The sequence below is a fragment of the Aeromonas sp. R7-5 genome, assembly GCF_040908015.1.
In the GTDB taxonomy this organism is placed as follows: domain Bacteria; phylum Pseudomonadota; class Gammaproteobacteria; order Enterobacterales; family Aeromonadaceae; genus Aeromonas; species Aeromonas caviae.
Genome location: NZ_JBFOCZ010000026.1, coordinates 1 through 115,343, shown reverse-complemented (window position 1 = coordinate 115,343; position 115,343 = coordinate 1). Strand labels below are relative to the sequence as shown.

At 61.8% G+C, this 115,343-nt stretch carries 101 protein-coding genes, 1 tRNA gene and 1 pseudogene (1 of these 103 running past the window's edge); 41 read left to right on the top strand and 62 right to left on the bottom strand.

Translation table 11 applies throughout. From position 1 onward, the window contains the following. The 12 genes from AB5Y53_RS09150 to AB5Y53_RS09095 all read right to left on the bottom strand — a co-directional run. A protein-coding gene (locus tag AB5Y53_RS09150; protein WP_368181740.1) for an ABC transporter ATP-binding protein crosses the window boundary here: on the bottom strand, nt 1–926 show its 5' portion. It extends 985 nt beyond the left edge of the window; the window shows 926 of its 1,911 coding nt (coding positions 1–926); the start codon lies at nt 924–926; its stop codon lies off the left edge, out of view. A 72-nt stretch (nt 927–998) separates the two neighbouring features. Further along, a complete protein-coding gene (locus AB5Y53_RS09145) occupies nt 999–1,226 on the bottom strand; it encodes a glutaredoxin family protein (protein WP_039040794.1) in 228 nt (75 codons plus the stop codon). Then, on the bottom strand, nt 1,226–3,397 hold the full coding sequence (rlmKL, locus tag AB5Y53_RS09140) for a bifunctional 23S rRNA (guanine(2069)-N(7))-methyltransferase RlmK/23S rRNA (guanine(2445)-N(2))-methyltransferase RlmL (RefSeq protein WP_368181737.1): 2,172 nt from the start codon (nt 3,395–3,397) through the stop codon (nt 1,226–1,228). The genes AB5Y53_RS09145 and rlmKL overlap by 1 nt, the downstream gene beginning before the upstream one ends. 308 nt (nt 3,398–3,705) lie before the next feature. Continuing rightward, nucleotides 3,706–4,242: a cell division protein ZapC gene (locus AB5Y53_RS09135; RefSeq protein ID WP_368181735.1), complete on the bottom strand. Its 537-nt coding sequence runs from the start codon at nt 4,240–4,242 to the stop codon at nt 3,706–3,708. Nucleotides 4,243–4,327: 85 nt separating this feature from the next. Next, complete coding sequence (pyrD, locus tag AB5Y53_RS09130; RefSeq protein WP_039040791.1) at nt 4,328–5,338, bottom strand: quinone-dependent dihydroorotate dehydrogenase; 1,011 nt, start codon at nt 5,336–5,338, stop codon at nt 4,328–4,330. Nucleotides 5,339–5,385: 47 nt separating this feature from the next. Continuing rightward, nucleotides 5,386–10,227, bottom strand: coding sequence for an NAD-glutamate dehydrogenase (locus tag AB5Y53_RS09125; protein WP_368181734.1), 4,842 nt, complete (start codon nt 10,225–10,227; stop codon nt 5,386–5,388). A gap of 274 nt (nt 10,228–10,501) precedes the next feature. Beyond that, the gene (locus AB5Y53_RS09120) at nt 10,502–10,723 is read right to left on the bottom strand and encodes a DUF2835 family protein (RefSeq protein WP_368181732.1); all 222 of its coding nucleotides are present in this window, start codon (nt 10,721–10,723) and stop codon (nt 10,502–10,504) included. A gap of 67 nt (nt 10,724–10,790) precedes the next feature. Further along, nucleotides 10,791–13,415, bottom strand: coding sequence for an aminopeptidase N (gene pepN / locus AB5Y53_RS09115; protein WP_368181731.1), 2,625 nt, complete (start codon nt 13,413–13,415; stop codon nt 10,791–10,793). Nucleotides 13,416–13,544: 129 nt separating this feature from the next. Then, a complete protein-coding gene (gene prc, locus AB5Y53_RS09110; protein WP_041211433.1) occupies nt 13,545–15,560 on the bottom strand; it encodes a carboxy terminal-processing peptidase in 2,016 nt (671 codons plus the stop codon). A gap of 8 nt (nt 15,561–15,568) precedes the next feature. Then, nucleotides 15,569–16,213 (bottom strand): RNA chaperone ProQ, encoded by a 645-nt coding sequence (proQ, locus tag AB5Y53_RS09105; protein WP_010674770.1) that lies wholly within the window; start codon nt 16,211–16,213, stop codon nt 15,569–15,571. 101 nt (nt 16,214–16,314) lie between these two features. Beyond that, on the bottom strand, nt 16,315–16,773 hold the full coding sequence (locus tag AB5Y53_RS09100; protein ID WP_139736345.1) for a GAF domain-containing protein: 459 nt from the start codon (nt 16,771–16,773) through the stop codon (nt 16,315–16,317). A 108-nt stretch (nt 16,774–16,881) separates the two neighbouring features. Next, on the bottom strand, nt 16,882–17,340 hold the full coding sequence (locus tag AB5Y53_RS09095; RefSeq protein WP_124243803.1) for a hypothetical protein: 459 nt from the start codon (nt 17,338–17,340) through the stop codon (nt 16,882–16,884). Between the two features lie 279 nt (nt 17,341–17,619). Between AB5Y53_RS09095 and ccoN the strand changes: the two genes are divergently transcribed. From ccoN to ttcA, 11 genes are all read left to right on the top strand, one after another. Next, nucleotides 17,620–19,044: a cytochrome-c oxidase, cbb3-type subunit I gene (gene ccoN, locus AB5Y53_RS09090; RefSeq protein WP_010674773.1), complete on the top strand. Its 1,425-nt coding sequence runs from the start codon at nt 17,620–17,622 to the stop codon at nt 19,042–19,044. An 18-nt stretch (nt 19,045–19,062) separates the two neighbouring features. Continuing rightward, complete coding sequence (gene ccoO / locus AB5Y53_RS09085; RefSeq protein ID WP_010674774.1) at nt 19,063–19,677, top strand: cytochrome-c oxidase, cbb3-type subunit II; 615 nt, start codon at nt 19,063–19,065, stop codon at nt 19,675–19,677. Between the two features lie 11 nt (nt 19,678–19,688). Then, nucleotides 19,689–19,868, top strand: coding sequence for a CcoQ/FixQ family Cbb3-type cytochrome c oxidase assembly chaperone (locus AB5Y53_RS09080; protein WP_010674775.1), 180 nt, complete (start codon nt 19,689–19,691; stop codon nt 19,866–19,868). Then, on the top strand, nt 19,868–20,857 hold the full coding sequence (gene ccoP / locus AB5Y53_RS09075; RefSeq protein WP_039040785.1) for a cytochrome-c oxidase, cbb3-type subunit III: 990 nt from the start codon (nt 19,868–19,870) through the stop codon (nt 20,855–20,857). The genes AB5Y53_RS09080 and ccoP overlap by 1 nt, the downstream gene beginning before the upstream one ends. 113 nt (nt 20,858–20,970) lie before the next feature. Continuing rightward, entirely contained in the window at nt 20,971–21,459 is a 489-nt protein-coding gene (locus tag AB5Y53_RS09070) for a FixH family protein (RefSeq protein ID WP_039040784.1), read from the top strand. Nucleotides 21,460–21,547: 88 nt separating this feature from the next. Further along, nucleotides 21,548–23,944, top strand: coding sequence for a heavy metal translocating P-type ATPase (locus AB5Y53_RS09065; RefSeq protein WP_368181729.1), 2,397 nt, complete (start codon nt 21,548–21,550; stop codon nt 23,942–23,944). An 82-nt stretch (nt 23,945–24,026) separates the two neighbouring features. Next, nucleotides 24,027–24,233: a cbb3-type cytochrome oxidase assembly protein CcoS gene (ccoS, locus tag AB5Y53_RS09060; protein WP_368181726.1), complete on the top strand. Its 207-nt coding sequence runs from the start codon at nt 24,027–24,029 to the stop codon at nt 24,231–24,233. After that, nucleotides 24,217–24,903 (top strand): sulfite exporter TauE/SafE family protein, encoded by a 687-nt coding sequence (locus AB5Y53_RS09055; protein ID WP_368181723.1) that lies wholly within the window; start codon nt 24,217–24,219, stop codon nt 24,901–24,903. The genes ccoS and AB5Y53_RS09055 overlap by 17 nt, the downstream gene beginning before the upstream one ends. 68 nt (nt 24,904–24,971) lie before the next feature. Continuing rightward, a complete protein-coding gene (locus AB5Y53_RS09050) occupies nt 24,972–25,727 on the top strand; it encodes an FNR family transcription factor (protein WP_041215139.1) in 756 nt (251 codons plus the stop codon). Between the two features lie 136 nt (nt 25,728–25,863). Continuing rightward, entirely contained in the window at nt 25,864–26,811 is a 948-nt protein-coding gene (gene uspE / locus AB5Y53_RS09045) for a universal stress protein UspE (RefSeq protein WP_039040780.1), read from the top strand. Nucleotides 26,812–26,878: 67 nt separating this feature from the next. Further along, nucleotides 26,879–27,787: a tRNA 2-thiocytidine(32) synthetase TtcA gene (gene ttcA, locus AB5Y53_RS09040; protein ID WP_010674783.1), complete on the top strand. Its 909-nt coding sequence runs from the start codon at nt 26,879–26,881 to the stop codon at nt 27,785–27,787. 71 nt (nt 27,788–27,858) lie between these two features. Here ttcA and AB5Y53_RS09035 read toward each other — a convergent pair whose 3' ends face one another. Both AB5Y53_RS09035 and AB5Y53_RS09030 read right to left on the bottom strand, forming a co-directional pair. Beyond that, a complete protein-coding gene (locus AB5Y53_RS09035; protein ID WP_368181721.1) occupies nt 27,859–28,521 on the bottom strand; it encodes a DUF2987 domain-containing protein in 663 nt (220 codons plus the stop codon). A gap of 61 nt (nt 28,522–28,582) precedes the next feature. Then, nucleotides 28,583–29,338 (bottom strand): hypothetical protein, encoded by a 756-nt coding sequence (locus AB5Y53_RS09030; protein WP_042017089.1) that lies wholly within the window; start codon nt 29,336–29,338, stop codon nt 28,583–28,585. A gap of 257 nt (nt 29,339–29,595) precedes the next feature. Here AB5Y53_RS09030 and AB5Y53_RS09025 point away from each other — a divergent pair, with 257 nt between their 5' ends. The 7 genes from AB5Y53_RS09025 (at nt 29,596) to AB5Y53_RS08995 (ending at nt 36,370) form a co-directional block, all read left to right on the top strand. Then, the gene (locus AB5Y53_RS09025; protein ID WP_039040777.1) at nt 29,596–30,213 is read left to right on the top strand and encodes a glutathione S-transferase family protein; all 618 of its coding nucleotides are present in this window, start codon (nt 29,596–29,598) and stop codon (nt 30,211–30,213) included. Between the two features lie 245 nt (nt 30,214–30,458). After that, nucleotides 30,459–30,878 (top strand): D-ribose pyranase, encoded by a 420-nt coding sequence (gene rbsD / locus AB5Y53_RS09020; RefSeq protein ID WP_201969092.1) that lies wholly within the window; start codon nt 30,459–30,461, stop codon nt 30,876–30,878. Nucleotides 30,879–30,913: 35 nt separating this feature from the next. Further along, nucleotides 30,914–32,443 carry a ribose ABC transporter ATP-binding protein RbsA gene (gene rbsA / locus AB5Y53_RS09015; protein ID WP_368181718.1) on the top strand — a complete coding sequence of 510 codons (1,530 nt, stop codon included), beginning with the start codon at nt 30,914–30,916 and terminating at the stop codon, nt 32,441–32,443. Beyond that, the gene (gene rbsC / locus AB5Y53_RS09010; protein ID WP_368181716.1) at nt 32,440–33,408 is read left to right on the top strand and encodes a ribose ABC transporter permease; all 969 of its coding nucleotides are present in this window, start codon (nt 32,440–32,442) and stop codon (nt 33,406–33,408) included. The genes rbsA and rbsC overlap by 4 nt, the downstream gene beginning before the upstream one ends. A 30-nt stretch (nt 33,409–33,438) precedes the next feature. Next, a complete protein-coding gene (rbsB, locus tag AB5Y53_RS09005) occupies nt 33,439–34,314 on the top strand; it encodes a ribose ABC transporter substrate-binding protein RbsB (RefSeq protein WP_010674790.1) in 876 nt (291 codons plus the stop codon). 98 nt (nt 34,315–34,412) lie between these two features. Further along, nucleotides 34,413–35,345 (top strand): ribokinase, encoded by a 933-nt coding sequence (gene rbsK / locus AB5Y53_RS09000; protein WP_368181713.1) that lies wholly within the window; start codon nt 34,413–34,415, stop codon nt 35,343–35,345. Next, nucleotides 35,345–36,370, top strand: coding sequence for a substrate-binding domain-containing protein (locus AB5Y53_RS08995; protein ID WP_041211440.1), 1,026 nt, complete (start codon nt 35,345–35,347; stop codon nt 36,368–36,370). Before rbsK ends, AB5Y53_RS08995 begins: the two co-directional genes overlap by 1 nt. Before the next feature lie 89 nt (nt 36,371–36,459). Here AB5Y53_RS08995 and AB5Y53_RS08990 read toward each other — a convergent pair whose 3' ends face one another. The 13 genes from AB5Y53_RS08990 to thrS form a co-directional block, all read right to left on the bottom strand. Further along, on the bottom strand, nt 36,460–38,109 hold the full coding sequence (locus tag AB5Y53_RS08990) for a diguanylate cyclase (protein ID WP_368181712.1): 1,650 nt from the start codon (nt 38,107–38,109) through the stop codon (nt 36,460–36,462). Beyond that, nucleotides 38,106–38,564, bottom strand: coding sequence for a hypothetical protein (locus AB5Y53_RS08985; protein WP_010674793.1), 459 nt, complete (start codon nt 38,562–38,564; stop codon nt 38,106–38,108). Before AB5Y53_RS08985 ends, AB5Y53_RS08990 begins: the two co-directional genes overlap by 4 nt. A gap of 106 nt (nt 38,565–38,670) precedes the next feature. Then, on the bottom strand, nt 38,671–39,444 hold the full coding sequence (gene cobB / locus AB5Y53_RS08980) for a Sir2 family NAD+-dependent deacetylase (RefSeq protein ID WP_041215132.1): 774 nt from the start codon (nt 39,442–39,444) through the stop codon (nt 38,671–38,673). A 72-nt stretch (nt 39,445–39,516) separates the two neighbouring features. Then, complete coding sequence (locus tag AB5Y53_RS08975) at nt 39,517–40,131, bottom strand: N-acetyltransferase family protein (RefSeq protein WP_368181709.1); 615 nt, start codon at nt 40,129–40,131, stop codon at nt 39,517–39,519. Further along, complete coding sequence (locus tag AB5Y53_RS08970) at nt 40,132–41,382, bottom strand: response regulator (protein WP_039040767.1); 1,251 nt, start codon at nt 41,380–41,382, stop codon at nt 40,132–40,134. It abuts the gene before it with no gap. A 1-nt stretch (nt 41,383) separates the two neighbouring features. Continuing rightward, entirely contained in the window at nt 41,384–45,307 is a 3,924-nt protein-coding gene (locus AB5Y53_RS08965; protein ID WP_368182008.1) for a transporter substrate-binding domain-containing protein, read from the bottom strand. A gap of 54 nt (nt 45,308–45,361) precedes the next feature. Continuing rightward, a complete protein-coding gene (gene ihfA, locus AB5Y53_RS08960; RefSeq protein WP_005300715.1) occupies nt 45,362–45,658 on the bottom strand; it encodes an integration host factor subunit alpha in 297 nt (98 codons plus the stop codon). Between the two features lie 3 nt (nt 45,659–45,661). After that, complete coding sequence (gene pheT, locus AB5Y53_RS08955) at nt 45,662–48,049, bottom strand: phenylalanine--tRNA ligase subunit beta (protein ID WP_368181708.1); 2,388 nt, start codon at nt 48,047–48,049, stop codon at nt 45,662–45,664. Between the two features lie 12 nt (nt 48,050–48,061). After that, nucleotides 48,062–49,045, bottom strand: a complete 984-nt coding sequence (pheS, locus tag AB5Y53_RS08950) for a phenylalanine--tRNA ligase subunit alpha (protein ID WP_041215128.1) — start codon at nt 49,043–49,045, stop codon at nt 48,062–48,064. A gap of 305 nt (nt 49,046–49,350) precedes the next feature. Continuing rightward, the gene (rplT, locus tag AB5Y53_RS08945) at nt 49,351–49,707 is read right to left on the bottom strand and encodes a 50S ribosomal protein L20 (RefSeq protein ID WP_010674800.1); all 357 of its coding nucleotides are present in this window, start codon (nt 49,705–49,707) and stop codon (nt 49,351–49,353) included. Between the two features lie 15 nt (nt 49,708–49,722). Continuing rightward, a complete protein-coding gene (gene rpmI / locus AB5Y53_RS08940) occupies nt 49,723–49,920 on the bottom strand; it encodes a 50S ribosomal protein L35 (RefSeq protein WP_005300673.1) in 198 nt (65 codons plus the stop codon). Nucleotides 49,921–50,006: 86 nt separating this feature from the next. Then, on the bottom strand, nt 50,007–50,537 hold the full coding sequence (infC, locus tag AB5Y53_RS08935; RefSeq protein ID WP_185219337.1) for a translation initiation factor IF-3: 531 nt from the start codon (nt 50,535–50,537) through the stop codon (nt 50,007–50,009). A gap of 21 nt (nt 50,538–50,558) precedes the next feature. Then, nucleotides 50,559–52,487, bottom strand: coding sequence for a threonine--tRNA ligase (thrS, locus tag AB5Y53_RS08930; protein ID WP_010674801.1), 1,929 nt, complete (start codon nt 52,485–52,487; stop codon nt 50,559–50,561). Between the two features lie 325 nt (nt 52,488–52,812). Here thrS and AB5Y53_RS08925 point away from each other — a divergent pair, with 325 nt between their 5' ends. Then, nucleotides 52,813–53,025, top strand: a complete 213-nt coding sequence (locus AB5Y53_RS08925; RefSeq protein ID WP_010674802.1) for a hypothetical protein — start codon at nt 52,813–52,815, stop codon at nt 53,023–53,025. A gap of 3 nt (nt 53,026–53,028) precedes the next feature. On the opposite strand, the gene AB5Y53_RS08920 is transcribed toward AB5Y53_RS08925, so the two are convergent. Next, nucleotides 53,029–53,619 carry a tetratricopeptide repeat protein gene (locus AB5Y53_RS08920; protein WP_164882852.1) on the bottom strand — a complete coding sequence of 197 codons (591 nt, stop codon included), beginning with the start codon at nt 53,617–53,619 and terminating at the stop codon, nt 53,029–53,031. A gap of 174 nt (nt 53,620–53,793) precedes the next feature. Here AB5Y53_RS08920 and AB5Y53_RS08915 point away from each other — a divergent pair, with 174 nt between their 5' ends. Next, complete coding sequence (locus AB5Y53_RS08915; protein ID WP_368181705.1) at nt 53,794–54,849, top strand: PA0069 family radical SAM protein; 1,056 nt, start codon at nt 53,794–53,796, stop codon at nt 54,847–54,849. 6 nt (nt 54,850–54,855) lie between these two features. Here AB5Y53_RS08915 and AB5Y53_RS08910 read toward each other — a convergent pair whose 3' ends face one another. Together AB5Y53_RS08910 and gyrA are read right to left on the bottom strand one after the other, a co-directional pair. Then, nucleotides 54,856–55,029: a hypothetical protein gene (locus AB5Y53_RS08910; protein ID WP_164882096.1), complete on the bottom strand. Its 174-nt coding sequence runs from the start codon at nt 55,027–55,029 to the stop codon at nt 54,856–54,858. Nucleotides 55,030–55,333: 304 nt separating this feature from the next. Further along, entirely contained in the window at nt 55,334–58,081 is a 2,748-nt protein-coding gene (gene gyrA / locus AB5Y53_RS08905) for a DNA topoisomerase (ATP-hydrolyzing) subunit A (protein ID WP_368181704.1), read from the bottom strand. Between the two features lie 199 nt (nt 58,082–58,280). On the opposite strand from gyrA, the gene ubiG reads away from it, so the two are divergent. The 5 genes from ubiG (at nt 58,281) to yfaE (ending at nt 64,121) form a co-directional block, all read left to right on the top strand. Next, nucleotides 58,281–58,997 (top strand): bifunctional 2-polyprenyl-6-hydroxyphenol methylase/3-demethylubiquinol 3-O-methyltransferase UbiG, encoded by a 717-nt coding sequence (gene ubiG / locus AB5Y53_RS08900; protein ID WP_041211453.1) that lies wholly within the window; start codon nt 58,281–58,283, stop codon nt 58,995–58,997. After that, nucleotides 58,997–59,683: an HAD family hydrolase gene (locus tag AB5Y53_RS08895; protein WP_368181702.1), complete on the top strand. Its 687-nt coding sequence runs from the start codon at nt 58,997–58,999 to the stop codon at nt 59,681–59,683. The genes ubiG and AB5Y53_RS08895 overlap by 1 nt, the downstream gene beginning before the upstream one ends. Nucleotides 59,684–60,271: 588 nt before the next feature. Continuing rightward, nucleotides 60,272–62,539 (top strand): class 1a ribonucleoside-diphosphate reductase subunit alpha, encoded by a 2,268-nt coding sequence (nrdA, locus tag AB5Y53_RS08890; RefSeq protein WP_010674815.1) that lies wholly within the window; start codon nt 60,272–60,274, stop codon nt 62,537–62,539. A 79-nt stretch (nt 62,540–62,618) separates the two neighbouring features. Further along, nucleotides 62,619–63,752 (top strand): class Ia ribonucleoside-diphosphate reductase subunit beta, encoded by a 1,134-nt coding sequence (gene nrdB, locus AB5Y53_RS08885; protein ID WP_368181701.1) that lies wholly within the window; start codon nt 62,619–62,621, stop codon nt 63,750–63,752. 69 nt (nt 63,753–63,821) lie between these two features. Continuing rightward, nucleotides 63,822–64,121, top strand: coding sequence for a class I ribonucleotide reductase maintenance protein YfaE (gene yfaE / locus AB5Y53_RS08880; RefSeq protein WP_319899931.1), 300 nt, complete (start codon nt 63,822–63,824; stop codon nt 64,119–64,121). A 133-nt stretch (nt 64,122–64,254) separates the two neighbouring features. Here yfaE and mltA read toward each other — a convergent pair whose 3' ends face one another. Then, on the bottom strand, nt 64,255–65,406 hold the full coding sequence (gene mltA, locus AB5Y53_RS08875) for a murein transglycosylase A (RefSeq protein WP_279989315.1): 1,152 nt from the start codon (nt 65,404–65,406) through the stop codon (nt 64,255–64,257). A gap of 150 nt (nt 65,407–65,556) precedes the next feature. Here mltA and AB5Y53_RS08870 point away from each other — a divergent pair, with 150 nt between their 5' ends. Next, entirely contained in the window at nt 65,557–65,808 is a 252-nt protein-coding gene (locus AB5Y53_RS08870; RefSeq protein WP_039040754.1) for a DUF1289 domain-containing protein, read from the top strand. A gap of 82 nt (nt 65,809–65,890) precedes the next feature. Here the strand turns inward: AB5Y53_RS08870 and fruA are convergent, their stop codons facing one another. From fruA to fruB, 3 genes are read right to left on the bottom strand one after another with little or no spacing between them, the layout of a single operon-like run. Then, nucleotides 65,891–67,615, bottom strand: a complete 1,725-nt coding sequence (fruA, locus tag AB5Y53_RS08865; protein ID WP_368181700.1) for a PTS fructose transporter subunit IIBC — start codon at nt 67,613–67,615, stop codon at nt 65,891–65,893. Further along, nucleotides 67,612–68,601: a 1-phosphofructokinase gene (pfkB, locus tag AB5Y53_RS08860; protein WP_042879539.1), complete on the bottom strand. Its 990-nt coding sequence runs from the start codon at nt 68,599–68,601 to the stop codon at nt 67,612–67,614. The genes fruA and pfkB overlap by 4 nt, the downstream gene beginning before the upstream one ends. After that, nucleotides 68,601–69,701: a fused PTS fructose transporter subunit IIA/HPr protein gene (gene fruB, locus AB5Y53_RS08855; RefSeq protein ID WP_042017120.1), complete on the bottom strand. Its 1,101-nt coding sequence runs from the start codon at nt 69,699–69,701 to the stop codon at nt 68,601–68,603. Before fruB ends, pfkB begins: the two co-directional genes overlap by 1 nt. Nucleotides 69,702–70,008: 307 nt before the next feature. Here fruB and cra point away from each other — a divergent pair, with 307 nt between their 5' ends. From cra to AB5Y53_RS08835, 4 genes are all read left to right on the top strand, one after another. Further along, on the top strand, nt 70,009–70,995 hold the full coding sequence (gene cra / locus AB5Y53_RS08850) for a catabolite repressor/activator (protein WP_010674823.1): 987 nt from the start codon (nt 70,009–70,011) through the stop codon (nt 70,993–70,995). A gap of 613 nt (nt 70,996–71,608) precedes the next feature. After that, on the top strand, nt 71,609–72,802 hold the full coding sequence (locus tag AB5Y53_RS08845) for an aromatic amino acid transport family protein (protein ID WP_319872796.1): 1,194 nt from the start codon (nt 71,609–71,611) through the stop codon (nt 72,800–72,802). A gap of 243 nt (nt 72,803–73,045) precedes the next feature. After that, complete coding sequence (locus AB5Y53_RS08840; RefSeq protein WP_039040750.1) at nt 73,046–73,450, top strand: antitoxin Xre-like helix-turn-helix domain-containing protein; 405 nt, start codon at nt 73,046–73,048, stop codon at nt 73,448–73,450. After that, nucleotides 73,450–74,139: an RES family NAD+ phosphorylase gene (locus tag AB5Y53_RS08835; RefSeq protein ID WP_368181698.1), complete on the top strand. Its 690-nt coding sequence runs from the start codon at nt 73,450–73,452 to the stop codon at nt 74,137–74,139. The genes AB5Y53_RS08840 and AB5Y53_RS08835 overlap by 1 nt, the downstream gene beginning before the upstream one ends. Before the next feature lie 86 nt (nt 74,140–74,225). On the opposite strand, the gene AB5Y53_RS08830 is transcribed toward AB5Y53_RS08835, so the two are convergent. Then, nucleotides 74,226–75,632: a DEAD/DEAH box helicase gene (locus AB5Y53_RS08830; RefSeq protein WP_368181696.1), complete on the bottom strand. Its 1,407-nt coding sequence runs from the start codon at nt 75,630–75,632 to the stop codon at nt 74,226–74,228. Nucleotides 75,633–75,970: 338 nt separating this feature from the next. Here AB5Y53_RS08830 and AB5Y53_RS08825 point away from each other — a divergent pair, with 338 nt between their 5' ends. Next, a complete protein-coding gene (locus AB5Y53_RS08825; protein WP_368182007.1) occupies nt 75,971–76,756 on the top strand; it encodes a substrate-binding periplasmic protein in 786 nt (261 codons plus the stop codon). An 89-nt stretch (nt 76,757–76,845) separates the two neighbouring features. Here AB5Y53_RS08825 and aroC read toward each other — a convergent pair whose 3' ends face one another. Continuing rightward, entirely contained in the window at nt 76,846–77,934 is a 1,089-nt protein-coding gene (gene aroC, locus AB5Y53_RS08820; RefSeq protein ID WP_368181694.1) for a chorismate synthase, read from the bottom strand. Between the two features lie 16 nt (nt 77,935–77,950). Next, nucleotides 77,951–78,886, bottom strand: coding sequence for a 50S ribosomal protein L3 N(5)-glutamine methyltransferase (gene prmB / locus AB5Y53_RS08815; RefSeq protein ID WP_039040745.1), 936 nt, complete (start codon nt 78,884–78,886; stop codon nt 77,951–77,953). A gap of 65 nt (nt 78,887–78,951) precedes the next feature. Between prmB and smrB the strand changes: the two genes are divergently transcribed. Beyond that, complete coding sequence (gene smrB, locus AB5Y53_RS08810; protein WP_041211465.1) at nt 78,952–79,476, top strand: endonuclease SmrB; 525 nt, start codon at nt 78,952–78,954, stop codon at nt 79,474–79,476. A 90-nt stretch (nt 79,477–79,566) separates the two neighbouring features. Here the strand turns inward: smrB and AB5Y53_RS08805 are convergent, their stop codons facing one another. The 6 genes from AB5Y53_RS08805 to AB5Y53_RS08780 form a co-directional block, all read right to left on the bottom strand. Then, nucleotides 79,567–79,977, bottom strand: coding sequence for an SRPBCC domain-containing protein (locus AB5Y53_RS08805; RefSeq protein WP_368181693.1), 411 nt, complete (start codon nt 79,975–79,977; stop codon nt 79,567–79,569). Nucleotides 79,978–80,023: 46 nt separating this feature from the next. Then, entirely contained in the window at nt 80,024–80,251 is a 228-nt protein-coding gene (locus AB5Y53_RS08800) for a DUF4287 domain-containing protein (protein WP_069651302.1), read from the bottom strand. Between the two features lie 29 nt (nt 80,252–80,280). After that, on the bottom strand, nt 80,281–80,679 hold the full coding sequence (locus tag AB5Y53_RS08795) for a GFA family protein (protein WP_324031790.1): 399 nt from the start codon (nt 80,677–80,679) through the stop codon (nt 80,281–80,283). A gap of 207 nt (nt 80,680–80,886) precedes the next feature. Beyond that, the gene (locus AB5Y53_RS08790) at nt 80,887–81,252 is read right to left on the bottom strand and encodes a VOC family protein (RefSeq protein WP_319899883.1); all 366 of its coding nucleotides are present in this window, start codon (nt 81,250–81,252) and stop codon (nt 80,887–80,889) included. Between the two features lie 122 nt (nt 81,253–81,374). Next, nucleotides 81,375–82,820 (bottom strand): chitinase, encoded by a 1,446-nt coding sequence (locus tag AB5Y53_RS08785; protein WP_368181689.1) that lies wholly within the window; start codon nt 82,818–82,820, stop codon nt 81,375–81,377. 188 nt (nt 82,821–83,008) lie between these two features. After that, entirely contained in the window at nt 83,009–84,202 is a 1,194-nt protein-coding gene (locus tag AB5Y53_RS08780; RefSeq protein WP_368181688.1) for a methyltransferase, read from the bottom strand. 179 nt (nt 84,203–84,381) lie between these two features. Between AB5Y53_RS08780 and AB5Y53_RS08775 the strand changes: the two genes are divergently transcribed. The 4 genes from AB5Y53_RS08775 to AB5Y53_RS08760 all read left to right on the top strand — a co-directional run bounded on the left by AB5Y53_RS08775 (nt 84,382) and on the right by AB5Y53_RS08760 (nt 87,155). After that, nucleotides 84,382–84,960, top strand: a complete 579-nt coding sequence (locus AB5Y53_RS08775) for an alkylphosphonate utilization protein (protein WP_039040739.1) — start codon at nt 84,382–84,384, stop codon at nt 84,958–84,960. Between the two features lie 520 nt (nt 84,961–85,480). Continuing rightward, nucleotides 85,481–86,116, top strand: coding sequence for a LysE family translocator (locus AB5Y53_RS08770; RefSeq protein WP_128344306.1), 636 nt, complete (start codon nt 85,481–85,483; stop codon nt 86,114–86,116). Between the two features lie 123 nt (nt 86,117–86,239). Then, complete coding sequence (locus AB5Y53_RS08765) at nt 86,240–86,443, top strand: hypothetical protein (protein WP_039040737.1); 204 nt, start codon at nt 86,240–86,242, stop codon at nt 86,441–86,443. Between the two features lie 121 nt (nt 86,444–86,564). After that, nucleotides 86,565–87,155 (top strand): hypothetical protein, encoded by a 591-nt coding sequence (locus tag AB5Y53_RS08760; protein WP_039040805.1) that lies wholly within the window; start codon nt 86,565–86,567, stop codon nt 87,153–87,155. Between the two features lie 73 nt (nt 87,156–87,228). On the opposite strand, the gene AB5Y53_RS08755 is transcribed toward AB5Y53_RS08760, so the two are convergent. The 5 genes from AB5Y53_RS08755 to xapA form a co-directional block, all read right to left on the bottom strand. Beyond that, a complete protein-coding gene (locus AB5Y53_RS08755) occupies nt 87,229–87,720 on the bottom strand; it encodes a histidine phosphatase family protein (protein WP_368181687.1) in 492 nt (163 codons plus the stop codon). A gap of 38 nt (nt 87,721–87,758) precedes the next feature. After that, on the bottom strand, nt 87,759–88,673 hold the full coding sequence (locus AB5Y53_RS08750) for a DMT family transporter (RefSeq protein WP_368181684.1): 915 nt from the start codon (nt 88,671–88,673) through the stop codon (nt 87,759–87,761). A gap of 47 nt (nt 88,674–88,720) precedes the next feature. Next, nucleotides 88,721–89,527, bottom strand: a complete 807-nt coding sequence (deoC, locus tag AB5Y53_RS08745; RefSeq protein ID WP_368181683.1) for a deoxyribose-phosphate aldolase — start codon at nt 89,525–89,527, stop codon at nt 88,721–88,723. Between the two features lie 62 nt (nt 89,528–89,589). Beyond that, on the bottom strand, nt 89,590–90,849 hold the full coding sequence (locus tag AB5Y53_RS08740; RefSeq protein WP_368181680.1) for a NupC/NupG family nucleoside CNT transporter: 1,260 nt from the start codon (nt 90,847–90,849) through the stop codon (nt 89,590–89,592). A gap of 25 nt (nt 90,850–90,874) precedes the next feature. After that, nucleotides 90,875–91,702: a xanthosine phosphorylase gene (gene xapA, locus AB5Y53_RS08735; RefSeq protein WP_368181679.1), complete on the bottom strand. Its 828-nt coding sequence runs from the start codon at nt 91,700–91,702 to the stop codon at nt 90,875–90,877. Nucleotides 91,703–92,010: 308 nt separating this feature from the next. Here xapA and AB5Y53_RS08730 point away from each other — a divergent pair, with 308 nt between their 5' ends. Then, entirely contained in the window at nt 92,011–92,949 is a 939-nt protein-coding gene (locus tag AB5Y53_RS08730; protein ID WP_324045742.1) for a LysR family transcriptional regulator, read from the top strand. A gap of 45 nt (nt 92,950–92,994) precedes the next feature. On the opposite strand, the gene AB5Y53_RS08725 is transcribed toward AB5Y53_RS08730, so the two are convergent. From AB5Y53_RS08725 to cmoM, 11 genes and pseudogenes are all read right to left on the bottom strand, one after another. Further along, nucleotides 92,995–93,303, bottom strand: a complete 309-nt coding sequence (locus AB5Y53_RS08725; RefSeq protein ID WP_042017153.1) for a putative quinol monooxygenase — start codon at nt 93,301–93,303, stop codon at nt 92,995–92,997. 265 nt (nt 93,304–93,568) lie between these two features. Further along, complete coding sequence (locus AB5Y53_RS08720; protein ID WP_368181677.1) at nt 93,569–94,054, bottom strand: GNAT family N-acetyltransferase; 486 nt, start codon at nt 94,052–94,054, stop codon at nt 93,569–93,571. Nucleotides 94,055–94,071: 17 nt separating this feature from the next. Beyond that, nucleotides 94,072–94,545 (bottom strand): cupin domain-containing protein, encoded by a 474-nt coding sequence (locus tag AB5Y53_RS08715; protein ID WP_368181675.1) that lies wholly within the window; start codon nt 94,543–94,545, stop codon nt 94,072–94,074. Between the two features lie 46 nt (nt 94,546–94,591). Next, entirely contained in the window at nt 94,592–95,131 is a 540-nt protein-coding gene (locus AB5Y53_RS08710; RefSeq protein ID WP_368181673.1) for an HD domain-containing protein, read from the bottom strand. 224 nt (nt 95,132–95,355) lie between these two features. Then, nucleotides 95,356–95,448 (bottom strand): annotated as a pseudogene (locus tag AB5Y53_RS08705) (septal ring lytic transglycosylase RlpA family lipoprotein); the annotation flags it as partial. A 60-nt stretch (nt 95,449–95,508) separates the two neighbouring features. Continuing rightward, the gene (locus AB5Y53_RS08700) at nt 95,509–98,250 is read right to left on the bottom strand and encodes a cation-transporting P-type ATPase (RefSeq protein ID WP_368181672.1); all 2,742 of its coding nucleotides are present in this window, start codon (nt 98,248–98,250) and stop codon (nt 95,509–95,511) included. Between the two features lie 1,015 nt (nt 98,251–99,265). After that, on the bottom strand, nt 99,266–99,652 hold the full coding sequence (locus AB5Y53_RS08695) for a septal ring lytic transglycosylase RlpA family protein (RefSeq protein WP_042017161.1): 387 nt from the start codon (nt 99,650–99,652) through the stop codon (nt 99,266–99,268). Between the two features lie 149 nt (nt 99,653–99,801). After that, a complete protein-coding gene (gene mukB / locus AB5Y53_RS08690) occupies nt 99,802–104,229 on the bottom strand; it encodes a chromosome partition protein MukB (RefSeq protein WP_368181669.1) in 4,428 nt (1,475 codons plus the stop codon). A 45-nt stretch (nt 104,230–104,274) separates the two neighbouring features. Continuing rightward, entirely contained in the window at nt 104,275–105,012 is a 738-nt protein-coding gene (gene mukE / locus AB5Y53_RS08685; protein ID WP_029314572.1) for a chromosome partition protein MukE, read from the bottom strand. Continuing rightward, nucleotides 104,993–106,312 carry a chromosome partition protein MukF gene (gene mukF / locus AB5Y53_RS08680; RefSeq protein WP_042863922.1) on the bottom strand — a complete coding sequence of 440 codons (1,320 nt, stop codon included), beginning with the start codon at nt 106,310–106,312 and terminating at the stop codon, nt 104,993–104,995. The genes mukE and mukF overlap by 20 nt, the downstream gene beginning before the upstream one ends. Before the next feature lie 114 nt (nt 106,313–106,426). Continuing rightward, nucleotides 106,427–107,203, bottom strand: coding sequence for a tRNA uridine 5-oxyacetic acid(34) methyltransferase CmoM (cmoM, locus tag AB5Y53_RS08675; protein WP_368181666.1), 777 nt, complete (start codon nt 107,201–107,203; stop codon nt 106,427–106,429). Between the two features lie 128 nt (nt 107,204–107,331). Between cmoM and elyC the strand changes: the two genes are divergently transcribed. The 4 genes from elyC (at nt 107,332) to AB5Y53_RS08655 (ending at nt 112,686) form a co-directional block, all read left to right on the top strand. Continuing rightward, on the top strand, nt 107,332–108,117 hold the full coding sequence (gene elyC, locus AB5Y53_RS08670) for an envelope biogenesis factor ElyC (RefSeq protein WP_042863923.1): 786 nt from the start codon (nt 107,332–107,334) through the stop codon (nt 108,115–108,117). Between the two features lie 135 nt (nt 108,118–108,252). Continuing rightward, on the top strand, nt 108,253–109,008 hold the full coding sequence (gene tpiA / locus AB5Y53_RS08665) for a triose-phosphate isomerase (RefSeq protein WP_029314576.1): 756 nt from the start codon (nt 108,253–108,255) through the stop codon (nt 109,006–109,008). A gap of 143 nt (nt 109,009–109,151) precedes the next feature. Beyond that, nucleotides 109,152–110,123, top strand: coding sequence for a 6-phosphofructokinase (gene pfkA / locus AB5Y53_RS08660; protein ID WP_010674852.1), 972 nt, complete (start codon nt 109,152–109,154; stop codon nt 110,121–110,123). A 1,306-nt stretch (nt 110,124–111,429) separates the two neighbouring features. Then, the gene (locus tag AB5Y53_RS08655; RefSeq protein ID WP_324031777.1) at nt 111,430–112,686 is read left to right on the top strand and encodes an amidohydrolase; all 1,257 of its coding nucleotides are present in this window, start codon (nt 111,430–111,432) and stop codon (nt 112,684–112,686) included. A 70-nt stretch (nt 112,687–112,756) separates the two neighbouring features. Here AB5Y53_RS08655 and yjjG read toward each other — a convergent pair whose 3' ends face one another. From yjjG to AB5Y53_RS08640, 3 genes are all read right to left on the bottom strand, one after another. Then, nucleotides 112,757–113,437 carry a pyrimidine 5'-nucleotidase gene (gene yjjG, locus AB5Y53_RS08650; RefSeq protein ID WP_368181663.1) on the bottom strand — a complete coding sequence of 227 codons (681 nt, stop codon included), beginning with the start codon at nt 113,435–113,437 and terminating at the stop codon, nt 112,757–112,759. 33 nt (nt 113,438–113,470) lie between these two features. Then, nucleotides 113,471–114,955, bottom strand: a complete 1,485-nt coding sequence (locus AB5Y53_RS08645; RefSeq protein WP_069651319.1) for a leucyl aminopeptidase family protein — start codon at nt 114,953–114,955, stop codon at nt 113,471–113,473. Nucleotides 114,956–115,099: 144 nt separating this feature from the next. Beyond that, a tRNA-Met gene (locus tag AB5Y53_RS08640) sits at nt 115,100–115,176 on the bottom strand. Between the last annotated feature and the right edge of the window lie 167 nt (nt 115,177–115,343).

Below are 115,343 nucleotides of genomic sequence, written 5' to 3'. Positions count from 1 at the left end.
AGTTGCAGCTTGGCCTTGCCCTGCAGCTCCCGACGCTGGGTGCGCTCCATGCGCATCGCCTTGAGAGCCCGCACCCGTCCCTCGTTGCGGGTACGACGCGCCTTGATCCCCTGGCGCACCCATACCTCTTCCTGGGCCAGCTTGCGGTCGAACTCGGCGTTTTTCAGTTCCTCGACCCGCAGCCACTCCTCCTTGCCTTGCAGATATTCGTCGTAGTTGCCGGGCCAGGAGGTGATCACGCCGCGATCGAGATCGATGATCCGGGTCGCCAGCTTGTGGATGAACTCCCGGTCGTGGGAGATGAAGACGATGGCGCCGCGAAAGTCCTTGAGGAACTCTTCCAGCCAGTTGATGGCATCGATGTCCAGGTGGTTGGTCGGCTCGTCCAGCAGCAACAGATCCGGGTCACACGCCAGGGCGCGGGCCAGAGCCACCTTGCGCAGCCAGCCGCCAGACAGACTGTCGAGCGTCACATCAGGGTCGAGATCGAGCAGGGTCAGCACCTGATTGATGCGGGTCTCGTACTGCCAGCCGTTCTGATAGTCGAGCTGCTCCTGCAACTGGCTCATGGTGCGAATGTTGGCATCGGAAGGGTCGTGCGCCAGGGCGTGGGAGACATGGTGGTACTGCTTGAGCAGCTCCCCTACCCCAGCCAGCCCTTCTGCGGCGTAATCGAACACGGTGATCTCGCTCGAGGCGGGCGGATCCTGCTCGAGGCGGGTCACTTTCAAATCTTGTTGCAACACCAGACGGCCGTCGTCCAGCGGCAGTTCGCTGGCAATCACCTTCATCAGGGTAGACTTGCCCGCCCCGTTGCGACCCACCAGACAGAGGCGCTCGCCCCGCTCTATGGTGAGCTCGGCATGGTCGAGCAGCGGAAAATCACTGAACGACAGGGACGCGCCGTGCAATGTCAAAAGAGCCATGTTTGTTCCTTGTTGCTTATGAAAAAACGGGCGGCAGCGTGAGTCTGCCCCCGTTTTGTCGTCAAATCCTGCTCACCCCTGTGCCAGCCAGCCTTGCAGCTCTCCCAGGGTGAAAGGCCAGCCCAGCTCCCGGCCGGCACTGTCTTGCAGCACCGGGATGCGCACCCGGTAAGCCTCGAGCCAGGCCTCCTCCTCCAGGATGTCGCAACGGCGGGTCTGCGCGGCCATCCCGGCCTGTTCCACCAGCGCCCACGCCTGTTCGCACAGGTGGCAGCCGTCGGTGTGAAACAGGGTCAGCATCAGCCTTGTGCCTCGGCGTGGGTGATGATCCAGCAGTTGTGGATATGCTGGTTGCGCTCGAAGTCCTTGGGCCGGGTCTTGTTCGTGATGTTCTGCGCCTTGAGACCGATGGCGTCAAGGCCGGCCAAGTCCATCTTGAAGTGGCGCTTGTTGTTGGAGAAGACCAGGGTGCCGTCCGCCGCGAGCAGGCGCTTGAGGTGCTGCATCAACAGCAGGTGATCCCGCTGCACGTCGAAGCTCTCGTCCATCCGCTTGGAGTTGGAGAAGGTGGGCGGATCGATGAAGATGAGGTCGTACTGTTCGTCCGCCTCGGAGAGCCACTTCAGGCAGTCCGCCTGCACGAACTTGTGCTCGCGGCCCACCAGCGAGTTGAGGCGCATGTTGTCCTGGGCCCAGTTGAGGTAGGTGCGCGACATGTCCACCGTGGTGGTTTCGCGGGCGCCGCCGAGCCCCGCGTGCACGGTGGCACTGCCGGTGTAGGCGAACAGGTTCAGGAAGCGCTTGCCCCGAGCCATCTGGCCCAGCATGCGGCGGGTCTGGCGATGGTCGAGGAAGAGGCCGGTGTCCAGATAGTCGTAGAGGTTGACCCAGAGGCGTGCACCGTACTCCTGCACCGCCATCCGGTGCTGCTCTTCGGAGAGCTTCTGGTACTGCTGTTTGCCTTCCTGGCGCTCGCGCACCTTCAGGATCACCTTCTCGCCGTCCATGCCAGTCACCTTGATGGCGGCCTGCACCATGTCCAGCAGACGCTGGCGGGTCTTCTGGGCGGGAATGTCCTTGGGCGCAGCGTACTCCTGTACCACCAGATAATCCTGATAGCGGTCGATGGCGGCGTTGTACTCCGGCAAGTCCGCGTCATAGAGGCGGTAGCAATCGAGGTTCTCCTTGCTCGCCCATTTCTCGAGGGTCTTCAGATTCTTGCGCAGACGGTTGGCAAAGTCCTGGGCCACCTCTTTCTGGGAAGCGACGGCATCGAGGGCGATCTGGTAGTTGCGCAGTTGACACTCGAGGGCGCCGTTGAACAGGCGATACTGCTTGTCGGCACGCAGGCGCAGGCAGCTCAGGAGTTCGGGAGAAGCGGAGAGAATGGTGACCTTCCACCCCTGGAAGCCGCGGCGCAGGGCATCGCCAAGGGCCTGATGCACTTCCAGCAACGCCGGGAACTCCCCAAGACGCTCGCCATAGGGCGGGTTGGAGATGAGCATGCCGACCTGACGGCTCTCCCCTTCCACAGCCGGCATCGGCAGCGGGTTTTCCAGCTTGGTGACATCGGCCTGCTTGAAGGTGATGAGATGGGCCACGCCGGCGGCTTTGGCGTTGTCACGGGCCTTCATCAGGACCCGGGTATCCGCATCGCAACCGAACAGTTTCACCTCGCAGCGTTGCATGCCGCGCTTGGCACGCACCTGGGCTTCCATCATCAGACTCTGCCACAGTTCACCATCGTGTTGCAGCCAGCGATCGAAACCGAAGCGCTCACGGCGCAGCGCAGGCGCCATGTCGGCGGCGATGAAGGCCGCCTCAATCAGCAGGGTACCGGAGCCGCACATGGGGTCCATCATGGGCTCGCCGGCCCAGCCGCTGCGGGCAATCATGGCCGCCGCCAGGTTCTCTTTGAGGGGCGCCTCGCCGGTGCCCTGGCGATAGAAGCGCTGGTGCAGCGCCGGGCCTGACAAGTCCAGCGTGATATTGGCCTTGCCTTTGCCAAGGTGCGCCATGATGCGAATGTCCGGAGACTTCTTGTCCACATCCGGGCGCACGTGACCGCGCTTGGTGAAGCGATCGACGATGGCGTCCTTGATCTTCAGGGCGCCGTACTGGGTATTGCGAATGGAGGCGTTGGTACCGGTAAAGTCCACCGCGATGGTGGCGGTACCGGAGAAGTGCTCTTCCCAGGGAATGGTATGGGCCCCGAGGTAGAGGTCCAGATCATCGTTCATCTGGAACTCGGAGAGCACCAGCACGATTCGGGAGGCAAAGCGGCTCCACAGACAGGCCTTGTAACCGATGGCCAGTTCGCCCTTGAAGTGGACGCCGGCCACGGTCTCACGGACCTGCTCCGCACCCAGATTGGTCAGCTCGACGGCCAGCAGGTTTTCCAGCCCCTTGGGGCAGGTTGCAAAAAATTCTTTCATCACGCTCACGGGGATGCCATAAAAATAGTGCCGCATTATACCTTATCGGCCCGCGCTCGGCACTCGAACCTTGGACAAAGGCGCCATATAAACGGCAAGAGGCGCGGCAAACTCTCCCCTCCCCCTTGCGGGCGACAGGATCCCTCCCCTGGCTGGCAGCTGTCTACCATCACATTCGTAAAGAATTCGAAAATCTTGCCCGGACCGGGCAGAAAACGGTCGTGACGACCCGACGAAGGAGAAAATACAAATAATGGGACAAGAGAGAGACTGAGCGCTTAAATATCAGACCAATATAGCAGGCCTATAACGGACTTATTCGTCGCCATATAACGGCCCCGTCGTCAGCCCACTTCCCGATATTGTGTCGGTGCCCGGACTCTGGCTTGCATCCGGTTATTCATCACCTTGATCACGGCAAAGCGCGGCAGCATCTTGCTGTTGGTCAGCACCAGTTCGTCGGTCAGGTTCAGGCAAACGCTCGCCTGATCGCCAGCTTCGATGACCATGAATTCCCCCCTACCGTGGGGCGTATCCATCCACACCAGGGATCCCATCTCCGGAATAACATGAGCCTGCTGTTCATGAAAGAACCAGCTTTGCGGCATCAGGGGTTTATAAAAACGGCTGACGGCGATGGCATTGAGGACCAGCTGGACCTGGTGGGGCGTACTCCAGTCGAGTTCAGCGGCCTTGTCCATCAACTGGTAATAGAGGGCGGCATCATCCACACAAAAAGGCTGGGTGGTGAAAGAACAGGGAACAAGTTGTCGACCTTTATATTCGGTGGCAAATATCATGCGATCGGACAAATCCAGCATCAGGCGATCATCCTGAGCGTCATAATGCCACTGCCAATTGTCATTGGGTTGAATACACATGGTGGTGCCCTTATCTAAGCCGTCCCTCGACTTTATTCCATGTCGAGAATTTGAGCAACGTTAAATAAGGGCAACCGGTTATTTTTTAAATATGGGTAACGATCTCTTTGACCAGACTCGGCCCTTTATAAATAAAGCCGCTGTAAATCTGGACAAGACTGGCACCCGCCGCCAGTTTTTCCCGAGCCGCCATGGCGCTGTCGATACCACCCACACCGATAATGGGCAGGGCGCCGTCGAGGGCCTTGGCCAGGTGGCGGATCACCTCGGTGCTCTTGTGCTGGAGCGGACGACCGCTAAGCCCGCCGGCCTCTGCGGCATGGGGCATGTCATATATCATCTCCCGCTCCAGAGTGGTATTGGTGGCGATGACACCGTCAATACGATTCTTGATCAAAGAGGCGGCTACCTGATCTATTTCATCGAGTGACAGATCCGGGGCAATTTTCACGGCCAGCGGCACATACTTTTTATATTTCTCGGCCAGCTCCTGTTGGCGCTGTTTCAATGCGGCCAGCAGTTCATCCAGTGCATCGCCATATTGCAATTGACGCAGACCCGGGGTGTTTGGTGAGGAAATATTGACCGCAATATAACCGGCGTGGTCATACACCTTGTCCATGCAGAGAAGGTAATCATCCTTGCCCTGCTCGATGGGGGTGTCCTTGTTCTTGCCGATATTGATGCCGATCACCCCCTGATATTTGGCCTCTTTCACCTTGGCCACCAGGTGATCGACTCCCTTGTTGTTGAATCCCATGCGATTGATGATCCCCTCGGCCGGGATCACCCGGAAGAGACGAGGCTTGTCATTGCCGCTCTGGGGTCTGGGGGTCACGGTACCGACCTCGATGAAACCGAACCCCATGGCGCCGAAGGCATCGATGCACTCCCCGTCTTTATCCAGACCGGCGGCCAACCCCACCGGATTGGCAAAATTAAGCCCCATGACGGTGACGGGGCGTTTGGGCAGAGAGTGGCGGAAGAAACAATCAAGCGGGGTACCGAGAAGGCGGGGCAAATATTTGATGGAGAGATCGTGAGCCTGCTCCGGATTGAGTTTGAACAGGAAATGCCTGGCGAGTGGGTACAGCATGCTTGCTCCTTAAAAAAAGCCCCGGCAACTGGCCGGGGCTTTTGGGGTTATGCCGAGGTTCGGCAATTCAACTGGAGCAGGTTCAACTCTCGCAAGGCCACCGAGAACTTGGCGAACTCGTGCGTGCTCGTGGTCTTGAAGTCGGCCAACATGTGGGTCCAACGGGACAAGAGTTGCTCATGCTCCGAAATCCAGTCGGCCAGTATGGTAGCGCATTCCCCCTGCTCTTTGCACCCTTCCAGTACCACGGAGGTGAGGCTGCGTTGCTGCCAGTCCAGATCTTCGCGGAAGGAAGCCCGCGCCATCGCCTGCCAGTGGTTGCCCACCGGCTGATGGTTGATCTGCTCGAGGAACCAGTGCAGATCCAGCTTGGCGCCCAGGCGATAGTAGACGTTGGCAACCCGCAGGATGTCGGTCTTGTGCTCCGCGGCAATCTGCGCCAGATCCAGGCAGGAGAAGAGGCTGCTCATGTGGGCCACGCGACGGGCGATGGCCTCCGGCACCTGTTTCTCCATCAGGGCGGCGACAGCCTGGCTGTGTTCGGCCACTTCGCTCTCGTCCATTACCTCATAAAGGTGCTGACTCAGGGTCTCGAAGGCCGGGCGGAAGAAGGCGATGTTCTCGCCGATGCTCCAGCTGCGGTTGCGGGCGCGCAGGAACCAACGGGTGGCGCGGCGCACGATGCGGCGGCTGTAGAACATCAGCTCGAGCTGAGTCTGGGCATCCACCCCGTTGTCACACCCTTCGATGTCACGCCACAGGGCGCCGAGGCCGAACACTTCCCGGGCCATGGCGAAGCAGCAGGCCACTTCCGCCACCGAGGCACCGGTCTCGTCCTTCATCCGGCTGGCGAAGTTGAGCCCCATGTCGTTGACCAGCATGTTGGCCACCCGGGTCGCGATGATCTCGCCTCGCAGCGGGTGCTGGGCCAGGGCCGCGCCAAATTGCTGCTGCAACTGGGTCGGGAAGCTGGTGACCAGCATGTTGGCGAGGAAGGGCTCCTCGGTCACTTCCGGGCAATTGAGCTGCTCTTTGAGCACCATCTTGCCGTAGGCCACCAGCACGGCGAGCTCGGGTCGGGTCAGCCCCTGCCCTGCCGCCATCCGCTCGGAGAGCTCCTCGTCGGAGGGGAGGAACTCGAGCGCACGGTCCAGCTTGCCTTCCCGCTCCAGCCCCTGAATGAAACGCTGCTGCTCTTTCAACTGCTCGGCACCACGGAAGGCGGTCACCGAGATGGATTGCGACTGGCGGTAGGCGTTGGTGATGACCACCTGGGCCACCGCATCCGTCATCTCGTAGAGCATCTGGTTGCGCTGCTTGAGGGTCAGATCCCCGGCGGCCACCAATTGGTTGAGCAGGATCTTGATGTTGACCTCGTTGTCGGAGCAATCCACCCCGCCCACGTTGTCGGTGAAGTCGGTGTTGATGCGACCACCCTGGCTCGCGTACTCCACCCGACCAAGCTGGGTGAAGCCAAGGTTGCCACCCTCGCCCACGATGCGGGCACGCAGGTCACGCCCGTTGACCCGCAGCACGTCGTTGCTGCGATCCCCGACGTCGGCGTCGCTCTCGCGGGCGCTCTTCACATAGGTGCCGATGCCGCCGTTCCAGAGCAGGTCGACGTTCAGGCAGAGCAGCGCCTTGATCAGCTCGTTCGGGGCCATGCCGCTCTTGTCGGTGCCGAGCAGGGTCTGCATTTCCGGGCTCAGCTTGATGGACTTGGCAGAGCGCAGGAAGATGCCGCCCCCCTTGGAGATGAGCTCACGGTTGTAGTCATCCCAGCTCGAGCCCGGCAGCTCGAACAGGCGCTTGCGCTCGACGAAGCTCCTGGCCGCATCCGGGGTCGGGTCGACGAAGATGTGCATGTGGTTGAAGGCGCCCACCAGCTGGATGTGCTCGGAGAGCAGCATGCCGTTGCCGAACACGTCGCCGGCCATGTCACCTATCCCCACGCAGGTGAAGTCGGTGGTCTGGCAGTTGATGCCTATCTCACGGAAGTGGCGCTTGACCGATTCCCAGGCGCCGCGGGCGGTGATGCCCATCTTCTTGTGGTCATAGCCCACCGAGCCGCCGGAGGCGAACGCATCGCCGAGCCAGTGGCCGTATTCGAGGCTTATCTCGTTGGCGATGTCGGAGAAGGTGGCGGTGCCCTTGTCGGCCGCCACGACCAGGTAGTAGTCATCCTCGTCGTGACGCACCACGGATTTTGGCGGGATCACCTCGCCGCCGATGATGTTGTCGGTCACGTCGAGCAGGCCGCGGATGAACAGACGGTAGCAGGCTTTGCCCTCCTCCTGAATGACGGCACGGGGGGCGCCTGCCGGCATCTGCTTGCAGTAGAAACCGCCCTTGGCACCCACCGGCACGATGACGGTGTTCTTCACCTGCTGGGCTTTCACCAGACCCAGCACCTCGGTGCGGAAGTCCTCCTTGCGATCGGACCAGCGCAGGCCGCCACGGGCCACCTTGCCCCAGCGCAGGTGTACCCCTTCCACTCGCGGGGAGTAGACGAAGATCTCGAACTTCGGCAGCGGCAGCGGCATATCGGTGATGCTGGAGGGGGCCAGCTTGAAGGAGATGTAGGGCTTGATGTTGCCCGCTTTGTCCAGCTGGTAGTAGTTGGTGCGCAGGGTGGCGTCGATCATCTCTACATAGCGGCGAATGATGCGATCGTCATCCAGGTTGGCGACCTGATCCAGCTTGGCCGCAAGCTCCTCGTGCAACTTGGCCTGCACCTTGGCATCCTGCTTGATGGCCGGATCCAGGCGCTGTTCGAACAGAGTGAACAGCAGCTCTGCGATATCCGGATAACGGGTCAGGGTCTCCTCGATATAGGACTGGCTGAAGGAGACGCCGGTCTGGCGCATGTATTTGGCATAGGCCCGCAGCACGGATACCTGACGACCGGTGAGGCCGGCCCCCAGTACCAGACGGTTGAAGCCGTCATCTTCCAGGGTCTTGTTCCAGATGGCGGCGAAGGCCTGCTGGAAGCGCTGCTGGCTCTGCTCCAGATCGAACGGTTGCTCACCGCGCAGCAGCATGGAGAAATCGAGGATCCAGAACACCTCGCCGGTGGGGGTCCGTACCTGATACGGGGTCTCGCCGATGACGCGCAGTCCCATGTTTTCCAGCATGGGCAGGACGTCGGAGAGGTGGATGGGTTCGCTTCGGTGGAACAGCTTGAGGCGTACCCGGCGATCGTTCTCCTCCTCCTGGGCGCGGTAGAACAGCATGCCAAGCGGCTCGGCCTCGCTCAATCCATCTAGGGCCATGATGTCCGCGACGGCAGAGCCCGGCAGCACATCTTCCTTGTAGGCGCGGGGGAAGGCGGTGCTGAAACGGCGGCGCAGCTCGTTGCCGCGGGCCTCGCCATAGTGGGAAAGCAGCACGGAATCCAGGCGGTCATCCCAGCTGCGGGCCGCTTCAATCAGGTTGTTCTGTACTTCGTTCACATCCACATCCACGTTGTTGTTGTTGACCCGCACTATGTAGTGGGTCCGTGCCAGCACACCCTCGGTGAAGTAGACGTTGAACTCCACATCGATGCTGCTGCCAAAATATTTCTGCAAAATCTGCTGGGTCTTGACCCGCAGCGCCGTGTTGTAGCGCTCCTTGGTGACATAGACCATGCAGGAGAAGAAGCGGCCGTAGACGTCGCGGCGCACGAACAGGCGCAGCATGTCCCGCTCCTGCATCTCCAGCACCCCGAGACCGGTGGCCAGCAGCTCCTCTTCACGGGCCTGGATCAGCTCGTCGCGCGGGTAGGTTTCCAGCACGTTCAGCAGCGCCTTGTAGGCATGGGAGCCCGATTCAAAGCCGGAGGCAGCCATGATGCGCTCGAGGCGGTGGCTGATGAGGGGGATCTGGGTCGCACTGGTGTTGTAGATGGAGGAGGCATACAGGCCGATGAAGCGATCCTCTCCCACCACCTTGCCGTGCTCGTCGAAACGCTTGATGCCGATGTAGTCCACATAGGCCGGACGATGCACCCGGGACTTGCTGTTGGACTTGGTGAGGATCAGCAAGTCGGAACTGAGGGCAGCGTGACGGGCGCTGGCGGGCATGGTGCCGAGGCGCTGGCCTTCGTCCTTGATGGAGTTCTTCATCAGCCCCAGGCTGGACTCGGGCTGCGGCAGGATCTCGTGATCCCCCTCCACCGCCTTGACGTCGTAGCGACGATAACCCATCAGGGTGAAGTTGTGGGCGGCCACCCATTTGAGGAAGGCGACGCAGGAGTCCACCTCGGCCTGGCTGACCGGGTTCTTGCGTTTGGGCAGCTCCTCGATGATCTCGTTCAGGCGCGTCAGCATGGGCTGCCAGTCTCCCACCGCCAAGGCCACTTCCCGCGCCACCGAGTTGAGCTCGGCAGTCAGGGCGTCCATCTCCTCTTCACCGGTCAGGTGATCGATTTCGATGAGGAAGGCGGTTTCCACCGAGGTCTGCTCTGCGGTGTTGTCCAGATCCAGGATGGCGCCAATCTTGCCGCCTTCGCCGCGGATCAGGTGCAGCGGCTGGTGCAGCATCATGTGGGCGGTGATATTGAGACGCTTGAGCGCCATGCGGATGGAGTCCACCAGGAAGGGGGAATCCTGCAGGATGATCTCGACGATGGTATGGGGAGACTGCCATCCGTGGCGGGTCAGCTCGGGGTTGTAGACCCGGATATAGGGATCGATGCCGGTACGGTGGTTGAGGGCATTCCACAGACTGAGGGCGGCGCCATAGAGATCGCTGTCATTGCGGTCATGCAGATCAGTGCTGGCCATGTTGCCGTAGAACTTGGAAACGAAACATTCGACCAAGGAGGCACTGTTTTTCGGCAATTTCTGGTGGATCAGACTGAGAACGTTTTCGAGCAGAACGGAGGTAGGGGCGTCTTTCAATGCCATTGCTAGTTTCCTTATCGGACGACATCACAGACACGGCGACATCCACCCAGGATGCGCGCCGGTACAGAGTTGCAGCGAAGTGTAATGGCTTGGATCAAGGAAGGCGAGCAAAGGTGATAACGGGATGTTAAAAACAAGGGGCAGATCACGGCTTGGGTTGTGATAAATTTTGCCAAGTTGGCAAAATTCAGAAAATCGCACTGTATGCCGCGCCATTTACCGGATAGATAGTGACTTAAAGCAGATATTTACCCGGATTGATGTTCAAGTTTTGTTAATTTATGCGTTCCAGGGAAATGAAGCGATGATCATCCTGGGTTTTCAGTTGAAAGTAGCCGTGAACGCCGCTCTCCGACACAAAACGCCGGATTTTCTCCAACCCCAGCTCCAGGGTCAGACCCTGCTCGGTACGTACCACCAGGCGGTTCACCTGCCCCTGGTACATCAACATGATCTCGTCGCGGCCAAGGGAGAGCCGAAAAGTGTATTGCCTCATGTCACCTCCTGGTCATCCATGAAAAACGGGCAGGAGAGCCAGACTCCCCTGCCCGCCGTCGTGACGCTTACTGTGCCAGCGCCTTGCTCACCTTCTCGAACAGATCCCGCGCCAGCCCGTCCAGGTTGGCCAGGCGGGTCAGCTCGGCGCGAACCAGCGCCTTGCGCCCCTCATCGAGCCGCTTGAACTGGATAAGCGGGGTGATGAGGCGGGACGCCACCTGGGGATTGACCTCGTTGAGCTCGATCAAGAGATCGGTCAGGAAGCGATAGCCGCTGCCATCGGCAGCGTGGAACTGCACCTGGTTGTTCATGGCGAAGCTGCCGATGAGCGCCCGCAGCCGGTTCGGGTTGCGGATGCTGAAGGTCGGGTGCGCCATCGCCTGCTTCACGTCATCGAGCACATCCTTGGCCGGCTTGGCCCCCACCAACCGCAGCCAGTTGTCCAGTACCAGGCCATCATGGGCCCATTTGCCTTCGAAGTCGGCCAAGAGCGCGGCGCGGCACGGCAGCAGATGGCTGTTGGCCACCTGGAGCGCCGCCAGGGTGTCGGTCATGTTGTCGGCAGCCCCGTACTGCTCGCGCACCAGAGTATCTGCCTTCGCGGCATCCAGCACCGCCAGATAACCCAGCACCACACCCTTGAGGGCCCGCTTAGCCATGTCGGCATGGACCACCTGATAAGCCGGCAGACGCAGGCTCTCGTAGCACGCCAGCAGGCGGTCGCCGAAGGCGTGGGCCAATGCGGTCTGGATCCCGTTGCGCACCTGGTGGATGGCGTCGATATCGGCCACCTCGAACAACTCGGCCAGGGTCGCCTCTCCCGGCAGGGCCAGGATCTCTGCCTTGAGGGCGGGATCCAGTGCAGCCTCGTCCAGAATGGCGACAAAGGCCGCCAGCAGGGTGTGGGAGAGTTCAACCCTCTGCCCGTGCTGGACCCGCGCCACCCCGTCGATCACCGCCTTGTTGATCAGCATCTGCGCCGCATCCCAGCGGGCAAACTCGTTGCGGGCATGGCGCATCAGGAAGGCCAGGGCCTCGTCGCTGTAGTCATAGTGCAGCTTGACCGGGGCGGAGAAGTCCCGCAGCAGGGAGGGTACCGGTCTGACCGGCACCTGGTCGAATTCGAAAGTCTGCTGTGCTTCCAGCACGTCCAGCACATTGCCGATGGCCTTGCCCTGGTATTGCAGCGGGATGACGGCACCCTGTGCATCGTAGAGCTCGATGTCGAGGGGGATATGCAGCGGCAGCTTTTGTGGCTGATCCTGGGTCGGCGGCGTGTGCTGGCTCACGTGCAGACGATAGACACCACTTTCGGCATCGTACTCGTCGGTCACGGTGAGCTCGGGGGTGCCGGACTGGCTGTACCAGCGGCGGAAGCGAGCGAGATCCACCCCGGAGGCATCCTCCATCGCCTGCACGAAGTCGTCGCAGGTGGCGGCAGAGCCGTCGTGACGCTCGAAGTAGAGTCGCATGCCCGCCTGGAAGGCGTCCTCCCCCAGCAGGGTGTGCATCATTCGGATCACTTCAGAGCCCTTCTCGTAGACGGTCAGGGTGTAGAAGTTGTTCATCTCGATCACCACATCCGGGCGGATGGGGTGGGCCATGGGGCCGGCATCTTCGGCAAACTGCGGACCGCGCACGGTGCGCACGTTGTTGATCCGGTTGACGCCGCGCGACCCCAGATCGGAGGAGAACTCCTGATCCCGGAACACCGTCAGCCCCTCTTTGAGGCTTAACTGGAACCAGTCGCGGCAGGTGACGCGGTTGCCGGTCCAGTTGTGGAAGTATTCGTGGCCGATCACCCGCTCGATGCCGTGGTAGTCCGCATCGGTGGCAGTGGCCGGGTTGGCCAGCACGAACTTGGAGTTGAAGATGTTGAGCCCCTTGTTCTCCATGGCTCCCATGTTGAAGAAGTCCACCGCCACGATCATGTAGATGTCGAGGTCATACTCGAGGCCGAAACGCTGCTCGTCCCAGCGCATGGAGTTGATGAGGCTCTCCATGGCGAAACCGGCGCGGTCCAGGTTGCCCTTGTCCACGAAGATCTCGAGCGCCACCTGACGGCCGCTTTTGGTAATGAAGTGGTTGCGTTCCACATCGAAGTCACCGGCCACCAGGGCAAACAGGTAACTCGGTTTGGGGAAGGGATCCTGCCACTGCACGAAGTGGCGACCGTCGTCCAGATCGCCGCTCGCGACCTTGTTGCCGTTGGAGAGCAGATAGGGGTACTTGGCCTTGTCGGCGGTGATGCGGGTACTGTAACGGGCCAGGATGTCCGGCCTGTCCATGTAATAGGTGATACGACGAAAGCCCTCGGCCTCGCACTGGGTGCAATAGGCATCGCCGGATTTGTAGAGCCCCTCCAGCGCCGTGTTGGCGGCGGGATCGATGTCGGTGACCACGGTCAGCACGCACTCGGCCGGCAGGTTGAACAGGGTCAGGCTGCTCTCTCCCTGCTCGTATTGCTGATAGGGCATGCCATCCACACTGACGCTGACAAGGTCAAGCCCCTCGCCGTCCAGCACCAGGGGTTCGTTGTGATCGCAGCTGCGACGCAAACGGGAGATGGCGGTGACCCGGGTCAGGGGCTCTTGCAGCTGAAAATCGAGATCCAGGCTGTCACACCAATAGAGGGGAGCCTGGTAATCCTGGCGATATTTGGCCGTCATGGCCTGAGGTTGTTCAGTCATTATTGTGTGCTTCCACGCTTTGTTATTGACGTGTCAGAGGCTGTCACAAGGCTCGGACAGGGTCAAATAGTTTGCATTCAGGCAAAAGAAAGGGCGACCCGAGTCGCCCTTGTCATTTCGTTGCCAGCATCAGCTCTTCTTGCTGAGGGTGGCCAGATCCGCCGTGATGTTGGCCGCTTCCACCTGGTATTCGTCAGGTGCCTCGAAATCGGTCGGCAGTTCATCCAGGCTCTTCACCGTCGGCTTGCCAAGACGGGTCAGCCGCTCGTTGGCTCGCGCCAGCGCCTTCTCGTCCTGTTTGGCCTGTTCAGCCAGCCGCTCGGCTTCGTTCAGGGAGACCGACTTCTTGTCCTTGTCCGCCTGATACTCCTTGATGTCCTGCAGCACATAGGCAAATTCCGGATCCTTGGTGATCCGAGCCTCGTGGGCCGCTTTCAGCTTGGGCAACAGACTGGAGAAGTCCCCCAGTCGCTCGTAGCTGGCCGAGGCGATCTTGTCCCAGGGCAAGGCGTTGAACTCGCGGCTCTCCCCCGTCTCACCCGGCGCTACCGCAGTCGGGAAGGCGATATCGGGTGCAACCCCTTTGTTCTGGGTACTGCCGCCATCGATACGGTAGAACTTGGCGATGGTGTACTGCACGTGACCCAGCGGCTGCTCGTAGAAGTCATAGACCTTGGCGAGGCTGCGATGCTGCTGCACCGTCCCCTTGCCGAACGAGTTTTCGCCGAGGATCAGCGCACGACCATAGTCCTGCATGGCGGCGGCGAAGATCTCGGAGGCCGAGGCGCTGTAGCGGTCGATCATCACCGACATGGGGCCACCGTAGTAGACATTGCCGTCGTCGTCACCATTGACGGTGATGCGACCCATGTGATCACGGATCTGCACCACGGGGCCGCTGGCAAAGAATAGACCGCTCAGGGCGGAGGCTTCCGTCAAGGCACCGCCGCCGTTGCCGCGCAGATCGACGATGAGGCCGTCGATCTTCTGCTTGTTGAGGCTGGAGATCTCCTTGATCACGTCGTCGTGCAGGTTGACGTAGAAGCTCGGGATCTCGAGCACGCCGATCTTCTTGCCCTCGGCGGTGATCACCTTGGACTTGGCGGCTCTGTCTTCCAGACGCACCTTGTCACGCACCAGCTCCACCAGCTCGGTCTTGGCGGTCGCGCCCTTGCCGCGCTGGATCTCCAGCTTCACCTTGCTGCCCTTGGGCCCCTTGATGAGCTCGACCACGTCGTCAAGACGCCAGCCAATGACATCCACGATCTTGCCGTCGTCCTGCCCCACCCCGGTGATCTTGTCATCGGGTTTCAGGTGATTGGACTTGGCCGCCGGGCCGCCTGGCACCAGGGAGCGGATGACGGTGAAGTCATCTTCCGCCTGCAGCACGGCACCAATCCCCTCCAGCGAGAGGTTCATCTCGGTGTTGAACCGATCGGCGCTGCGCGGAGACAGATAGCTGGTGTGCGGTTCGATGGCGCGGGCGAAGGAGTTCATGAAGAGCTGGAACACGTCCTCGCTCTCGGTCTGGGACATCCGCTTGATGGCGTTGTTGTAACGCTTGCCAAGCAGCTCCTTGATCTCGGGCCACTCCTTGCCGCTGAGCTTGAGGCTCAGGGCATCGAACTTGACCCGCTGACGCCACAGCTCGTTGAGCTCGGCTTCATCCTTGGGCCAGGGAGCCCCTTCCCGATCGAAGACGTAATTGTCTTTCTGGGTAAAATCGAAGGGAGTGTCGAGCAGTTTGAGGGCGTATTCGAACCGCTCGTACCGCCGCTGCTGACTCAGGTTGAACATCTCGTAGGCCGGAGCCAGTCGCCCTCGCTCGAGGTCGGTGTCAAAACCGGTACGATATTTCTCAAAACGGCTGATGTCAGAGGCCAGAAACAGGTTGCGGCTGTAGTCCAGATTCTCCAGATACTTGTCAAAGATCACGGAGGAAAAGGCGTCGTCCAGCTTGAACTGTTTGTAGTGGGAGCGGGTAAACAGATTGGCAATTCGCTTGCTGGCCGTAGCATGTTGGCTCTCTTGAGCCAACACAGGCAAATCACTTTCCTTGAGCACCGGCTCGATGGCCTGTGCGAGCCCGGCAAGCGCCAGGCTACAGGCAACGAGTGAAAAACGAATCACGCCATGCTTCAACATTCGTCTCCTTAGAGAACCAGATGCTCGAACTTGACCCGCAACATCATGCCGGTCTGCAATTGAACCTGTACGTCATCCTTGGTCACTTCCTTGATGGTCGCAGGCACGGGGGACTTGCCCAGCACGACGCGCACGCCCTGCTCGACTTTCAGAGTAGCGGCATCCACTTTCACCAGCGGCGCATCGGCGACCGGTGCAGCCTTGGGAGCAGGGGCGGACTTGGGCTTGTCGGAGCGGGGAGCGTCAGCCTTGCGCGGCGCGTTGCGACGCGGCTGCTTGGGCTTGTCTTCCTTCTCCTTGGTGTTGGTGCGGCGGCTGGCAAAGACACGTTCCTTGCTCTCCTTGAGCGCCTGTTTGGCATGCTCGATGTGCTCTTCGGTGAGCAGCTCGCCCGGGTTGCCGTCCAGATCGACACGGGCCTGGCCAGCCTTGAGGCCATGCAGGTAACGCCAGCTGGAGGTGTATTGACGCAGAGCAGAGCGCAGCATGGTCTTGGAGACTCTCTCGTCATCAGCAAGACGCGCGGCCAGATCCTGGAAGATGCCAATCTTGAGTGGCTTGGCCTCTCCTTCAGCGATGAAGCAGGCCGGGAATTTCTCGACCAGGTAGGCGACGATCTCTTTACTGTTCTTCAGCTTTTCAGTGTTTTCCATGTATAACCTTGGCTTTCATATAGACGCACGGGCATGCCCGAACACAACAAAGGCCCCATTATAGAGAGCTTGGGACCTTTTGCGAACCATCTAGCAATGACTTAGAGCATGCTTTCCAAAATTTGCACCGTTTCTTCGAGGCCAATCCGGTCCTGCTCGTCAAAGCGGTTAAAAATTGGACTGTCGATGTCCAGCACCCCGATGATCTCCCCGCCACGGTGCAGCGGGATCACGATTTCCGAGTTGCTGGCCCCATCGCACGCAATGTGCCCCGCGAACTGGTGAACGTCGTCCACCAGCTGGGTCTTGCCCTCGGCCACCGCAGTGCCACAGACGCCGCGCCCGACCGGGATGCGCACACAGGCCGGCTTGCCCTGGAACGGGCCGAGCACCAGGGTCTCTCCTTGCAGCAGGTAGAAACCAACCCAGTTGATGTCAGCCAGTTCCTGATTGAGCAGGGCAGACAGGTTTGCCAGGGTGGCGATCATGTCGGGTTCGCCCTCCAGCAATGCCTGGGCCTGCTGGTTGAGCGTGCGATAAAATGCTTGTTTTTCAATCATGATTAAATGAACTTCACTCCTTGATAATCAATGCAAGGTACCGTCCTGCCTGAAAATTTCAAATCAATTTTCAATTATCCCCCCTCCTGGGGCCCGATGAGAGTCCGTTCAACGTGCCGCGCCCAACGTCAGTTGATGGCGCTGGCCATTGCTCCACTCGATGGTCAGCAGCCAGTCCATCGCCTCGGTCGTACAACTTCCCACCTGGGTCACCCCTCGCCACCCCGTTTGGCTGGGTTCAAACAGCACGGGGATGAGCCCCATGAACATATCCTTGCCCTCGAGCCAGGCCTTGACCGGCGTGATGGCCGGCACACCCCCTTGAAGGCGCAGGACAAAGTCATGTTCAGGGCGGATCGGCAAGCCATCGATGCTGACCGTCAGCGGGCGATCCCCGACGATGAGGCGGCAGGGGCTGTGGGACAGATCACAAATCTGAACATTGGTGCCCTCTGCATGGTCGCTTCCAGTGCCTGAAAACCAGGTTCGATAGGCCATCAGGGAGAGCAAAATGACCAGCACCATGGACAGGTGGACGATTTTGCGTGAAGTGAGTCTCTCTTTCATGAAAAAACAGCTCTGTAAGGTACTTTGAAAATGTAATTTTCGTGATCTGGCGCAAGGTAAAAACTGGCGGACATGAGACCCGCTGGAGCCAAATATATCACTGTTTGTACTGTTATTTTACCGGTCATTTCAGTATCATTCTCAATGGATTTTCATTTAACCACCTTTTGCTTTTCCTTTTATTAACAGATGTTAACGAGAGGATTTTGCAAAACCGGGGTGAAAATGGCCCAGGATACCGGGCAACACAAACAACAGCATCGGAAGCGGAATACAACGATGAGCCATACAACAAACCACCCTGAGTACAACTACACCGTTGTGCGCCAGTTCACCGTCATGACGATTGTCTGGGGTATCGTCGGCATGTCGGTGGGTGTATTGATTGCAGCCCAGCTGATCTGGCCTGCCCTCAACTTCGACACCCCCTGGCTGACATACAGCCGTCTGCGTCCCCTGCATACCAACGCGGTCATCTTCGCATTTGGTTGCAGCGCCCTGATGGCCACCTCCTTCTACGTGGTGCAGCGCACCTGTCAGGTCCGACTGTTTGGTGGTCCCCTCGCCTCCTTCGTGTTCTGGGGCTGGCAGGCGATCATTCTGTCTGCAGCCATCTCGCTGCCGCTGGGGTACACCACCTCCAAAGAGTACGCCGAGCTGGAGTGGCCCATCGACATCGCCATCGCCGTGGTCTGGGTGAGCTATGCCATCGTCTTCTTCGGCACCCTGGTCAAGCGCACCACCTCCCACATCTATGTGGCGAACTGGTTCTTCGGTGCCTTCATCATCACGGTGGCCGTACTGCACATCGTCAACAACATGGAAGTGCCGCTCTCCGGCATGAAGTCCTACTCCATGTACTCCGGTGCCATGGATGCCATGGTGCAGTGGTGGTATGGCCACAACGCGGTGGGCTTCCTGCTGACAGCGGGCTTCCTTGGCATGATGTACTATTTCGTGCCCAAGCAGGCGGGTCGCCCCGTCTACTCCTACCGCCTCTCCATCGTGCACTTCTGGGCGCTGATCTCCCTCTATATCTGGGCCGGTCCGCACCACCTGCACTATACCGCCCTGCCTGACTGGGCCCAGTCGCTGGGCATGGTGATGTCCCTCATCCTGTTCGTGCCCTCCTGGGGCGGCATGATCAACGGCATCATGACCCTCTCGGGTGCCTGGCACAAGCTGCGTTATGACCCCATCCTGCGCTTCCTGATCGTCTCCCTGTCGTTCTACGGCATGTCGACCTTCGAAGGCCCCATGATGGCGATCAAAACCGTCAACGCCCTCTCCCACTACACCGACTGGACTATCGGTCACGTTCACTCCGGTGCCCTGGGCTGGGTTGCCATGGTGTCCATCGGTGCCGTCTACCATCTGATCCCGAACCTGTTCGGGCAGGGGCGCATGTACAGCATCAAGCTCATCAACGTCCACTTCTGGCTGGCCACCGTGGGCACCGTGCTCTATATCGTCGCCATGTGGATTTCCGGTGTGATGCAGGGCCTGATGTGGCGTGCGGTCAACGATGACGGCACTCTGACCTACAGCTTCGTGGAGGCGCTGCAAGCTTCCTATCCCTTCTACTTCGTGCGCTTCCTGGGTGGCTGCTTCTTCGTCACCGGCATGCTGCTGATGGCCTACAACGCCTACCGCACCGTCACTGCGCCCAAGGGTTCCCTGGAACCCGTCGCACAGCCAGCCTGATTTGAAGGGGTTTAAAGAATGAGCAACAACAACCGTCACGAGATTTTTGAAAAAAGCGTCCCCATGCTGGTCATTGGCATCATCTTCGCCATCAGCCTGGGGGGCCTGGTGGAAATCACCCCCCTGTTCTTCCAGAAGCAGACCAACGAGCCGGTGGAGGGCCTCAAGCCCTACACCGCCCTGCAGATGGAAGGACGCGACATCTACATCCGCGAAGGCTGCACCGTCTGCCACAGCCAGATGATCCGCCCGTTCCGCGCCGAGACCGAACGCTACGGCCACTACTCGGTTGCCGGCGAGAGCGTGTGGGAGCACCCCTTCCTGTGGGGCTCCAAGCGTACCGGCCCGGATCTGGCCCGGGTCGGCGGCCGCTACTCCGATGACTGGCATCGCGCCCACCTCATCAACCCGCGTGACGTGGTGCCCGAGTCCAACATGCCGGCCTTCCCCTGGCTCGAGACCAATGTGCTGAGCGGCGAGCTGACCGGCAAAAAGCTGGCTCTGTTCCGGGATCACTTCGGCGTGCCCTATACCGATGCCGACATCGCCGGTGCCGGTGAGGCCGTCAAGGGCAAGACCGAGCTGGATGCGCTGATCGCCTATCTGCAATCACTGGGCCATGCCCTGAAATAAGGAGTCGGGATATGGATTACGGCACATTTCGCGGCCTGTACACCCTGCTGCTGATGGTCATCATGATTGGCATCATTGTCTGGGCCTACAGCAAGCGCCGCAAGGCTTCTTTCGACGAGGCCGCCAACCTGGTTTTTGCCGATGACGAGCAACCCAGTGCTGATAACAAGAACGCAGGAGCGAAGCAATAATGAGCACTCTGTTTAGCATTTTTGTGACCGTCATAAGCCTTGGCACCATTCTCGGCTGCTTCCTGCTGCTGGCCTGGTGCATGAAGGACAAGATGGGAGCCGAAGAGGGCAAACCCATGGGTCACACCTTCGACGGCATCGAGGAGATCAACAATCCCCTGCCGAAGTGGTGGTCCTATATGTTCCTCTTCTTCATCGTCACCGGGCTCATCTACCTGCTCGCCTTCCCGGGCCTTGGCAACTTCAAGGGTCTGCTGGGCTGGCAGAGCTCCAACCAGGATGTGCGTTCCCTGGCCGAGTCCAAGGCGGCGGCCGAGTCTGCCAAGGCCGAAGGACGCGCGGTGGAATACGACCGGGAACTCGCCAAGGCCGACGAGATCTACGGCGCCAAGTTCCGCGAGCTGACCTATCAGGCTGACGGCAAGAGCTACAAGGAGATCACCGAGATCGCCAAGGATCCGGAAGCCCTGAAGGTGGGTCAGCGCCTGTTCCTGCAAAACTGTTCCCAGTGTCATGGCTCCGATGCCCGCGGTGGCCGCGGTTTCCCGAACCTGACCGACAGCGAATGGCAGTGGGGCGGCGCACCCGACCAGATCAAGACCACCATCATGGGCGGTCGTCAGGGGATCATGGCCGCCTGGGGCGAGATCCTGGGTCAGGACGGGGTGAAGGAGGTTGCCTCCTATGTGCTGAGCCTCTCCGGTCGCAAGGTTGATCTGGTGGAAGCCAAGAAAGGGGAAGCACGCTTTGCCATGTGCGCCGCCTGCCACGGTCCGGATGCCAAGGGCGGCATCGCCTTCGGCGCACCGGATCTCACCAACAACATCTGGCTCTATGGCGGCTCCCGTCAGGTGGTCGAACAGACCATCACCCACGGGCGCCACGGCGTGATGCCGGCCTGGAAGGACATTCTGGGGGAAGACAAGGTACATCTGCTCGCTTCCTACGTTTACAGCTTGTCCCACAACGATCGGCAAAATCAGCAGTAACATGTGATAAGCACGTGATTAATCAGCAAAAAGCCTCGACTCTTCGAGGCTTTTTGTTATCTTGTGTTGGCTGAATTACCGCCATTTCGTTAACCATTTGTTTCGGTAGCATCATGACCCAACCCTGGTATCGCCAATTCTGGCCCTGGTTCATCATCGCCCTCCCCTGCGCCGCCGTGGTAGGCAGCATCGCCACCGCCATCATTGCCAGCAAGGATGGGGTCAACCTGGTAGCGGAGGACTACTACAAGCAGGGCAAGGAGATTAACCAGGATCTCAGCAAGTTCGATCGCGCCGAGGCGCTCGGCATCCGTATCGCCCTCAATGTCAGCGACAAGGAGCTGACCTTGACTCCCCTGGCAGGGAAGATCCCACCAGGACAAGCACTGCACCTCTCCCTGTTTCATCCCACGTTGGCGGGCCTGGACAGCGAACATCTGCTGACGGCCGATGGCAAGGGAGTCTATCGCCTGATGCTGGACAAGCCCCTCACCGGCAAGTGGCACGTGCGGGTCGATGCCTTCAACCATGAATGGCGCCTCCAGGAGACGGCACAACTGCCGACTCAGGCAGCGATTGAGCTCGATCCCAAGGGACGTTGAATCACGAAGGCAGGGTGATCGGCACGCCGGTCAGCCGCCCTTCTCCCCGACCCGGCCTGCAGGGCTGCATCAAAGAGGGATGATCACCATGACCGGCTGTTTTCACTGTGGTGAACCGGTTCCCACTGGCAGTAACTTTACTCTCGAGATCAAAGGCATCGTTCAGCCGATGTGCTGCCCTGGCTGCCAAGCCGTGGCACAGACCATTCTCGAATGCGGCCTCGCCAGTTATTACGAACACCGCACCGCTCCCGGCATCAAGGGGGAGCTGGTGCCCGAAGAGCTCGCCGCCCTCACCCACTACGATCTGGCGGAGGTGCAGCAGGAGTTCGTCACCGACACCGGTACGGGTCGCGAAACTACGCGCGAGATCCAGCTGACGGTGGAAGGCTTGACCTGCGCCGCCTGTGCCTGGCTCATCGAGCGGCACCTGATGACCCTGCGCGGTCTGCGTTACATCAACGTCAATACCACCACCCATCGCGCCCGCATCAAGTGGGATCCGGCCCAGCTCTCTTTGAGCGACATTTTCAAGGGCTTTGCCAGGGTCGGCTATCGCGCCTATCCCTTCCAGACTCATCAGCAGGAAGCACTCTACGCCAAAGAGGTGCGCAGCTACATGTTCCGCATGGCGCTGGCCGGGCTTGGATCCATGCAGGTGATGATGTGCGCCGTGGCACTCTACATGGACCTCTTCATTAGCGTGGAAGAGGAGTTCATGATCTACTTCAAGTGGATAAGCCTTCTGCTCTCCACCCCCATCATGATCTACTCGGCCCAGCCTTTTTACGTGGGGGCATGGCGCAGCCTGAAGCAGGGCCACCTCTCCATGGATGTCTCGGTGTCGCTGGCACTGATCGGCGCCTTCGTCGCCTCCATCTGGGCCACGGTCTTCAACACAGGTGAGGTCTATTACGACTCCATCACCATGTTCGTCTTCTTCCTGCTGTTGGGCCGTCTGCTGGAACTGCGAGCGAGGCGCAAGGCGTCGGAGTCGAGCTCCAACCTGGCGCGCCTGGTACCCATCATGGCAACCCGCATCGATGATGACGGCGAACACGAGGTGGCCGCCAAGACGCTGCGAGTTGGAGAGAGGGTGCGGGTACTCGCGGGGGCCACTCTGCCAGCCGACGGCATCGTCACCCTGGGCCAGGCCAGCCTCAACGAATCCATGCTGACTGGCGAACAGTTGCCTCTGCTCAAGCAGGCCGGGGATCCCGTCTATGCAGGCACCATCAATACCGATGCCCCCCTGGAGATCCGGGTCAGCCATTCCATTGAAGAGTCGCGTCTCGCCCAGATCATGCGCCTGCAGGATCATGCTCTGGACGACAAGCCCGCCATCGCCCAACTGGCGGACGTGCTGTCGCGCCACTTTATCCTGGTGCTCCTGATCATTGCGGCCGCGGTCTGGACCTTCTGGCATTTTCATGAACCCGAGCGGGCCTTCTGGGTCACCCTGGCGGTGCTGGTGGCGACCTGTCCCTGCGCTCTCTCGCTGGCCACCCCGACCGCACTGACCTCGGCCACTGCCAACCTGACCCGCAGCGGCATTCTGCTGCGCCGCGGCCACGTGCTGGACATTCTGACCCGGGCCAACCGCATCGTGATGGACAAGACGGGGACCCTGACCACGGGCAACATCAGCCTGGTGAGCACCCAGCCCCTCGGCGAGCTCGACGCAGCCCGCTGCCTCGCACTCGCCCAGGCCCTGGAGACCTACTCCGAGCATCCCATCGCCCGTGCGTTTCGAAGCAAACCACTGGCGGACGGGGTGCCGCTCGCCGCCAGCGACGTCACCCCCGTCATCGGCCACGGCGTGCAGGGAGTGATTGAGGGCAAGCATTACCGCATCGGCAGTGCACGCTGGCTCAAACTGGCGCAAGAAGAGAATGCCGCTCAAGGGCTGGCCATCTATCTGGCCGATGAACACGGACTGCTGGCCCGTTTCATCCTGGCCGACACGCTGCGCCCCGATGCCGGTGCACTGATCCAAGCCTTCAAGGAGGCAGGCCTGCAAACCACCATTCTCACCGGCGACGGTTCGGACCAGGCGGACATGCTGGCCCGCAAGCTGGGAGTCGATGAGCTGGTAAAAGGGGTCACCCCGGACGGTAAGCTGGCCTATCTCAAGGCCCGGGAAGCCGCCGGGGATATCAGCATCATGGTAGGAGATGGCATCAACGACGCCCCTGTGCTGGCTGGCGCTCACGCTTCCTTTGCCATGGCGGGGGGCACGGATCTGGCCAAGAACAGCGCCGACGCCATCCTGCTGGCCGACGATCTCTCCCGTCTGCTGGCCGCCCGGGCCCTGGCCCTGCGCACTCGCAAGATCATCAAGGAGAACTTTGCCTGGTCCATCGGCTACAACCTGCTTGTGCTGCCGCTGGCGGCCAGTGGCTGGCTCCCCCCTTATCTGGCGGCTGCTGGCATGTCCCTGAGCTCTCTCATCGTGGTCACCAACTCCATGCGGCTCAACCGGTGAGCAGCCATCTGGCATCCTCCCGGGTGGCGGCACCTCTTGCCTCGCCGGGTTATCATCCCCCTTTCACCACAGGGTCTGCGCCATGAACATCATCTTCGTCCTCATCCCCATCGCCATCCTGTTCGTTGTCATTGCAGGAGCTGTCTTCTTATGGGCTATCCGCTCCGAGCAGTTCGAGGATCTCGACAGGCAGGGCTCCAACATCCTGTTTGATGAGGAGCAGCGCCCCTTGCCATCCCCTGAACAACAAGCAGAACAGGAAAGCAGGCCCCATGACCAGCAGCCTTGACCTCATGGGCGCCCTGCTGGCCGGGCTTGCCGGTGCCGGCCACTGTATCGGCATGTGCGGCGGCGTGTCCGCCGCGCTCTCCATGGCCATACCTACCGAGAAGCAGCATTTTTGGGGCAGGCTCGGTTATCTGCTCAACTACAACCTGGGGCGCATCCTGAGCTATGTGCTGGCGGGGGCGCTGGTGGGCGGCTTACTCGCCACCACCACGGAGATAGGCGCCGGCAAACACGCCCTGGCATGGCTTCGCCTCATCGCAGCTCTGCTGATGATAGCGCTCGGCCTCTACTTGGCTGGCTGGTGGCATGGCGTCTTGCTGCTCGAGCGCATCGGTGCGAAGTTCTGGCCTCTCATCAAGCCGCTGGCAGGCAGGTTTCTCCCGTTTACATCAGCCTGGCAGGCCCTCCCCTTTGGCATGGTGTGGGGCTGGCTCCCTTGCGGCCTCGTCTACTCCATGCTGACCTGGAGCGCTGCCGCAGGCTCCGCGAGTGGCGGGGCGCTCATTATGCTCTTTTTCGGCCTCGGCACCCTGCCGACCCTGTTTGCGCTGGGGGGGCTGGCAGACCGATTGCGTTACTGGCTCACCCTGCGCAGCCTGCGCCTTGGGGGCGCCTTGCTGCTTATTGCCTACGGGATCCACACCCTCTGGATCGGGATGGCGTCCTTTTGAAACCCTATCCAAAACGGATGAGATGGTGGTAAACTTGTTTGATATAAATCAATTATTCATTTGAGCCTATGATCCCGGACAAGAAACCTGGCAGACGTATTCAGAGCGGTGGCTGTGCAATTCATTGCCAGGATTGCAGCATCAGCCAGCTCTGCATCCCCTTCACCCTGAACGACAACGAGCTCGATCAGCTCGACAGCATCATCGAGCGCAAAAAGCCGATCCAGAAGGGTGAAGAGTTGTTCAAGGCCGGCGATGAGCTCAAGTCGCTCTATGCCATCCGTTCCGGGACCATCAAGTCATACACCATCACCGAACAGGGTGACGAACAGATCACCGCCTTCCACCTCGCCGGTGATCTGGTCGGTTTCGACGCCATCCACAAGCAGGCCCACCCCTCCTTCGCCCAGGCGCTGGAAACCGCCATGGTGTGCGAGATCCCGTTCGATGTGCTCGACGACCTCTCTGGCAAGATGCCCAAACTGCGCCAGCAGATCATGCGGCTGATGAGCAACGAGATCATGGGCGACCAGGAGATGATACTGCTGCTCTCCAAAAAGAACGCCGAAGAGCGCCTCGCTGCCTTCCTGCACAATCTCTCGGTTCGTTTCTCCGAGCGCGGCTTCTCCGCCAAGGAGTTCCGCCTCTCCATGACCCGTGGGGACATCGGCAACTACCTCGGTCTCACCGTCGAGACCATCAGCCGCCTGCTGGGCCGTTTCCAGAAATCCGGTCTCATCAGCGTCAAAGGCAAATATATTACTGTACTGGACAACGTTGCCTTGGGCGTCATGGCCGGAGCCACTCGTCCTCCCTGCGGTTAATCCCCGTTTATTCCCTTTTTTGCCGGATCGGATCGCCCTGAAATTTGATCCGGCACACCTTCCCGTCTCCCCCCTTGGACTAAGCTGTAATAGCTAAAGAGTTGCCATCATTGGCCTTTTTGCCAAGGAGGAGAACATGGTCAAGTACCGAAACATTCTGGTGGTGATCAATCCCGAGGAGGAGCGCCAGATCGCGCTCGAGCGCGCGGTCAAGGTCGCCGAGCTGGATGAGGGCGCCCAGCTGACCCTGCTCCTGACGATTTACGACTTCTCTTACGAGATGACCGCCATGCTCTCGGCAGACGAGCGGGAAGAGATGCGCCATGGTGTCATCGCCCAGCGTCGGGAGTGGCTCGACGAGATCCTCACTCCCTATCGGGCCAGAGGGCTGGAATGCGAAGTGAAAGTGCTCTGGCACAACCGTCCCTTCGAGTGCGTCATTCAGGAAGTGCTGGAACAGCGTCACGATCTGGTTGTCAAGGCGACTCACAAGCACTCCTTCCTGCAAACCTTCATCTTCACCCCCACCGACTGGCACCTGCTGCGCAAATGCCCCTGTCCGGTTCTGCTGGTAAAAGAAGGGCACTGGCAACGGGGGGGCAACCTGATTGCCGCCATCAACTGCTCGAGCGATGACAAGGAGCAGAAGGTGCTCAACGAGCGGATCACCCGCGAGGGGATCGCCATCGCCGAGCTGCTTGGTGCCAGTCTCTATCTGGTCAACACCTACCCGGGCACCCCGGTCAATGTCGCCATCGAACTGCCAGAGTTCGATCCCAACGCCTACAACGATGCCATTCGCAAACACCATGAAGATCTGCTGCGGGAGCATGCCGATCAGTTCGGCATCAACCACATGTGGACCAAGGTGGCGGAAGGCTTGCCGGAGGAGGTGCTGCCGGACATGGCGGACGATCTGAATGCCACCCTGATGATCATGGGATGCGTCGGCCGTACCGGCCTCTCTGCCGCCCTGCTTGGCAACACCGCCGAGCACGTGGTGGACAGGCTCAACTGCGACATTCTCATCCTCAAACCCGACGATTACAGCTGCCCTGTGGATGACAGGCGTCATCCTGCATAAGCGTTTCTTGCCCTCCCCCGGGACATGGCTATAATAAGCCGCTTATTTTTGTCCCGGGTTTGAGGCCATGCTAGAAGAGCTTAACGCCAAAGAGAAATACAGTTTCAACAAGCTGCAGAAACGCCTGCGGCGCAACGTGGGCCAGGCCATCGCCGACTTCAACATGATTGAAGAGGGTGACAAGATCATGGTCTGCCTGTCTGGTGGCAAGGACAGCTTTGCCATGCTCGACATCCTGATGAGCCTGAAGGCCAGCGCCCCCATCCATTTCGATCTGGTGGCCGTCAACCTGGATCAGAAACAACCCGGCTTCCCCGAGCACGTGCTGCCTGAATACCTGAGCACCCTCGGCATCGACTTCAAGATCGTGGAAGAAGATACCTACTCCATCGTCAAGGAGAAGGTACCGGAGGGCAAGACCACCTGCGCGCTCTGCTCCCGCCTGCGCCGTGGCATTCTGTATCGCACCGCCCAGGAGCTGGGTTGCACCAAGATCGCCCTTGGCCATCACCGTGACGACATCCTCGAGACTCTGTTCCTCAACATGTTCTACGGTGGCAAGCTCAAATCCATGCCCCCCAAGCTGGTGAGCGACGATGGCAAGAACGTGGTGATCCGCCCCCTGGCCTACTGCAAGGAGAAAGATCTGGTGCGTTATGCCGAGGTCAAGGCCTTCCCCATCATCCCCTGCAACCTGTGCGGCTCCCAGGAGAACCTGCAGCGCCAGGCCATCAAACAGATGATGCAGGAGTGGGATCGCCGCTTCCCGGGTCGTCTCGAGACCATGTTCACCGCCATTCAGGACGTGATCCCGAGCCACCTGCTCGATCACCAGCTGTTTGACTTCAAGAGCATCAACCGCGACTCCGGCATCATCGACGGTGGCGACAAGGCATTTGATCCGCCCGAGCTGCCCAAGGCGCCGCTGCTGGACATCGACGAGATGGACATGCTGGACGTGATTGAGGTGCGCTAAGCCCCGTCACCCACAGAAAAGGAGCGCCAGGCGCTCCTTTTTTCATTCTGGCAATCTGCGTACTCGGGTCGCTACCCCTTGTGCAGCAAGGGGGTCAGGCGCAGGATCTCCCCTTGCAGTTGCAGCTTGCCCTGGGCAAACCCCTTCAGCTGCGCATTGCTGAGCAGCAGTTGCCCCTGCTGCCAGGAGACGGCCTCCTGACGGGCACCCTCCACAAGGTAGGCTGTGCCTGCGGGCGCCACCATGGAGATCCGCACCCCTTCCATCTTGGGCAGGAAATACTGGCCGACCATGCCGGCCATCTTGTCGAGCAATCGCTGCATCTGCTGCTGGCGCGAGACGAGCTCGGCCAACGGCACCTCGGGTGTGGCGGGGGCGTCAGCCATCACCTGTACCGACAGATCGCAGGCGGCGTGGGCCTCGGTGAGCCCCACCACCACGATCGCCTTGTCGAGGTTGAGATCATCGTCATAGGGCAGACGCAGTTCGCCATCCACCGTGACCTCGGCGGGCACATCCCTGTCCGGGGTCGAGACCCGGGCCGAGGTGAGCCCGCAGCGCCGACCGTTCTGCTGACTGGCCAGATAAAAACCCAGTCTGGCGTGGCCAAATTCCCCCTTGGCGAAGGTCTTCATCTGGCTGTAGAAGGTGCCGTAGTCGAGTTCAAGGGACGGCTCAGCCTGTCCCAGCATGGGTACCAGCAGGAGCGCCGCCATCCCGTATCGCTTGTTCATATGCCATCCTTTTGCATCATGCTCCGGGCGGGTCGACACCGGCTGACCCCCTGGTATCCCGTTATGCGTTGAAATGATCCGGGCCCTGCCCGTCGTTGCCACTGGCAACCTCGGTCACTTCGACTGCCACCCCACACAGATCCCGGTAGAGAATGCCCTTGCAGTTGAAGTAGAGCGGCGCCACCCAGATAAGTCCCAGCCCCATGGGGATGAGCGCCAGGAAGAAAAGTGCCAGCATGACCCCGTGCAGCAGCACTATGCTGGGCCAGCCCCGGGCAAAGAGCTTGAGGGAGACCAGAATGGCCTGAGCCGGGGAAAGACCGCGCTCCAGCACCAGAGGTACGGTAAACACCAGCCCCATGCCCACCAGGGCGGAAGGGATGAAGGCCAGCATCACCGGCACGCCCAGCAGCTCGAACAGGGGGCCAAACAGGCTGGTGATGAGGCTGCCGAGCAGACTCAGGCTGCCCAGGCGCAGGAAGTGGCGGAAGAAGTCGAATACCTGGCTCGGCCGGGCGCGCACCCCCACCGACTGCTGCAACCCCAGCATGTCGAGGGAGGAGGTCATGGGTGACATGATCACCGTGACCAGCAGGCTCAGGATCAGGGCCATATCCATATCCCCTCCTTCACGGGCGACATAGGGCGTCAGCAAGGTATTGCTCAGCAGGATCCAGATTGCCATGACCCCGGCGATGGCCAGCGCCAGTCCGAAACCGGTGCGACGAGTCTGTTGCCACCCCTCTTTCAACACCCCTTGCAGGTCCAGACGATATCCCTGGCTGAGGGACTGTTCGAGGGTTCCACCGATCCGCATTCTATTACTCAATTGACTGTCCAACATTCACTGACGACTGATCCAAGGTGGCACATTATAGCGGTTTGAACCGGCATGCGTAGCCGTTTTTCCTGTTATCTTCCGTTCAGAAAGCCATTGATACCAAAGGCCTTGCAGCCCTTCTTGATGAGGTTCCCCTCACCCTTGGCCCCTCTGTCCAACGGGAGTAGGATGATGGCGCGCGCTGGCGGACGAGATGTCCACTGGCTCTTCTCTCTCACACAAGGAAAACGGTCATGTCCGAACTGACGCTCTATCTTGCCCCGGGTACCTGTGCCATGGCGGTACGCATCGCTCTGGTGGAGGCCGGTGCCCCTCATCTTGTCAAGCGCCTGGATCTGGCCGCTGGTGAACAGCGCAGCCCCGACTACCTCGCCATCAATCCCAAGGGGCGAGTCCCGGCACTGGTGACGGAGCATGGCGTGCTGACCGAAACACCGGCGCTGCTGCTCTACGTGGCCCAGCGTTTTCCTAACGCCGGGCTGGCCCCATTGGATGACCCCTTCCTCCTGGCCAGGATGCAGGAGGTACACAGTTTCCTCGTCTCCACCGTCCATGTCGCCCATGCCCATGGACGCCGTCCCGGCCGCTGGGCCGACGATGAACAGGCCATGGCTGCCATGCAGGCCAAGATGCCCCAGAACATGCGCGATGGCTTTGACCAGATTGAGCGCCACTATCTGGCCGGCCCCTGGGTACTGGGGGAGCGCTTTAGCCTGGCCGACATCTACCTCTTCGTGATTGCAGGCTGGCTCGAGAGCGACGGGGTGGCCATCAGCGAGTTTCCCAAGGTGGCGGATCACTATCAGCGCATGCTGGCCCGCCCCGCAGTGCAGGCGGCGCTCGCCCTCTGATCTCCTCGCGCCGGGTACGCCTTTTTGTACGGGCAACATCCGGCGACGCCTCTCAGACGGGTGCTCTTATGGCACCCGTTTCTTCTGAAATTGCCCTGTCACTGAGATCGTTTTCACATTTTCGTCATCACTGCCTAGACCCGTTAACGGTTAACACCTATCTTTCGCCCTAATGACGCAACCGGTTGCGTAACCGATTGCCCAACTCAATATCCATATGCGGTCCCAGGCCGCCGAGGTGCTGTATGAAACGAGGCAAGCTGCTCAATGCTCCCTTAAGCGCGCTGGTCGCGCAGATGGGCCACACCGACGAGATCACCGTCTGCGATGCGGGCCTGCCCATTCCGGCAGGCCCCGAGCGCATCGATCTGGCGCTGATGGCGGGGACGCCGAGCCTTGAAACCGTGCTGACCGCCTTGCTCACCGACCTGGTGGTGGAGAAGGTGATCATGGCAAGCGAGATCAAGCAGATCAGTCCCGCCGCCCATCAGGCGCTGGTGGATCAGCTTGAGGCCCACGCAGCCGCCCAAGGCAAGCCCATCGCCATCGAATACTGCCTGCATGAGGAGTTCAAAATCCGCTCCCGCCAGAGCAAGGCGATCGTGCGCAGCGGCGAGGTGACTCCCTACGCCAACTTGATCCTCTGCGCCGGTGTGGCGTTCTGAATTCTTCAAAGAAGACCTCTTCAAGGAAGCTGCAAATGAGCACAACCTCCCCCCTCTCACCCATTCTGGAGCTGACCGGGATCGTCAAGACCTTCCCCGGGGTACGCGCCCTCGACGAAGCGGGTCTGCGGGTCTATCCGGGCCAGGTGATGGCCCTGCTCGGCGAAAATGGCGCTGGCAAGTCGACTCTGATGAAGGTGCTGACCGGCATCTACCAGGCCGATGCGGGCAGTATCAGCTATCGCGGCCAGCCGGTTCACTTCAAGGGCCCCCGCGACTCTCAGGATCAGGGGATCAGCATCATCCACCAAGAGCTGAACCTGCTGCCGGAATTGTCGATTGCCGCCAACATCTTCCTCGGCCGCGAACCGCGCACCCGTTTTGGCAGCATCGACCACAAACAGCTGCGCGAACGGGCCAGCGGTCTGCTGGCACGGCTTGGCGTCAAGCACGGCCCGGATACCCGACTCGGGGATCTCTCCATCGGTGAACAGCAGATGGTGGAGATCGCCAAGGCGCTGTCGTTCGATGCCAGTGTCATCATCATGGACGAACCCACCGATGCCCTCACCGACACCGAAACCGAGCAGCTGTTCACCGTCATTCGCGAACTGCGCGAGCAGGGCTGCGGCATCGTCTATATCTCCCACCGCCTGAAAGAGATCTTCGAGATCTGCGATCGGGTAACTGTGCTGCGGGACGGCAAGTGGATCGGCGAGCAGGCGGTGAGCGATCTCGATGAAGACAGGATCATCGAGATGATGGTGGGTCGCCGGCTGGAAGAGCAGTATCCGCGCCTGGTGCGCGAGCTCGGCCCCGTCAGCCTGCAGGTGAACGATCTGGCCGGTCCCGGCGTGCGCGGGGTGAGTTTCTCCCTGCGCCAGGGGGAAATTCTGGGCTTCAGCGGCCTGATGGGCTCCGGGCGTACCGAGCTGATGAAGCTTATCTACGGTGCCAGCCCCATCAGCGCTGGCCAGGTGACGGTGGATGGCCACGCCCTGATACCCAGAAGCCCGGCCGATGGTCTGGCCGCCGGCATCGCCTATATCTCCGAGGATCGCAAGGGCGACGGCCTGGTGCTGGAGCTGTCGGTGCGCGAAAACATGAGCCTGTGCGCCCTTGGCGAGTTCATCAGCCACGGCAAGATTGACGGTCAGGCCGAGCGCCAGGCGGTGGGCGACTATGTGCGTCTGTTCAACATCAAGACCCCGAGTCAGGATCAGCTGATCAAGCTCCTCTCCGGCGGCAACCAGCAGAAGGTGGCCATCGCCAAGGGGCTGCTGACCCGGCCCAAGGTGCTGATCCTGGATGAGCCGACCCGCGGCGTCGATGTCGGCGCCAAGAAGGAGATCTATCAGCTCATCAACCAGTTCAAGAAGGAGGGGATGAGCATCATCCTGGTCTCCTCCGAAATGCCGGAAGTGCTCGGCATGAGTGATCGCATCATGGTGATGCACGAAGGGCGCATCAGCGCAGAATTCAACACCCGCGATGCCAATCAGGAGAAGCTGATGGCAGCGGCAGTCGGTAAACAGTGGCAAGCAGAGCAAGAGGCAGCACAATGACAACCCAAACCCTTTCCCGCCGCGGCGTCATGAGCAAGGCCTGGTGGATCGAGAACAAGTCCCTGGTCGCGCTGCTGGTGCTGATCGGCGTGGTCTCCTTCCTGAGCCCCAACTTCTTCACCGCTGACAACCTGCTCAACATCCTGCGCCAGACATCGGTCAACGCCATCATGGCGGTCGGCATGACGCTGGTCATCCTCACCGCCGGCATCGATCTGTCGGTCGGCTCGGTACTGGCCCTGTGCGGCGCCCTGGCCGCCACCATGGTGGCCATGGCGCTGCCCATCGGCCTGGTGATCCCCCTCACCCTGGGTGCCGGCGCCCTGCTTGGCAGCATCAGCGGCCTCATCATCGCCAAGGGCAAGGTACAGGCGTTCATCGCCACCCTGGTCACCATGACCGCCCTGCGCGGCGTCACCATGGTCTACACCGAGGGGCGCCCCATTTCCACCGGCTTCAGTGACGGCGCCGATCACTTCGCCTGGCTCGGGACCGGCTACCTGCTGGGTCTGCCGGTGCCCATCTGGCTGATGGCCATCGTCTTCCTGCTGGCCTGGTACCTGCTCAACCACACTCGCCTGGGCCGCTACATCTATGCCCTCGGCGGCAACGAATCGGCCACCCGCCTCTCCGGTATCAATGTGGATCGGGTCAAGCTCGCGGTGTATGGTCTGTGCGGCATGCTGTCGGCACTGGCCGGGCTCATCGTCACATCCCGCCTCTCCTCCGCCCAGCCCACCGCCGGCATGGGGTACGAGCTGGATGCCATCGCCGCCGTGGTGCTGGGGGGCACCAGCCTGATGGGGGGCAAGGGCCGTATCATGGGTACCCTGATCGGTGCCCTCATCATCGGCTTCCTCAACAATGCCCTCAACCTGCTCGACGTCAGTTCCTATTACCAGATGATCGCCAAGGCCAGCGTGATTTTGCTTGCCGTGATGATCGATAACAAAAGCAACCGTTAACAAGCCACGCCACACACAAGGAATGAAATGATGAAAAAGCTCAATACCCTGCTCGCTGCCGCCATCATGTCCGTGCTGGGCACCGCCCAGGCCGCGGATCACACCCTGGCGATGGTGGTCTCCACCCTCAACAACCCCTTCTTCGTCACCATGAAGGAGGGTGCCGAAGCCAAGGCCAAGGAGCTTGGCTACGAGCTGGTGGTGCTGGACTCCCAGAACGACCCGGCCAAGGAGCTCTCCAACGTGGAAGATCTCACCGTGCGCAAGGTCAACGCCATCCTGATCAACCCGACCGACTCCGAAGCGGTGGGCAACGCCATTCGCCTGGCCAACAAGGCGAACATCCCGGTGCTGACCCTGGACCGCGGCGCAGCCCAGGGTGACGTCAAGGCTCACATCGCCTCCGACAACGTGGCCGGTGGCAAGCTGGCTGGCGACTTCATCGCCGAGAAGCTGGGCAGCGGCGCCAAGGTGATCCAGCTGGAAGGGATCGCAGGTACCTCCGCCGCCCGTGATCGCGGCGAAGGCTTCGCCCTGGCGGTCACCGCCAACAAGCTGCAGGTGCTGGCCTCCCAGCCCGCCGACTTTGATCGCACCAAGGGGCTGAACGTCATGGAGAACCTGCTGGCCGCCCATCCGACCGTGCAGGCAGTGTTCGCCCAGAACGACGAGATGGCGCTGGGTGCCATCCGCGCCGTGCAGGCCGCCGGCAAAGAGGTGATGATCGTGGGCTTTGACGGCACCGACGATGGCAAAGCCGCCGTGGCCAAGGGTAAACTGGCCGCCACCGTGGCCCAGCAGCCCGCCCTCATCGGCGCCATCGGCGTGGAAACCGCCGACAAGGTGCTCAAGGGTCAACCGGTGGAAAAATCCATCCCGGTACCGCTGCAAATCGTCAACAAGTAAGTTGTTGGGGGGAGGTTCGCCTCCCCTCTCTTTTTCCGCCAGTGCCGCCTGGTCTGGGTCCACCCAGACCAGGATGTACTCAACCAAGGGTGATAGGAATGAATCGTCTCGTAGTCCTCGGCAGCGTGAATGCGGATCATGTGCTGCGCGTCCCCCACTTTCCCCGCCCCGGTGAAACCCTGACCGGCCACAGCTATCAGGTCGTTCCCGGCGGCAAGGGTGCCAATCAGGCGGTGGCCGCCGCCCGCCTCGGCGCCCCTGTCTCCTTCATCGCCCGCATCGGTGATGATGCCATCGGCCACCAGATGAAAACCGGGTTTGCCAACGACGGCATCGATGTCAGCGCCGTCGAACTCGACCCCAGGCTCCCCACCGGCATCGCCATCATCTATGTGAGCGACGAGGGGGAGAACAGCATCGGTATCTCCGCCGAAGCCAACGGCGCCCTCACCCCGGCCGTGGTGCAAGGTCACGAGGCAATGATCGCCGCCGCCCACACCCTGCTGCTGCAACTGGAAGTGCCGCTCGAGAGCGTGGAGGAAGCGGCCCGTCTGGCCCGTGCCCACGGCACCCGGGTGGTGCTCAACCCCGCCCCCGCACGCCCGCTCTCAAGGGATCTGCTGGCGCTGGTGGACCTCATCACCCCCAACCAGACCGAGGCCGAGCTGCTGACCGGCGTCAAGGTGACGGACAAAACGAGCGCCCGGGAGGCTGCCGCCCGCTTCCACCAGATGGGCATCGGTGAGGTGATGATCACCCTGGGGTCCCAAGGGGTCTATTGCAGCAAGGGACAGAAACAGGCGCTCATGCCGGGTTTTCGGGTCAAGGCGGTGGATACCACGGCGGCCGGGGATACCTTCAACGGCGCCTTCCTGGCGGCCGAGCTCGCCGGCGCCGACTTTGACGCAGCCGTACGCTTTGCCCACGGGGCGGCGGCACTCTCCGTCACCCGGTTTGGTGCCCAGAGCTCCATCCCGAGCAAGCAGGAGGTCGATGCCTTCCTCCTTGAACAGACTGCGCAGGGGCACTGATGGCCAATATCAAGGAGGTGGCCGCGCTGGCAGGGGTGTCGACCACCACCGTCTCCCACGTCATCAACGAGACCCGCTTCGTGGCCGAAGAGACCCGGGAGCGGGTCTTCGCCGCCATGCGCGATCTCAACTATGCCCCGAGCCTGGTGGCCCGCAGTCTCAAGGTAAAGGAGACCAACAGCATCGGCATGCTGGTCACCACCTCCAGCAACCCCTTCTTCGCCGAGGTGGTGCGCGGGGTGGAGCGCTACTGCTTCGAGCAGGGTTACAACCTGATGCTGGGCAACACCGAAGGACAGGCCGAGACGGCGCTCTCCTACCTCAAGATGATGCTCAGGAAACGGGTCGACGGCCTGCTCATCATGTGCAGCGAAGGGCAGCAGGAGGTGTTCAACCAGCTCGACTGGCTCAAGAGCCTGCCGGTCGTGGTGATGGACTGGGGCATGGAGAACGGCGAGGTGGATCTCATCGCCGACAACTCCCATCGCGGCGGCTACCTGGCAACCCGCCACCTGCTGGGGCTGGGTCACACTGCCATCGGTTGCATCACGGGCCCCCACAGCCGCGCCCCGGCCAACCAGCGCCAGGCGGGTTTCGAGCAGGCGATGCAGGAGGCCGGGCTCACCGTCAATCCGGGCTGGATCCAGGAGGGAGACTTTGACTGCGCCAGCGGCGCCGCCGCCATGACCCGCCTGCTGGCACTGCCAGAGCGTCCCACCGCGCTGTTTGTCTGCAACGACATGATGGCCATGGGGGTCATCAGTGCCGCCCATCAGGCGGGGCTGGTGATCCCCCGCGATCTCTCCATCGTCGGCTATGACAACGTGGCGCTGGCCCAGTTCATGTCTCCCCCGCTCACCACGGTCAATCAACCGAAAGAGGAACTTGGCCGCCTCGCCGTCACCCGGCTGCTGGCGCGCATCAACGGCGAGCCCATCGCGAACCGCATGATCACCGTGGATCCGGATCTGGTGATCAGACACTCCTGCGCTCCCTTTTCCTCACCGGACAGCAAACCAGTTTAAGTGCCAGCAAGCAGCAGAAGGGCGGCCATGAGCCGCCCTTCTGTGTATTGTCTCCTTGGCATCGGCCCCGAGACTGCACAAGCCACCACTCAACTCAGCTTGAGATTATCCTCTTGCTGCGCCTCTCCCCGGGGAGCCAGGCGCAGCAGCCCCAGCGCCGTTGCCAACGGCTGGAGCAGCGCTTCGTGCCCGGAGGGGGCTGGCAGCCAGTAGCGAATTGGCCAGCCCGCCTGCAGCAGTTCGGGGGCACTGCTGCCAAGCTCGCTCAGCGCCAGCATGCAGCCACACTCGCGCATCTTCTCAAGCAGGGTGGCATCCTGTATCAGCGCAGGCAATGCCAGGATCAGCCTCCCCTGTGGCAAGGGGGGCAGGCTCGCCAGCAGAGGGGCCAGCTGGGCAGGCTGATGAAGCCTTACCAGCAAGGTGCCACTGCATGGCTCTTCTGTCAGCCATCGCGCCATCACGGGCCCAAGGACACCACGCTCCTGCATCCAGCCCACGTCACAGGGCTGCTGGCTCACCCGCCAGCGCAGGCTGACCGCCGTTACCGGCACGCCCTGCTCGTCTCTCATCGGCTCGCAGAGGGTCTCCAGGGGTGAAGGGGCGGCCCCCGCCAGCCATTCCCGCAGTTGGTGCAGCTGCCGCTGGGCCATGTGGAGCTCAGCCTTCATCGCACTCTGATACCACACCAGGGTGGTCCCCTCACGCTTGGCCTCGTTCAATGCCAATATGGCCTGCTCCAATAGCTCATCGGCATCCTCGCCACCCTCGCGCCAGGCCACTCCGAAGCGACACGCCAGCTCAAAGCTGCTTTCCCGGGTCACGAACTCAAACTGCAACAGACTCACCATGGCGGCCATGCGGGCATCGAGATCTCCCTCTTCGTCGTCCAGCACCACGGCGAACTCATCGCCCCCCAACCGGTACGCACGGCCGGGGTATGCCTGACGCAACCGGGCCGCGACTGCCTGCAGCAGGCGATCACCAACCTGGTATCCGAGCAGATCATTGACCTGCTTGAACCGCTTCAGATCCAGCACCGCCAGCGCCTGGACCCGATCTTGCAGCAGGGATTGCCTGAGCTGCCCCTGCAAGGCCCGACGGTTGCCAAGCCGGGTCATGGGATCGAGCAGGGAGAGGCGACGATTCTGCAGATTGGTTCGAATGAGGGCAAAGACCAGCACACAGCCCATCACCAGCAGGATCAACTGCCAGATCTGGATCCAGAACAGGCTCTGGCGCAACTGGTTGAGGGAGGCTTCCCGCTCCTGGCCGGAAAGGATCTGATCCCCAATCTGCTCCACCTGATGGATCAAACCGGTCAGCCGGACGAGGGCAAGATCGAGGGCTTTCCCCCTCTTCAGCTCCCCGGACTGCATCTGGGGATCCAGCCCCTTGAGTTCGTCAAAGAGCCGTTCAAGCACCTCCCCCAACCCATGCCTCGCTCGCGCATCAGCGGTCTCGGTACTGATCAGGAACACATCCAGCCGGTTCCACAGCAGGTCGTAATCCAGGCTCAGGGCCGCCATGTCGAGCGCCCCGGCACGGTAGAGGCGCACATCATAGAGAAATCGCTGGGACTCCTGCATTACCTGGCTGATGTTCCAGTGGGTGTTGCGGTAGAACATGTCAACGAGCTGCTCGTGCCGACTCTGCAGCAGCAGCCCCCAGAGGGACGAGAAGAGAAACAGCAGGGAAATGGCTGCAAGCAGCAGGTTATCTCGCTGTCGTCGCGTCACGGGACAACCTCGATGCGGATCACCTGCCAGACCATGTTGTTGTGGATGGCGGACACATCCATGTCGGGATGGGCCGAGAGGGGGACCAGCAGCCAGAGCGGCCCTTTATTGCGACGGGTGAGCGGTTTGTCATCCTGGTAACGCACCAGGGTCAGCGGCACCTTGGCAAACAGGGAGAGATCGACCCGCTGCTGGTAGCCATTGAGTGCAGCAACATCGATGGCGCTGGCACTATCCACCTGCTGCGCTGCCAGCACGCTCTTCAGGGTCGGGCCACGATAGCGATGAGTGCCGAGGGTCCAGGGCGTCGCCGTCTCGAACTCCACTTGTGGCAAGGCGGCCAGCGCCGCCTCATCCAGGGTGATTTCCCGCTTGTCCGGCAGGATCAGTTGCAATAGCGAAGAGGAGGAAGCCTGGGTACCGAACGAGAAAAGCACCAGCAGGAGAGAGGCCATCCCGCGCGTTGGAAAGTTCATGACATGTTGTGCCAGCTGCATCTTGAAGTTAGGTGTCAGTGTGGCGATTTCAGTGGGTCAATGCAACTGTGTGAAAAATCAATAATTATGGGCCGCGCATCTCCATCCAGTTATGTCCCTCGACGGTGAGAGGCTGATGCACACCGCAACTTTGCAGGAGTTCATCCACAAAAGCGGGCACCAGCAAGGAAGCCGGACCATAACGTTTTTCATCGAACTGGCTGCCCACTTCGCTCGGCTCCAGATTGAGCTCCACCGTATGGGCACCGTTCAGGCCGGCCTCATGGACGAATCCGGCGGCAGGGTAGACCGCCCCGGAGGTCCCGATGGAGATGAAGAGATCGCACTGGGCCAGGGCCGAGTAGATGCGGTCAAGCCCGAGGGGCATCTCCCCGAACCAGACCACATGGGGGCGCAGCGGGTGGGGAAACTGGCAGCAGGAACACAGCTCTTCCTGATGGAGATCCCCGCGCCACTCGATCACCTGACCCGAGCCCGGGCAGCGTGCCTTGAGCAACTCGCCGTGCATGTGGATGAGGTTCTTGCTGCCGGCACTCTCGTGCAGGTTGTCGATGTTCTGGGTGACCAGGGTGACGCGCCCCGGCAGCAGGCGCTCCAGACGTGCCAATGCATAGTGGGCCGGATTGGGGTGGATCTCGGCGCGCTGCAACTGATGGCGCCGCGCATTGTAGAAACGTTGTACCAGTTCGGGATCCCGCGCATAGCCTTCAGGGGTGGCCACGTCCTCCACCCTGTGCTCTTCCCACAGGCCATCACAGGCCCGGAAGGTCTTGATACCGGATTCGGCCGAGATGCCGGCACCGGTGAGGATCACGATATGTTTGGCTGACTGCACCATGGTTGTTCTCCTCCAACGGGTAACAGGCTGACCTTAGCACAGGAGCAAGAGGCGGCCCATTCGCCCTTGGTCTTAGGCCGATGGGAACACAAAGCTCGCCATGGGCGCGAGATCCAGCCTGGCAAAGACCATCTCCCGTCCTGTCACCAGGGTGAGTGGCAACCCGAGCCCCTTGAGCAGGGCCAGCATGGGGCGATTCTGGCCGAGCACTTCCGCCGTCCACTCCCGGATCCCCTCCCCGTATGCCAGTCGCGCAAGCGCCAGCAGGATGCGACGCCCGGCGCCGCGATGCTGAAAATGATCCGCGACGATGCAGGAGAACTCGGCCCTGTCCGGGTGCAGGCGCCGGCGCACGGACTGGGCCATGGCAAGCGGTGTCCCCTGCTCGTCGGTCAGCAGCAATCCTATCTGGGGTTCTCTGGGGTAGTCGAGAAAGAAGGCGAGCTGCTCGGCCGTCGCAGGCTGCTTGGCCCGCATGAAGCGCAAATAGACGCTCTGCTCGCTCAGGGCGTCATAAGCCGCGCTTATCCGCTCCGGGTCGCTGCCCGCCAGCTCCTGCAAGTGGCAAGTGAGCCCCCCCACCACCATCGTCATCGGCAGGGCGGCCCGTGAGGCGGGAGCAGTCCAACCCGTCATCCCCTGCCACAAGCGCGTCTCATCGAGCGGCCAGCAAAGATAGCGAGCCATTCACCAGCGCCCTGCCACGCCGCGATCCTGCCACTGGGCGGCATCCTGCAGGTTGAAGGGGTCGTCGAGGTAGAGCGCGATGCCAAGCTCCCGGGAGCGCTGGATGAAGCGGGCCAGCAAGGAGTCGGCTGCCATCGCCTCCAGCTCGGGCAGCAGGTGTTGCCCGAGCAGCAGGGATTGCAACGGCAGACGCTCGATGAGATCAAACGGCAGGTGCTGGGCATGATCGAGCAGCAGCGCGAGTCTGGCCCCCGCGAGGCTCGCCTGCAGTACCAGGGCGAAACGGTCCGCCTGGCTCAGCAGGTGATCCCGTCGGTGGATGACCAGGGTCAGCTCGCTTGCTTCTCGTCCATGCTGCTCGAGCCAGAGCTTGAGCGGCTCCCAGTGGGGGGAAAGGCCGCTCAGGCTCAGCCAGATCGGCAGCGTGCAGGAGGCCGCATCTGCCAGCAGCCCAAGCTGTCCTCTCGCCTCCCCCTGCCAGCTACGCACGGTGCGCTTGAGCCCGCCCAGCCTGCGCTGACGCTGGGGGCCAAGATAGAGCATCTTGAGCAGACGCAGCAGATCGTCGCTTTGCAGCGGCTTGGCCAGGGCGGCCAGCACGTTGAAACCCGCATCGTGCAGGAGACGCCGGGCACCGTCTATCAGGGTCTGATCATGAGCGGAGAGCAGGATGATGGGCAGACCGCTGTGGCGATACTGGGGATGGCTCATCAGCAGGCTGATGGCATCCTGCTCCGCCAGACTGAGATCACAGATAAGCAATCTCACGCCCCCCTCTTCCAGCGCCTTGAGGCACCCTTCGCCATCCTGAACCCAGTGGCAGGGCAACCCCAGTCCCTGGATCTCCTGCTGAATGCAGGCTCCCTGGAAGGGGTGATCTTCGAGCAGCAGGATCTGGCACTGGGCGAGCCAAGCACGCCACCCCTGCTCCCGAGCCTGCAACCCCTCGAGCCAGGGATCGCTGAGGCGATAGATCCCCGCCCCGGGAGCCAGCAGATGAGGCAGATAGTCGGCCCCCTGATGAGAGGCAGGATCAAACAGGGCGATGGCCCCGGCGGCAAACAGTCCTTCCCATTGCCAGCCGGCATCGGGTCGGGTGCGGTGCAGATTGGCATAGGCCGGCAGGCCCGCCCCCTTGACCGCCTGATGGGAGACGGCGTCCAGGGCATAGACGCTGACCGGGTAAAACGTTGGCTCCTGGCTGTCATCAGACTCCAGCAAGGCCATCAACTCTTCATCTGTGATGATCATCTCATGCTCTCTCGCCCAGTTGTCGGCAGACCTCTTCCACGCACTGCCTCAAGGCGGCTCCAAGGGGATGTCCGGGGGCCTCCTGCCAACGGTCGATCACCTCTACCAGGGGGGTAGCCCCCACCATTTTGGCGGCCCCCTTCATCTTGTGTAAAGCCGTATTGAGGGCCTTCTCGTCCCCTTGTGTGACACACCGCTCAATGTCGGCCAGATCCTGGTGAACCGATGCCAGATAGATGTCAACGAGGGCCGGGCTGAGGGAGACTGGCAGGGAAAGGGCTGCCGTTGGCTGCGGTGCCTTCCCCCCGTCATGGGGACCAAAGACAGTACGAAGCAGTACGGCCAGATCCCTGAGCAAGACGGGTTTGTCCAGATGGCCCTGACAGCCGCACTCCGCCAGTCGCTGCGCCGCCTGCTCGCTGAGATCCGCGGTGATGACGTAGACGGGTAGATGCTGCCAGCGTTCATCGGCGTGCAATTGCCTGCAGAGCTCGGCGCCGTCCATCACCGGCATCTGCAGGTCCGTCAGCACCAGATCCACCGACTCCGATTGCAGGATCTCCAGTGCCAGACGGCCATTGGCCGCGCTCAATACCCGGGCACCCAGCTGCCCCAGCTGCATGCTGATCAGCATTCTGTTCACTTCGTGATCTTCCACCAGCAACACCCGCCTGCCTGCCCCCGGCAGATCCGTGATCTCCTCGGCGCCACGGACGAGTCTGGGTTGCAGCAGGCTGACCACGGAGCCCGGGATCCAGGGTTCCCCCTGCCAGTACCAAGCGCGCAAGCCCCCATCGTCCTGCATGGCCCCAAGGCAAGGTGCAGCCGGGTCCTCGGCCACGCCAAACTCTGCGAGCCAGGCCCGCATATATTCGAGCTCCCCGGGCAACAGTTGCAGGGAGACCGTCTTGACGCGCGGTTGCCAGGGCGCCTTCTCCTGCGCATGCCTGAGGGGCAACGAGCAGAGGAAACGGCTACCCCCGCGAGCCAGAGGCTCGACCCGGATCTCGCCCCCCATCTGTTCCATCAGCTGGCGGCAGATGGCCAGCCCAAGCCCGGTCCCCTGGGCTCTGGGCTGGCCAGGCTCCTCCCCTTGCTCAAAGGGCTGGAACAACCGGGGCAACAGCTCGGCACTGATCCCGGGCCCCTCGTCATCCACCCCGCACAAAATCCACTCCCCTTGCCGCCGGGCCCAGAGTACCACCTCTCCCCGCTCGCTGAACTTGATGGCGTTGGAGAGCAGGTTGTGCAGCACCTGTTGCACCCGGTGGGGATCGAGTTCCATCAAGGCGGGCAGCGCCGGGTCGAGCGCCAGGCGCAGCTGCAGATGGCGGGATCGCGCCTTGGACCAGTGCACCGCCGCCACATGCTCGCACAGCTCCACCAGATCCGTGGGCTGCACGGAGAGGCGCAACTGGCGCGTCTCGTTGCGGCTGAAATCGAGCACGTCATTGAGCAGTCCGAGCAGTTCATTGCCCGCCTGTCTGACATGGGCCAGAGCCGAGGCCTGCTCTGCATTGAGTCCGGTCTGCTCGAGCCACTCCAGCAAGCCGAGCATGGCGTTCATGGGGGTACGGATCTCGTGGCTCACGGCGGCCAGGAAGCGCCCCTTGGCAAGCACGGCCTGCTGGGCCTGCTCGTGGGAAAGCTGCAGGGAGTGCTCCTGCTCCACCCTGGCCGTCACATCCTGCACCACCCCGTAGATCCGCCACCCCTCCCCCTGACGGCGCCCCCTGCCGGAAAATTGCAGCCAGCGGGTTCCCTTGGCGGGGTGCTGATAGCGCAGCAGATGGGAGAAAGGTCGCCCGGCTTGCAGCATGGCCAGCATGGGGGCTCGCATCTCGCGCCTGTCCTGGTGGGAGATGCGAGTCAGGGTCTCGTTGGGATTGACCCGGATCTGCTGGCTCGCCAGCCCCAGCAGTTCGTGACTGCCCCGGCTCACAAACTCCACCCGGGTGATGGCTCCCCCCAGCAGGGTGAATTGCAGCACCACACCGGGCACCGTATTGGTGAGGGCGCGCAGGCGCCGCTCTGCCTGACGCAGCAGGCGGGTACGCTCGCGCAGGGCGCTGATGTCGGAGAGGGCGATAAGATCCCCTGCCGGTGCCTGGGGGCCCAGTCGCAAGGGGATCTGGGCATAGGAGTAGACCTGCTCGTGCAGCGCCAGCTCCCCTTCGGCGCCCTGCAACTGTGGCGCGGGCAGCACCAGATCGGCGGCGTAGCGCGCCTCCATGCGCTTGGCCCGCTTGTTGCGCTTGATCACCTCCCCCTTGTCATTACGCAAGAACACGGGAACGGGGAGTGCCTGGAAGAGAGACTCCCTGAACTTGCTTTCCAGCGCCAGCGCCTGCTCTACCTTGTGACGCTCGCGGGCCTCCTGGGCCAGTTGCTGGCGGGAACGCCAGACTGACCAGATCACCGCCATGCTGATCAGCAGTGCCAGCAACACGGAGCCAAGCCAGAAACCGTAGCTGACCCCTTCCTGCTGGTTGACCACCAGGCGACGCCAGCGTTGCACCAGCTCGTCCACCTGCCGATCATTGAGGGTCATCAGGCTCTGATCCAGCACCCCTGCCAGGCTAGTCTGTTCCGGCCGGATGGCAAAACCGAGGCCGAAACGCTCCGGCAATTCGGTGATGGTCAGCTCGCTCAACTGGTTGTTTCGAATGGGATATTGGAGCTGGTACAACTCCGCCAGCATGACCTGGGCATCCCCATGCCGCACCGCCGCCAATCCCTGCAGCAGGTTGTCGGTCACCTCCCACTCATGCTGGCCGAACCGGGCAAGCAGGCCGGGATCATAGAGCATTCTCGGGACCACCACCTTGCCACTGACGTCCGCGAGGGAGACAGGCCCCCTCTTGCTGCGACTGACCAGGGCATAGCGGCTGGTCGCCACCATCCGGGTAAAGTTGAACTCCTTGTTCAGGGCGACGGACTCCATCAGTCCGACCATCATGGCGGCATCGCCACTGCGCAGCAATGCCAACGCCTCCTCCCGGCTGGCGGCGGGCACCAGCTCGAAGCGCAGTCCCGTCTGCCGACTCACTTCCCGCAAGACGTCCGCACTCCAGCCAATGAGCTCTCCCTGCTGGTTGACGCCGCTGTATGGCATGAAACCGGGATCCGCCACCATCTTGATGGTGTGGGCCTTGCCGACCAACCAGGCCTGCTCCTTGTCGGTAAAATGCAGGGGATTCATATCCTGCTCACCCTGAGGCAGATACTTGCCCAGATCCCGGTAGAGACTGCCCGGCGGCAAATAGCGGATGGCCGTATCCACCAGCTCCAGCAACTCGGGCTGGTTGCGCATCATCAGCCGGTAGCTGATGACCAGATCATCGCTGCGAAGACGGCGAAGGCGCAGCCCTTCATCCGGGAATTCCCGCATCAGGTAGCGCAGTTGCAGATAATCGCCGAGATAGGCGCTGCCCTTGCCGGCCACCAGGGCACCATACCAGTTCTCGGCATCGGTCAGCTGTTGCTGGGATGAACCAGGATAGAGACGCTTCAGGATCTCCTGGGCCTGCCAGATAGGTGACACCAGAAACTGCGCCTGATCGAGCTCACCCCGATAGAGGATGGCGGACTCCGCTTCCATCATGGCCCGGCTCAAGACGGTATCGCTCGAGTTCGACCGGGCAGGCCCGACGTGAGGAATGAGATCGCAGCGCCCGTTCAGCAGATCCTGCGTCATGGCTGCCCAGCTCGGCCGCTTCTCGACATGCACCGGTACCGGCAACAGCTCTGCCAACCGCGTCATGCGATCGATAAGCAGGCCCCCCTCCGCCTCCAGATAGGGAGGACGTTGCAGGGCCGGGTAACAGAAGGTCAGTCCGGTGAGCGAATCGGCATAAGCCTGGGCACCCGGTGACAGCGGGAGTATGGCGGCACGCAGTGGCAAGGCCAGCAGCGCGCCGGACAACAGAAGGATTTTTATCATCGGAATGGAAAAGCCAGGCGATTGCCTGGCTTTTTGTCACTCGTTGGGTTCAACATTTTCTACCCTGGCCTTGAGCTTCTGGCCGGGCCGGAAGGTCACCACGCGACGGGCGCTGATGGGAATATCCTCCCCCGTCTTGGGGTTGCGTCCGGGACGCTGGTTCTTCTCGCGAAGATCGAAGTTACCGAAGCCGGAAATCTTGACCTGTTCGCCACGCTCGAGCGCCTGTCTGATCTCCTCAAAGAAGGCTTCCACCATATCTTTGGCTTCACGCTTGCTCATCCCGAGCTGGGTGAACAGGTGCTCTGCAATGTCGGCTTTGGTAAGCGCCATAGATCAATCCCTCAAGGATGCATTCAACTCTTCACCGAGGGCCCGCACGACATTGTCCACGGTCTCGGCGATCTCTTTCTCCTCCAGGGTGCGCTGGGTGTCTTGCAACACCAGGCTGATGGCCAGGCTCTTCTTGTCCTCTGCCATACCAGCGCCCTGGTATACGTCGAACAAGTTTATTCCAACTAACTGATTTCCGCCAACTTTTTTAATTACTGCCAGAACGTCGCCTGCCAGGATCTGTCTGTCAACCACCACGGCGATGTCGCGACGGTTGGCCGGGAACTTGGATACTTCGGCAGCAACCGGCACCTTGGCCGGCGTCAGTTTGTCCAGCTCCAGCTCGAACATGACAGCGCGGCTCTTCAGACCCAGCTTCTTCTCGAGGCTCGGATGGATCACGCCGATGTGGCCGATCACGACGCCATTACGCAGAATGGCTGCGCTCTGGCCCGGATGCAGGGCACTGTGCTCGGTGCGCTCGAAGGTGAAGGTAGCCCCTTCGGCAGTCAGATCCAGCACCGCTTCCAGGTCACCCTTCAGATCGAAGAAGTCGACGGGACGGGCCTTGACATCCCAGTGCTCGTCCCCCTGGTTGCCGGTGATGATGCCGGCCAGCATGGGCTCCTGACGGATGCCGTTCTCGGCATTCTCGTCCTTGATGAAACGCAGGCCCTGCTCGAACAGGCGCACGCGCGGCTGCTGACGGTTCTGGTTGTAGACCACCGCCTGCACCAGACCCGGGAACAGAGAGACGCGCATGGCGGACATCTCGACGGAGATCGGGTTTGGCAGCACGATGGCATCGCTCTGCGGGAACAGGGTCTGCTGAGCCTTGGGATCGACGAAGCTGTAGGTGATCGCTTCCTGGAAACCGCGGTCAACCAGCAGGTCGCGCACCCGCTTCAGGGTCACCTGCCCTTCTGCCTGCTCTACCATCGCGAGGGATGCGGCGGGTTTGAGGTTCGGGATGTTGTTGTAGCCGTAGATGCGGGCCACTTCCTCGATGAGGTCTTCCTCGATGGCGATGTCGAAACGCCAGGAGGGAGCCAGCGCGGTCCAGCCGTCAGTATCCACGGTTACCTGCATGCCCAGACGAGTCAGAATTTCGACCACCTGCGCATCCGCCACGCTGATGCCGATCACCTTGTCGAGCTTGGTGCGGCGCAGCTTGATGGGGGCAGCCTTGGGCAGATGGGCATCGGATTTGACTTCGATGACCGGACCCGCTTCACCGCCGCAGATGTCCAGCAGCAGACGGGTAGCACGATCCATCACCTTGGCCTGCAGCTCGGGATCCACCCCGCGCTCGAAGCGGTGGGAGGAGTCGGTGTGCAGACCGTAGGCACGGGCACGGCCAGTGATGGAGAGCGGCGCGAAGAAGGCGCACTCCAGCAGGATGTCGGTAGTGGTCCCGGAGACACCGGTGCGATCGCCGCCGAAGATGCCGGCCATGCAGGCAGGGCCTTTGGCATCGGCAATCACGAGCGTGGTCTCTTTGAGCTTCACCTCGTTGCCATCGAGCAGGGTCATGGGCTCGTCGGCCTTGGCGCGGCGCACCACCAGTTCCCCTTCAAGCGTCGCCAGGTCGAAGGCGTGCATCGGCTGGCCGTATTCCAGCAGCAGGTAGTTGGTGATGTCAACGATGGCGTCGATGGAACGAATACCGCCACGGCGCAGCTTCTCCTGCATCCAGAGCGGGCTCTGGGCGTGCAGGTTCAGCCCCTTGATGACACGGCCGAGATAACGGGGGCAATCTGCCGGCGCTTCAACCCGGATCGGGAAGGTTGCATCGATAGTGGCAACAGCCGGCGCCCAGGTCGGCTCGACCACGTCCACGCTGTTGAGCACGCCGATTTCACGGGCCAGACCTGCGATGCCGAGGCAGTCGGCACGGTTCGGGGTCAGATCCACATCGATGCTGACGTCGTTGAGCGCGAGGTATTCACGGATATCGGTCCCGATGGGGGCATCAAGCGGCAGTTCGATGATGCCATCGGCTTCGACGTCGATGCCCAGCTCGCTGAAGGAACAGAGCATGCCGTGGGACGGCTGGCCGCGCAGCTTGGCTTTCTTGATGGTGAAATCACCCGGCAGGGTCGCCCCGACCTTGGCCACGCACACTTTGAGGCCGGCGCGGCAGTTCGGCGCACCGCAGACGATGTCCAGCAGCTCGGCCTCGCCCACATTGACCTTGGTCACCCGCAGCTTGTCGGCGTCCGGGTGCTGGGCGCACTCGACCACTTCACCCACGACCACATTGTTGAACTGGCCGGCCACCGCTTCCACGGCGTCCACTTCCAGACCGGCCATGGTGATCTGCTCGGCCAGTGCATTGTCACTCAACTCGGTGCGGACCCACTCCATCACCCAGGATTTACTGAATTTCATGTTCTCTCGCCCTTACTTGAACTGCTTGAGGAAGCGCAGGTCGTTTTCGAAGAAGGCACGCAGGTCGTTGACCCCGTAACGCAGCATGGTCAGGCGCTCAACGCCCATGCCGAAGGCAAAGCCGGAGTATTTTTCCGGATCGATGCCGACCGAACGCAGCACGTTCGGGTGCACCATGCCGCAGCCCAGCACTTCCAGCCACTTGCCGTTCTTGCCCATCACGTCCACTTCGGCGCTCGGCTCGGTGAACGGGAAGTAGGAAGGACGGAAGCGAATGGTCAAGTCTTCCTCGAAGTAGTTGCGCAGGAAGTCGTGCAGGATGCCCTTGAGCTCGGTGAAGCTGGCATGCTCGTCAACCAGCAGGCCTTCGACCTGGTGGAACATCGGGGTGTGGGTCATGTCGTAGTCGTTACGATAGACGCGGCCCGGCGCGATGATGCGGATCGGCGGCTGCTGATGTTCCATGGTGCGGATCTGCACACCGGAGGTGTGGGTACGCAGCATCAGATCAGGATTGAAGTAGAAGGTGTCGTGATCGGTACGCGCCGGGTGGTGAGCCGGGATATTCAGCGCATCGAAGTTGTGGAAGCCATCTTCAATCTCGGGACCACGGGCAACCTTGAAGCCCATTTCGCCAAACAGGCGCTCGATGCGCTCGATGGTACGGGTCACCGGGTGCAGACCGCCATTCTCGATGCGGCGGCCCGGCAGGCTGACGTCGATGGTCTCGGCGGCCAGCTTCTGGTTCAGCACGGCGACTTCGAGGGCTTCACGACGCGCGTTCAGGGCATCCTGAACCTGCTGTTTGGCCTGGTTGATCACGGCGCCCGCTGCGGGACGCTCTTCAGCGGACAGGGCGCCCAGGCCCTTCATCTGCTCGGTAAAAAAGCCCTTTTTACCCAGATATTTGACCCGGATTTCGTCGAGGGCGGCGATGTCGCTTACGCCCTCAATTTCGGCCTTGGCCTGGCCGACTACTTCTTCAAGCTGTTGCATGTCTTCCTCGTCACCACTCCCGGAACAGGAGCCTTTAGGCTAAATAAGGTCAAGAGGGGAATAATACAAAAAAAGCCCCTTGGCTGACCATAGTTATGACGGGCTTTTCTCCCTGCAAATCATTTTGTTATATGGAAAAGCCACAAGCCAGATGCAACAGGATTGAAACAAGCATCGTTTGTTCTAGTTTGTTGGCATATGGAAGGATAAAGCATTTATGAACGTGGCATGCTACCTGCCAACGCTCAAAAATGAGCAACAAAAAAGGAGGCCTGAGCCTCCTTTATTTTTATAACAGAGCTGGATTAGACCAGAGCTGCTTTAGCTTTTTCAACCAGGGCGGTGAAAGCCAGCTTGTCGTGAACGGCGATATCGGACAGGATCTTGCGATCGATCTCGATGGAAGCCTTCTTCAGACCGTCGATCAGACGGCTGTAGGACAGGCCGTTCTGACGGGCTGCAGCGTTGATACGCGCAATCCACAGTTGACGGAACTGACGCTTCTTCTGGCGACGGTCACGGTAGGCATACTGACCAGCTTTGGTTACCGCTTGTACCGCTACGCGGTAGACACGGGAACGGGCGCCGTAGTAACCCTTGGCGGCTTTCATTACTTTCTTGTGACGAGCGCGAGCGGTCACACCACGTTTAACTCTTGGCATTTTTCACATCCCCCCTTATGCGTACGGCAGACAAGCGACAACACGTTTGTGGTCGGCAGCGGAAACAAAGAACTTCGGTCCCAGCTGACGCTTACGCTTACTGCTCTTCTTGGTCAGGATGTGACGCAGGTGGTTATGCTTGCACTTGAAGCGACCTGAGCCAGTCTTCTTGAAGCGCTTTGCGGCGCCCCGGTTGGTTTTCATCTTCGGCATTTCATACTCCGCATTGTGAGTGACAACAAAATCGCAAGGCGAACCGACTCATGGGGCCAGCCCCATGAGTCAATTTCTTGTGGGCCTTAAGATTTCTTCTTGGGTGCGAGGACCATCACAGCTTGACGGCCTTCGACTTTCGGGAACGATTCGACTACGGCCAGCTCTTCCAGATCGTTCTTGACGCGCTCGAGAACCTTGATACCAAGATCCTGGTGGGCCATTTCACGACCACGGAAGCGCAGGGTGACCTTTGCCTTGTCCCCGTCTTCCAGAAAGCGAACCAGGTTGCGTAGTTTTACCTGATAGTCGCCTTCGTCTGTGCCAGGACGGAATTTGATTTCCTTGACCTGGACGACTTTCTGCTTTTTCTTCTGTTCTTTGGTGGTCTTGCTCTTTTCGTAGAGGAATTTGCCGTAATCCATGATCCGGCAAACGGGCGGCTCAGCGTTCGGACTGATCTCGACCAGATCCACTCCAGCCTCAAGGGCCAAGTTCAGCGCATCCTGAATGGAGGTGATGCCAATGGCTTCACCATCCAGACCAGTCAGACGAACTTCTTTCAGACGGATCTCTTCATTGATCCGGTGAGCGCGGGCTTGCGGTTGCTTGCCCAGTTTTTTTCCGCCTTTTATAGCTTATTCCTCCACTTTCTTTTGTCCGCGGGTCTGAACTTCCTGGGTCAACAGAGCAATCAGCTCTTCAACAGGATAAGAGCCCAGGTCAGCCCCTTTACGAGTACGCACTGCAATCTTGCCGGCTTCTACTTCTTTGTCGCCGCAGACCAGCATGAAGGGTACTCGCTTCAAAGTATGCTCGCGGATTTTAAAGCCAATCTTCTCATTTCTCAAGTCCGCTTTTGCGCGAAGGCCCGCATCATTCAATGCCTTGGCAACTTTCACAGCATAATCGGCCTGGTTATCCGTGATATTCATGACCACGGCCTGGGTCGGAGCCAGCCAGGTCGGGAACAGACCGGCGTACTCTTCCGTCAGGATCCCGATGAAGCGCTCCAGCGAGCCCAGAATGGCGCGATGGATCATCACGGGGATGTGGCGCTCGTTGTCTTCGCCCACATAGGTGGCGCCAAGACGGCCCGGCAGGGCAAAGTCGAGCTGCACGGTACCACACTGCCAGGCACGATCAAGGCAATCGTGCAGGGTGAACTCGATCTTGGGACCGTAGAAAGCCCCCTCGCCCGGCTGCAGGTCGTACTTCAGGCCGTTGAGTTCCAGCGCCTCGGCCAGCGCGGCCTCCGCGCGATCCCAGGCTTCATCAGAGCCGATACGCTGCTCCGGACGGGTCGAGAGCTTGACCACGATGTTTTCGAAACCGAAGGTACCGTAGACGTCATAGACCATGCGGATGCACGCAGACACCTCTTCCATGATCTGCTCTTCGGTACAGAAGATGTGGGCGTCATCCTGGGTGAAACCCCGTACCCGCATCAGGCCGTGCAGGGAGCCTGACGGCTCGTTGCGGTGGCAGGAGCCGAACTCGGCCATGCGCAGCGGCAGATCGCGGTAGGATTTCAAACCCTGGTTGAAAATCTGCACGTGACCCGGGCAGTTCATCGGCTTGATGGCGTACTCGCGGTTTTCGGACTGGGTGGTGAACATGGCCTGGGCGTATTTCTCCCAGTGACCTGAACGCTCCCACAGCACGCGATCCATCATGAAGGGGCCTTTCACTTCCTGATAGTCGTACTCTTTGAGCTTGCCGCGGATGAAGGTTTCCAGCTCGCGGAAAATGGTCCAACCATCGTTGTGCCAGAACACCATGCCCGGCGCTTCTTCCTGCATGTGGTACAGGTCGAGCTGCTTGCCGATCTTGCGGTGGTCGCGCTTGGCGGCCTCTTCCAGACGCTGCAAATAGGCCTTGAGCTGCTTCTTGTCAGCCCAGGCGGTGCCGTAGATGCGCTGCAGCATCTTGTTGTTGGAGTCGCCGCGCCAGTAGGCGCCGGACATCTTCTGCAACTTGAAGTGGTGGCAATGACGCATGTTGGGCACGTGCGGGCCGCGACACATGTCGATGTACTCTTCGTGATGATAGAGACCGGGCTGGTCATCACGGGCAATGTTCTGATCCAGGATCTCGACCTTGTAGGTCTCGCCACGGGCTTCGAACACGTCGCGCGCTTCCTGCCAGGAGACCTTCTTCTTGATGACGTCGTAATCCTTGGCGGCCAGCGCCAGCATGCGCTCTTCCAGGGCAGCCAGATCTTCGTCGGTCAGGGTGCGGTCGAGATCGATGTCGTAGTAGAAACCGTTGTCGATAACGGGACCGATGGCCATCTTGGTCTGGGGCCAGAGTTGCTTGATGGCATGACCCAGCAGGTGAGCACAGGAGTGGCGCAGAATGTCCAGACCTTCTTCGTCTTTGGCGGTGATGATGGCCAGGGAGGCATCGGCTTCGATCAGCTCGCAGGCATCCACAAGTTCACCGTTTACCCGACCGGCAATGCACGCCTTGGCGAGACCGGGACCGATGTCCGCGGCCACATCCATGACGGAAACGGCGTGGGCAAATTGACGTTGGCTGCCGTCAGGCAGAGTAATAATTGGCATTAGGTGTTTCCTTATACAGTGGTGACCCCTACCAAAGGCCACATGCAGGTTGGAGAAACCCTTTCATGTCCAGCTGTTCACTCCCGAGTTTCACCGTTCACAATACGGTTGGTACACGGCAGTGGCACACCATATGGCGTGTGCAAGGCCATCCATTGAGAGGTACAGCGGGGGATTGTATCAGACGCGACAACCCAGACAAGCTGTCTTGGCGATTTTGCATACCGTCTAAGCGCGGGTGTCAACCAGTCCTACTTGCGAGGGCGCCCTTCTGCTGCCATACCCTGTACCAGATTGAGGCGTCAGCCAAAGCAAGGAGAGCATGATGTACACCTACGACATTTCATTTCCGGAGCATGCAGAAAAGCTGGTTCATCCGGATCACCTTCTCACGACTCACTGTCCCGTCCATATCGGTGAGCTGGTGATCCTGGGCGATGGCAGCAAGCGGGAGGTATGCAGCATCGTCCACAGTGCCGAGCGCAGTACCCTCTATGTCACGGACGTGACGCCCGGCAAAGTCACCGCCAGCCGTTGATCCCTAACCGGCGTTCAGAAAAGAGTGGCCATTGAAATCGAAGGCGCTGCGTCCCTCCTCGGCCAGCGCCATCTCCTGCAATACCTGGAGTGCCATCTTGTTGCCCTTTTGCGAGGCCTGATAGAGCCACTGCTTCGCCTCGGCCAGTTCAACCCGCCCGTTGACCCCCATCAGGTGCAGGATGCCCACCTTCAGCATGGCGGGCACATCACCGTTCCTGGCTGCCAGCTCCATCCAGCGAAACGCCTCGTGCAAATCCCGCTTCACCCCGGCCCCGCGCAGATAGACCTCTCCCAGCCGATACTGGCCGAAAGCGTCCCCCGCCTGCGCAGCCTGACGATAGAGTCGGATGGCGCGATCCATATCCTGCTCGCTCCCCTGCCCCACTTCATGGCTCCAACCCATCAGCGCCTGTGCCCGTGGCTGGCCCTGCTCCGCCAGCGGCGACCAGATCCGGGTCGCCTCATCAAAGTGCCCTGTCCGCCAAGCGCGGTTGGCCGCCGCCAGCTCCTGATCGGTGGAGAGCGGGATCAGACGCCAGATGACCAGCGCAATGAGGGCGATGAAGAGCCAGCGGGCAGTAGTAGGTTGCATGACATTTTCCGTGATCTGGTTCGCATTTCGTCTATGTAAACGAAATGTAGCAACAGATCAAGCAGGAGATCACCCGGGTTCACCCTCTTTCATGGGGTCGCTCTTTGCGAACTTGCAGTTTGACGGGCTACACAGCAAAATAACTGTATATACAAACAGTGAATTGGTGATGTGATGGCAGGACGAGGCGCGAACCACAATGTCGAGCACCGCTTCAGCGGCCCGCAAATCGAAACCGTTGACGACGGCTGGAGTCAGAGCGACTGGGACGCGGCATTTGCCGCCAGCGCTCCCCGCACAGAGGTGACGGAGATCAGCGCCCGCAGCATCATCAGCTACAACGATTCGCCGGATCTTCCCTTCGGTCGCTCCATCAATCCCTATCAGGGGTGCGAGCATGGCTGCATCTACTGCTATGCCAGACCCAGCCACGCCTACCTTGAGCTCTCCCCCGGGCTGGATTTCGAGAGCAAGCTGTTTGCCAAAATCAATGCTGCCGAGCTGCTGCGACGGGAGTTTGCCAAGCCAGCCTATCAGCCACAAACCATCGTGCTGGGGGCCAATACCGATCCCTATCAACCCATCGAGCACCACTATCGCCTGACTCGCGAACTCCTGAGGGTGATGCTGGCTCATCGCCATCCGGTAGGACTCATCACCAAGAGCGCCATGATCCTGCGCGACCTCGATCTGCTGACCGAGCTGGCCCAAGAAGGGCTATGCCAGGTGATGGTGTCGGTCACCACCCTCAATGACACGCTGAGGCGACAGTTGGAGCCCAGGGCCAGCACGGGGGTTGGGCGGATCAAGGTGATCGAACGACTGGCCAAGGCCGGTGTGCCGGTCGGCGTGCTGGCGGCCCCCATGATCCCCAGGCTCAACGAGCCTGAACTGGAACAGATCATCAAGGCCGCCGTCGACGCCGGGGCGGGCTGTGCGGATTACATCTTGCTGCGATTGCCCCACGAGCTCACCACCCTCTTTTGCGACTGGCTCGATACGCACTATCCCGGCCAGAAAGAGGCGATCCTCAACCAGCTGCGGGCAAGCCGGGGTGGCGCACTCAACAGCGCCACCTTTGGCAGCCGCATGCGAGGTGAAGGACAGTTTGCCGACCTGCTCGCCCAGCGCTTTCGCCTGATCAGCAGGCGGCTGCAACTGGGCAAGCGCCATGTAGCACTCAATACAGCCGCCTTCATCCGCCCGGGCGAGCAGTTGCGTCTGTTCTGAGCGCCGTCAGCCCCGTGGTCTCGGCGGGCAGCTCCCCGCTGGATGGCGCTGTGCAATCAGCTCCGCAGGCAGGCGTGATGGCTCGTGCGCCACCTCCTCCTCATCCACCCTAAGGCGCGCCTTCTCCTGCCCTCCCCACATCCGGCTCCACCAGATCTCCCACATTACCCAGCTCGTCATAACAGTGCTCCTGGCAAGCGATGCCTGCCTCTGTGGTGGCCTCATTCAACGCAGGCAGCATGGCTGGCCGTCATGACAGGGCCATGACAGCCGAGTGAAGGAATCGTGTTGATGCGATGAGGCCAGCCCTGCATATCAGGAAGATGACGCCGTGGTAGGCAGGGCTGCATGCACGGCAGACGGAGCTGGGCAGCAGAGAAGAGAGCTGCTGGGCAAGCACAAGGACGGGGAGAGCCTGCGGTGAGGCGGACAAAAAAAGAGCGACCATCAAGGTCGCTCTTTTGCATCGGACAAAGGGGGACGATTACTCGTCGCCCGCCTCCCCGGTATCGACGGCGCCAGCGTCCGCTGCGGTGTCGGTGCCTTCAGACACCTCCCCTTCAACAGCCAGGGCCTCGGTTTCCTCTTCGTCGCTCTCGGCAACGCGCTGCAGGCCGACCACGGTCTCGTCTTCACCGGTACGGATCAGACGCACACCGCCGGTGTTGCGGCCGATGACGCTCACCTCGGACACCCGGGTACGTACCAGGGTACCGCCGTTGGTGATCAGCATGATCTGGTCGGTATCTTCGACCTGGATCGCATCGATCACCTTGCCGTTGCGCTCATCCACCTTGATGGAGATGACGCCCTGGGTACCCCGGCTCTTGGTCGGGTACTCGTCCAGCGCGGTACGCTTGCCGTAACCGTTCTCGGTGGCGGTGAGGATGGCACCATCACCACGGGGCACGATGAGGGAGACCACCTTGTCACCGGCGCCCAGCTTGATGCCGCGCACACCGGCAGCGGTACGACCCATGGGACGTACGCCCTTGAAGGTGCCTTTGCTTTCGGTGCCTTCGCCGTTGTCGCTGCCGTCATCGTCGTTGCCGGTGTCGTCATCGGTATCGACTTCGTCAGTGGCATCGGCATCGGCGCGACCGCTGCCTTCCGCGAAGCGAACCACCTTGCCCGCATCGGAGAAGAGCATGATCTCGTTGCTGCCGTCGGTGATGTCCACCCCGATCAGCTCATCACCCTCTTTGAGGTTGATGGCACGGATACCGGAGGAGAGCGGACGGCTGAAGTCGGACAGGCTGGTCTTCTTCACGGTGCCGTTGGCGGTGGCGAAGAAGACATACTTGTCGGCGTCATATTCTTTCACCGGCAGGATGGCGGTGATGCGCTCACCCTCATCCAGCGGCAGCAGGTTGATGATCGGACGACCGCGGGCACCACGGGACGCTTCCGGCAGCTGATACACCTTGAGCCAGTAGACCTTGCCACGGGTGGAGAAGCACAGAATGGTGTCGTGGGTGTTGGCCACCAGCAGACGCTCCACAAAGTCCTCTTCCTTGATCCGGGTGGCCGACTTGCCACGACCACCGCGGCGTTGGGCCTCGTAGTCGGAGAGCGGCTGATACTTCACATAGCCCTGGTGAGACAAGGTAACGACCACGTCTTCCGGGGTGATCAGATCTTCGATGTTGATCTCGGCGCTGGACATGCTGATCTCGGTGCGACGCTCGTCGCCGTACTGCTCGCGCACGGCCAGCAGTTCGTCACGGATCACTTCCATCAGGCGCTCGGGGCTTGCCAGGATGTGCAACAGCTCGGCGATGAGATCCAGCAGAGACTGGTACTCTTCCAGGATCTTCTCGTGCTCGAGGCCGGTCAGCTTGTGCAGACGCAGGTCAAGGATGGCCTGGGCCTGGATCTCGGTCAGGAAGTACTGCCCTTCACGGATGCCGAACTCCGGCTCCAGCCACTCGGGGCGAGCCGCGTCGTCGCCCGCTTTTTCCAGCATGGCGGCCACGTTGCCGAGTTCCCAGCCCTTGGCTACCAGGGCGGCTTTCGCATCCGCCGGGGTCGCACTGTGGCGAATGAGCTCGATGATGGGGTCGATGTTGGCCAATGCCACCGCCAACCCTTCCAGGATATGCGCCCGATCCCGCGCCTTGCGCAGTTCGAACACGGTCCGGCGGGTCACCACTTCACGGCGGTGCAGCAGGAACGCATCCAGGATCTCTTTGAGGTTCATCACCTTGGGCTGGTTGTTGTCCAGCGCCACCATGTTGATGCCGAACGTGGTCTGCATCTGGGTGTGCTTGTAGAGATTGTTCAGCACAATCTCGCCGGACTCGCCGCGCTTGATCTCGATGACGATGCGCATGCCGTCCTTGTCGGACTCATCGCGCAGGGCGCTGATGCCCTCGATTTTCTTCTCTTTGACCAGCTCGGCGATCTTCTCGATCAGGCGAGCCTTGTTCACCTGATAGGGGATCTCGTGGACGATGATGGTCTCGCGACTGGTCTTCTCGTCCACTTCCACCTCGGCCTTGGCCCGCACATAGACGGAGCCGCGACCGGTACGGTACGCCTGCACGATGCCGGAACGGCCGTTGATGATGCCGCCGGTGGGGAAATCCGGGCCGGTGACATGGGTCATCAGCTCGTCAATGGTGAGGTCGCCGTTTTCGATCAGCGCCAGGCAACCGTTGACAATCTCGGTGAGGTTGTGAGGCGGGATGTTGGTCGCCATGCCCACCGCGATACCGGAGGAGCCGTTGACCAGCAAGGTGGGGACCTTGGTGGGCATGACAGCCGGGATCATCTCGGTGCCGTCGTAGTTAGGCACCCAGTCCACGGTCTCTTTGTCCAGATCGGCCAGCAGCTCGTGGGAGATGCGCGCCATCCGCACTTCGGTGTAACGCATGGCCGCGGCGTTGTCGCCGTCCACCGAACCGAAGTTGCCCTGACCGTCGACCAGCATGTAGCGCATGGAGAAATCCTGCGCCATGCGGACGATGGTGTCATACACGGCGCTGTCGCCATGCGGGTGATATTTACCGATTACGTCACCGACCACACGGGCCGATTTTTTATAGGGCTTGTTCCAGTCGTTCCCCAGCTCGTTCATTGCATACAGAACGCGGCGGTGAACCGGTTTCAAGCCATCACGCACATCCGGCAGAGCTCGTCCTACGATCACGCTCATGGCGTAATCCAGATAGGAACTCTTGAGCTCTTCTTCGATGTTGACCGGCGTGATCTCTCTGGCCAGATCGCTCATAGAAAGCCTTAATCCCTAATTAGTTGTTCTTTGGCTTAAACAGCGCGACATGGTAACACACTGAGCCAAATACATTAAGCCACAAATCCGATGAGCACATCGGGCTGGTGCGACGAAGTCGGTCCGTTATAATGCGCGCCAGGACAATAGATTGCGCGCGCCCAGCCCGCTGCGCGCCTTGCCACAGGATCATCAAAACATGAATAGTGATGCCAATGTCGATCTGACAGAAATCGCCAAATTTGAAGCCATCGCCTCCCGCTGGTGGGACATGGAGGGCGAATTCAAGCCGCTGCATCAAATCAACCCGGTGCGCCTTGACTGGATCACCGACAAGAGCGGCGGCCTGTTTGGCAAGCGCGTGCTCGACATCGGCTGCGGTGGCGGCATCCTCTCCGAGAGCATGGCCCGCCGGGGGGCCCGGGTCACCGGCATCGACATGGGCAAGGAACCCCTCGGCGTCGCCCGCCTGCACGCGCTGGAACAAGGTGTGGAGCTCGAGTACCGCCAGATCACCGCCGAAGCCCACGCCGATGAAGCGCCTGGCCAGTATGACGTGGTTACCTGCATGGAGATGCTGGAGCACGTGCCGGACCCGGCCTCGGTGCTGCGCGCCATCGCCACCCTGGTACGGCCGGGGGGCAAGGTGTTCGTCTCCACCATCAACCGCAACCCCAAAGCCTATCTGATGATGATCCTCGGGGCCGAGTACCTGATGAAGATGGTCCCCAAGGGCACTCACGATCACAAGAAGTTCATCACCCCCGCCGAACTCTGTCGCATGGGGGAAGCAGCGGGCCTCCTGGTACGGGACATGAGCGGCGTTCACTACGCCCCGCTCTCCAACAGCTTCAAGCTCGGCAAGAATGTCGACGTCAACTACATGGTGGCGTTCGAGCGCCCGGAGCAAGGCTGATGAGCACACCTCACCCCATGCCCCTGCGCTGCGTGCTGTTTGATCTGGACGGCACCCTGCTCGACACCGCCCCAGACCTTGGCGCCGCCGTCAATCACGTGCTGATAAGCGAAGGCTTTGCCCCGCTCTCTGACGACATCATCCGCCAGACCACCTCCCACGGGGCCCTCGGGCTGCTCAGGGCCGGTCTTGGGGACGAGCTGCTCGAGGAGCTGGGGGCTACCCGCCTTCGCACCGCCCTGCTCGATTACTACGCCGCCAACCTCTGCGTCGGCACCCGCCCCTATGAAGGCATGGTGGATCTCATCGAGTGGCTCGACGAGAAGCAACTGCCCTGGGGCATCGTCACCAACAAGCCGGGCTTTCTCACTGAACCGCTCCTGGCAGCCCTGCCGGCGCTGGCCAGTTGCGGCGTCACCGTCAGCGCCGACACCCTGCCGGTGCGCAAGCCCGACCCCGCCCCCATGTACTTTGCCTGCGAGCGCCTCGGCATCGCGGCCAACCAGTGTCTCTATGTGGGGGATCACGTGCGCGACATCGAGGCAGGCCGCAATGCAGGCATGCGTACCGCGGTGGCTGGCTGGGGTTATCTCAATGATGACGAGGATCCCGCCCTCTGGGGCGCCGACCTTCACTTTGATACCGTGCAGGCCCTGCACCACTGGCTGCGTTACGAACTGAGCTGACACGTTCATTGCCCATGACCGACAAGGCATCCGGATAGAGGTGGATCTGCGGGGCAACTTTGATGTTGTCCCGATGGCCATGTGGGCATCAGCCCCGGCGCGCAGCTCCCCCCGCAGCACACCAGAGGGATCCCGGACGATCCCTCTTTTTACGGGCTTGGCAACCCCCCGAACGGCGTAACAGGACACCTTTTGACCCTGACTGCACAAGGGATGAGCAGGCCGGATTTGCTAGTAAAAACACCCTGCTTTCGCAAGCAAAAAAAGTTATTTTAATTTTCCATCTTCGATCGCCGGACTTGCATTTGACGGATCGGACGGATGAAAACCCGTTCGCTGTGAGCGTCCACTAACTCCCGTCCCGACACCCACAATTTATCCACAGCTAATGCGTTATCCACAGATTGCATTACCGCATCGACCTCACTATCTTGTAGTTCGCATTAAAAATAACACTACATCTTGTGATTCATCGCACAATCCCTGCCCAGTTCCCCTCGACAGACGGAGCCGGGTTGCGCCATTGTGCGATGGCTTTTCGGGAATCAACCGATACCGGCAGGTATCAATGAAAGGGGTCATCAGCCAATGAACTTGTTTGTGACGAAGCGTAACGGACACAAAGAACCCATCGATCTGGATAAAATTCACCGTGTGCTCGACTGGGCTGCCGAGAAGCTCGACAACGTGTCGGTCTCCCAGGTGGAGCTCAAGTCCCACATCCAGTTCTATGACGGTATCCGTACCGCCGACATCCACGAGACCATCATCAAGGCTGCTGCTGACCTCATCTCCGAGCAAAGCCCGGACTACCAGTACATGGCTGCCCGTCTGGCCATCTTCCACCTGCGCAAGAAGGCCTACGGCCAGTTCGAGCCGCCCCACCTGTATCAGCACGTCGCCAGACTGGTGGACATGGGCAAGTACGACAAGCACCTGCTGGAAGACTACACCCAGGCGGAATTTGAGGAGCTGAACGGCTACCTCGATCACTGGCGCGACATGGACTTCTCCTACGCGGCGGTCAAGCAGCTCGAAGGCAAGTACCTGGTACAGAACCGCGTCACCGGCGAGATCTACGAGAGCCCGCAGTTCCTCTACATCCTGGTAGCAGCCTGCCTCTTCTCCAAGTATCCGAAAGATACCCGTCTGGACTACATCAAGCGCTTCTATGATGCGGTCTCGACCTTCAAGATCTCCCTGCCGACCCCGATCATGAGCGGCGTGCGCACCCCGACCCGCCAGTTCAGCTCCTGCGTGCTGATCGAGTGTGACGACAGCCTGGATTCCATCAATGCCACCGCCAGCGCCATCGTGCGCTACGTGTCCCAGCGCGCCGGCATCGGCATCAACGCCGGCCGCATCCGTGGTCTGGGCAGCCCCATCCGTGGCGGCGAAGCCTTCCACACCGGCTGCATCCCCTTCTACAAATACTTCCAGACGGCGGTGAAGTGCTGCTCCCAGGGCGGCGTGCGCGGCGGTGCGGCCACCCTGTTCTACCCGCTGTGGCACACCGAGGTGGAGAGCCTGCTGGTACTGAAGAACAACCGCGGCGTGGAAGAGAACCGGGTCCGTCACATGGACTACGGCGTGCAGATCAACAAGCTGATGTACCAGCGCCTCATCAAGGGCGGTGACATCACTCTGTTCTCCCCGTCCGATGCACCCGGCCTCTATGACGCCTTCTTCGCGGACCAGGACAAGTTTGAAGCGCTCTACGTCAAGTACGAGCAGGATCCGGCCATTCGCAAGAAGACCCTGAAGGCGGTGGATCTCTTCTCCCTGATGATGCAGGAGCGCGCCGGTACCGGTCGCATCTACATCCAGAACGTGGATCACTGCAACACCCACAGCCCGTTCGACCCGAGCGTGGCACCGGTTCGCCAGTCCAACCTCTGCCTCGAGATTGCGCTGCCCACCAAGCCGCTCAACAACGTGGATGACGAGGACGGCGAAATTGCACTGTGCACTCTCTCCGCCTTCAACCTGGGCGCCATCGAGAAGCTGGAAGATCTGGAAGAGATGGCCGAGCTGGCAGTGCGCGCTCTGGACGCCCTGCTCGACTATCAGGACTACCCGCTCAAGGCCGCCAAGAAGGGCAGCATGAACCGCCGCACCCTGGGTATCGGCGTCATCAACTACGCCTACTACCTGGCGAAAAACGGTGCCCGCTACTCCGATGGTTCCGGTCTGGCCCTGACCCACCGCACCTTCGAGGCGATACAGTACTACCTGCTGAAGGCCTCCGTGCAACTGGCCCGCGAGTTCGGCCCCTGCCCGGCCTTCAACGAGACCACCTATGCCCAGGGTATCCTGCCCATCGATACCTATAAAAAGGATCTGGACACCCTGTGCAATGAACCCCTGCACCTGGACTGGGAAACCTTGCGCGAAGAGATCAAGACCGTGGGTCTGCGCAACTCCACCCTGACCGCCCTGATGCCGAGCGAGACCTCCAGCCAGATCTCCAACGCCACCAACGGCATCGAGCCGCCCCGCGGCCTGGTGTCGGTGAAAGCCTCCAAGGACGGCATCCTCAAGCAGGTGGTGCCGGAGTACCACCGCCTGAAGGATCAGTACGAACTGCTGTGGAAACAGCCGAGCGTCGACGGTTACCTGCAGCTGGTCGGCATCATGCAGAAGTTCGTGGATCAGGCGATCTCCGCCAACACCAACTACGACCCGGCCCGCTTCGAAGGCAACAAGGTGCCGATGAAGCAGTTGCTCAAAGACTTGCTGACCGCCTACAAATACGGTCTCAAGACCCTCTACTATCACAACACCCGTGATGGTGCCGACGACACCCAGACCGATCTGCAAGATGACGGCTGCGCCGGCGGGGCTTGCAAGATCTAACCGCGAAACGCACTGATAAACCGGGCGGGAGCATCAAACTCCCGCCCTCCTGTTTTCCCTATTTCACGGCATTCGAACCATGGCTTACTCTACTTTTTGCCAGACCCAAAACGATCAGCTCAAGGAGCCGATGTTCTTCGGCCAGTCGGTCAACGTAGCCCGTTATGATCAGCAAAAGCACGACATCTTCGAGCGGCTGATCGAGAAGCAGCTCTCCTTCTTCTGGCGCCCGGAAGAGGTGGACGTCTCCCACGACCGCATCGACTTCCAGGCTCTGCCGCCCCACGAGCAGCACATCTTCATCTCCAACCTGAAGTACCAGACCCTGCTGGATTCCATTCAGGGCCGCAGCCCCAACGTGGCCCTGCTGCCCTTGGTCTCCATCCCGGAGCTGGAGACCTGGATCGAGACCTGGGCCTTCTCCGAGACCATCCACTCTCGCTCCTACACCCACATCATCCGCAACATCGTCAACAACCCGGGCCAGGTGTTCGACGACATCGTGACCAACGAGCAGATCTTGAAGCGCGCCGGCTCCATCAGCCACTTCTATGACGATCTCATCGAGGCCACCTCCGTCTATCACCTGCACGGTGAGGGAACCCACCGGATCGGGGATTGCGAAGTCACCATCAGCCTGCGTGAGCTCAAGAAGAAGCTCTACCTGTGCCTGATGAGCGTCAATGCCCTCGAAGCAATCCGCTTCTACGTGAGCTTCGCCTGCTCCTTCGCCTTCGCCGAGCGCGAGCTGATGGAGGGCAATGCCAAGATCATCAAGATGATCGCCCGTGACGAGGCCCTGCACCTGACCGGCACCCAGCACATGCTGAACCTGATGCGCAGCGGTAACGACGACCCCGACATGGCAGAGATCGCCGTCGAGTGCGAGCAGGCCTGCTTCGAGCTGTTCAAGGAAGCGGCCCTGCAGGAGAAGGAGTGGGCCGAGTACCTGTTCCAGGACGGCTCCATGATCGGCCTGAACAAGGACATCCTCTGCCAGTACGTGGAATACATCACCAACCTGCGCATGGCGGCCGTCGGCCTGCAACCGGCCTTTGCCGGCACCAAGCAGAACCCCATCCCCTGGATCAACACCTGGCTCTCCTCCGACAACGTGCAGGTGGCGCCCCAGGAAGTGGAAGTAAGCTCCTATCTGGTGGGTCAGATCGACAGTGAAGTGCACGCCGACGATCTGGGTGACTTCGAGCTGTGATGCAAGGCGACCTCTGCTGGCAGACCATGATGCGGGAGAGCGACGTCCGTGAGTGACGCCACCACCACCCTGAACGCGCCCCTGCATACCGCCACCACGGCGCCGGAGGGGCAAGTCCCCCAGGTACAGACCCTGGACGGTGTGCTGCACCCCCATCCCGGCGAAAGCGTGCTGGAGACCCTGGAGCGCCACGGTCATCATGTGGAGTTCCAGTGCCGCAGCGGATATTGCGGCGCCTGCCGCACCCCGCTGCTGGCGGGCAAGGTGCACTACGCCGCCGTCCCGCTCGCCTTTGTTTCTCAGGGGGAGTGCCTCCCCTGCTGCTGCCAGCCGGTGGGCGCCATCAAGCTCGATATCCGAAAGGGCTGACGGCCCTTATCGCCAGATCTGCCCTGCAAACAAAAAGCCGCCGGATTGCTCCGGCGGCTTTTTTCATGGGAATCTCCCATATCTTGAGGGAAATGAGGGGCCATGGCCCCTCTTACATTACAACCTGGGGGCGTTACAACCAGGGGGCGGCGGTCGGCCCGTGGTGCAGACCCAGCTTCCAGACCCGGCCAAAGTGCTTGTAGTGACCGGCCGCGACACCGGCTTTCTCCCCCATGCCGTGGTAGAGATCGAGGTGCCCCTTCTTCACCGCGCCCCCCACATCCAGCGCAATCAGCAGGCGCAGCTGGTGCTTGCCGGTCCAGTTGCCCTCTTTGTCCAGCAGCGGCACTTCCGCGAGGATGGGGGTGCCCATGGGCAGCAGGGTTTTGTCGGCAGCCACCGCCGCCATCGGCAAGAGCGGAATGCCGGCGGCCCCCACCACGTCGTTGGTGGGACGGCGCTCGAAGAAGACATAGGAGGGGTTCTGCTCCACCAGCTCCTTCACGCTCTCTTCCGGCTGACGATTGGCCCACTCCTTGATGGCCTTCATGGACATCTGCTCCTTGGGCACTTCGCCACGGTCGATGAGCACCCGGCCAATGCTGACATAGCCGTGGCCGTTCTTGCCGCTGTAACCGAGGTACTGCAACCGGTCGTCATCGCCGTAGTGAACGAAGCCGGAACCCTGCACGTCCATCAGGAAGTTGTCGATGAGGGACTTGCTGTAGCCCAGCTCCAGCCCCCGGTTGGCCAGCGCACCCCGGTGGATCTCGGCCCGGCTCGGGCAGCGACCGCCGCAGTTGGGCATGGCATAGATGGGATACTTGTACTGGGCGTCCGGGCGATGGCGCACCTCCAGCACCGGCGAGTAGTAGCCGGTGAAGAGCACGTTGCCCATGCGGTCGGCACCGCCAAGCTGCGCCAGGCTGATGCCGTACTGGGTGATATGGGCGGGATTGCCCCCATTGGCGACCCAGCGTGAGAGTTGACGGTAGAGCTCCCCATAGCGGCTCGCCATGCGGCCGGAGCGTTCCATCACCATCCGGCTCTGGGGACCGAACTTGCTGTAATCGGCGCGGGCGCGGCTGTTGACCCGCTCCACCCGCACCAGATCCCCCGGCAGGGCACCATCCAGATACTGCTTACCCAGATTCACAGGGATCTCGCAGTTCAGAAAACATCCGGATTCCGCCTTCTTCTGGGGCACCTTGACCGGTTCAGGGTTGCCCGCACAACCGGCCAGCCCCACCACGGCGGCGGCCAACCAGCACGCATGTCTATTCATATGTCCTCATATAACACCGAGTGTCTTGCACGGCGGGGAAGATGCCAAAATTGCCCGGGGAAAGCAAACGCCTTCACGCCCCTGACGACGGATTTCTCCTGCCGTGATCTTCTGGGTTATAACAAGGTGACAAGGTGTGAGAGGTCATGGATGGAACAGCTCGAAATCTTCCCGCTCCAGAGCCCCTGTGTCGGGGTCTGCGAACTGAACAACAAGGGGTATTGCAAGGGATGCCTGCGAAGTCGCGAGGAGCGTTTCAACTGGCTTGCTATGACCCCTGCCCAGCAGCAGGAGGTGATGCGCCTGTGCCGCAGCCGCAAGGCCAGGGTCGAGGCCGCCCGCCGCAAGGCGCAGGCCGCAGAGGCGGCCGATCCGCCGCCCCCGCCGGGCTGGGATTTTTAAATCCCACGTTGCCCCTCCCCTCAACAAGAAAGGCGGCCCCAGGGCCGCCTTGTCATGAAGGGTGTGTCACGCCGTGACGTCCTCAGGCGGTCGCCAGCTTGGCCTGCTCCTCGCCACGCTTGAGCATGGCGTAGGCCACCCCGGTCACCAGAGAACCGGCGGCGATCGCCAGGATGTACATCATCACATGGCTGATGGCGTTCGGGATGAAGAGCACGAACAGACCACCGTGGGGTGCCACCAGCTCGCAGCCGAACAGCATGGAGAGCGCACCGGTCAGGGCGCCACCCGCCATGCAGGCCGGGATGACGCGCATGGGATCCTTGGCGGCAAACGGGATGGCCCCCTCTGAGATGAAGCACAGACCCAGCACGAAGGAGGCCTTGCCCGCTTCCTGCTCCGCCTTGATGAACTTTCTGCTGGCCAGGAAGGTCGCGATCCCCATCCCCAGTGCAGGCACCATGCCGGCGGCCATGACCGCTGCCATGGGGGCATAGGTCTTGGAGGCGAGCAGGCCGACACCGAAGGCATAAGCCGCCTTGTTGACCGGGCCACCCATGTCGAAGCACATCATGGCGCCGATGATGACACCCAGCAGCACGGCGTTGGCAGAGCCCATGTTGTTGAGGAACTCGGTCATGGCATTCATGATGCCCGCCACCGGGCCACCCACCACGTAGATCATCACCAGACCGGTGAACAGGCTGGCAAAGAGCGGAATGATGAGGATGGGCTTGAGGGCTTCCAGGGTCACCGGCAGGCGCACCTTGTCGCTCAGGAACTTGGCACTGTAACCGGCGAGGAAGCCGCCGACGATGCCGCCAAGGAAACCGGCGCCGAGCGAGCTTGCCAGCATACCGGCGATCATGCCGGGCGCCAGACCCGGACGGTCGGCGATGGAGTAGGCGATGTAGCCTGCCAGCACCGGGATCATCAGGGCGAAGGCGGAGCCGCCACCGATCTTCATCAGGGCCGCGGCCAGCGTCCCCTCTTCCTTGAACGCTTCAATGCCGAAGATGAAGGAGAGCGCGATGATAAGGCCCCCCGCCACCACCATGGGCAGCATGAAGGAGACGCCGGTCAGCAGGTGCTTGTAGGGGCCCGCCTTTTCCTCTTTCTTGACCGCGGCCGCGCCGCTGTGGCGATAGACCTTCGCCTCGGTCCAGGCCTTGTCGAGCTCGGCCCGGGTTTTCTTCAGGGCAGCCCCCGTGCTGGTGCGATAGACCGGTTTGCCGTCAAAGCGCGCCATGTCCACCTCGATGTCAGTGGCGAGGAACACCAGATCGGCGGCGGCAATCTCGTCCGCCGTCAGGGCGTTCTGGGCACCGACCGAGCCCTGGGTTTCGACGCGGATCTGGTGACCCAGCTGCTTGGCCATGGTCTCCAGGGCCTCGGCCGACATGAAGGTGTGGGCCACCCCGGTCGGACAGGCCGTCACCGCCACGATGCGCTTGGCACCGCTGGCCGGTTTGGCAACCACTGGCGCCACCTCATGGCGATAGACGCTGGCACCGCTGCGCGCGGCTTCCAGCAGGGCAGCGGGATCCTGGAGCGCCAGATCCATGTCGCCCCGATAGAGCGACTTGCCGTCATAGGCGGCGAGATCCACCGGTGCGCTGGCAACGACCAGCACCAGGTCGGCGGCGGCAATCTGCTCTTTCGAGGGAACCTGACGGGGCTGCACGCTGGAGTCGACGTCGAGGGTGAGCTCCCAGCCAGCCAGTTTGGCCTGCTGTTCTATCCGTTTTGCAGCGAGAAAGCTGGTGGCAATGCCCGCCGGGCAAGCCGTAACCAGAATTGCTTTCATTGGGCATCTCCTGAGTTAGCCATCAAATGGGGTTGGGGTTGAGTCGGTGCCAGATCATCCAGACGCTGTACGCGCACCTGCTCGAGTAACGGTTTGAGCACATTGATATCGTTGAAGCCGACCGCGACCTGGCTCACCGCCAGTGCCGAGACGGCGGTGGCCAGACGCAGGGTCTGCTCCGGCGTCCAGTCCAGGCTCATGCCATGGACCAGGCCCGCCACCAGGGAGTCGCCGGCACCCACGGTGCTGACCACCTCCATGCGCGGCGGAATCGCCTGCCAGGTGGCATCCGGTGCAAACCAGATGAGGCCGTCGGCACCATTGGAGATCACCACGTTGGGGATCCCGCTTGCCTGCAGCGCGCGGGCGCACTCGGCCTGCTCGCTCAGGGTCTTCACGGGGCGACCCGCCCACTGGCTCAGCTCTTCCAGGTTGGGTTTGACCAGGGTCGGCGCCGCCTTGATCCCTTCGCTCAACGCCGCGCCGCTGCAATCGAAGATCACCTGCTTGCCCTTGGCCTTGAGCAGGCGGATCAGGTGGCCGCAGTAATCGGGGGCCACCCCTTTGGGCAGGCTGCCCGCCAGCACGAACCAGTCGGTGTGGGGAGCCAGTCGCTCCAGCGCCGCTTCCAGGGCGCTGACATCGCCCTCCTGCACGGCGAGTCCCGGCAGATTGAGATCGGTCACCCGACCGGATTGTTCGGAGATCTTGACATTGATCCGGGTGTCGCCCGCCACGCGCACGAAGTGATCGGCAAGGGCACGCTCCTCGAACAGGGAGACGAAGCTCTGCTGGTTGCCCTCACCGAGCCAGCCGGTCAGGCCTACGTCACGGCCGAGATCTTTCAAGACCATGGCGACGTTGATCCCCTTGCCCGCGGCGCGCAAGTTGGCCTCGCTCACCAGATTGACCTCGCCAGGGTGCATGACCTCCAGACGGGTGGTGAGATCGAGCGCGGGATTGAGGGTGATGGTGACGATGTCCATCAGTGCGCCCCCTCGCCCAAGCCGGCGGCAATGGCTTCGCCAATGCCCTTGAGGGCGGCTTCGGCATCCGCTCCTTCGGCGCGAAACGCCAGACGATGACCGCACTTGACCCCAAGCCCGATCACCTTCATCAGGCTCTTGGCAGAGACGGCTTCACCGCTGCCATCGAGGTTGGCGACGCGGATGTCGGATTCATACTCCTTGGCCACCTTGACCAGCATGGCGCCCGGACGGGCGTGCAGACCGTGAGGGTTGATGATGGTGAAGGTCTCGGACAGCCCGCTCGCCGGACCCGCCTGCAACATGGCAAGACCGTCGCTGCCAGAAAGGGTGGCCAGCTGGCCGGCTGCGGCCAGCTTGGCCAGATTCTCGAGTTGCGGCAGATGGCCGCTATCTGCGGCACACAGCAGCAGCAGGGCGCTGACTGGCAATTCACCGACGTTCAGCGGGGTGCTCGGGGTGGCCAGCACCCAACCGGTCTGGGCCGCTTGCGCACGGGCCAGCCAGATACCCTCCCCCAGGTGAACAGGCTGGCTGGCCAGGAGGGCACTCACCATGGCGGCGTCTCCCCAGCCTGCGGATTTGGCGCGGGCCGCAGCCCCCAGCAGCAACTGGTCCTGGTCGTCGGCCGGAAAGTCTGCCAGGGTCAGGTATTGCACCTCTTTGGCGCCAGTCGCGCCAGTCAGGATATTGATGATGGTCTCTTCGTCGGTCGCCCCCTTGAGCTGAGCTGCGGCCTGCTCGTCACCCAGCACGTGGGTGAGCTGGCGCAAGATCCCCAGGTGCTCGTCGGACTTGGCGGCGATGCCGATGGCGACGTAGGCAATCTGCCCCTCGTCCCACTCGATGCCGTGGGGGAACTGGGCCACCATGACGCCGGTGCTCTTCACCAGATGACGGGTGTCCGTGGTGCCGTGGGGAATGGCGATACCGCTGCCAAGATAGGTGGCGTGCTGCGCTTCCCGCGCCAGCATGCCGTCCACGTAACCTGCTTCAACCAGACCGGCGTCGGTCAGTTTACTTGCCAGCAGGGCGATGGCGTCCGCCTTGGTCGTCACCGATTGTCCCAGCAGGATTTGCTGTCGCGCCAACTTCAACATAGAGATTCTCCATCAGGTCCGGCTTCACCTCGCGGCGTACCGGCTCAACTCAACTCGATTTTTGGGTAACTTGCCTGCTGACAATAGACGGTGATCTCTCGCTTTAGTGAGCCGGAACCCATTTCCAAGTGCAGATAATCATCCGTTACTGACAAGCTGAATCGTTTCATCTACACTCAGACTGAATCGTTTCAGCGAATTGTTCAAGATCCCGCAGAAAGTACGTTTCAATGATATGATCCCGCGCACACTTTTCGGCGCCCCAACCAGGAACCGGCGCGGGCCTTGCAACTCAAACAGAGCCAACATGATGAAACTGGATGAAATCGCCGCGCTGGCCGGTGTCTCTCGCACCACCGCCAGCTATGTGATCAATGGCAAGGCCGATCAATACCGCATCAGCCAGGCAACCCGCGACAAGGTGATGGCCGTGGTCCATGCCCACAACTATCAGCCGGACAGCCGCGCCGCTTCCCTGCGCGGCGGCCAGACCCGCACCCTCGGCTTCATCCTGCCCGACCTCGAAAACGCCAGTTACGCCAAGCTCGCCAAGCGCCTGGAGCAAGGGGCCCGCACCCAGGGATATCAGTTGCTCATCGTCTGCTCGGAGGACGATCCGGACACCGAAAAGGAGCTGGCCCGGATGCTGGTGAGCCGCCATGTGGACGCGCTCCTGGTGGCAAGCTGCCTCCCCCCGGCGGATCCCTTCTACCTGGAGCAGCAGTCCAGGGGCGTGCAGATCCTCGCCATCGACCGAGCCATGGCCACCGAGCATTTCGTCACCGTGGCGAGTGAAAACCAGAAGGCGAGCCTGGACCTCACCGCCTCCCTGCTCACCCCGGCCATCGGTCATATCGCCTTGATCACTGCACTGCCGGAACTGACGATCAGTCAGGAGCGAAAAGCGGGCTTCGAACAGGCGATTGCCAGTCACAGTGCGACCCGCCACCTGTGTGAAGGGGCCCACTTCTCGCGCACCGAAGGGTATCGCCTGATCAAGACGCTCCATCAGCAGCTCGGCCAACTGCCCGAGGCTCTGATCACCACCTCCTACATCCTGATGGAGGGGGTGCTCGACTACCTGCTGGAGCAGGAGGCCGACATGAGCCAGCTCGCCATGGCTACCTTCGGGGATGACCGCCTGCTCGATTTCCTCCCCTTTGGCATCAACTCCCTGCCCCAGCAGCACGACGCCTTGGCAAGCCAGGCCCTGACGCTGGCCCTCAAGGCGGTCAATGGCGACTACCAGAGCGGCCTGCACTATGTGAGCCGTACCCTCAAACGCCGCCGCTGACCCGGCAACGACGCACCACCCCGGGGGCGGCCCGCAGTGCCAGCCCCTGAGCCTCCTCCCCCACACCTGCTTGTGTTCTCCCCTGTTGTCTCAGCTTTTGCCCTTCGCCTTCTGGCTTTGAGGTGATCTGCCGGGCGGCAACCCCGCGCCAGGGCACGTTTATCGGCGCCTCGGCTCGCTATAAGTGAAAATGATGGCTTTTGGGAGTATGACCCGATGTTTGCTTATATCGGGCCAGTCGCACCACCAGGGCCCCGTGTTACCCTCTGCAAGCCCTGTTGCCGCCAACGCGGGCGCTCTCGATGTCGACCCGCAACGCAGCCTGACGGGCAGCCTCCCCCTGAGGGGCGCGCTTTTTCGGCGCATGGCGCAATGTGTCACTTTTTATTGCCACCCTTCGGCTTGCTACAGCACAAAATCCGCTTTTAAGGGGTTGTTTCCGCCATTTCAATCCGCTAACTTGGCAACCAATTTTTACAACTGACAGGTTTCAGGTACAGATGTATCCACACCGATATTGCTAGCCTCCGGCTTTTCCCCGGAGGCGTCTCCCGACACAGCCAACTGGCTCTCTCTTGTTTGCAACAGCGCCCCTCACTTTCGGATGGATGACATGAATACCAAGACCCTGGGTTGTACCCTGTTGATTGCCGGCACCACCATAGGCGCCGGCATGCTGGCCCTGCCGCTGGCCTCCTCGTCCCTGGGCGGCCCCGCCACCCTGATGCTGATGATCGGCCTCTGGGCCCTGATGGCCTTCACCGCCATGCTGCAGGTGGAAGCCAGCCTCAGCACCGGCAAGTGGTACCTGCACCAGCTGGCGGATCACCTGCTCGGCCCCTGGGGCAAGGGCATCGCCTCCTTCTGCATCCTGATGCTGTTCTACGCCCTGGCCTCCGCCTACATCAGCGGCGGCAGCAGCCTGCTGGCCCAGGCACTGGCCGATGCCGGCCTTCCCCTCGGCCAGGAGCAGGCGGCCTGGGTCTTTACCCTGCTGTTTGGCGGCATGGTGTGCGTCGGCACCAGGCAGGTGGATTACCTCAACCGCCTGATGTTCACCGTGAAGCTGGTGATCATGGTGGCGGTGCTGGCGCTGCTGCTGCCCCGCGCTCAGGGGCAGCACCTGCTCTCCATGCCCCTCGGGGAAGGCCTGCTGCTGGCGGGCCTGCCGGTCATCTTCACCTCCTTCGGCTTCCACGGCTCCATCCCGAGCGTCATGCTCTACCTCGGGGACAACCCCAGGCAGTTGCGCCGAGTCTTCGTGTGGGGCTCCGCCCTGCCGCTCGTGCTCTACGTGCTGTGGCAGGTCGCCATCCTGGGGCTGCTGGGCCAGCAATCCCTGATCCAGACCGGCGGCGCCCTGGACAGCCTGCTGGCCAACGTCGGTGGCCTGGTGAGCTGGCCCGCCTTCAACCAGGCGATGCATCTGTTTGCGGATCTCGCGCTCGCTACCTCCTTCCTCGGGGTGACCCTGGGACTGTTCGACTTCATGGCCAAGGTGACCCGTCGCAAGGACAACTGGCAGGGCCGCACCCAGACCGGCCTCATCACCTTCGTGCCGCCCCTGCTGTTCGCCCTCTACTTCCCGCAAGGCTTCATCATGGCGCTGGGTTACGCCGCCATTGCGCTGGCGGTGCTGGCGGTGCTGCTGCCGGTGGCCCTGGTGTGGCAGAGCCGCAAGCAGGCCGAGGCGCACCACTACCGCGTCCCGGGCGGCGTACTGGCCCTGGGTCTGGCCGGTGCCATGGGGGTACTGATCGTCGGAGTGCAGGTCAGCGTCAGCATGGGGCTGCTGCCAGCCCTCTGATCTCCCCGGCCCGACAAACAGAAACGCCGCAAAGAGACACGCCCCGCCAACCCAGTTGGCGGGGCGTTTCATTGGCACGGGCTCATTTGGCCGACCCGCGCCCCTCCTCGCGAAGCCCATCCAATAATGAACATTTGAGTGCAACCATGTATAGATATGTACATGACTGCGCCCCTGCCCTACACTGCTTAGCAGACAACCCATGATCCCGTGCCCGTCTGGCACGCCAACCCGGGAGGCAACATGGCCGCCACCGCATCTCTTCCCCGGCAACAGCCCGCCGTCGATCCCAGCAAGGCCCTGCCCGTGGTGTTTCGCATCCTGGACAAATGGCAGTGCAGCACGGACGAACAGCTCAGGCTGCTTGGCATTACCTCCCGCTCTACCCTGAACAAGTACAAGGAGGCCAGCGGCGGCATTCGGCTGAGCGCCGATCTCCAGGAGCGGATGAGCTATCTACTCAACATCCACAAGAGCCTGCGGCTGCTGTTCAGCCTGGATGAGAGCATCTATGGCTGGGTGCGCAAACCCAACAGCCACCCCTTCTTCGCCGGGCGCAGCGCCATGGAGGTCATGCAGGGTGGGCGGGTGGCCGATCTCTACGAAGTGGCCACCCGGCTGCACGCCTGGCGCGGGGAGATGGCCTGATGTCCTCCCCGCCCTTGCGCGCCTTCCACAATGCCTGCGCCTATCGCATCATTCCGAGCCGCTTTCCCCCCATCTGCCTCTATGAAGACGTCGCTACCGCCGACGAGCTGGAGGCGGTCTGGGCCGTCGAGGCCCTGACCAACGACAGGCTGAGGGAAGAGGCGGGCGAGCTGATGCGGGTGCCCAGGGAAGACTGGCTGGTGGGGCTGCCCGGCGGCAGCTATGTGATGGCCGCCTTCACCCACCTCAATCCCGAGGGTGGCCGTTTCACCACGGGGGACTTTGGCGGCTACTATTGTGCCCCCTCCCTCGACACCGGCATCAAGGAGACGGTCTACCACAGGGAGCGGATCTTCGGGTACACCCGGGAGCCGGCCCAGAAGGTGCAGATGCGGGTGATCCAGGCGCAGTTCAGCGCCAGCCTCATCGACATCACGGGCCCGGCGTTTCTGCCAGGCCCCCTCTATCACGCCACCGATTACGGCCCCGCCCAGGCCTTCGCCCGGGAGCAGAAGGTCGCCGGGGCGGACGGCATCCACTACCGCTCGGTGCGCCACCCCGGTCACGACTGCCACGTGCTCTATCGCCCCCGTCTGGTCAGCCGGGTGGACCACGCCCGTCATCTGGAGTACCAATGGAGCGGCGAGGCCATCACTCATGTGCTGGAGATCCGCCTCTACGGTGAATAGCGTCTACCAGGACAAAAAAAGCCCCGCCAGATTGGCGGGGCTTTTTGTATCAACCGAACAGTGGGGGAGCCTGGCTCCCTGACCGCTTACTGGTTGTGGGTAGCACGACGAGGACGACGGGCCTGAGCCGGTTTGCCGGCGCCGCCTTCCGGACGCTGGCCACCTTGGGGCTTGGGCTTGCCACCGTTGCCAGTGCGATTGCCACCGCCGTTACCACCGGCGCCATTGCCGGAGCGACCGGCCCCCTGACGCTGGCCCTGGCCTTGCGGACGCGGCGCACGGCGCTGCTCGCTCGGATCGCGCGGCTCTTTGCGAAGCGGCGCGCCGATGCCACGGGCGATGTTGTCGAGGGTCTCGCGGGAGGCTTCAAAACCGGCCACCTGCTCGCACGGAATGTTCTGCTTGGTCAGCCGCTCGATGGCCTTGATGAGCTTGCCTTCATCGGCCGCGACCAGGGAGATGGCGTGACCGGCGGCGCCGGCACGGCCGGTACGGCCGATACGGTGCACGTAATCTTCCGCCACGTTCGGCAGCTCGAAGTTGACCACCTGCGGCAGTTTGTCGATGTCCAGACCACGGGCGGCGATGTCGGTCGCCACCAGCACCTTGACGCTGCCATCCTTGAAACCGGCCAGGGCACGGGTACGGGCACCCTGGCTCTTGTTGCCGTGGATGGCGGCAGCGCTGACGCCGTTCTTGTCGAGGGTCTCGGCAACGCGGTTGGCCATGTGCTTGGTACGGGTGAACACCAGCACCTGCTGCCAGTCGTTACTGGTGACCAGATGGCTCAGCAGGGCAATCTTGTTGGCCTTGTCACAAGGGTGTACCAACTGTTCGATGCGCTCGGCGGTGCTGTTGCGCGGGGTCACTTCGATCACCGCCGGGTTGTCCAGCAGACCGGTGGCCAGCTCGCGAATTTCGTCGGCGAAGGTGGCAGAGAACAGCAGGTTCTGGCGCTTCTTCGGCAGCAGGGCCAGAATACGGCGGATGTCGCGGATAAAGCCCATGTCGAGCATGCGATCCGCTTCGTCCAGTACCAGGATCTCCACTTCGTCGAACTTGACGGCGTTCTGGTTGTAGAGATCCATCAGGCGGCCCGGGCAGGCCACCAGCACGTCCAGACCACGGCGGGTCGCCATCATCTGCGGGTTGATGCTCACGCCGCCAAATACCACGTGGCTGCGGATCGGCAGGTGTTTGCCGTAGTTGCGCACGCTCTCGCCCACCTGGGCGGCCAGCTCGCGGGTCGGGGTCAGCACCAGGGCACGGATGCGATTCGGGGAGACCTTGCGCTTGCTTTCAGTCAGACGCTGCAGCATCGGCAGGGTGAAACCTGCGGTCTTGCCGGTCCCGGTCTGGGCGGCGGCCATCAGATCACGGCCAGCCAGTACCGCCGGGATCGCTTGTTGCTGAATGGGAGACGGGGTGTCGTAGCCTTGCTCGGCAACGGCACGCAACAAGGGTTCGGCCAGACCGAGGGAAGTAAAACTCATAGTTACCTGCTAGGGATAGGGGCGCCAAAGATCGTGGTGGGGCTCCTCTGCTGAGCCGATGCCATCTCACAGGATCCGGGCCTATAGAGAAAACAACGATTTCCCCGGGGAGCAGAGCAAAGGGGAAAGAATAGAGGCGCAGTCTAACGGAGTTGGCGCACTTAGACGAGGAAAATGTGATGCACCTCCCAGCGCGGCTGGAAATAGCGACAAAGGCAGGACAATATGGCCCGAATCGCCGTATGTATCAAAGCCCCTGCACAGCCTGCCGGGGACGGCGCGATACACGGAACAGGAGGTTTTGATTGAAACGGAAGTTCACCCCCACCGCCCGGCGCATGCTGGGCCTCGTCTTGCCCCTGCTCTTCGCCCAGCCCCTCGTCGCCAGGGAGACCCTGTCGGTGGCCTGGAGCCACTGGCCCCCTTTCAGTCAAATCGCTGCCGACGGCACCCTCGGCGGACTGGACGTTACCCTGACCCGCCAGATCCTGGACAAGGCAGGCGTTGAGCCCGCCTTTCGCAACCTCCCCTGGGCCCGGGCCCTCTACCTCATGGAGCGCCAGCAGCTGGACATGGCCATGGGCGCCCTGAAAACCCCCGAGCGGGAGCGGTTCGCCCGCTTCTCCGCCCCCTATCGGCGCGCCAGCTTCGTGCTGCTGAGCCAGCGCCCGCAGGCCGGGGAGCACGACGGCTGGCAAGGGCTCACCGAGCTGGCAACCCTCTGCCAGGCCAAGGGGCTGCGACTTGGCAAGCTGCGGGGTACCCGCCCCCTGCCGATGAACGAGGAGTGCCCTGCCCTCGGGCAGGCGAGTGAATACAACAGCGATGACAGGCTGCTCACCCTCTTGCTGGCGCGCCGCCTCGACGGCGTCATCATGGAGTGGCAATACGCCCGCTACCACCTAGGCCAGCTCGGGGCGAGCGACGCCATCCAGTGTCAGGTGCTCTTGCACCAGCAGCCGGTGCGCCTGATGTTTGCCAAAGAGGCCGTGAACGATGAGGCGCTCGCCCGCATCGATGCCGCCATCGCCACCCTGCCCTCACCGGACCCCGCCTTTGCGCCGCCCCGCTGCCGCCTGGACGCAACCCGGCTGTCATCGCTCTCGACGCCATCGGCCCCCTGACGCCGACGCCGACGCCGGCAAAAAACCACAAGGCGACCCTGGGGTCGCCTTGTGGTTTTTGGTGATCACTCACCCTGCCTGCAGCATGATCAGCGCAGTTGCGGGGTCTGGGTGTGCACGCCCTGGTTCTGGGCGCGGTGGCGCAGCAGGTGATCCATCAGCACCAGGGCCAGCATGGCCTCGGCGATGGGCACGGCACGGATGCCGACGCAGGGGTCGTGACGTCCCTTGGTGATCATCTCGGTGGCCTCACCACTGGTGGTGATGGTCTTGCCCGGCACCGTGATGCTGGAGGTGGGCTTGAGGGCCATGCTCACCACGATATCCTGACCCGACGAAATGCCCCCCAGGATGCCCCCCGCATGATTGCTGGCAAAGCCGGTCGGAGTCATCTCGTCCCGGTGCTCCGAGCCTTTTTGCTCCACCACCGCGAAGCCGTCACCGATCTCCACCCCTTTCACCGCGTTGATGCCCATCATGGCGTGGGCGATGTCGGCGTCGAGGCGGTCGAACACCGGCTCCCCCAGGCCCACCGGCACGTTGCGCGCCACGACGCACACCTTGGCCCCCACGCTGTTGCCCTCTTTCTTGAGAGCACGCATGTATTCATCCAGCGCCTCCAGCTTGCCCGCATCGGGGAAGAAGAAGGGGTTCTGCTCGATCTGGCTCTCGTCGAACCCTTCCGCCTTGATGGGGCCGAGCTGGGAGAGAAAACCCACGATCTCGATGCCGTGCACCTTTTTCAGGTACTTCTTGGCGATGGCCCCCGCCGCGACCCGCATGGCGGTCTCGCGGGCCGAGGAGCGGCCGCCGCCACGGTAGTCACGCTGGCCGTACTTCTGGTGATAGGTGTAGTCGGCGTGGCCGGGTCGGAACAGATCCTTGATCTCGGAGTAGTCCTTGGAGCGCTGATCGGTGTTCTCGATGAGCAGCCCGATGGAGGTGCCCGTGGTCTTGCCCTCGAACACCCCGGAGAGGATCTTCACCTCGTCCGCCTCGCGGCGCTGAGTGGTGTAGCGGGACGTACCGGGCTTGCGCCTGTCCAGATCCCCCTGCAAATCGTCTTCGCTTATCTCCAGCCCCGGCGGGCAGCCGTCGACCACGGCGCCCAGCGCCAGACCGTGGCTCTCGCCGAAAGTGGTGACCCGAAAGAGTTGGCCGAAACTGTTCCCTGCCATGAATGCTCCTTGCTGCTTAGTTCTTGTAAATGGCGAAATGGGCCTGGTACTGCTCGAGCTCTGCGCGGGTCATCACAAAGACGCCGTGACCGCCGTTTTCGAACTCGACCCAGGTGAAGGGCACCTCGGGGAACTGGGCTTCCAGGTGGATCATGCTGTTGCCCACCTCGACCACCAGCACCCCATCCTCTTTCAGGAAGTCGGCGGCATTGGCCAGCAGACGTTTGGTGAGCTTGAGGCCGTCGGAGCCCGACGCCAGGGCCAGCTCCGGCTCGTGGCGAAACTCCTCCGGCAGATCCGACATGTCCTCGGAGTCCACGTAGGGCGGGTTGGAGACGATGAGATCGTACTTGTCACCGGCCGGCAGATCCCGGAACAGATCGGAGCGAATGGGGATGACCTGCTGCTCCAGCCCGTGATCGTTGATGTTGCGCTCCGCCACGTTGAGGGCATCGACGCTGATGTCGATGGCATCCACTTCCGCATGGGGGAACTCGTGGGCCATGATAATGGCGATGCAGCCGGAGCCGGTGCACAAGTCCATGATCCGGGTCGGTTCGTCTTTCAGGAAGGGGGCGAAGCGGTTGGCCACCATCTCGGCGATGGGGGAGCGCGGAATGAGCACCCGCTCGTCCACGTAGAATTCCCAACCCGCATACCAGGCCTTGTTGGTCAGGTAGGGCGCCGGAATGCGCTCCTGCACGCGGCGGATGATGAGCTCGGCGATGCGGTGGCGCTCGCTGGTGGTCAGGCGGGAGTGGCGCATGGCGGGATCCACGTCCGGCGGCAGATGTAACGCGGGCAGCACCAGTTGCACGGCCTCATCCCAGGCGTTGTCGGTACCATGTCCGTAGAAGATCCCGGCGTCGTTGAAACGACTCATGGCCCATCGCAACATGTCCTGGATGGTGTGCATTTCGGCAACCACCTCATCGATAAATATCTTGTCCAAATCCACCTCCAAGTCGAGTAATATCCGGCCCGAGAATTTTATACAGCGAGCAAGACGAGTACCTGATGAAAAAAACGCCCTCACTCACAGACGAGGAAAGCCTGCTGTTTCGTGATGCTGTCAAAGGTACCCGGAAAATTAAGCAAGATACCATAAGGGCCTCCTCAAGCCCGGTCAAGCAGAAACGCGAAGTGCGCGAGAGCCGCGAAAAGCTTGGGGTTGACCACTTTTTCAGCGACGAGTACCAGCCCCATCTCGAGGCGGACGGGCCGACCCGTTACGTGCGCGACGACGTGTCAAAATTCGAGCTGAAAAAGCTCAAGCGCGGCAGCTACCCGCCGGAGATTTATCTGGATCTGCACGGCATGAACCAGCACCAGGCCAAGCAGGAGCTGGCGGCCCTGCTCACCCTGTGCCGAAAAGAGAACATCCACGTCGCCTCGGTGATGCACGGCATCGGCAAGCACATCCTCAAGCAGCGCATCCCGAGCTGGCTGGCCCAGCACCCCGCTGTGCGCGCCTTTCACCAGGCGCCGCGGGAGTGGGGGGGCGAGAGCGCCATCCTGGTGCTGCTGGACATCGAGGAGTGACCCCCTTCCCCGCCCCGCCTTGCCCCGGGTGAACGCCATAAAAAAACCACCGCCAGCTTGCGGTGGTTTTTTCTTGGCGCCCCACTGGGGTCAGCCGGCGGCTTCCATATGGCGCTTGAAGTTATCCAGGATGCTCTGCCACCCCGCCCGCTGCTGTTCGCCGCTGTGCAGGGACTCGGCATCGAACCGCTCCTCCACCCGGGTGCCCCCCTGCTCTGCCACGAACCGCACGCTCACCTCGCGGCCATCGTCCATGACGTAGCCGAGCCCCGTCGGCGCGGTGACCTCGGTGAAGGTCCCCTCGAAATCAAATCCCGTGCTGCCATCCCGCGCCGCCATGTGGTGGCAAAAACGCCCACCCACCCGCAGATCCACCCGGCTTTGGGGGCAGTGCCACTGCGGGGAGGCGGCGTTCCACGCCATGATGCTGTCGGGGGTGTTCCAGCCCTGCCACACATCGGCAATCGGCCTGGCAACCCAGACGCTGACGCTTATCTTCATCTCTCTGCTCCTCTGGCTTTCCTGCACGTTTTGCACTGTGACACTGTCATGCCACGCCGGGCGCATCGGGCTGCGCCAAAAAGTGGGCCACCAGGGCATTGGCATGGCCGTGGCCCATGGCGTGTTCGTCCTTGAGCCAGGCCACCAGGGCCATGTGTTTGCGCTCCTCCCGCCCTGCCAGCAGGCTCAGCCAGTGGGCGATGGGCCGGCCGTATTTCTGCTCGATGGCGGGAAAATAGGAGGCAGGCCCCTTCACCTTCGGTTGTTCCTCCATGATGGCTTCTCCTCAAGGTGGCCACAGGCTCAGGGTTTGGGGGCGAACTGCTCGAACACCTGCTGTCCGGTCAGGGTCGGAGTGTCGTTCTTGAGGGCATAGAAGTCGGGTTTCTCGTCGATGAAGATCTGCCCGGTGAGCTCGAACCCCTGATCCTGAAACAGTCCGGCGGAGAGGATGTACTCGTCCGTCGGCAACAGATGGTAGAAAAGATGGGTGCCGCAGGTGGGGCAGAATCCGCGCTCCGCCCACTCCGACGAGCGGTAGGCCACCGGGGTCATCCCGGTGAACCGCACGCCCTTGCCCCCGTGCACCGCGAACATGGGCCCCCCTGACCAGCGCCGGCACATGGCGCAGTGACACAGGTTGACCTCCTTGTGATCGCCGCTCGACACGGTGATCCCGCCACACAGACAATTTCCTTCCATGATGCCTCCTGAGAGTTGGGGCGACAGACCGGGCGAACGGGTGCTCGCCTCCTTGCCGCACCAGATGAAGTAGCACGGGATCCGGGGGGCGGCAACTGACCATTCCGGAGCCTCACCGCGGGGCTGAGGCTCCCGGAGCGGGAAAATCCCCCTCTTTATTCATCGTGTGAATGACTCAACACATCCCATGCACCAGATAAATAATGGTCAGGTTCCCTCCTGCAAGGCGATGCGATTCCCCTCGCAATCCCGACACTCCGCCACCCGGAGGCCCTCCCCGACCCGGGTGACGGGATAGAGACAGGCCCCGCCCGATGCCAGTGCCCGGGCCATGGCCCCCTCGATGTCAGGCACCCGCAGATAGATCCGGGTGCCATCCAGGCTCGGCACATAGCTCTCCCCCTTCGCCAGGGCGCCGGAGCAGCCCGCCGTGCCACCTTCCAGGGGAAAGAGCGCCATCTCGTTGCCATCGATCTGCACCCGCTCCAGCACCGTCTCGAAGACCCCCTCATAGAAGCGGATGGCTCTCTCCAGATCCTGTACCGGAATTTCAAAATGAATGGCGATGTTCATGGTCATCCTCCCTCGGTGTGAATCCGCACTCTATCAGTGCCAAAAGAGGCGCAGCAAGCCAGCGCGGCGATCAACAAGGGAGGCGCGCGGCCTCCCCGGGGTGCTTGCGCTTGTACTGACTCTCAGGTCACCGGTGCCCAAGGATCCCCCTTGCCCGGCTCGTTGCCCTGGGTCCACCACTTGGCCTGATAGATGATCCCCTTGTGGCTCACCTTGTTGCCCGCGGTGTAGACCTTGCCTGCCTCCCAGGCCGGTACCCCGTTTACCGGCGGCGTGCCGGGGTCGACCGGGGCCGGATCCAGCGCGGCCACCACCCGTACCTTGGGCCAGCTGGCGTGGGAGCCGTAGAAGTTGGTCACGCACTTCTCGTAATCCCCCGGCACCAGGGCCGAATAGGCGGTCTGGTACCCCACCAGATCGCACTCGAAGGAGTAGCCGCCGGGTCTGTCCGGGTAGTATTTCCAGTTGCCGTCCCAGTTGGTGTAGAGCACGTCCGTGGCGCCGTTGAGGTTGAGGCTGCCATAGGGGGTCTGCTGCCAGCAGGTGTTCTTCTCGTCCGCCAGCAGCGGGATCCCGTAGTGGGCCGCGAGCCCCTCCCAGTAGCGGATGCGGTTGACCGGCTGGCCCTTGTTCTTGTTCTGCTCGCCGCACTCGATGCCACCGTTGATGATGTTGATGGTGGTGCCAAAACCGTAGCCGATGCCCGCCGCCAGCTCACGCTGGGAGGGCACCCAGGTCCGGTCGATGACGTGCAGCATGGCGGGTTTGGGAGCCTGGGGCGTCAGGAAGAACCAGATGGCGGAGGCGAGGTTGAGCCAGGAGTCCGCCACCAGCCCGGGGTTGTTGAGGAGCACGGTGGCGTCGCCGTCGAACATGGCCTCGGAGAAGGCGCCGTAGTTGAAGTGGTAGGAGAGCTGCTTGGCGCCGCGACCGAAATAGCCCTGACCGGTGCTGCAGGGCCAGCGCCGGTTCTGCCAGTCACTCTGGCCACACCCCGTGGTGTAGCCGGTCTGCCCCTCAGACCAGCCCATCTCCCGCACGTGCACCAGGGCCTGCTGCCACTCCTCCAGCCCCAGGGGGTTGTCGGAGACATTCTCCTTGGCGATGTGGCCGCCGGTCTCCTGGGCAAAGTGGGCGAAGGCGGTGATGATGGACTTCTTGCAGATGGCGTCCGCATTGCGCCCGTCCGTGTAGTCGCCGCAGAAAGCTGGGAACTTGCCCACCGCCCGCAGGAAGCGCTCGTAGGTGTACTCCGGGGCGGCCATCTGGGTCAGGAACTCCCAGTCCGATTCGGTGAAGACCCGCTCGACCCGCTTGACGTTGTCCGGGTTGCCGGGGGCGCGTGCCACGATGGCCTCCACCACCGAATTGGGCCGGGTGGCCAGGGCGTGGGACCAGATCCCGTACATGGGGTTGGCGGTCTTGGCCTGGGCCGCACTGGCAAGATCCGCCGCCGCCATCACATAACCGCCGCTGTTCTGGGGATCGGGCTGGATTGTCATGGCGCTCTGGCCGGGCAGTGCCCAGACGAGGGCAACCAGGCAGGCGGTACGCGTGAGCATGAACATGGGTAACCATCCTTGTCTTGAAAATGTCAGGGCGAGCATAGGCATGCTGGCAACTAAATTCACGACAAGAATTAAGAATTTGGCGAAATTGTGAGCCATGCCTCCCTGCACTCAGATGGCGCTCGTTTGCAGGGGGATCCAGCCCCTGGTCTTGCGGCCGCAGCCATCCGACCTGTGCGGACTCTTGCTCAGATCCCCCCTGCGCGCACCGCCCGGATCAGCAGATTGCGCGGGGTCATGGGTTTGGGACAGAAGGTGCCCACCTCCACCCGGTAGCCCTGCTCCTCGAGGAAAAGGGCGCGATCGAGCAGCAGCCAGATTTCCAGGGGACGGCGAAACAGGTGGCGCACCAGCTCCATGCGGGCGACATCGCCAAAGCGCCGCTCCCCCTGTGCCAGCAAGGCGGCGTAGTCGAGCCCCGCGGGCAAGCTCATCCCCTTGCGCTCGGCGGCCCAATGGCAGAAATCCTCGAAGCCCCCGGTCAGCAGGCTCTTTTGCAGGTTGGGCACCGGCAGGTACTCATCCACCCCGCGCACCTGGCGCTGCAGGCAGTCGAAGGCGAGGCGCCACACCACCTCCCGCTCCCGCAACCGGGCGATGCGGGCGCCGCCGGTCACCGTCTCCTGCAGCGGCAGCTTCAGGTCGCTCTTGCCAAGGCGCAGGGCACTGGCCCTGGCGGCCCGGGAGAGAGGCGCATAGTGCTCTCCCCTGATGAGGTGGTAGCAACACGGAGAGAGGGTCACCCCCTGGGCACGCCCCTCGGCCACCCGCGTCAGCAGATGGGTGTGCAGATCGCCGCAGGCATGGAGCGCCATGGCGTGATGGTGCGGGGCGATGAGGGCCCCGGACTCGGCGGCAAAGGCATCCGCCTCCACGAACCGCATGTTGGCGCCGTCGCGCGCGGCGAGCCGCCGCCCCTCCTCGCAGAGCGCCCCCTGCCACTCCAGGCTCAGGATCTCGGCGCCACGGTGCAGCGATACCAGGCGCCCCAGATGCCCCTTGCCGGCGCACCACTCCAGATAGGGACCTTGGTGGGGGGGCAGGCAGCCGGTGAAGGCCTCTATCTGCCCCTGCTTGCGTCCCGGCATGTACATCGCCATGGCCCTGGCGCACTGGACGGGCTCGGGGGCGAAAGGGGCAAGCTCGCCGAGAGCCTGCAACTCGGCCCCCGCCGGGATCCAGGGGGCGAGCAGGGTGCAGAGCGCATCCATGTCCCCGTCGAGGTGCGCTATCTCGTCAAGGGTCAGGGCTGCCAGGCACTTCGCAAGGGCTGGCGCCTCGCGGGCAAAGGCGATCCCCAGGTGGTGATAGGGCTGGTATTGCCACCAGCGTCGCTCGGCGGTGAGCAAGCAGTCCAGTTGTCGAAAACGGTGAGCCAGCACGGTGAACCTGTCCTTTGGCGCAAAAAGGGAGGCTCATTCTAGCGATCTGCAGTCAAAAAGCACTCGCCTGTGCGCCGCTGGTAGCCTGACAAAAAGCAGGGATTTGTGCTATATTCCGCCCCCTCATTCGCGCAGCCCGCCACGGCGAGCCGCTTTACCCCTATAAACGGAACCCAATCATGACCATCAATGCCATCCTGCAAGCCCGTGCAAACGCCAAATGCGAGCTGTGTGGCGCAGAACATGCGCTGACTGCCTTCCCGGTGCCGCACTCCCCCGCCAGCGACGACGACCACAGCGTGGCCCTCTGCGCCACCTGCCGCGGCCAGCTGGAGCAGCCGGACACCACGGAGGTGAACCACTGGCGCTGCCTGGGTGACAGCATGTGGAGCCAGGTGCCGGCGGTGCAGGTGATGGCCTGGCGCCAGTTGAAGGCCCTCGTCGCCCGGGGCGAGCTCTGGGCCCAAGACATGCTGGACATGATGTACATGGAAGACGAGGTCAAGGCCTGGGCAGACGCCGGCGTGACCAGCGACGATGACGACAGCGTGCCGACCGTCGACTCCAATGGCGCCGTGCTGGTGGAAGGGGACTCCGTCACCCTGATCAAGGATCTGGACGTCAAGGGCGCGGGCTTCACCGCCAAGCGCGGCACCCTGGTCAAGGGCATTCGCCTGACCAACAACCCGCTGCACATCGAGGGCAAGGTCAACGGCATGCAGATCGTGCTGGTGGCCGCCTACCTGAAGAAGGCCTGATTCCGACCCCTTCAAGCCAGAAGCGCCCCCAGGGGCGCTTTTTTGTTGCCTCTGTTTCCTGCCGTTCGGGTGGCACTCGCGGGAAACTGGACTATCCTGCAAACCAGTTCCGCGGTATGCCCCTCCCCTGACTGTCAGTGCGCCAATGGAGAGGGCCTTCCCGGCACGCATGGCAAGACCCCGGGCACCCTGATCCCCATGGCGCCCACGAGACAAGGAGCCGCCCCATGGCCAGCAAGAAAGAGATCAAGAAGAAGATCGCCGCCCGCCAGGCGAAAATCGCCAAGCACGAAGGCAAGATCAAGAAGCTGAAAAAAGCCCTGAAATAGGGGCTGACAACCATTAAAACCGCCTGATGGCGGTTTTTCTAACCATATCCTTGCCTATTGCATTTCCTGCCGCAGACCATGCTGCACCGGATTGCCCTCCCCTGAATCCTCTTCGGGGCCGGGAGAGACGCCGCTGGACGACTCGTCAAAGGGGCTGGCATCATGCCAGCTTTGACGCCAAGGATGTGCTCATGAACCCGAATACCTGGATGCTGTTTGCGCTGGCCTATCTGCTGGCGACCCTGACTCCTGGCCCCAATGTGCTGCTGGTGGTCAAGAACGGTCTGCAACACGGCTGGCGCGCCGCCCTTGTCAGTATCCTCGGCAACCTGGGGTGCCAGGCCATCCTCATCGGTCTGGTCGCCATGGGGGTGGGTGCCCTGCTGCAAACCCTGCCTCCCCTCTTTGTCGCCCTCAAGCTGGCGGGGGGTGGCTACCTGGTGTATCTGGGCTACAAGGCGCTGCGCGCGGCCAATACCGGTGCCCAAGGGCTCTCTCCCTCCACCGCGCGTGGACGCACCAGAACCACCCTCTCCTTGTTGCGAGAAGCCTTTCTGGTCTCCGCCAGCAACCCCAAGACCATCGTCTTCCTCTGCGCCCTGCTGCCCCAGTTCCTCGATCACCAGAGTCCGCTGACGCTGCAGTTCATCACCATGTACCTGACCATCTGCGCCATCGTCAGCCTGGTGCATCTGTGCTATGTCGCCCTGGCCAGGCGCGCCGGTCGCTACTTCAAGCCAGGTCGCGGCGAGCGCCTCGTTGGCCGCATCACCGGCGGGCTCTTCATCACCCTGGGCGGCGCCATCCTGCTCAGTGGTCGCCCCTGATCCCTGTGCCTCACCGCGGCTGACATTATCTGCACCATCGGCGCCGCTTGGGCGCCGCGGATCCCGGCTACCGGGGCTAGAGTTGTAGGCGTGTCTGTATATGAGCCTGCGGTGGAGCGCCATATGTATTCCTACACCCTCACCTTCCGGGAGGAGGCCGACAAGCTGACGGCCCCCGAACACGAGATCCGCTTGCAAAGCCCGGCACAGGCCGGTGATTTCATCATCCTCTCCGATGGCAGTCGCCATCAGGTGATGTTCGTCACCCACCGCGCCCACTACAGCAGCCTCTACCTCGACAAGGGGGTCCGCATCCCCCAGAGCTGACACAGGCATCGTCTTTCGCTCCCTCCTGCTATGGTGAGAGAGGGCTGCAGCTCGCCAGCGCAAGCCCCTTGCCGCCCAGGGAGCAGCAAGCCCGAATGACCCATTGCCAGAGGTATTGATCATGTTCAGACAGACCGCGCTCATCCTGACCCTCACCCTGTTGGGCAGCGCCCAGGTTCACGCCATCAACCACAAATACGCCGAGCAGCTGGAACGCTCCGGCTGCACCCAGGTGACCGAAGCCCAGGGCTGCGATATTCACAAGAGCAAGGCGGAAAACGCCAAGGCAGGATTTGGCACCGCCGCCCCGGCCGCCGACGGCGGATTGAACATGAGCTATGAGCAGAAGCTGGAGCGCTCAGGCTGTACCCAGGTGAGCGAACTCAGCGGCTGTGACATCAACAAGAGCAAGGCCGAGAACGCCGCCGCCGGATTTGGCGCCGCCCCCGCAGCGGCCAGCGCCAGCCCCTACACCGGCAACTGGGTCGCCACCTTCCCCGAGACGGGCGCCACGGTCGCGAACATCCGCATCGATGACAAGGATCAGGTGTGGGTCAACGACAAGCAGGTCAGTGCCAGGAAATCCGACGGGGCCCTGGTGTTCAAGGAGGGCATGGTCATCTACACCATCCAGGGGGATCGCCGCCTCAAGGGAGAAGATGGCTGGGTCGACAACGACGCGGGCACCAAGGGGCCCATCGCGGCCAAATGACCCCGTCGCCATCAAGACAAGGGGAGCCGAGGCTCCCCTTGTCGTTTCTGCCTGCTTGCAACCCACGCCCCCTCTACCCCTTCTTCGGGAAGTCCAGCACGGCCATCACCGGCGAGCAGGACGGGAGCGCCGACCAGGAGGGGGCGTCGAAGGTGAATCGGGCGACGGCGCAGGTCGGCATGCGAGTGATACCGGAGGAAAAGCCATGGGCCAGGTCGGTGAAGGCAGGATCATGGCCTACCAGCAGTACGCAGGCGAGATCATCTGAAAGCGCCCCCACCACCCCGAGAAGGGTCCCGGCACCGCTCTCGTAGAGGCCCTCGTCGATGGCGATGCGGTTCGGGGAATAACCCAACTCTGCGGCAAGCAGCCGGGCGGTCGTCAGGGCCCGGCTGGCGGGGCTCGAGAGGATGAGATCGGGCTTCACCCCCAGGTGCGCCAGGCGAGCCCCCATCAGGGGCGCATCGCGCAGCCCGCGCGCCGCCAGCGGACGAGCGCGGTCAGACAAAGATGCTTCCTCCCAGCTCGACTTGCCATGGCGTACCAGGATCAGGGTTCTTCTCATGACGCACTCTCTGGTTGATAAAGGCGACAGGCAGCCCCTCAGACCGCCCCACGTTTGCCGGCATGAAGGGGCAGCAGCACCATGACCACCATGGTCAGCAGCACACCCCCTACCCCCCAGCCTACCTGTTCCCAGTGTACTGTCTCCCCGGTCAGCATGCCGGTGAGCAGCACCATTACCGGGATGAGGTAGGTATAGGCTGACACCTGTTCCGGCTGCAGCGCCACGCTTCCCTGCTGGAACAACAAGAAGCTCAGCGCCGTGGCAAAGAGAGCCAGATAGCCAAGTCCCAGCCCCACCGGCAGGGAGACCCGGCTCCAGTCGGTTTCAAGCAATCCGGGCAGCGCCATCGGGGTGAGCAGCACAGTGGCGCAGATGAGGGTCCAGCCGGTCAGGTGGAGGAAGGACTCCCCCCGATAGCAGCGCTTGATCAGGATGGGGTTGAGGGCCATGGCCACGCAGCCGAGCAGGTAGATGCGATTGCCGGGAGTGAGGCTGAGGTTCGCCACCAATCCCAGATCGCCGCGAAAGATGATGAGGGCCGCAGCCACCATGCCCCCCAGCAGGGCCAGCCCCATTCCCAAGCCGATGGCGCGGCGCAAGATCACCATGCCGGCCAGGGCACTGATCAGCGGCACCGTGGTATAGAGCGCGCTGGCATCGAGGGCGCTGGTCGCCTGCAATGCCACGAACATGGCGACGAAGTAGCAGAGGGCCGGCAGCGAGATAAGAGTGTAGCGCCCCAGATCCCGCAGGGAAGGCTGCACCAGCCCCCCCTGATACCCCAGCACCCCGACGAAAATGAGGGAGGCCAGCAGGTAGCGCGCCCAGGTGACCACCAGCGGGTTCAGCACCGCGGTGAGGGCGCTGCCGATGGGAAACGAGAGGCTGATGAGCAGAGTGAACAGCAACACCTTGCCGTGGGCCTTTGCAACATGGGGACGTGAAGACATGGGATATACCTGTCAGCAAGGGCGCCCGCAGGCGCCGACGGAAGAGATCAATAACCGTGGTCGGTCGCAGGGGACAGCTTGCCCTCGCCCAGAGTTGCCAGCAACTGGCCAAGCAGGCTGGAAGCGCCGAAACGAAACCGCTCGGCCACCAGCCACTCCTCGCCAAAGAGTGCGGCCGCCATGGCGAGATACTCCACCGCCTCCCGGGCGCTTTTCACCCCGCCTGCCGCCTTGAACCCCACCCGATCCTGCGCACCGCACTCGGCGATGGCCGCCAGCATGGTGCGGCACGCCGCCGGGGTGGCATTGACCGCCACCTTGCCGGTGGAAGTCTTGATGAAGTCGGCCCCCTCTTCAATGGCAAGCAGGGAGGCCGCGCGGATAAGCGCAGGCTCCTGCAGCTCGCCGGATTCGATGATCACCTTGAGCACCCGGGCGCCGCACAACGCCTTGCAGCCGCGCACCAGCGCCCGGGCGGGGGCCTCGTCCCCGGCCATCAAGGCACGCCAGGGGATCACCAGATCGATCTCGTCGGCGCCATCCGCGAGGGCGGCGCGGGTCTCGGCCAACACGGTTGCCAGATCATCGTCGCCGTGGGGGAAGTTGACCACAGTGGCAACCTTGACCTCGGGGGTGCCCTGAGCCGCCAGGGTGAGCCTGGCCAGCCCCACGAAGCGCGGGTAGATGCACACCGCAGCGGTGGTACCGACAGGGGTCCGGGCCTGATGGCAGAGGGCGATGATGCGCGCATCGTGGTCATCGTCGTTGAGGCTGGTGAGATCCATCAAGCGGATGGTCCGGATGGCCGCCTCTGTGGTGGCGCAGGCAGGTTCAAAAGCAGTCACGTCGTTCATAAATAGCTCCTGTCGGGATAAGAGAGGGGCGCCGCAGCGCCCCGAAACAAAGGGTGAGAGACTCAGGCGAGGGAGAAGAAGACACCGGCGATGGCGGCGCTCATCAGGTTGGAGCAGGTGGCCGCCAGCACGGTACGCAGACCGTAGCGGGCGATGAAGTCGGTGCGCGACGGGCAGAGGGTGCCCAGGCCACCGATCAGGATCCCCATGGAGGCCAGGTTGGCGAAACCGCACAGAGCGAAGCTGATGATCACCTTGGACTTCTCCTCCAGCACCTGCAGACCGGCAGCGGTGACCGTGCTGGCGTCTTTCAGGTAGGGCGCCAGATCGCTGTAGGCCACAAACTCGTTCACCACCAGCTTCTTGCCGATCATGGCGCCGGCGATGCCGATGTCCGCCAGCGGTACCCCGAGCAGGAAGGCGAGCGGCGAGAAGATCCAGCCCAGGATGAGCTCGAGGGAGAGCGGCATGCCCACCATCTCCCCCACCCCGCCCAGCAGGGTGTTGACCAGGGTCACCAGACCAATCATGGCGATCAGCATGGCGCCGATGGCCGCCGCCAGCTTGAGGCCGTTGCTGGCCCCCTCGCCTGCCGCCGCCAGCACGTTCTCCGGCTTCTTGCCGTCAAACTGGATGCTGTTGTCGAACACATAGTCCGGCTGGCTGGTTTCGGGAATGATCAGCTTGGCGAACAGGATCCCGCCCGGCGCCGCCATGAAGGAGGCAGCCAGCAGGTACTGCATGTCCACACCCATCATGGCGTAGCCCGCCAGCACGGTGCCGGAGACCGAGGCCATGCCGCCGCACATGACGGCGAAGAACTCCGAATCGCTCATCCTGGGCATGTAGGGCTTGACCACCAGCGGCGCCTCGCTCTGACCGACGAAGACGTTGGCCACTGCCGACATGGATTCGGTCTGGGAGGTGCCGAGCAGCCGCGCCATGGCGCCGCCGATGAAGCGGATCACCACCTGCATGATGCCGAGGTAGTAGAGCACGGCGATCAGCGCCGAGAAGAACACCACCAGCGGCAGCACGTTGAGGGCAAACACGAAGCCGATGCCGTCCACCGAGAAGTTGACCAGGTTGCCAAACAGGAAGTGGATGCCCGCCTTGCCGCTCGCCAGCACGGCGTCGACCCCGTGGGCCATCCCCTCCAGCGCCCGGCGCCCCAGCGGTACATAGAGCACCAGGGCACCGATGGCGACCTGCAAGGCCAGCGCCAGCCCCACGGTGCGCAGGCGAATGGCCCTGCGGTTGGTCGATGCGAGCACGGCGATGAGGATCAGCGCCGCCATACCGAGAAATCCTGCTGCAAACATAACTGACCTCCTGGTCGTTCCCTGCTTACTGGAAGTGGTGCTTGATAAAGGTGTTGATGAGGCGGATGAAGTCCGTTTCCGCCAGCTTGGCGCACTTGAGGGTCTGCTCGTGGGAGAGCTGCACGTCGCCGAGCCCCTCCGCCATGTTGGTGATGGCGCAGATGGCCAGCACCGGCAGCGCACAGTGGGCGGCGCTGACCACTTCTGGCACCACCGACATCCCCACCACGTCACCACCGATGATCTGCATCATGCGGATCTCGGCCGCGGTCTCGAAACAGGGGCCGCTGTAGGAGACGAACACCCCCTGATTGACGGCGATCCCCTCCCGCTCGGCCAGCGCCAGCGCCTCGCCGCGCAACCCCTTGTCATAGGCATTGGCCAGGCTGAAGAAGCGCGGGCCGTAGGCCTCGTCATTGGCCCCCGTCATGGGGGTGCCCGGCATGGTGTTGATGTGATCGTTGAAGATGACCAGGGAGCCGACCCCGATGCGCTCCGGGCGCAGCGAGCCGGCCGCATTGGTTACCAGCAGCAGCTCGCAGCCCAGGCGCTTGAAGGTGCGCACCGGGGTAGTCATCACCTTCATGGTTTCGTGTTCGTAGTAGTGGCCGCGCCCCTTCATGCAGACCACGTCCACCCCGTGCAGCTTGCCGAGCACCAGCTCGCCGCTGTGGCCCGCTACCGTGCTGACGGGGAAGCCCTCCAGCTCCTCGTAGGGAATGGTGACCTTCTCTTCCAGCGCATCGGCCAGCACCCCGAGGCCGGAGCCCAGGATCATGGCGGCGCGGGGGGCAAACCCCGGCTTGCGGGCAAGAATGGTGGCGACGGCGTTGAGTACGGGATCGTGTTGCATGAGTTGTACCTCTTGAGGCTGTGAATGAGACATGACGCTCACTCTAGGGGAGGTATTGGACGACAAAAATCGCTAAAATCGGCCTGATTATCCCGATATACAACACAATGACCGGCGTAATGGGGTAATGACGCACCCGAAATGGCCCAAAAACCGCTGCTTCATGCCATTTCTCCGTCAAACGGGTCGCCGGAGGGGGAAAACCGGAGTGATGCGGATCGCGGTTTAAGGAGGGACCTGCCTCCCTGCCCCGCCATTCCCGTGCCCGAACTTTGACGGCGATCTCACCCCTCAAGCCTGGAGAGACCATGTTCCCGGACACCCAATGGCGCGATCGCGTCACCCTCAAGATGTTGCGTTACTTCCATGAAGTGGCCAGCCAGGGCCACTTCAGCCGGGCAGCCCTGCGGCTCAATGTCTCCAAATCGCCGCTCAGCGCCCAGATAAAGGAACTCGAATCCCTGCTGGGGGTGGCCCTGTTTGAGCGCCACACCCGCCAGGTGAACCTGACCCCCACAGGGCGCCTGTTGCAGGCCGAATGCGATCGCCTGTTCGACGTGCTGGAGAGCGGCCTCAACCGGGTGGTGCAGGTGGGGCGCATGGAGCGCAACCAGATCCGCATCGGGCTGGTCAGCTCCATCTTCTGGGCCGGCTTTGGCGAGGTGATCCGCCAGTGTCACCAGCGCCACCCCGAGTGCGAGATCTCCTTCACCGAGCTCTCCCCCGAGCGCCAGAAGCAGGCGCTGGCCAGCAAGGAGATAGACATCGGCCTCGCCCGCTTCGCCGACACCCTCAACATCCACCCGCTGCAGGCCGAGACCGTCTATCGGGAGTCCATGGTGCTGGTGGTATCGGACGAGCATCCCCTGCGGGATCGCAAGCGGGTCTCCCTCCCTGAACTCGCCGCAGAGCCCTTCGTGCTGATGAGCCGCGCCAACTCCGCCTCCACGGATCTCATCATCAACGCCTGCCTGGTGGAGGGCTTTTACCCCCGCCTGCGTCAGGAGGTGGTGGAGCCCAATACCCTGATGGCAGTGGTGGCCACCAGCCAGCAGGTGGCCCTTGTGCCCGCGAGCTACGCCCGCCAGAAGTGGCCCCACGTGCGCTTCATCCGCCTCGAGCAGGGGATCCCCGCCGATCTCTGCGTGCTCCATGCTCCGCCCCTGGCCGGGCAGCCGACGACCACCGCCATCCGCCACTTCATCGACACCATGAGCGAGCAGATGAACCTGCCGGAGCGAGGCTGAAAGCAAAAAGCCCGATGAGGGGATCATCGGGCTCTGCGGCAAGGATCAGGGGCTCACTTCTTCCATGAAGACAAGCCGAAGGGGTTCGGCCAGCAGTTCGTCCGCCTGGCGAGCGAAAGCCTGGAAATACGCGGTCTCACAGTGGGCATCCAGGGCGGCCTGACTCACGAAGGCTTCCCGCATGTAGAAGGTGCCGGGTTCATCCTTCAACTCGAACAGCACGTAATCGAGGTTGCCCGGCTCCTGGCGAGTGGGGCCAATCAAGGCAAGCAGGGCATCGCGAAGGCGCTCTCCCATGCCGTCACGGGCCTTGAGCACCGCGATCGATACCAGTTTGTCTGTCTCTTTTTTCATCCAGTTTTCTCCGTTGTACATCGTCAACACGCCAGAGAGTGCAACCTGGACAGCTATTTATACTGCCGGATGCGCCCCCATCAGACGTTGCCCAGTGTAGGCAGGACGGTGGGGGCCATATAGGGGGGCAGAATGAACACTGTGTTCAACGGGGTGGATAACCACGCCGTGCACGGAGGAACAAACGAGCGGGAGGGATCATGGCGCAAAGGGTGGCAACGGGACCCGCCAGGGGGCGGCACGGCTTGCTGCCCCCTGGTCCAGGCTAAGGGCCTGCAGACCAGCGCTCAACGTCAAGGCAATAGGTGGTGAAAGGGTGTTCGCCCAGACGTGTTTTCCTCACCCAGATGGCCCGTCTGGCGAGGGAGCGGTAAGGTGGGCGGGTATCCAGCAGGTGAAAGAGGATCGTCCGATGGCCAAGCGCCCTCGCCCACCCCATCATCTCGTTGAAAATCGCCACGCCGCTTCCCCAGCCGCCCCTGGCGAGCACGATGGCAAGCTCCACCCCCTCGTCATCGGGCTGGATACCGCACCACCCCGCCAGGGTGCCATTGAGGAAGATGGCGCGCACGCGACAACCTGGCCGGGCGTCAACTCCCAGCTTGAACGCCATCCAGTCGCGCACCCCGGCCACATCGAAAAGCGGGTGAGGGATCAGGTGCTTTCGCAGCGTCTCGTCGTTAAGCAGCGGCAGAAAATCCTCTGCCCTGACAGCAGAAAAGGGGCTGAACACCATGGAGGTCTCTCTCATTGCGCGAAGAGGCGCCCCTAGTAGGGGCTGCCATCCTTGTGTCTGGCTGACCAGGCGCCATCGGCACCCTGTACCAGGGCCAGATCGTCGTCGGGATAGTCGACGGTGTCCCCTGGCAGCCTGTCCCCCACCTCGAGATAGACGGCGTCCACCTCACCGTGGTTGAGCAACTGGTGGGCCAGGCCGCTGCCCCCCTTGAAGCCGATGCACTCCCCCGGCGACATCCGGTACTCCTCCTCCCCGTGGCGCAGGGTGGGATTGCCCGAGAGCACATAGACGAACTCGTCCTGCAGGCCGTGATGGTGCTTGAGCGCCGAGATGGCTCCCGGTGCCAGGGTCGTCAGGTTGACCCCGAAATTGGCGAGGCCGAAATGATCCCCCAGCCTGCGCCGGGTGCGGTGCTTGACCAAGGAGGCAAAGGGCTCCGGATAGAGGGACTTTGCCTGGTGCTCGGGGATGGCCGTTGCCTGAATGGCGCGTTTGTCAGTCATGTTCTGATCCTCCCTGTAAATGACGTCTCTCTTTATAGCCTGCTCCTTAGCGGCGAAACATGGGCAGGGGGTTGAAGGGGTGTCTCACACACCATGCCATGCCCAATTTCAGCAAACACCGGTGAAATCCTGCATTGGGGAACGCGGCTTTCAATTGCCCCAGCAAGGTAGCGGGCAAGCCCATGGACACCATGCCAAGGGAGAAATCGGCAATGTCGGCCCGGCGAAAGAGCTCCACCAGAGCAAAGGGGGAATCATGCCGGGAACGCAGAGCGTGATGCCCCTCAATCATCTGGACTATCTCGTCGACCCACTCCCTCTTGCCCCGCGCTAGCAGATAGCGCTCAGCATCCGCCTCCGATGGGGCAAGGTAATCGAGCGTGCGAGCAGTCCAGAGGCCGATATCGTGAAAACAGGCGGCGATCTGGATCTTCTCCCGCTGCATCTCATCCAGAGGGCCCTGTGCAAAGCACAGATGAATGACCCGGTAGACATGGTTGCGATAGCCCGTGAAGTCATCCCCTATCACCCCTTTGAAGGGAGACAGGATCTCCTCCACCAACGGCAAATGGTGTTCGATATGCATTCAACCTCCTCTGCTCCTGCCCGATGCCCGCCTGGCCGATGCCCGCCAGGTGGCAAAGACGCCCTGATTTTCGTTTGGCTATCTTAATGGCACACCGGAAAATGGGAAGTCGCGTTGGCGACATCACCAATGGAATAAAGAAGATGGCCCGCGATCACTGGGAAGCATCCTCTTCCAGCGGCCCGGGTATGGAGGGGCACCGGCACATGCAGACACGGTGACGAGAGCACCTCAATCCTGACCTTGTTAAGCCCGGATCGGGGATTGCCGATGGTGCTGAAGGCCGCCCAGGAGCAAACAAGGATCAACCCTGGCGGCGTTGTCATGTGTCGGGAGTCGTAGCGGCGCCCCGGAAGGGGCGCCAGAAGGGTATGCAATTAACGCATGCGGAAGCGACGAGTGAGCAGCTTCTCAGCCTCGACGATGAGGAAGATCGCCCCCCCGATCGCCAGGGTAACGCCCCAATAGTGCAAGGGGATTGCCTCGGTGCCAAACAGCATCTGCATGAAGGGCAGGTAGATGATGGCCAGTTGCAGTAACAGCAAGACACCGCTCACCAGCCAGATCCCCTTGTTGGTCAGCAGACCTCGGGTCAGGGAGAAGCCATCGCTGACGCGGCAGTTCAGCATGTAAAACCACTGAGCCGTCACCAGCGTCTGCAACAGCACGGTTCGGATGAACTCTGGGCTGTGACCCCGCGGCTGCAACCAGGCTTCCAGCGCGAAGGCACTGATGGCAATCAGCGTTCCCACGAAGGCAACGCGCCAGATGGCAAAGCCATCCATGACATGCAGCATGGGATTGCGGGGCGGGCGACACATGATGTTGCGTTCGCCAGCCTCGAATGCCAGACCAAACGACAGGGTGGCAGAGGTCGCCATGTTCATCCACAGGATCAGCACCGGCGTCAGCGGGATCAGGTTACCTGCCAGCAGTGCGATCACGATCAGCAGCCCTTGTGCCAGGTTGGTGGGCATGATGAACAGGATGGTCTTTTTCAGGTTGTCATACACCCGGCGCCCCTCTTCCACCGCACCGGCTATGGTGGCAAAGTTGTCGTCGGTCAGCACCATGTCGGCAGCCTCCTTGGTCACCTCTGTCCCCTTGATGCCCATGGCGATCCCCACGTTCGCCTGCTTCAATGCGGGAGCATCGTTAACGCCATCCCCTGTCATGCCGACGATCTCGCCCCTATCCTGCAGCGCCTTCACCAGACGCAGCTTGTGCTCCGGGCTGGTGCGGGCGAAGATGTCGAACGCGACAGCCGCCTCGGCCAGTTCGGCGTCATCCATGTGCTCCAACTCGTAGCCGGTCACGGCCTTGTCGCTGTTGCCCATTCCCAGCATCTTGCCGATGCTCATCGCCGTCTGCGGATGATCACCGGTGATCATCTTCACCCGGATGCCCGCCTGCTGACAGGCGCGGATGGCCTCGACCGCCTCGGGGCGCGGGGGATCCATCATGCCTGCGATACCAAGGAAGATGAGACCCTCCCGCAGATCGCCATGCTCGAGGCTAGTCATCTCGCTACTCACGGGTTTACAGGCCGCCGCCACCATGCGCAATCCTTCACGGGCATAGTGGGCCATCTCCTCTTCCCAATACTGGCGAACGAATGGCTCTGCACCCTCCTTGCTCAATTGCAGTTCGCAGAGGGCGAACATCACATCGGGAGCTCCCGTCATCAGCACCAGTTCCTTGCCGTTGATGCTGTGATGTGTCGCCATGTACTTGTACTGGGAATCAAACGGTATCTTGTTGAGTAGCCGGGTGTCTGCCACCGGCAGATTCGCTTTCGTCGCCAGGACCTTCAACGCGCCCTCGGTGGGGCCACCGGTAATTGTCCAGTGACCGCAGTCATCCCGGATCAGCTGACTGTCATTGCACAGATCCACGGTGCGCAGATAGCGATCCAGCACACTCTCCGGCGAAATCACAACCGGCGTATCTTCACCTTCCAGGTGAATGTTCCCCATGGGGGCATAGCTCTCCCCCTCTACCCGATAACAGGCATCGGCGGTGATCACGGCCTTGACCGTCATCTCGTTCATGGTCAGTGTACCGGTCTTGTCCGAGCACACCACTGTCATGGCCCCCAGGGTCTCGACGGTCGGCAGTTTGCGAATGATGGCCCGTTTGCGCGCCATGGCCTGCACCCCGAGGGAGAGGATGATCGAGATGATGGCGGGCAAGCCTTCCGGCACCGACGCGACAGCGAGGCTGATCAGCGACAGCATCAGTTCGCCGAGGGGGATATCGCGCAGCAGCACGCTGAACACGAACAGCGCCGCCATCATGGCCAGTATCAGCATGAAGATCCCCTTGCCGAGCTTGTCCATCTGCACCAGCAGCGGGGTGCGGTGTGTCTCGACGGCGGACATCATCTGATTGATGTGACCAAGCTCGGTATCTGCACCGGTGGCGATGACAACACCGATACCGCTTCCCCCACTGATGGTTGTCCCCGAGAACAACAGGTTGGTGCGATCCCCCAGGGGCAGTTCACCCACCAGGGCATGGGCATGCTTGTCCACGACGGTAGACTCACCGGTCAGAATGGCCTCTTCGACTCGCAGGTTGTGGGCTTCGATGACCCGCAGATCGGCCGGGATCCGGTCGCCAGCACGCAACACGACGATGTCGCCCGGTACCAGCTCGGTGGTGGAAATCGTTTCATGGTTGCCGTCGCGGATCACCACGGCATCGCTCGACAGCATATGCCGAATGCTTTGCAGCGACTTTTCGGCATTATTCTCCTGAATATGACCGATCAGTGAGTTGACCACTGCCACGCCGAGGATCACCAGCGTATCGACCCAGTGCCCCATCCAGGCGGTCAATACGGCGGCAGCCAACAGGACATAGATCAGCACATCGTGAAAGTGGGCGAGAAAGCGCAGCCAGGCAGGCTTGCCCTTTTTCTCCGGCAACGCATTGGGCCCAACAGCGTCCAAGCGGGCCCTGGCTTCATCATGAGTCAGTCCCGAGGACTGACTGGACTTTTTTTCTAATACTGCCTCCACGGATAGCTGGTAATACAGGTTATGTCCGTCTGAGGGGGGAGATAGATTGGTTTTCTCAGCGGTGATTTTATGCAAAACATAGGCTCCTTGTGTCACAAGTCTGAACAAATACAATGGCTATAAAAATGGCGGGCCAGAGTAATGAAACAGGAGTGGTTGTTTTTTGATCCAGAACAACAACTGCTCGATATAAACAAATTGAATATTTGATTAATTTAATCTTGAATATCCCGCCTTTTAATGACCATTATTGTGCTGTTGATCACCATTAATAAATGGCTATTCATGGCGATGTTCATCCTTTATTCATCAATATACTTGGCACTTTTTTCATGACACCAAAACAAGAAGCATCCTCTGCCAGAAAATGCCGGTAGAAAGATCCCCGCCCGGGCGTTGCCACAGACGACTGGAGATGAAGGGGATAGTTAGTCCTTGGCCAGACTCGCGGCCAGTCGGCGATTGATACGAAATATGGCAGAGGGCCTGCCAGGAAGATGACCTCCTCTCGACTGCCGCCCTCTCTACGGGAAGGGTGTGCCAGCCAAACGGGAAAATGGTATGTCGATATGCCCCTTCACTGACGATATATAGAAAAATAGTGGCCTCCATAGGAGCGGCATAATCGACGACCTGGTGCCTCGACTTGAAGCCCAACACACTTCATGCTGCCATGGTGCTGACTGTTCTCTATCACCACTAACTTACTATTATTTCTCTAGTTTTCTTGGTTACATATAAGACTGTCCATCAGCAAGATATTTCACACCTCCGGCCATGTTCGCCTGTGGATAATAAGCCATGATGTGGTGATAATTTCCAAGGCTGACAGCACCCCTCATCAGTAAATATTGAAATGCGGTGGCACTGCTCATCTCCCCATTTTTACTCCCTCTATATACATTCAAGGTTGAACCCCCAACAACATTGGCAATATCGGGAAACCAACTGTGCCACCATATCCAGAGCATCAGCCTGCATTGAAGTGAAGGCCATCCTCGGAGAACCACCTCGCAGTGTCATGCAACCCATCGACACCGGACCTGAGAGGGCGTGGCGCCGCCAAGGGTTACGTTTGAGTATGATTATTGGCACAATCTATACCACTCAGCTACAGCACCTCAATCCTGACCTTGATAAGCCCGGATCGGGGATTGCCGATGGCGCTGAACGCCGCCCTGGAGAGATCGATGATGCGCCCGCGGGGGAAATTGCCCCTGTCGTTGACCCTGACCACCACGCTCTTGTCGTTGGCAAGGTTGGTGACCCTGACCAGGGCGCCGAAGGGCAGTGTCATGTGGGCGGCGGTGTTGGCGTGGCGCTGGTAAGGCTCCCCGCTGGCGGTGCGCTTGTTGTGGTAGCGATCGGCGTAATAGGAGGCGAGCCCCGTCTGGGTATAGCCTCGCCAGTTGCCCGCACTGCCTGCATCAGGCTGGCTGCTGCAGGCGGCCAGCAGCAGGCACAGAGAGGCCAGCAGCCCTTTTTGTCGCGTCGTCATGCGTTGCTTCCTCGATGGGACAGAGCGACCAGCATCGCCAGTCAGGCTTCCGTTAACAGGGGCCTACTCTCTCATATTTCCCATGGAAAACGGGAGGCCCAAGCCTCCCGTTTGTGTGTTCACCCGTCAGCCCCTGTCAGGGGAAGATGTCAGGCGATGAGCTTGTCGTCGGCGAAGCCAAAGCCGCGCAGCCCCACCACATGCACATGCTCGTGCTTGCCCTGCACCTTGCGGATGAGCTTGTAGGTGGTGCCCTTCTCGGGGCTGATGTTCTCCGGCGCGGCGATAAGCAGCTGCATATCCTGGCGCTCGCACAGTTCGAACAGGGTGGCGATGGATTTGCCATCAAGCCGCGCCGCTTCGTCCAGGAACAACAGGCGGCAGGGAGCGATGTCCTTGCCGCGCAGACGGCGGGACTCCTCCTCCCAGCTGATGAGCACCATCAAGAGGATGGCCTGACCGGTGCCGATCGCCTCGCCGGTGGAGAGGGCGCCGCTCTCGGCCCGCAGCCAGCCGTCGGCCCCGCGCTGCACCTCGATCTCCAGCTCCAGGTAGTTGCGATAATCCAGCAGCACGTCCCCCATCACCTGATAGTTGCGCTCCCCCTGCTCCACCTGCGGATTGAGACGCTGGAAGAGCTTGGCCATGGCCTCGGAGAAGCTGAGCTCCTTGTCGGCGAAGAGATCGTTATGCATGGCGGTTTGGTCAGCCAGCGCCGTCAGCAGACGGGTGTGGGCCTCGCGGATATTGACGTTGAGGCGCACCCCGCGCACCAGACCGAAGGCGATGTTCTGCAAGCCCTGGTTGAGCACCCGGATGCGGTTCTGCTCGCGACGGATGATGTTGGTGATCTTGGCCGCCACCTCGTGGGAGGAGAGGGACAGATGGGTTTCCCGCTGCTTGAGCTCATCGGCGAGGCGCGCCAGCTCGATCTCCATCTCCTCGATGGCTTCCACCGGATCGTCCGAGCGGATGATGTCGTTGCGGATGCGATCTTTCAGGTAACGGTAGACCTGCACATAGAAGGCGACCTTCTGCTCGGTGCTGCGGTTGCCTTCCGACAGACGCAGCGCATCGCGCAGGGCCTCGTCGTGGGCCACCGCCACCCGCAGGGCGCCGAGGGCCTTGTCCGACATGGAGCGCAGCTCGTCGCTGTCAAGATAAGCCAGCTCGCGCTTGTTCAGACGCTTCTCGACGTGGGTCTCCCGTGCCAGACGCACCACCCGCGACCAGCTCGCCTTGTGACCCACCAGGGATTTGCGGGCGCTGTAGTAATCCTTGCCTTCGAGCTTGAGACGACCGCCAAGGGACTCGATTTCGCGCTTGCACACCTGCAACTGGGCCTCGGCGCTGGTGCGGCGGGTCCGGGTGCGGATAAGCAGCTCTTCAATCTCTTTCTTGTGGGCACGGGCCTTCTCTTCCATGTCATCCGACAGGGTCAGCCCCATGGCCGCCAGCTCCTGCTCGAACTCCGCCAGGGTCTGCCCCTTGGCCGAGGCGCTGGAATCGAGCGCCGTGCGCAGTTGCAGCGCCTCGGTGTGGCGCTGGGTGATCTGCTTGTGCTGCTCACCGGCGGTGCGGGCCGCCAGCTCTGCCGCCTTGAGCTTCTCTTTGAGTCGCTCGCTCATCTCGGACGCCTTGCCCAGCAGATCTTGTGCATCCTGATAGGCAAAGTGCGGCAAACGGGCCACCAGCTGATCGAGGGCGTAGCAACGGCGCTTCTGCTCGGCCAGCAAGTCGCTCACCTCGTCAAAGGCCGCCTGCAGGGCCGCCAGATCCTGGGGATCCTGGCGCAGCACCTGCACCATGGTTTCCAGTTTTTCCAACGCCTTGCCGTGTTTGGCGATAAAGGCTTCGGCTGTTTTAAGCGCCTCCACATCGGCGTGAGCCGCCTCGAGGCGGGCCGCCAGGTCTGCCTCGGCAAACAGGTGGGCAAAGGGCAGCATCCCCTGCACCAGCTGGATATGACGGGTCAGCTGGGCGGCAGCCGCTTTGGCCTCGACCAGCAGCTTGTCGCACTCGGCGATGGTTTCTTGCAGCTTGCGCTGCTCGTGCTGCTTGGCCTGCACCTCGGCTTCGGGGTCCGGGCGGAAGGCGATATCCAGATGCTGACCGATAAAGTCGCGAAAATGCCCGTAGAGGCGGTGATACTTCTGCTGCTCGAAGGCGGCCTTGGCGTAGCCCTCGATGAGGTTTTCCCGCTCAAGGTCGAGCTGTTCGATCCGTTTTTCCCGGGCGGCGCGACCAAACAGCGGCAGCTCGGGGTAGCGGGAGAAGCGCACCTGACGCTTGCTGGTGCGCACCAGCACGGCGTCCCCCAGCTCGTCCGCTTCCACCAGATCCTCGTCAAAGGAGTCGGGGTTGCCCTGAATGAGGTAGATATCTTCCGGGCAATCTTCCAGCTTTTTCAGCCGCTCGATGGCGCCTTCGAGGTCAAGCACCACCAGGGCGCTGCGAGCCGGGCCGTAGAGCGCGGAGTAGTAAGGGGCATCATCGATAGAGATGTCGTCATAGACGTCCGAGAGCAGCACGCCCCCCACCTGCTCGGCGATGCGGGCAAGACGGGGATCCGCCTCGCCGGCACCCAGCTGCAGGTTGCGAATTTGCATCTCCAGCGCCTGTTTCTGGCCCTGAATGCGGTTGCTCTCCTGCTCGAACTCCCGCTCCTTGTCGAGCACGCTCTGCATGCCGGAAGAGAGTTCTTCGGCGGTGGCCAAGGCCAAGCCACTCTGCTCGCGCAGTTGCTCGAGTTTTTCAAAGGATTTGAGCCAGCGCGGGGCCAGCTTGGTCAGTTCCGCGATATCGCGGCCCAGCTGAGTGCCCTGATGCTCGAGGCTGGCGCGGCGCTGATTGGCCTCCGCCTGCTGATCGGAGAGCTCCTCCTGACGGGTGCGCTGGGCTTCGAGGAAGATCTCCAGCTCGTCCTGGCTGGCAATGTGCTGACCAGACGCCTGGGCCAGCTCGTCTCGCAGCCGCAAGAGCGTCTTCTGGCTTTCGCTCTCTTTCTCGAGGCGAGCCAGGGCGGCGCGCAGACCCTGCCCCTGGGCAATGCGGGCCTTATCTTCGATGTGGCGCTTGAGCAGCCCCTGCGCGGTAGGCCAGGCGGCCTCGCGCACTGTCTCGGGGGCGATGCTGAGCAGCAGCGACAGCGCCGCTTCGTGTTCGGCCACCGCTGCCTTGGCCAGCGTCAACTGCTGCTCGGCCCCCAGCACCCGGCTGGTGAGGCTCTGCTCGGCTGCGCGGAACTGATGCAGGGTGTCGCTCGCCTGCTCCGCGCCGAGCCCCGGCAGTTCGCACTGCTCGCGGGCGTTTTCCAGGGCCTGCACCGCCTGACGGTACTGGATGGCGCGGGTCTGCTGGATATCGAGCGCCTGCTGGTAGTCGGCCAGCTGGGTCTTGAGGCTGTCCACCTCTGCCTGGGCCAGCTCCTTGCGCTCCTCCACTTCCAGCAACTGGCCGTGGATCTCTTCCACCACCGCCTGCTGCTGCTCCAGCTTGTCGTTGAGCTCCGCCAGATCGGCGCGATAGAGGGCAATCTTCTTTTGCAGCGCCACGGCCGCCATCACCTTGGCCAGGTGCTCGGCGGCGGACTCCAGCTCGTCGGTCAGGAGCTTCTCGCGGTTGGTGAGCTGATCCACCTCGTCCGCCAGATAGATGGCGCGCTGCTTCTCCTCGGCCAACAGGCGGCGTTTGCCAGCGAGCTCAGAGCGTGCCTTGAGGGCCAGCTCGGAGAGACGGCTCTTCTCGGCAGCGCCCCGCACATACTCCGCGGCCACATAGTGGGTGGTCTCGGTGATCAGGTTCTTGAAGAGATCCCGCTGACCCTGGGTCTCCTTGATGGCTTCCAGGGTGCGGCGGTTCTCGTAGATGGCCGCCTCCATGTCCTGGAACGCCTTGCGTACCCCGGAGTTCTCCGGCAGCAGGTATTCACGCAAGGAGCGGCTGATGGAAGACGAAATACCGCCGTAGAGGGAGGCTTCGATCAGGCGATAGAACTTGCCGCGATCCTTTTGATCCCGCAGTTTCTTAGGGGTGATCCCGAACTCGAACATGAAGTTGTGATAATCGGTCACCGTATTGAACTTGGCGACCTTGATGGCGCCGAGCTCCGCTGCCACCCCCTTCAGATCGGCGAAGGCACGTACCCGACCCTTGCCGTCGTCGAGCTTCTCCAGCAGCAGATCCGTGGGCGCCAGGTGCTCGGGCACATCCACCAGGGCGAACGGGGTGATGTTGACCTTGTTGTCACGGTTGGCCACCTGTTCGAGGTGGACGCCGACCCAGATCCGCTGCTCGCGGCTGTTCATCACTTCCAGCAGCGAATAGCAGTGGCCGCGCTGCAGCTTGCCGTAGAGCCCCTTGTCGCGGGAGGCACTGCTGGAACCCGCCTCCGTGGTGTTACGGAAATGGAGCAGTGACTGATCGGGAATGAGGGCCGCGATAAAGGCCGCCATGGTGGTGGACTTGCCCGCGCCGTTGCCGCCGGACAGGGTCGTGACCAGCTGGTCGAGATCGAAGGTGCGGGCGAAGAAGCCGTTCCAGTTGACCATGGTCAGGGATTTGAATTTGCCTCTCACGCCACACTCTCCATCAAACCGGCAGACACCATCAGTGCCGGCACATTAACGTTGCAGATCATCTTCCACCTCCAGCTCCAGCTGCTCTTCGTCCAGATCCTCTTCGATATCCTCGAACAGGGAATCGCTGCTCGGCATCTCGTCGTCGTGGAAAATGGCCTCCCCTTCCTGGATCATCCGCAGTTGCACCGCGCGGGGATCCTCGTCGGAGCGCACATCGGCGGCGAAGCGGAACACGGATTCGTTGACCCGGAATTTGTCGCTGTTGCCAAGGGGGGTGATCATCCCGAGGCGTTTGAGGCGACGCATGGAGGTGCGGATCTTCTCGAGGAGCTTCTTCTTGTCCAGATCCGTGCCGCCGGAGCGGCTGTTGACCATCCGCAGCAGCTGCTTCTCGTCCGCCAGGCTCAGCACCTCCTCTTGCAGTTCGCCCATGGCGAACACCCCTTCAGAGGCGAGCCTGTCCGGGCTCAGGAACAGGTAGCAGAGCACCTTGCCCACCAGCATATCGAGCTCAGATAACACTGTTGTTCCGATGTCGGCGCTCGGGCGCGGACGCAGGTAGAAGAAGCCTTCCGGCGCCTTGATGAGTTCCACCTGATAGCGACCGTAGAAGATCTCCAGCTCCTGGTGGTACTCCACCAGGGCCGAGTGCTGCTCGAATTCGTCGGCACTGATGTGGCGACCGGAGCGCAGGGCGGTGTCGATGCGCGGAAACAAGGGGTTGGCGATGGCCTCTGCGAGACGCAGGGGCAAGGGGAATTCAGTATTGATCGATGACATAGGCCTGAACCTTGGATCCAGCTTGGTTGATGGGTTTCCATGCGGGTTGGCGGTGGTGTTCGCGCTCACCGCTGGCATGGCCGAGACGCACGGCCTGATCGATCAGGAGGCGCGCCACGTCGAAGTGGGCATGGGCCGGGTAGTCCAGCAGGTATTCCCGCAGCACGTCGGCAAGATCCAGCCGATCTCCCTGCTCCGGGTAGCGGGCCAGGTAGCGCTCGATGCGCTCCGCCAGCTCCTGGTTGATGTCCACCATCTCCACGTACTCCATCTCGAGGGGCACCTCGCCGGTCACCTCCTCGTCGTGGATGGCGATGGTTTCATCCCGCAGCTCCAGCAAACGGGGCTCTTCGGCCACCCGCAACAACCAGCTGTGCTGCTCGAAGTTGCGGATGGATTCCCGCAGCCGCTGGCTGAAGGCGCGGTTCTTGTCCATGTCGATGGCGTTGCGGATGAACTTGTGGACGTGCCTGTCATAACGGGACCAGAGCTCGATGCACTGCTGGCCCCAGGCGGTGATGACGTCCAGACGCCCCTGCAGGGCGTGGGTCAGCTCTTCTACGTGGAACAGATCCTCACGCCCCTGGGCCGCTTCCTGAATGTTGAGCAGCCCCGCCTGCAGGCGGTGGCCGGCGGCGTCCAGGGTGTCCTGCAACTCGCGCAGGGTCTGGCCGGTCTCGTGCAGGAGCTTCTCGCAGCTGTGGATGGCATCGACCCAGTTCTGGGTCAGCAGGGCCGCTATCTCGCTCTTGACCTGGTTTTGCTGCTCGTCCATGGCGCGCTGGGTGAGATCGATGCGCCCGAGCGTCTCTTCCAGGGAGAAGGAGAGGCGCGGCAGCACCTCGGCGTCCCACTGCTCCCGGGTGTTGGTCTCGAGCGCCGCCTTGCGGGCGGTGTCGAGCTCGGCCGCCAGGTGCTCGAGCAGGATGGAGAGCTTGATGGAGTCCACCTGGCGCTGATCCATGAAGAAATCGACGATGCTCATGCCAAGGCGCGACAGGCGGTAGAGGCTCTCCCCCGCCACCATGTCGGTGGTGAAACGCGACAGCAGTTGCTGGCGAATGAGATCGTTGATGGCGTTGTTGGCGCGACCGGTGAGGGTCTCGTCCATCTGGCCGAAGGCACTGCTGACATAGCCAAAGGCATCGTGCAGCGCGGCCTCCGAGAGATCAGACTCGTCCTCGGAGAGCGTCTTGATCGCTATCAGAAAGGCCAGCCTGTCGGTGGGGAGGTTCAGCGCCAACCCCTCCTGTCTGACCCATCCCACCGTCTCTGGCAGGGTACGGGATGTACTCATCATGACGTTATCATCTCGTTGTTATAGTCGGCAGGTCTTCGCCCGCCGTGGTGATATAGGCCGGGGTCGGTGGCGCCCCGGCGGCTGGATCCCGCATCGTATTCACGCCGGTGTGTCTCAACCGGCCGGTTTCTGGGCCATCACATGGATGTAGCGCCCCAGGGAAACAAAGGGCTCCTGGCGGCAATATTGCTGCTCCATGGCCAGCAGGTCCTCGAACTTCTCGACCTGATCCTGCTTGTGGCGCATGTAGTCGTGGATGACGCGCACCCCGGTCTTGCCGATGATCCGCAATCCCCCCCGGCCTATCCAGTCATAGACCTGCTCCGGCAACTGGGGATTGGTGGGTGTCAGGGCTGTCTGGCGTTTCTTGCGAAGGCCCAGGCGCACATAGTCAAAATTGCCCACCACCAGGCTCTGGAACAGGAGGCCGTGACGATTGTAAAAAAGCAGCGACAGTATGCCCCCAGCCTTGACGAAAGGGAACAGACCCAGCAAGGTCTGGCGCGGCTCGGCGAGCCACTCCAGTACCGCGTGACAGAGCACCAGATCGAAGGTACCGGTCACCTGGTGCTTGAGATCCTGAATGGGGCAATGGATGAGACGAATTCTGTCTTCCAGCCCCTTCTCGGCGATCTGGCTGCGGGCCAGAGCCAGCATTTCTGCCGACAAATCGCACAGCTCCACCTGATGGCCCATGGCCGCCAGTTTCTGGGCGAAGTAGCCAAAGCCGCCGCCGGCATCCAGGATGCGCAGCGGCCGGTTGCCCAGGCGCGCCAGGCAGGCTTCGATGTCACTCCAGACAATGGTGGTGCGAATGCGCCCCTTGGTGGAGTCGTAAATGTTGCGAGCGAACTTGTCCGCGCGCCCGTCAAAACTCTGATCTTGCTTCAAGACACACTCATCTTCGACCGCCCCGCCATGAGGGCCGCAGGAGGAACCACACAGGATTGGGCCACAGGAAAAAAGAGGGGTATTCTGTCACATCCCGAATTTGCTGAAAACTCAAGGACGTGTCTGTCGTGTTCGAGCTCAACTTCTTTGTCATCAAGAAATGGCTGGGCCATCTGTTGATGCCGCTCCCCTTCTCTCTCTCCTTGTTGGTGCTGGCGCTCGTGCTGCTCTGGTTCACCCGCTTTCAAAAAAGCGGCAGGCTGCTGGCGACCCTCTCCTTGGTGATCATCGCCCTGATGGGGACGCGGCCGGTGAGCTACGAGCTGGCCCGCAGCCTGGAGCAGACCTATCCCCCCTTCGAGGTGAGCCAGCATCCTGACATCCAGGCCATCGTCGTGCTGGGCAACGGTCATGTGAGCGATCCGGCCATCCCAGAGCGCGCCTGGCAAAACAACATCTCCCTGGCGCGCACCCTGGAAGGAGTTCGCCTGGCTCTGGCCTATCCAGAAGCCGAGCTGGTCTTCTCCGGCGCCGTGGCCGGGGATCCCCTGTCGAACGCCGAGGTCAACGCCCGCATGGCGGCCAGCCTTGGCATCCCGCGTGCGCGCATGACGTTGTTTGAAAACAACAAAGACACCCATGACGAGGCGGTCAGCATCGCCGCCCACCTCAACGGCAAGCGGGTGGCACTGGTGAGTTCGGCCACCCACCTGCCCCGGGCCATGGCTCTCTATCGCAGTCAGGGACTCGATGCGGTGCCGGCTCCCACCGATTACACCGCCAAGCAGAGTCAGGAGCCACAACCCCTCTACAGCTACCTCCCCAAGGGGCGTTATCTGATGTATTCCGAGGCTGCCATTCACGAGTGGATTGGGGTATGGTGGGCCCGTTTGCGTGGGCAGGTCACCGAGTGAGCAATCGCGCCTTGCATTCCTGATTTGGATCAGGAAAGCGAAAAAAAATTACGTCATTTGCCGCCGGGTCAGCTATCTTGGGCTCGGTTCAATTCATATAATGTTGCGCAATCAAATGCCTAGGAGATATAGAAGATGAGACAGCACCTGGTAATGGGTAACTGGAAACTGAACGGCACCAAGGCTTCTGTAGAAGCCCTGATCAAAGGACTGACCCCGGCCGCTGCCGCTCATCCTTCCGTGCAAGTGGCCGTCTGCCCGCCGGTTATCTTTTTGGGTCTGGTTGAACAGCTGACCGCTGGCAGCAAGATCGCCTACGGTGCCCAGAACGCCGACGTTCACGAGTCCGGCGCCTTCACCGGCGAAAACGCCCCCTCCATGCTCAAAGCCTTCGGCTGCACCTACTCCCTGGTCGGTCACAGCGAGCGTCGTACCCTGCACGCAGAGACCGACGACGTGGTGGCTGCCAAGTACGAAGCCATCCAGAAGGGCGGCCTGATCCCCGTGCTGTGCATCGGTGAAACCCTGGCCCAGTTCGAAGCCGGTACCACCAACCAGGTGGTCGAGACCCAGCTCAAGGCCGTGATCGATCGCTGCGGCATCGCCTCCTTCGAGAACGCCGTCATCGCTTACGAGCCGGTATGGGCCATCGGCACCGGCAAGACCGCCACCCCGGAGATCGCACAATCCGTGCATGCTCACATCCGTCAATACCTGGCCGGTTTTGATGCAGCCGTGGCTGCCAAGGTACAGATCCTGTACGGCGGCTCCGTGACTGGCGCCACCGCTGCCGACCTGTTCGGCCAGCCGGACATCGACGGTGGCCTGGTGGGTGGCGCGTCCCTGAAAGTGGACGACTTCTCCCAGATCATCGCTGGCGCCGCCAAGTAAGCGCCAAGCAAAGAGGGGCCCCGCCCCTCTTTGCATATCGCTTTCCTATGGACCCTCTCGCCATAGGAAAGCCGATATAGTAAAAGCGGCCAGCCGTATTTTTCAGAATCTTGATTTTCGACAACTCAGATCCAGAGGCACTCATGACCAAACAAATCAAACGTATTGGTGTTTTGACCAGTGGTGGTGACGCACCGGGTATGAACGCAGCCATCCGCGCCGTGGTGCGCGCCGGTCTGCATCATGGCCTGGAAGTTTACGGCATCTATGATGGCTACCTCGGTCTGCACCAGGACCGTATCGTCAAGCTCGAGCGTCACAGCGTCTCCGACGTCGTGAACCGTGGCGGTACATTCCTCGGCTCCGCCCGTTTCCCCGCCTTCAAGGATCCGAAAGTCCGTGCCGAAGCGGTCGAAAACCTGAAGAAACACGGCATCGACGCCCTGGTGGTCATCGGCGGTGACGGCTCCTACATGGGTGCCAAGAAGCTGACCGAAGAGGGCTTCCCCTGCATCGGCCTGCCGGGCACCATCGACAACGACATCGCCGGTACCGACTTCACCATCGGCTTTGATACCGCTCTGAACGTGGTGGTTGACGCCATCGACCGCCTGCGCGACACCTGCAGCTCCCACCACCGCATCTCCGTGGTCGAGATCATGGGCCGCCACTGCGGCGATCTGGCCATGTCTGCCGCCGTTGCCGGTGGTGCCGAGTACGTGATCGTGCCGGAAGTAGCCTTCGACAAGGAGAAGCTGCTGCAACAGATCAAGGAAGGGGAAGCCAAGGGCAAGAAGCACGCCATCATCACCATCTGCGAGCACGTCACCGACGTCAACGCCCTGGCAAAAGACATCGAGGCCATGACCGGCCGCGAAACCCGCGCCACCATCCTGGGTCACATCCAGCGTGGCGGTTCTCCCACTGCCCGTGACCGTATCATGTCCAGCCGCATGGGTGCCTTCGCCGTCGAGCAACTGCTGGCGGGCCAGGGTGGCCGCTGCGTCGGCATTCAGGGCAACGAGATGGTGCACCACGACATCATCGACTGCATCGAGAACCTGAAGCGCCCGTTCAACCAGGAGCTGTACGATCTCTCCACCACCCTGTTCTAAGGGCTGTGGTCTGACAAAAAACCCTCCTCTGGAGGGTTTTTTTATGCGGGCTCCTCACCCCCTCCTCCCCCTGCGGGGGCCCGGCTATCCACTGGCCACTGTCGCCATCTCTTACCCCTTGCCCGGCGGCCCTGAGCCTCTGACCCCACGACCTTCTCCTTTACTTCTTTCCCCCGCTTTTCTGCTTGCTCACCTTGTTCGCGACGGGTCTGGATAAAGGCCTTGGTGGCGCAGTGCCACGGCCCTGCGCCAGGCCTCCCCTGCCCTTCATCCCATCACACTGGCGCCATATAGCAACCCGGGTGGGCCGACGATATCGCCCGCTTCCCCTGCGCGCGGGCCCAATGGCTCGTCCCCCAAAGAAAACAGCGAAAAACGGGGCTTCCGACCACCCAAGGCCCCATGAAGATCGAACCTCCATTTTCCCGCCTTCCCCCTTTCCTTCCATGCTCCTTTGGCGGCCGTTTTGTCGTTTTTCGTACTCTTTTTGCTCCTATCCTGTTTGGGATGAGCAGAAAATTGAGGCTTCATCGGATAACCCTGGCTGGCAACAGCCTTGCAGACTGGGGTTAGGACACAAGTCGTGAGAAAACATGACATGGGATGACAAAAACTGGCTGACAGCCACCAACCTCCCTATGGCGACATCAATCGGCGCATCCCGCAGGCCATTTTGCTGCCGAAAAATGGAGATCACCACAAACACCCCAATCGGAACCACAAAAGAGAGAGTCACAAAAACAACGTAACTAAATGTATTTAAAGACTTTATATGCATTCCCTTTCACTGGCATCACCATGAAACTCTTCCCAGGACAAAAAACGCCCTTAAACTTGGAAAAATGCAGCCGAATTCCACTACCAAACCATTTTTGCCTCATAATTACATTTTTCGTTGTTTTATCGTTCTGTTGTGGTATCTTGGTTCCATCATGAGCCAACCAAGGGAGATAAAATCATGAAAGAGTTCGTAGTTACCGCCGTTTTCACCGTGTTTTTCACTCTGGTTGCCGTCTCCATGCCGTCGCTGGCACAGCTCTAAGTCGGTCAATCAGCCTTCTGCCACCTCTGCACCAGAGGGGTGGTTCAAAAAACAGACTGCAACATGGGTTTTTGACGTGCTCTGGCAAAGGATGATGCCAAGCCATCATTGAGTGCGATCTGCGCACACAAAACGACCTCGTCGACATCCATGCCATCTTTCAAGGGGAGCCCGGGCTCCCCTTGTCGCATCTCCCCCTGCGGGATTTACTCTTGCCCCCCTGCCCGTCACAATGGCCGCTGGATTTGCCACGCAGGAACCACCATGACTCAGGATGCCTTGCGCCACTGGCGCCGCGACCTTCATCGTCACCCCGAAGCCGCCTGGTGTGAATTTCGCACCACCACCCTCATCGCCCAACACCTCAGTGAGCTCGGTTTCTCCATCATGCTGGGGGATCAACTGCTCGCCAGCACCCTCATCATGGGACGGGAAATAGACGTCGAGGCCCAGAAGGCCCGTGCCCTGCACCAGGGGGCGCATCCGGAGTGGCTGACGCGGATCGACGCACTCACCGGCGTGATGGGACTCTGGGAGAGCGGGCGCCCCGGCCCCACCCTGGCGTTTCGCTTCGATATCGATGCGGTGGAGGTCGAAGAGAGCCAGGAGGCGTCACACCTGCCCGGCCAGGGAGGCTGGCACTCCGCCAACCCGGGCTGGATGCACGCCTGTGCCCACGACGGTCACACCGCCATCGGTCTGGTGTTGGCCGAGCGGATCGCGGCCCTCGCTGATCGCCTCACTGGCCGCATCAAGCTCTTCTTCCAGCCCGCTGAAGAGGGCTGCCGAGGCGGCAAGGCGCTCGCGGCAGGGGGGCAGCTCGACGACGTGGACGCCCTGCTGGCACTGCACATCGGCATTCACGCGAGCAGCGGTGAGCTGGTGGTCAACCCCACCGAGTTTCTCTGTTCAACCAAATTCGACGTGGAGTTCATGGGGCAAGCCGCCCATGCGGGGCTCGAGCCCAACGCGGGCCACAATGCCCTGGCGGCGGCCTGCATGGCCACCACCGCCATGCTCGGCATTCCCCGCCATCGGGACGGCATGACCCGCATCAACGTGGGTCAGCTCAACGGCGGCAGTGGACGCAACGTCATCCCGGGCCATGCCCGCCTGATGGGGGAGACCCGTGGCGCGACGCCGGCCCTCAACGACTACATGTTCAATCAGGTGCAACAGATTGTGGAGGGGGCGGCCCTGATGCAGGGCGCGACCTACCACATCCGCAAACAGGGGGAAGCGATCGGCATCGAGAACAGCCCAGCCCTCATCGAGGAAATCGTGCCTCTCGCAGAGGGGAATTCCCTTGATACCATCCACACCCGCCGCTTCGGGGCCAGCGAGGATGCCGGTTTCCTCATCGAGCGGGTACAGCAGCACGGCGGCGAAGCCGCCTATCTCATCCTGGGAGCCAACCTCGCGGCCCCCCACCATCATCCGGAGTTCGACTTCGACGAAGCCGTGCTGGCCCCCGGAGTGGCCTTGCTGGAGGCCTGGCTGCTCGCCCGCCTCGGCCGCTAGCAGACGCCGGGTGCAAACAAGGCAGCCCATGGGCTGCCTTGTTTTTTTACACCCTTGCGGACATGGGGACCTACTCTCCCAGCACGATCCCGCAGAGATGGGCGAAGTGGTGGATCTCGTGGGTCGCCTCGCACGGGCCTGTCTCCCGTCCCGGGTTGTACCAGCAGGTGGCAAGCCCCTGGGCGGCGGCACCGGCGATGTCGGTCTTGGGATTGTCCCCCACCATCAACACCCGCGCCGGGCTCGGCTGACCCATCTGCGCCAGGGCATGCTGGAAGATGGCCGCCGCCGGCTTGGTCACCTGCACCTCGTCAGAGATAACGAGAGGCTCAAACCAGCTGTTCCAGCCCAGTTTGTCGAGGCGCCCGCGCTGGGGCAGGCTGAAGCCGTTGGTGATGATCCCCATTCTGACCTTGCTCTTCAGGGTCTGCAGGGTCTCCTCCACCCCCTCCAGCGGCACGCTCAGGGCGATGATCTGCTGCAGGAAGGTCTCGTTCATCGCCATGGGCGCCACGTTGACCTGCTCGGCAAAGAGCGAAAAACGGGTCTGCTGCAGGTGGGTGGCGTCAATCTCCCCTGAGTTGTACTGCTGCCAGAGCCGCTGGTTGAGCGCATGGTACTCCGCCATCTTGGGGGGAGTCGGCGCCACGCCGTAGATCTGCAGGGTCCGCTCCAGCGCCCTGGCGACCGGAAAATCGAGCAGGGTTTCGTCCAGATCGAACAGCACCCAGTCATAACTTGCTTGTTTCACGCTTGTCCTTATTGATTGTGCTTGGCCACGTTGTCATGCGTCGGGCGCACCCATCCCCAGAGGGCTGTCGAGCAGGGTCAGGGTCAGCCTGACACCAAAGCCGGTTACCTCGCTGCCCACCACGCCATTGCCCCCCTTGTTGCGAAAACCACTCAGGTCGAGGTGCAACCAGGGAAGCTCGGCGGGCACGAAGCGCGTGAGAAAACGGGCGGCATCGATGTGATCCGGGGAGGCGCCCGGCGCGCACTGTAACAGATCGGCCCACTCGCTATCGAGGTTGTCATCGTAATCCTCGTCCAGAGGGAAGGGCCAGACTCGCTCCCCGCTCTGCTGTCCCAGCGCTATCAGCGTGGTGAGCCACTCGGGGCGGTTGGTGAAGGCGCCGCTGTAACGGCTGCCGAGCGCCCGTTTGCAGGCGCCGGTCAGGGTGGCGTAGTCGATCAGCAAGTCGGGTTTGTCCCCGGCCGCCAGGGTCAGGGCATCCGCCAGCACCATGCGACCCTCGGCATCGGTGTCCACCACTTCGATGGTGGTGCCGTTCAGCGCAGTCACCACCTCACCGGGCCGGAAGGCCTGCGGGCCGATGTGGTTCTCAGCGATGGCGAGCCAGCAGTGCACCTCAATGGGGAGTTTCGCCCGGCTGATGGCCAGCAACGTGCCAAGGGCCACCGCGCTGCCCCCCATGTCCAGGTGCATGCCATACATGCTGCCACCGACTTTCAGGTTGTAGCCACCGGAGTCGTGGCAGATCCCCTTGCCCACCAGCGCGACGCGGCGCACCGGGTTGGCCGGACAGTAACTGAGCCTGACGATGGCGGCCTGACCATCCGCCGAACCACGGGCCACCGCCAGGAAGGCGCCAGCCCCCTTCTGTGCCAGGGTCGTCTCATCAAACTCCTGCCACTGCCACCCCTCCTGCTGCGCCAGCTCCCGGGCATAGGCCCGGTAATGACGGGCATTGAGCTCGGACGCTGGCAGCACCGCCAGGTGGCGAGCCAGACCATTGCCTTCGGTTTCTGCGCTCAGGCGGGCCATGTCCAGCTCGCAAGGGGGGGAAAGTTGCAACTGCTGATAACCCGGTCTTGTCGCCTCACTCCGTTTCTGGGTCGGCAGGGTCACATCGGCGGCGAGCAGGCAGGCGAGCACCACCCTTGCCAGTTGCGCGCGATGCTCATCGTCAAAGCCCTCCAGATGGAGCGCCAGGTGCGTCGCCTTGAGGCCCGCCAGCGAGCCCACCCAGCTGCGCACCTGCTTGTAGAGCCGATGATCCAGGGCCGGGCGGGCATCCATGAAGATCACCCGTTGCAGCCCCTGACTGTCGTCAAGGGAATAGGGGGCCTTCTGACCCAGGGCTATCTGGGTTGCCACGGCGGCAAAGGGAGGCGTCGCCAGCAGGGTATCGCGCGCTGAGTCGGCAATGAGCAAGAGTTTGACGGCAGCCGGCCCTGCCATTACTTCGGCGAGGGAGGTGCTCTGCATCGTGATTTGGGGAGAAGAATAGCTAAAAGGGGTCATCACAGGGTGCGGCCTCATCCATGAACAGAAAGCAGGATGATACCGAACAAATGGCGAGAGGGATCGGAAAAACACACATTATTGTGTGCAAGCAACAGATGCTGGAGGGGATCAGAGAGGTAATGCAGAAGAAAATCAGTCAGAAGTTGGTTGCGGGGGCCGGATTTGAACCGACGACCTTCGGGTTATGAGCCCGACGAGCTACCGAGCTGCTCCACCCCGCGTCCGAATTGTATTGCCACCACAAAAAGCAGAGCAGTTGCTTCTTGCTGTCTTCGTCTCCACCACAGGCGCTAGCGCTTGCCATGGATACAAATAGTTGGTTGCGGGGGCCGGATTTGAACCGACGACCTTCGGGTTATGAGCCCGACGAGCTACCGAGCTGCTCCAC

Coding starts and splice junctions, on each gene's coding strand:
- AB5Y53_RS09145 (WP_039040794.1), bottom strand. CDS start 1,226: ATGCTGACCCTGTTTCACACCGACGGCTGCCACCTGTGCGAACAGGCG.
- rlmKL (WP_368181737.1), bottom strand. CDS start 3,397: ATGCGGCACTATTTTTATGGCATCCCCGTGAGCGTGATGAAAGAATTT.
- AB5Y53_RS09135 (WP_368181735.1), bottom strand. CDS start 4,242: ATGTGTATTCAACCCAATGACAATTGGCAGTGGCATTATGACGCTCAG.
- pyrD (WP_039040791.1), bottom strand. CDS start 5,338: ATGCTGTACCCACTCGCCAGGCATTTCCTGTTCAAACTCAATCCGGAG.
- AB5Y53_RS09125 (WP_368181734.1), bottom strand. CDS start 10,227: ATGGCATTGAAAGACGCCCCTACCTCCGTTCTGCTCGAAAACGTTCTC.
- AB5Y53_RS09120 (WP_368181732.1), bottom strand. CDS start 10,723: ATGAGGCAATACACTTTTCGGCTCTCCCTTGGCCGCGACGAGATCATG.
- pepN (WP_368181731.1), bottom strand. CDS start 13,415: ATGACTGAACAACCTCAGGCCATGACGGCCAAATATCGCCAGGATTAC.
- prc (WP_041211433.1), bottom strand. CDS start 15,560: ATGTTGAAGCATGGCGTGATTCGTTTTTCACTCGTTGCCTGTAGCCTG.
- proQ (WP_010674770.1), bottom strand. CDS start 16,213: ATGGAAAACACTGAAAAGCTGAAGAACAGTAAAGAGATCGTCGCCTAC.
- AB5Y53_RS09100 (WP_139736345.1), bottom strand. CDS start 16,773: ATGATTGAAAAACAAGCATTTTATCGCACGCTCAACCAGCAGGCCCAG.
- AB5Y53_RS09095 (WP_124243803.1), bottom strand. CDS start 17,340: ATGAAAGAGAGACTCACTTCACGCAAAATCGTCCACCTGTCCATGGTG.
- ccoN (WP_010674773.1), top strand. CDS start 17,620: ATGAGCCATACAACAAACCACCCTGAGTACAACTACACCGTTGTGCGC.
- ccoO (WP_010674774.1), top strand. CDS start 19,063: ATGAGCAACAACAACCGTCACGAGATTTTTGAAAAAAGCGTCCCCATG.
- AB5Y53_RS09080 (WP_010674775.1), top strand. CDS start 19,689: ATGGATTACGGCACATTTCGCGGCCTGTACACCCTGCTGCTGATGGTC.
- ccoP (WP_039040785.1), top strand. CDS start 19,868: ATGAGCACTCTGTTTAGCATTTTTGTGACCGTCATAAGCCTTGGCACC.
- AB5Y53_RS09070 (WP_039040784.1), top strand. CDS start 20,971: ATGACCCAACCCTGGTATCGCCAATTCTGGCCCTGGTTCATCATCGCC.
- AB5Y53_RS09065 (WP_368181729.1), top strand. CDS start 21,548: ATGACCGGCTGTTTTCACTGTGGTGAACCGGTTCCCACTGGCAGTAAC.
- ccoS (WP_368181726.1), top strand. CDS start 24,027: ATGAACATCATCTTCGTCCTCATCCCCATCGCCATCCTGTTCGTTGTC.
- AB5Y53_RS09055 (WP_368181723.1), top strand. CDS start 24,217: ATGACCAGCAGCCTTGACCTCATGGGCGCCCTGCTGGCCGGGCTTGCC.
- AB5Y53_RS09050 (WP_041215139.1), top strand. CDS start 24,972: ATGATCCCGGACAAGAAACCTGGCAGACGTATTCAGAGCGGTGGCTGT.
- uspE (WP_039040780.1), top strand. CDS start 25,864: ATGGTCAAGTACCGAAACATTCTGGTGGTGATCAATCCCGAGGAGGAG.
- ttcA (WP_010674783.1), top strand. CDS start 26,879: ATGCTAGAAGAGCTTAACGCCAAAGAGAAATACAGTTTCAACAAGCTG.
- AB5Y53_RS09035 (WP_368181721.1), bottom strand. CDS start 28,521: ATGAACAAGCGATACGGGATGGCGGCGCTCCTGCTGGTACCCATGCTG.
- AB5Y53_RS09030 (WP_042017089.1), bottom strand. CDS start 29,338: ATGCGGATCGGTGGAACCCTCGAACAGTCCCTCAGCCAGGGATATCGT.
- AB5Y53_RS09025 (WP_039040777.1), top strand. CDS start 29,596: ATGTCCGAACTGACGCTCTATCTTGCCCCGGGTACCTGTGCCATGGCG.
- rbsD (WP_201969092.1), top strand. CDS start 30,459: ATGAAACGAGGCAAGCTGCTCAATGCTCCCTTAAGCGCGCTGGTCGCG.
- rbsA (WP_368181718.1), top strand. CDS start 30,914: ATGAGCACAACCTCCCCCCTCTCACCCATTCTGGAGCTGACCGGGATC.
- rbsC (WP_368181716.1), top strand. CDS start 32,440: ATGACAACCCAAACCCTTTCCCGCCGCGGCGTCATGAGCAAGGCCTGG.
- rbsB (WP_010674790.1), top strand. CDS start 33,439: ATGAAAAAGCTCAATACCCTGCTCGCTGCCGCCATCATGTCCGTGCTG.
- rbsK (WP_368181713.1), top strand. CDS start 34,413: ATGAATCGTCTCGTAGTCCTCGGCAGCGTGAATGCGGATCATGTGCTG.
- AB5Y53_RS08995 (WP_041211440.1), top strand. CDS start 35,345: ATGGCCAATATCAAGGAGGTGGCCGCGCTGGCAGGGGTGTCGACCACC.
- AB5Y53_RS08985 (WP_010674793.1), bottom strand. CDS start 38,564: ATGGCCTCTCTCCTGCTGGTGCTTTTCTCGTTCGGTACCCAGGCTTCC.
- cobB (WP_041215132.1), bottom strand. CDS start 39,444: ATGGTGCAGTCAGCCAAACATATCGTGATCCTCACCGGTGCCGGCATC.
- AB5Y53_RS08975 (WP_368181709.1), bottom strand. CDS start 40,131: ATGGCTCGCTATCTTTGCTGGCCGCTCGATGAGACGCGCTTGTGGCAG.
- AB5Y53_RS08970 (WP_039040767.1), bottom strand. CDS start 41,382: ATGATCATCACAGATGAAGAGTTGATGGCCTTGCTGGAGTCTGATGAC.
- ihfA (WP_005300715.1), bottom strand. CDS start 45,658: ATGGCGCTTACCAAAGCCGACATTGCAGAGCACCTGTTCACCCAGCTC.
- pheT (WP_368181708.1), bottom strand. CDS start 48,049: ATGAAATTCAGTAAATCCTGGGTGATGGAGTGGGTCCGCACCGAGTTG.
- pheS (WP_041215128.1), bottom strand. CDS start 49,045: ATGCAACAGCTTGAAGAAGTAGTCGGCCAGGCCAAGGCCGAAATTGAG.
- rplT (WP_010674800.1), bottom strand. CDS start 49,707: ATGCCAAGAGTTAAACGTGGTGTGACCGCTCGCGCTCGTCACAAGAAA.
- rpmI (WP_005300673.1), bottom strand. CDS start 49,920: ATGCCGAAGATGAAAACCAACCGGGGCGCCGCAAAGCGCTTCAAGAAG.
- thrS (WP_010674801.1), bottom strand. CDS start 52,487: ATGCCAATTATTACTCTGCCTGACGGCAGCCAACGTCAATTTGCCCAC.
- AB5Y53_RS08925 (WP_010674802.1), top strand. CDS start 52,813: ATGTACACCTACGACATTTCATTTCCGGAGCATGCAGAAAAGCTGGTT.
- AB5Y53_RS08920 (WP_164882852.1), bottom strand. CDS start 53,619: ATGCAACCTACTACTGCCCGCTGGCTCTTCATCGCCCTCATTGCGCTG.
- AB5Y53_RS08915 (WP_368181705.1), top strand. CDS start 53,794: ATGGCAGGACGAGGCGCGAACCACAATGTCGAGCACCGCTTCAGCGGC.
- AB5Y53_RS08910 (WP_164882096.1), bottom strand. CDS start 55,029: ATGACGAGCTGGGTAATGTGGGAGATCTGGTGGAGCCGGATGTGGGGA.
- gyrA (WP_368181704.1), bottom strand. CDS start 58,081: ATGAGCGATCTGGCCAGAGAGATCACGCCGGTCAACATCGAAGAAGAG.
- ubiG (WP_041211453.1), top strand. CDS start 58,281: ATGAATAGTGATGCCAATGTCGATCTGACAGAAATCGCCAAATTTGAA.
- AB5Y53_RS08895 (WP_368181702.1), top strand. CDS start 58,997: ATGAGCACACCTCACCCCATGCCCCTGCGCTGCGTGCTGTTTGATCTG.
- nrdA (WP_010674815.1), top strand. CDS start 60,272: ATGAACTTGTTTGTGACGAAGCGTAACGGACACAAAGAACCCATCGAT.
- nrdB (WP_368181701.1), top strand. CDS start 62,619: ATGGCTTACTCTACTTTTTGCCAGACCCAAAACGATCAGCTCAAGGAG.
- mltA (WP_279989315.1), bottom strand. CDS start 65,406: ATGAATAGACATGCGTGCTGGTTGGCCGCCGCCGTGGTGGGGCTGGCC.
- AB5Y53_RS08870 (WP_039040754.1), top strand. CDS start 65,557: ATGGAACAGCTCGAAATCTTCCCGCTCCAGAGCCCCTGTGTCGGGGTC.
- fruA (WP_368181700.1), bottom strand. CDS start 67,615: ATGAAAGCAATTCTGGTTACGGCTTGCCCGGCGGGCATTGCCACCAGC.
- pfkB (WP_042879539.1), bottom strand. CDS start 68,601: ATGGACATCGTCACCATCACCCTCAATCCCGCGCTCGATCTCACCACC.
- fruB (WP_042017120.1), bottom strand. CDS start 69,701: ATGTTGAAGTTGGCGCGACAGCAAATCCTGCTGGGACAATCGGTGACG.
- cra (WP_010674823.1), top strand. CDS start 70,009: ATGATGAAACTGGATGAAATCGCCGCGCTGGCCGGTGTCTCTCGCACC.
- AB5Y53_RS08845 (WP_319872796.1), top strand. CDS start 71,609: ATGAATACCAAGACCCTGGGTTGTACCCTGTTGATTGCCGGCACCACC.
- AB5Y53_RS08840 (WP_039040750.1), top strand. CDS start 73,046: ATGGCCGCCACCGCATCTCTTCCCCGGCAACAGCCCGCCGTCGATCCC.
- AB5Y53_RS08835 (WP_368181698.1), top strand. CDS start 73,450: ATGTCCTCCCCGCCCTTGCGCGCCTTCCACAATGCCTGCGCCTATCGC.
- AB5Y53_RS08830 (WP_368181696.1), bottom strand. CDS start 75,632: ATGAGTTTTACTTCCCTCGGTCTGGCCGAACCCTTGTTGCGTGCCGTT.
- AB5Y53_RS08825 (WP_368182007.1), top strand. CDS start 75,971: ATGCTGGGCCTCGTCTTGCCCCTGCTCTTCGCCCAGCCCCTCGTCGCC.
- aroC (WP_368181694.1), bottom strand. CDS start 77,934: ATGGCAGGGAACAGTTTCGGCCAACTCTTTCGGGTCACCACTTTCGGC.
- smrB (WP_041211465.1), top strand. CDS start 78,952: ATGAAAAAAACGCCCTCACTCACAGACGAGGAAAGCCTGCTGTTTCGT.
- AB5Y53_RS08805 (WP_368181693.1), bottom strand. CDS start 79,977: ATGAAGATAAGCGTCAGCGTCTGGGTTGCCAGGCCGATTGCCGATGTG.
- AB5Y53_RS08800 (WP_069651302.1), bottom strand. CDS start 80,251: ATGGAGGAACAACCGAAGGTGAAGGGGCCTGCCTCCTATTTTCCCGCC.
- AB5Y53_RS08795 (WP_324031790.1), bottom strand. CDS start 80,679: ATGGAAGGAAATTGTCTGTGTGGCGGGATCACCGTGTCGAGCGGCGAT.
- AB5Y53_RS08790 (WP_319899883.1), bottom strand. CDS start 81,252: ATGAACATCGCCATTCATTTTGAAATTCCGGTACAGGATCTGGAGAGA.
- AB5Y53_RS08785 (WP_368181689.1), bottom strand. CDS start 82,820: ATGTTCATGCTCACGCGTACCGCCTGCCTGGTTGCCCTCGTCTGGGCA.
- AB5Y53_RS08775 (WP_039040739.1), top strand. CDS start 84,382: ATGACCATCAATGCCATCCTGCAAGCCCGTGCAAACGCCAAATGCGAG.
- AB5Y53_RS08770 (WP_128344306.1), top strand. CDS start 85,481: ATGAACCCGAATACCTGGATGCTGTTTGCGCTGGCCTATCTGCTGGCG.
- AB5Y53_RS08765 (WP_039040737.1), top strand. CDS start 86,240: ATGTATTCCTACACCCTCACCTTCCGGGAGGAGGCCGACAAGCTGACG.
- AB5Y53_RS08760 (WP_039040805.1), top strand. CDS start 86,565: ATGTTCAGACAGACCGCGCTCATCCTGACCCTCACCCTGTTGGGCAGC.
- AB5Y53_RS08755 (WP_368181687.1), bottom strand. CDS start 87,720: ATGAGAAGAACCCTGATCCTGGTACGCCATGGCAAGTCGAGCTGGGAG.
- AB5Y53_RS08750 (WP_368181684.1), bottom strand. CDS start 88,673: ATGTCTTCACGTCCCCATGTTGCAAAGGCCCACGGCAAGGTGTTGCTG.
- deoC (WP_368181683.1), bottom strand. CDS start 89,527: ATGAACGACGTGACTGCTTTTGAACCTGCCTGCGCCACCACAGAGGCG.
- AB5Y53_RS08740 (WP_368181680.1), bottom strand. CDS start 90,849: ATGTTTGCAGCAGGATTTCTCGGTATGGCGGCGCTGATCCTCATCGCC.
- xapA (WP_368181679.1), bottom strand. CDS start 91,702: ATGCAACACGATCCCGTACTCAACGCCGTCGCCACCATTCTTGCCCGC.
- AB5Y53_RS08730 (WP_324045742.1), top strand. CDS start 92,011: ATGTTCCCGGACACCCAATGGCGCGATCGCGTCACCCTCAAGATGTTG.
- AB5Y53_RS08725 (WP_042017153.1), bottom strand. CDS start 93,303: ATGAAAAAAGAGACAGACAAACTGGTATCGATCGCGGTGCTCAAGGCC.
- AB5Y53_RS08720 (WP_368181677.1), bottom strand. CDS start 94,054: ATGAGAGAGACCTCCATGGTGTTCAGCCCCTTTTCTGCTGTCAGGGCA.
- AB5Y53_RS08715 (WP_368181675.1), bottom strand. CDS start 94,545: ATGACTGACAAACGCGCCATTCAGGCAACGGCCATCCCCGAGCACCAG.
- AB5Y53_RS08710 (WP_368181673.1), bottom strand. CDS start 95,131: ATGCATATCGAACACCATTTGCCGTTGGTGGAGGAGATCCTGTCTCCC.
- AB5Y53_RS08695 (WP_042017161.1), bottom strand. CDS start 99,652: ATGACGACGCGACAAAAAGGGCTGCTGGCCTCTCTGTGCCTGCTGCTG.
- mukE (WP_029314572.1), bottom strand. CDS start 105,012: ATGTCATCGATCAATACTGAATTCCCCTTGCCCCTGCGTCTCGCAGAG.
- mukF (WP_042863922.1), bottom strand. CDS start 106,312: ATGATGAGTACATCCCGTACCCTGCCAGAGACGGTGGGATGGGTCAGA.
- tpiA (WP_029314576.1), top strand. CDS start 108,253: ATGAGACAGCACCTGGTAATGGGTAACTGGAAACTGAACGGCACCAAG.
- pfkA (WP_010674852.1), top strand. CDS start 109,152: ATGACCAAACAAATCAAACGTATTGGTGTTTTGACCAGTGGTGGTGAC.
- AB5Y53_RS08655 (WP_324031777.1), top strand. CDS start 111,430: ATGACTCAGGATGCCTTGCGCCACTGGCGCCGCGACCTTCATCGTCAC.